The following is a 115,343-nucleotide window of genomic DNA, read 5'->3' on the forward strand; positions in this document are numbered from 1 at the left end:
TGCTTTTTTACGATTTTCTTCGATCATTGCTTCTTTTTCGTCAATCGGATCGATCACTGTTTTTTTCACAGAAGCGACCAAACCAGCAACGGCAGCGGCTGTTGCCAAGCTGCCTACTAATATTCCAGATACAAATTTTTTCATTGAATCCACCTCATTTATTATTTGTTATATCTATTATGGAACAAAAGAGAAAAAAAGGCTAGTTTTACGTTTGTTTGTAAACCTTTGCAAAAAATCCTTGAAAATGTTTACTAAATGTTTTATTATAAATTTACCAGATAAATTTACGAAATTTTACTTTCTTCTTTTTCACCATAAAAGTAGACTTCGCTTTTTTAATTATATAGAATCAACAAACACAATTTCACTAATCAAAGGAGTGTTTTTTATGACAATTTTAGTACTAGGCGGAGCCGGCTATATCGGTTCGCACGCTGTAGACCAGCTAGTTCAAAAGGGGTATCAAGTAGCTGTGGTAGATAATTTACTCACAGGTCACAAACAAGCAGTACATCCAGATGCTCATTTTTATGAAGGAGATATTCGGGATAAAGAATTTCTACGTTCCGTATTTGAAAAGGAACCGATTGAAGGAGTAATCCATTTTGCTGCAAGCTCTTTAGTAGGAGAATCTGTCGAAAAACCATTGATGTATTTTAACAACAATGTATACGGTATGCAAATCTTGCTTGAAGTCATGCACGAGTTCAACGTGAATAAAATCGTATTCTCTTCTACTGCAGCAACTTATGGAGAGCCGAAAGAGTCTCCAATCACGGAAAATACACCAACTAATCCTAAAAACCCGTATGGTGAAAGCAAATTGATGATGGAAAAAATGATGAAGTGGTGTGATCAAGCGTATGGCATGCGCTATGTCGCTTTGCGCTACTTCAATGTAGCCGGAGCAAAAGCAGATGCATCTATCGGAGAAGATCATACACCAGAAACGCATCTTGTCCCAATCATTTTACAAGTAGCTCTTGGCCAAAGAAAAGCATTGGCTGTTTATGGAGACGATTACGATACACCAGATGGAACATGTATTAGAGATTATGTTCAAGTAGAAGACTTGATTGCCGCGCATATTTTAGCTTTGGAATACTTGAAAGAAGGAAACGAAAGCAACTTCTTCAATTTAGGCAGTAACAAAGGGTATTCGGTCAAGGAAATGTTAGAAGCAGCTAGAGAAGTGACAGGGAAAGAAATCCCGGCAGAAATAGCACCAAGAAGAGCTGGAGATCCTAGTCGATTAGTCGCTTCAAGTGAAAAAGCGAGAGAGATTCTGGGCTGGAAACCTGAATACACAGATATCAAAGCAATTATCAAAACAGCATGGGATTGGCATGTCAGCCATCCAAATGGTTATGAAGAATAGGGGAATGAGATATGTCAATCAGTCAAACGATTTGTGATTTTGCCACACTTGCGATCGAAGCTGGCGGATGGATGGAAATGGACCGCTTATATTTACAGAATCGTCTTTTAGGGATGATAGGAGAAGACGCTCTAGAAAGCGTCGAAGTAAGACCAGTTAAGGAAGAATCAGTAGACTTATTGGATCAGTTTGTCGCTAAGGCAAGAGAAAATGGTGTGCTTTCAGAATTACCAGCAGAACAAGAGATTTTTGAAGCACAATTGATGGATTTTCTTACACCGCCGCCTTCCGTTGTCAATGCATTCTTTGCGCAGCATTATTCAAAAAGCCCAGAGGAAGCAACTGATTATTTCTTTGATTTAAGTAAGAAAAATGATTACATCAAAACAAGAGCCATCGCTAAAAATATCAAATTTCCAGCAGAGTCAGCATATGGTGAATTGGAAATCACGATCAATTTATCTAAACCAGAAAAAGATCCAAAACAAATTGCGGCAGAACGTGAGGCAGCCAAAGTAGATTATCCTACATGTATGCTGTGCATGGAAAATGAAGGATATAGAGGACGCTTGAATTATCCAGCCCGTACCAATCATCGAATCATTCGAATGAATCTAGATGGTGAAAGCTGGGGATTCCAATATTCTCCTTATGCTTATTACAATGAGCATTCGATCATTTTATCAGAGCAGCACCGTCCAATGAAAATTTCAAAGGAAACATTTGTTAGACTGCTTCGGATTACTGAAGTCTTGCCTCATTACTTTGTTGGTTCAAATGCTGACTTGCCGATTGTTGGAGGATCGATTCTTTCTCATGATCATTATCAGGCAGGACGTCATGAATTTCCTATGGCAAAAGCACCAATAGAAAAACTCATCAAATTAGCAGATTATCCGCAAGTCATCGCAGGAGTTGTGAAATGGCCGATGTCTGTGATCCGTTTGCAATCAACAGATAAAGAGTTGCTGATTGAAGCAGCTAATTCAGTGTTGGAAAAGTGGAAAGAATATTCGGATGAAACAGTAGAAATCCGGGCTTTTTCAGCAGATGGTACACCACACCACACGATTACGCCAATTGCACGAAGAAGGGACAATTATTTTGAGCTGGACCTTGTCCTTCGAGACAATAATGTTTCAGATGAGCATCCTGATGGTATTTTTCATCCGCATAAAGATGTCCAACATATCAAGAAAGAGAACATTGGATTGATCGAAGTAATGGGGCTTGCTGTTTTACCACCTCGTTTGAAACCGGAACTAGCAGAAGTAGAGCGGTTCTTATTGGGAGAAGAAAACCAGATGGCTGAATATCATCGTCCATGGGCAGAACAGTTGAAAAAAGAGCATCCTGATTTGACGAAAGATGCGGTCACTGATGTTGTACAAAAAGCTGTAGGTCAGGTTTTTGCTCGTGTCTTGGAAGATGCTGGGGTGTTCAAGCGAGATGAAAAAGGACAAGCAGCGTTTGAGCGGTTTACTGCGATTTTATAAACGGAAAAAAAGGAGGAGAGACAAATGGCAACAATTAAAGACATTGCTCAGTTGGCAGGAGTTTCTCCTGCTACTGTTTCAAGAGTGCTCAACTACGATCCTGAACTTTCCGTCGGCTTAGCCACAAAGCAAAAAATTTTTGAAGCAGCGGAACGCTTGAATTATACGAAGCACCGCAAAAATGCAGCAAATGCTAAGCAAACCCTTCGTCTGATCCAATGGTACGACGATACAGAAGAACTTGAAGATCTTTATTATTTGTCTATTCGTTTAGGAATCGAAAAAAAGGCAGAAGAAGCAAATGTTACTTTGTTGAAAGAAACGTGGGATTCTATTAGTGAGCTTCCAGCGGATGGAACGATCGCATTAGGGAAATTCGATGAAGCTCAGCTGTTGGATTTGAAACAATCCCAACAAGCCTTGCTTCTGGTAGATTCTGATGGCACTTCTCAAGGAATCGATTCTATAGTTGTCGATTTTAAGTCGAGTGTTCAAAAAGTCATTGAGCACTTTGTTTCCCAGAATGCACAACATATCGCGATGCTTGCTGGAACAGAATATACAAAGAAAAACCATCAGCGACTAAGAGATCCTAGAATCATGGCATTCCAACAAGTTTTAGCAGAAAAAGGCTACGACGAAGGTTCAATTATCGAAGCAGATTTTTCTGTCGAGTCAGGCTATCAAGCGGTTAAAAAATATTTAAAAACAAATGAGCAGATTCCTGATGCACTTTTTGCGGCTAATGATGCATTAGCGATTGGCGCGCTGAAAGCGATTCAAGAAACAGGTTTAGCGGTGCCAGAAGATATTTCCGTGATGGGTTTCAACGATGTCAGTGTAGCGAAATATGTGACACCCTCTCTTTCTACTGTGAAAGTTTATACGGAATGGATGGGAGAGCTAGCAGTGGAGACAATCCTTCAACTAAGTAATTCCAAAGCACCCGTTTCAAGAAAAATCATTGTTGAAACAGAGTTGATTGTTCGAGAGTCGACGAAATAAAAAAAGAAAAAGTTGTGGTAAAGTGTCGTGATACCGCAACTTTTTTTGTGTATGTAAGGAAGAAACTAGATTTGCCGGTCAGCAGATAATCATGTATCATTGTACTAGTTTTGCCTTTGATATTTTCATCATTGGAATAAAAAAGTATGCTACAATGGAAGGCGAGAATGTTATAGCAGAAAGGATCAAATATATGATTACATTAGGAATAGATACTGCAAATCAAACTTTGGCGATCGGTGTGGTGGAAGATAAACAAATTCTTGGGCAAATACAGACAAATATCAAACGCAACCACAGTGTGACGCTGATGCCTGCCATTGACCAATTGTTTGCAGATCTTCAAATGAGTCCCCAAGACATTGACCGAATCGCGGTTTCTGATGGTCCTGGTTCTTATACAGGACTTCGTATAGGTGTAACGACAGCGAAAACGATTGCTTATACACTAGATAAAGATCTAATAGGAGTATCTAGCCTGAAAGCCATCGCGGCTAATTGTGTCGGGGTGAATAAAATGATTGTGCCCATGTTTGATGCTCGAAGAAAAAATGTCTATGCTGGGGCATACCGCTGGAAAGAAAATAGATTAGAAACTGTACTTGAAGATGTACATATTGCTGCTTCTGATTTGTTTGCACAACTACAAGAGCTGAATGAAGCTATTTATTTTGTTGGGAGTGATTGTCATAAATTTATCTCTGAAATAAAAGAAATGCTGCCTGATGCGATGATTAATACAGTTCCATCATGGGATATCCCAAGCGGTGTGACTGTGGCTCAATTAGGTGCGTTGGATGAACCAGTTGCAGATAAACAAGCTTTTCTCCCTCGTTATTTAAAACGAGTAGAAGCTGAAGAGAAATGGTTAGAGACGCACACGCCTGGAGACGAAAGCTATGTTGAAAAAATTTAAAGCATATGCTAGAAGCCTTTTTCAAGATAAAATGATCTATACAGAAAAAACAATCGAACAAATCGATCGTCGCTATATACTAAGAGAATTGACTATAGAAGATATCAAAGAGCTATTGGATGTCGAACGAGAAGTCTATAATGGCGAGTTGCCATGGACCAAAAGTGCCTTTATGTCAGAATTGAAGTCACCACTTCCTCATCTATATTTAGGGATCTTTGATAATGGAAGAATGATCGGATTTGTCGGCTCAAGAGCGTTCGGTTTAGATTGCCATATCACGAATATTGCTGTTCGACCGGCATACCAGCGAAAACGAATTGGTTCGCTGCTTATTGACGAAATTGAGAACTTTGCTATAATGAATCGCTGTGAGACGATGTCATTGGAAGTACGCATGAGTAATCAGGATGCGCAAAGACTTTATCGGAAATTAGGGTTTCAAGCTACGACAATCAAAAAAAGATATTACACTGAAACAAAAGAAGATGCGTTGGATATGATAAAAATTTTAGAAAATGAGTGAGATTAGTTGATTTGCAGAAAAAAAGATTTTGATGAAGCATATTTGGCAGAATGCGTATGGGCAATTAGCGAAAATGCTTATCCATATGGCTCACCTTGGACGAAGATGCAGTTTTTGACAGATATCCAACAGCCCCACACAGATTATCTTCTTTTAGTTGAAGATAACCAAATCTGTGGTTTTGTCGGGTATTCGAAAGTAATGGATGAAGTCGAAATCACAAATATCGCTGTTGCAGTTTCAGAACAAGGAAAAGGCTATGCACGGCATTTACTACATCTGCTGATTGCGGAACAAATAAAAGATTCGCTGCATGTTTTTTTAGAAGTACGTCTGTCTAATGAAGAAGCAAGAAAACTTTATGAATCAGAAAAGTTCCGTATATTAGGTAAACGGAAATCATATTATCGCAATCCGACAGAAGATGCGATCATTATGAGCAGAAAGTTAAAAACGGAGACGATGAAATGAATGAAGAATTGATTCTGGCAATTGAATCAAGTTGTGATGAAACGAGTGTAGCGGTCGTTAGAAATGGAACAGAGATCTTATCTAACATCGTTGCTTCCCAAATAAACAGTCATAAACGTTTTGGCGGAGTGGTGCCTGAAGTAGCTAGCCGCCATCATGTAGAACAAATAACCTTATGCTTGGAAGATGCACTGGTAGAAGCTGGTGTATCGGCAGAAGATTTATCGGCAGTCGCTGTCACTTATGGGCCTGGACTCGTCGGCTCTTTGTTGATTGGTATTTCTGCAGCTAAGGCTTTTGCTTGGGCACACCAATTGCCTCTGATTCCTGTGAACCATATGGCAGGTCACATTTATGCCGCACGTCTGGTCAAACCATTCCAGTTTCCATTGATGGCACTTCTTGTTAGCGGAGGACATACAGAATTAGTCTATATGCAAGAAGATGGATCATATGAAATCATTGGGGAGACAAGAGATGACGCAGCAGGAGAAGCTTATGACAAAGTTGGAAGAGTATTAGGTCTTTCTTATCCAAGTGGAAAAGAAATCGATCAGCTAGCTCATCAAGGAAAAGATAATTATCATTTTCCACGAGCGATGATCCATGAAGATAATTATGATTTCAGTTTTAGTGGATTAAAAAGTGCATTTATCAATTTGGTGCATAATGCACAACAGCGTGGAGAAGATCTAGACAAAAATGATTTAGCAGCTAGCTTTCAAGCAAGTGTGATTGATGTATTGATTACTAAAACACTTCGAGCTTGTCAAAATTATCCAGTCAAGCAACTGGTTGTAGCTGGAGGTGTAGCGGCCAATCAAGGGTTGCGTGAAGGATTGCAAGCTGCTCTGTCAGCTAAACTCCCTGAAGTAGAATTAGTGATTCCGCCTCTGAGACTTTGTGGAGATAACGCTGCAATGATTGGAGCAGCAGCACATGTGGAAATGCAAAAAAGAAATTTTGCCAGCTATCAGTTGAATGCTGATCCAAGCTTGGTTTTATCTGAATAAATAAAAGAGAGTGTAAAAAAACTGCCCTGCATCAAGTTATAAGAACAGCAAAGAAAAAAACAGCTTCACATGTTTTTGACTTGGTTGAACTTATTACCGTAGATGCAAACTTTTGAACACTATTTATTGTAATAAGGGTTGTGACAGATTTTTGTCACAACCCTATTTTTTTGCCTGTTTTTAATTAATTGTGTTATTTAAATTTATAATATAGCTTGTTTTAGAAGTGTTTCATGCCGATATCTGTAATAAAAAAATAGTTATTATATAAATTGTGTTCGTTTTTTTCCTGTGCTATGATTAATTCAATAAATCATAGGATTTATTCGTATACATAGAAAGTCTAGATACAAAATGAAAAAAGAAAGTAGAGAGAATATGAAGAAAAAGAAACATCTGCCCCTCCGGTTCCTTTAGTTGCATTAGCTGATCAATCAATTACTGCCGAGAAATATCGAACGATCCGGTCCAACATCCAGTTTGCAGCGATTGATCGTGAATTGAATACATTGGTCATCACTTCTTCTGGTCCAGATGAAGGGAAATCTATTACTGCCGCTAATCTAGCAGTAGTTTTTGCAAATAGTGGAAAACAGGTCTTACTTGTAGATGCCGATTTGAGGAAACCAACTGTAGCGTTGTCTTTTCAATTGCCGCATAATGAAGGACTGAGTAATTTACTTAGTGAGCGTGAACGGATAGCGGACGATTACATAACTGAAACACATATAGAAAATCTTTGGGTCTTGCCCAGTGGTCCAAAGCCGCCGAATCCTTCGGAAGTTTTAGGGACGAAAAGAATGGAAGAGATAATAGAGGAACTGATACTTGACTTTGATCTGGTCATTTTTGATATGCCTCCGGTAGCAACTGTAACGGATGCTCAAATCCTTGCAGCAAAAACGGATGGAACGCTACTTGTTGTCAGAGAAAGAAAGACAAAGAAACAAGAGTTGTTAAAAGCGAAAGAACTGTTGCAGATTGCAAAAGCAAATATATTAGGTGTAGTTTACAATGGAACAAAAAAAGAAAGTGATCTCACTTATTATTACCAATCATTTGAATAGACGAAACGAAAAGAAACAGTGATCCCGATAAATATCAGGATCGCTGTTTCTTTTTGTCGCGTTATTCTCTCAAAGCTGGAGTAGTAGCGGTCTTACAGAAAGTAAAATGCTTTTTGTGATAATCTAACAATCCTGAATCACGTAGTTGTTTGATTACTTGTCCAGCAGTTTCACGTGTCGTACCGCTATTCACTGCTAATTCTTTTAAGGTAATTGGATAAGGAATGGTGATATGACCGTCTTCTGTTGGTACGCCAAGTTCTTCTTTCAAAATGAATAGATTTTGTTTCACTCGATCAAAAGCACTGGAGGTTAATCCAATTTGGATACGTAACTCATGTATTTCGACTACTTTAGAAATTTTTTGAATCATATAGATCAGTTGTTCAGGATTTTTTCGTGCTAATTTTTCATAGTAGGAAACAGGAAGATAGAAAGTTTCGATATCAGTCATCGCTTGAGCTGTATAAGTGTAGGTCTCTTCTCCAAACATTCCTGACATAGGAAAAAGGTTATTGGTAGTCACGTAATCATAATAATAATAGGTGGCACTTTCATCGTAACGTTCTAAACGAACAAGTCCTTTGGTCAAGATATATAACCGTTGTCTAGAATCTCCATCATCAAAAAGGATTTGTCCTTTCTTATAGGAACGAAGAACAGTATGTTCCTTGATCTGTTGGAACTCTTCATCCGAGAAATGTTCAAAATCAGGTTGATATCTGAGTTTTGAAAAGTGAAAATCGATTTTATTAACACGCATTAAAAAGTCCTCTCCTTATTGTTCACTATATTTATTGTTACTTTTTTTAAAGAATTTGTAAAGTTTTAACACATCTGAATTAAACATAAGTTTTAATACTTTACAAATTTGATTTGTTATTATGTAAAAAATATACATTCGCATTGAATAATTTATTTTGAAGATAAGTATTTGTGTATAAAAAACAATAATAATACATATAGCAAACGCTAACAATGTTAGTATATTTTATTTTTATGATTTATTCAAAAAAATTTTTTAGATGAATAAATATTTTTTTGGAAGTGTATACAGAATAAAAAATGAATAAATTACGCTTAAAATTAGAAAAACGTTTAATTATTTAATTATCGAATATTAATGTGAGGGATGTCTCATTTTGAATGAGACAAAATTATGAAAGTGATTACAAAAGGAGGCTATCCTATACATGTAATCAAAAAGAAGGAGGCAACACAACATGGATAAACCTATTCACGTTTTCTCTGAAATAGGGAAATTAAAGACAGTTTTACTGAAACGGCCTGGACAAGAAGTGGAAAATTTGACACCAGATATTATGGATCGTCTGTTGTTTGATGATATTCCATATCTTCCGATTGCTCAAGAAGAACATGACAACTTTGCAAAGACCTTGCAAAACGAAGGCGTTGAAACTCTTTACTTGGAAAAATTAGCAGCAGAAGCGATTGACGCAGGCAACGTCAAAGAACAATTCTTGAATAAAATGTTGGATGAATCTCATATCGCATCGAATGCAGTAAGAGATGGTCTTCATGAGTTCCTTCTATCAATGGAAACACAAGAAATGGTAGATAAAATCATGGCTGGGGTTCGTACAAAAGATATCGAAGTACGTTCTAGCAGCCTATATGATCTTTCAGCAGACGACGACTATCCATTTTATATGGACCCAATGCCAAACTTGTACTTTACACGCGATCCTTCCGCATCAATGGGAAATGGGATGACCGTCAATAAGATGACTTTTGAAGCACGTCGTCGTGAATCGATGTTTACAGAATATATTTTGAAACATCATCCAAGATTTGCCAATAAAGGGATTGAAGTATGGTTGGATCGTGAAAATCCAGATCATATCGAAGGTGGAGATGAATTAATCTTAAGCGATAAAGTAGTAGCAGTTGGGATTTCTCAACGAACAAATGCAAAAGCTTTAGAAAAATTAGCACGCCATCTATTCGCAAAAAATTCAGGATTTGAAAAAGTATTAGCAATCAAAATCCCGAACAACCGTGCAATGATGCATTTGGACACCGTATTCACAATGGTAGACCATGACAAATTCACTATCCATCCAGCAATCCAAAGTAAAGACGGTAAGATGGATGTCTTTACGATCGAACCAGATGGTGATGATATCAAGATCACTCATTCAGATAACTTACACGAAACGATGAAAGCTGCTCTTGGATTAGATGATCTTGTATTGATTCCAACTGGTAATGGGGATGAGATCGTTGCCCCTAGAGAACAATGGAATGACGGATCCAATACATTGGCAATCGCTCCAGGTGTCGTAGTCACTTACAATCGGAATTACGTATCGAACGAATTGCTTCGTAGCTATGGTATCAAAGTGTTGGAAATCAATTCAAGTGAATTGTCACGAGGTCGTGGCGGTCCACGTTGCATGAGTCAACCACTTGTCCGTGAAGACTTGAAGTAGTTTATAACCTGACGACAGTCTTACTGTCAGCTGTCGTCAGGATTTCCTCTTTAATCTTAAATAAAAACAATCTAAAGGAGAATGTTTAATATGAAAGAATCAGTATTCCAAGGAAGAAGTTTATTAGCAGAAAAAGATTTTACAAAAGAAGAGTTACAATATTTGATCGATTTTTCAGAACACTTGAAAGACTTGAAAAAGCGTGGGATCCCACATCACTATCTAGAAGGAAAAAATATCGCACTTTTATTTGAAAAAACATCTACACGTACTCGTTCTGCATTTACCACTGCAGCAATCGATCTAGGTGCACATCCTGAATACCTAGGTGCGAATGACATCCAATTAGGTAAAAAAGAATCAACAGAAGATACAGCTAAAGTGTTAGGTCGTATGTTTGACGGAATCGAATTCCGTGGATTCAGTCAAAAAATGGTAGAGGAACTAGCAGAATTCTCTGGCGTTCCAGTTTGGAATGGATTGACTGACGAATGGCATCCAACGCAAATGATCGCTGACTTTTTAACTATCCAAGAAAACTTTGGAACTGTAGAAGGCATCACTGTTGCATACTGTGGGGATGGTCGAAACAATATGGCTAACTCTTTATTAGTAACAGGTGCAATTTTGGGAGCAAACATGCGTATCGTTGCACCAAAAGAGTTACAACCTGAAGAAGAAATCGTCAAAATGGCAGAAGGTTTTGCTGAAAAATCAGGGGCACAATTGATGATTACCGACGATGTTGATAAAGGTGTAGACGGAGCAGACGTTCTTTATTCTGATGTATGGGTATCAATGGGTGAAGAAGATAAATTTGAAGAACGGATCAAATTGTTGAAGCCTTACCAAATCAATATGGAAATGGTAGAAAAAACACACAATACAGATCGTTTGATCTTCTTGCACTGCTTACCAGCTTTCCATGATACAAACACTGTTTACGGTGAACAAATGAAAGAACGTTTTGGCATCACTGAAATGGAAGTAACAGACGAAGTCTTCCGCAGCAAATATGCTCGTCAATTTGACCAAGCAGAAAATCGTATGCATTCAATCAAAGCAATCATGGCGGCAACATTAGGTAACTTGTTTATCCCTCGCGTTTAAGCATAACCACATTCATCTCACGAAAAAACGAGTCAGCATTGAGGGAAAATCACAAAACGCTGGCTCGTTTTGTTATCTAGAAAATTCAGAAGAACTGAAGAAAGGACGAATGAAATGGCCAAACGAAAAGTAGTTGTCGCTTTAGGAGGCAATGCCATCTTGTCTACGGATGCAAGTGCAAAAGCCCAACAAGAAGCGTTAATGGAAACAGCAAAGTATTTAGTGAAATTTATCGAACAAGGAGATGAACTAATCATCTCTCACGGAAATGGTCCGCAAGTCGGCAACCTATTGATTCAGCAGCAAGCTGCTGATTCTGAGAAAACACCAGCAATGCCTTTAGATACATGTGTCGCAATGACAGAAGGGTCAATCGGCTACTGGCTCCAAAACGCGATGGGTGAAGTACTGAAGGAAAAAGGAATCGATAAAGATGTAGTTTCTTTAGTCACTCAAGTCATTGTGGATGAAAACGATCCTTCCTTCAAAAATCCAAGTAAACCAGTCGGCCCATTCTACACGGAAGAAGAAGCGAAAGAACAAATGAATGCTGATTCTACTGTGACATTCAAAGAAGACGCTGGACGTGGATGGAGAAAAGTAGTCGCTTCCCCTAAACCAATCTCGATCAAAGAAGCACGTGTCATCGAAACGCTAGTCGAACAAGGAGTTATCACGGTGTCTGTCGGCGGTGGCGGGATTCCTGTTGTAGAAACAGCTACTGGATTAGAAGGGCGAGAAGCCGTGATCGATAAAGATTTTGCTTCAGAAAAATTAGCCGAAATCATCGATGCGGATTTGCTGATCGTTTTGACAGGTGTAGACAATGTGTATGTCAATTACCAAAAACCGGATCAAAAGAAACTAGAAACTGTTACTGTTTCAGAAATGAAACAATACATTGATGAAAAACAGTTCGCTCCAGGAAGCATGCTTCCGAAAGTAGAAGCAGCTATTGCATTTGTTGAAGCAAAACCGAACGCTAAGGCAATCATCACTTCTTTAGAAAATATCGAAAATCTTTTAGCTTCTGAAGAAGGAACGATTATCGTAGCTGATTAATTTGTTAAGTCTTTCGTATTTACGAAATGATTTATAACTATCCAGGTGGTATTTCTTCTCCTTTAGGCCATCTGGATTGTTTTTTTTATTAGAAACGACTAGCCTTTCGTTTTTTTTTCTGATATAATTCAAGAAAGTTTAATAAGATTAAGATTTGTTGAACAAGAGAGTACTTGTATCATTCTTAGCTAGCGAATTCGGAAGTGGTGGAAGCCGAATGAAGGAGATACAACGAAGCGCACTTGGAGAATTCTGTTTTAAACAGACGGTCGTCTACCGATATCAGATGGAGCTGGTCCTTTTTTAGGACAATTGGAGTGGTACCGCGGGAAATCTCGTCTCTAATGATGGCATACTAAGTATGTCGTCATTAGAGATTTTTTTTGTTGAACAAATAAGAGAGTATTTTAGGAGGAATAAAGATGAATAATAAAGATCTTGTCGCAAAAGCTGTCTATGACGTTGTCAAAGACGATTTGACACTTGAACAAGTCGAACAATTACTAGAAAATCCAAAATCAGCCGAACACGGGGATGTGGCATTTCCAGCCTTTTCATTAGCAAAAGTTTACCGAAAAGCGCCACAGCAAATCGCTGCAGATTTAGCAGAAAAAATCGACTCTGCCAACTTTGAAAAAATCGAAGTGGTTGGACCTTACTTGAACTTTTTCATGAATAAAGAACTTATCAGCAAAAAAGTTTTGCAAACAGTAGTGAAAGAAAAAGAACATTATGGGGATAGCAATATTGGGAATCAAGGGACCGTACCGATCGATATGTCTTCTCCAAATATTGCAAAACCAATCTCAATGGGACATTTACGTTCGACAGTTATCGGTAATTCGATTGGCTTCATTATGGAAAAAATCGGATACCAGCCAATCCGCATCAATCATTTAGGTGACTGGGGCACGCAATTCGGAAAACTGATTGTTGCTTACAAAAAATGGGGTTCAGAAGAAGCGGTCAAAGCAGAGCCAATCAATGAACTGCTTCGTTTGTATGTCCAATTTCATGAAGTAGCTGAAACAGAACCAGAATTAAATGAAGAAGCTCGTGCTTGGTTCAAACGTCTAGAAGAAGGCGATGAAGAAGCTATCCAATTGTGGCAATGGTTCCGTGATGAATCGATGAAAGAATTCAACAAAATCTATGATCTACTAGAAGTACAGTTTGATTCATTGAACGGTGAAGCTTTCTATAATGACAAAATGGATGAAATCGTCGAACTTTTAGAAGAAAAACATTTGCTGAACGAAGATAAAGGTGCGGAGATCGTTGACCTTTCTGCTTACGACTTGAATCCAGCATTAATCAAGAAATCAGATGGCGCGACACTATACATCACACGTGACTTAGCTGCCGCATTGTATCGTAAACGTACCTATGACTTCAAGCAATCTCTATATGTAGTAGGGAATGAACAAAGTTATCATTTCAAACAATTGAAAGCTGTCTTGAAAGAAATGGGCTTTGACTGGTCTGACGATATGCACCATATCCCATTTGGTTTGATCACACAAGGTGGTAAAAAATTATCAACTCGTAAAGGAAAAATCGTCTTACTAGAAGAAGTATTGAATGAAGCAATCCAATCTGCTAAAGAACAGATCAGCGAGAAAAACCCTGATTTAGAAAACAAAGATGTTGTAGCTAAACAAGTAGGGGTTGGAGCAGTCATCTTCCATGATTTGAAAAACGATCGTCTCAATACATTTGACTTCAACTTGGAAGAAGTGGTTCGTTTTGAAGGAGAAACTGGACCTTATGTGCAATATACACATGCTCGTGCAGTCAGTCTGTTGGAAAAAGCAGGATTCGTCCCTTCAGAAACAGCAGACTATGCGTTGAATGACGATATCAGCTGGGAAGTAGTCAAATTGGTTCAAAAATATCCTGAAACAGTCTTATCCGCTGGGGAAAAATATGAACCTTCAGTGATTGCGAAACATGCAATCAAATTAGCACAGGCATTCAACAAATACTATGCTCATACGAAAATTTTAGCTGACGATGAACAAAAAGAAGCACGCTTAGCTTTAGTGTATGCAGTGACTGTATTATTGAAAGAAGATCTTCGTTTGCTAGGACTTCATGCACCAGATAAGATGTAAGAAAAAAAGAATGTGAAATCAGTGATCAGCTCCGAGTCACAAGGAACAATTTCAAAAAACAGCTTCTCGTGTTTGTTGGATATTGTGACTTGTGACCGAGGAGTTGGCAGGAGAACACCGTTTATTCGCAATAAGGGCTGTGACAATATTTTTGTCACAGCCCTTATTGCGAATAAAAGTCATTCTGGATTCTTGTCAGCGCACAAAATGTACTCTGTTAACTCCTTTAAGTTATTTACGCAAAGATCAGCACCAGCTTGTTGGAATCTAAGAGCAACAGACTGTTTTAAGCGATCTTTTTCCTCCATCTCTATTTGTTGGTATGCATCATATGAAAGTCCCATCAGCGAACTACCTTCAATCACACCAACTGTAAACACCCCAGCATTTTTTCCTTCTTGGATATCTGAGACCGTATCTCCAACTTTGATTACTTCATCAACCGACTTGTTTTTGAAATGGTGTATGTTTTTATGAATCATATAAGGAAATGGTCGTCCATATCCTTCGACGTCTTCAGAAGTTGCCATGAAGTCTGGTGAATACCCTCCTTTTTTTGCGGTTTCTGCTACGATTGCCATCATAGGAGCAGTAAATCCAGTCGTGGAACCAATATTGATCCCAACGCTTCTCAACTGCTCGACCGTTTCCAATGTGTCGGGTTTCAAGGTAGAATGCTGGGCCAAATCTTTAAACAGATAATGTTCAAATTGCTGATACAACTCCTCCACCTCTTTTTCCTGAGGTAGTTGTCCATGAATCGCTATCCATTGTTCTTTGACAGAAGGGAGGGAAAGAAGCTGTTGGATATGATCCCATTTTAATTTTCCCATCGGTTCGCGGATCTCTTTGTCAGTCAGTTGGATCCCTTTTTCTAGAAAAGCATTTCTAAAAGCGTGGACAGGAGCCATACAGCCAAAGTCCACAGTTGTTCCTGCCCAATCAAAAATTACAGTTTTAATCATTAATGTTCTCCTTATAGTCTTTGATAATTGCTGTCAGTTCTAAAATGTCTTCTGGATAAATCTCGCCAATATTACCGATACGAAAACATTCATGATCGCTGATCTTCCCAGGATAGATCACAAATCCGTTTTGTTTTAAATGCTGATAGAAATGATTGAAATCAAATCGCCAGTCTTTAGGGTAAAGAAAAGAGGTAATGAATGGCCCCTGATACTCTTGGATGAAAGGCTGGAATCCCATCTCTGTCATTTTTTGTCGTAGCACATGATTATTGGCGAGATAACGTGAATATCGAGTTTCGATCCCTCCTTCTAGCTCTAGTTCCTTCAATGCCTGTTGAAAAGCCAAAACCGTATGAGTAGGGGAAGTGAAACGCCATTTGCCATTCTCGTTTTCCATCACGCGATACTGGTCATACAGATCAAGTGACAAACTTCGACTCACATTTTTTCGCTTTTCTAGTTCCACTTTATTAGCAAGTACAAAAGAAAAACCTGGAACACCTTGAATACATTTATTTGAGCTAGAAATCAAAAAATCGATCCCTAGTTCCGCTACATGAATCGGTATCCCACCAAAGCTAGACATCGCATCTACTATAAACAAAAGATTTCTTTCCTGTACGACAGTAGCAATTTCTTCCAAATCATTTAAAATACCGGAAGTAGTCTCGCTATGGACCATTGCAAGTGCGAAGATAAACGGATTCTCTTCAATCAACTGTGTAATCATATGTGCTTGGGGGATTTGGTGTTCAGGTACTTCATAAACTGCATAGTTTAGTTGCAGATATTTGCACATGGCAACCATTCGTTGACCGTATGCGCCATTTGAACAAATCAGCAAAGTATCTTCTGGTCTAATCACAGTACTTAAAACAGATTCTACCCCAAAGGAGCCGCTGCCTTGCATCAAGACCGTTGTGTATAGTTCTTCCGGTACTTGAGCAAGCTCCAGCAATTTTTTTCTTATCCATTGTGTCATCTCTTTGTATTCTTGATCCCAGGTACAATGATCGGTCAGCATCGCTTTTTTCACTGTTTCAGAAGTCGTTAATGGTCCAGGCGTTAATAATTTATACATGCGATTTCCTTTCATTTCTTTTTTATTGACATACACAAAGAGCAAGACTCTGCTCTTGCTAACATCCAATATAAATGATGAGTATTGTGATTTAATCAAAGTTATGAAAATTTTAAATAAAAACTGATGTATTTTTGTAAAGAGTGTAAAGGTTTATTTAACAAGGAAAATATTGAAAATAAAAAAACACGCATTCCTTATTAGGAACACGTGCTCTGATTAAAAAAGTGATACTTCAGTCGGATGGTGAAGAAATTCTTCTACTCGTTTTGCATCCTCCTCATTTTCTGAGATAATCATGATCGTATCAAATCCAGCAATCGTACTGACGATAGGAGGAGGCTTGATCTCATCTAAAACAGATGCAAATAAATGAGCATTGTCTGGCAAGGTATTAACGATTGTCAAAAAGTGGACTCGTTCGACTTTCAACACAATGTCTTCAATCATTTGAATCAGCCGATCCTCTTCTTCAGTCTTAGTATCAGGAGTACCTTTTTCGCGAAACAACACAAAGCGGGAAATGCCGTTTTCATCAGGTGCCTTCACGATTTTCAGATCACGTATATCTCGAGAAATCGTTGCTTGCGTTGCGGTAACGCCATAATGCCCAAGTTTGTTTAATAGTTCTTCTTGCGTACGGATCGGGAATTCTTCAATGACTTGTTTAATCAGCAAATGTCTTTGAGCTTTGCGCATTTTCTTTCTCCTTTACGAAAGATTTCACATGTATCATAACAAAAAAAAGAAGGATTGCCCAATAATATTCGTCTTTTATATCTAAAATTATTTTATGGAAAAAAGAGAATAAAGAAACAAAGAGAAATCTACTGTTTTTCTTGAATTCTTTTTGTCTTTCAGGTAAACTATTGAATGTTGAGCAGAAAAGTACATTTGCTCTTGCGATATGGATCTTTTGTCTGTATAATAGCTGAGGGTGCTTTATGCATCAGCAAATCCACATTCTTATTGGATTGTCGGTAGGTGCTTGAAAAAGTTTGCCGGCAAGGTAGAAGATAAGAAGAGGGAAAATAAAACCAAATCGGAGGAAACAAACATGGCAGTAATTTCTATGAAACAATTACTAGAAGCCGGCGTACACTTTGGTCACCAAACTCGTCGCTGGAACCCAAAAATGAAGAAATATATCTTCACAGAAAGAAACGGAATCTACATCATTGACTTACAAAAAACAGTTAAATTAGTAGATGCAGCTTATGATTACATGAAGAGCGTTGCTGAAGAAGGCGGCGTAGCATTATTCGTAGGTACAAAAAAACAAGCACAAGAAGCAATCAAAGAAGAAGCAACTCGTGCAGGACAATACTTCGTTAACCATCGTTGGTTAGGCGGAACATTGACAAACTGGGATACTATCCAAAAACGTATCAGCCGTTTGAAACAAATCAATGCAATGGAAGAAGATGGAACTTTTGAAGTTCTACCTAAAAAAGAAGTTGCTGGTTTGAACAAAGAACGCGAACGTCTTGAAAAATTCTTAGGCGGTATCGCTGATATGCCAAGAATCCCAGATGTAATGTACATCGTTGACCCACGTAAAGAACGTATTGCTGTTCAAGAAGCACACAAATTAAATATCCCAATCGTAGCTATGGTTGATACAAACTGCGATCCAGATGAAATCGACGTAGTAATCCCTTCAAACGACGATGCCATTCGTGCCGTTAAATTGATTACTTCAAAAATGGCTGATGCTTTCATCGAAGGAAACCAAGGTGAAGATCAAGTAGTTGAAGAAGATTTCACAGAAGAAAACACAGCAACATCAATCGAAGAAATCGTAGATGTTGTTGAAGGCGACAATTCTTCAGCAGAATAATTTTGAATGATGGAGCTGTTTCAAAGGCTGGGCGACAAGCCTCACTCTCCTTTGAAACAGCTTTTTTTAAAAAGAACACACACAGGAGGAGTTAAACATGGCAGACGTTACAGCTAAAATGGTAAAAGAACTACGCGAAATGACTGGCGTAGGAATGATGGATGCGAAAAAAGCATTAGTTGAAGTAGAAGGCGATATGGAAAAAGCAGTTGATCTTTTACGTGAAAAAGGAATGGCAAAGGCTGCAAAGAAAAATGACCGCATTGCCGCTGAAGGATTAGCTTCAGTTGCTGTGAAAGGTAACACTGCAGCAATCGTTGAAGTAAACTCAGAAACAGACTTTGTATCTAAAAATGAAATGTTCCAAGACTTAGTAAAAGAAATCGCAGAACTTGTTGCTGAAAACAAACCAGCAGACATGGAAGCTGCAATGAAAATCAAAACAGATAAAGGAACGATTGAATCTGATTTGATCGAAGCAACTCAAGTTATCGGAGAAAAAATCAGCTTCCGTCGCTTTGAAGTTGTAGAAAAAGACGACAATGCTGCATTTGGCGGATACTTGCATATGGGCGGACGTATTGCTGTATTGACTGTTCTAGACGGAACAACAGATGAAACAGTTGCAAGAGATGTAGCTATGCACGTAGCAGCTATCAATCCTCGCTATGTAAACGAATCACAAATTCCAGAAGCTGAATTAGAACATGAAAAAACTGTTCTTACAGAACAAGCATTGAATGAAGGCAAACCAGCGAATATCGTTGAAAAAATGGTAGAAGGACGCTTGAAGAAATTCAAAGCAGAAATCGCTTTGGTTGACCAACCATTCGTTAAAGATCCTGATATGACTGTTGAAAAATACGTTGCTTCAAAAGGCGCAACTGTTAAAACATTCGTACGTTTCGAAGTTGGCGAAGGTATCGAAAAACGCGAAGATAACTTTGTAGAAGAAGTTATGAGCCAAGTGAAAAAATAATTCTGTTGAATGACAGACGGGAACGCACGCTTTGTGCGCTCCCTTTTTTTAAGCAAAACAAGAAAAACCAGGCTTAGCGTGTCGAAATCATCTAAGTATGGTAAAATGGCAATAGAAAATATTGGAGGAATGAACATGGTCACACCGAAATATCAGCGTGTAGTCTTAAAATTGAGTGGAGAAGCTTTAGCTGGGGATGCAGGATTTGGAATCAAACCACCAGTAATCAAAGAAATCATCCAAGAAATCAAAGAAGTTCACGAACTGGGCGTTGAAATGGCAATCGTTGTGGGTGGCGGAAATATCTGGCGCGGACAAATCGGAGCACAAATGGGCATGGAACGCGCTCAAGCTGATTACATGGGTATGTTAGCTACAGTTATGAATGCCTTAGCTTTACAGGATACATTGGAAAACGTGGGTGTACCGACACGCGTGCAAACTTCGATTGAAATGCGTCAAATCGCAGAGCCATACATTCGCCGTAAAGCAGAACGTCATTTAGAAAAAGGACGGATTGTTATTTTTGCGGGCGGTACCGGCAACCCGTACTTCTCGACAGATACAACGGCAGCATTACGCGCAGCAGAAATTGGCGCAGATGTTATCCTGATGGCTAAAAACAATGTAGACGGTGTTTATTCTGCTGATCCGAAAGTAGATGCAAATGCAGTGAAATTTGAAGAACTGACTCATCTGGAAGTGATTGCTAAAGGATTACAAGTCATGGATTCAACTGCAAGTTCACTAAGCATGGATAATGACATTCCATTGCTTGTCTTCAATTTAAATGAACACGGAAATATTCGCCGAGCAATCTTAGGTGAAAATATCGGAACGACTGTAAGGGGGAAATAAAAATGGCAGATGCAATTATGACAGAAGCAAAAGAAAAAATGAAAAAAGCAGCACAAAATCTTCAACGTGAACTTGGGCAAATCCGCGCAGGCCGCGCGAATGCTAGCCTTTTGGATCGAATCACTGTGAATTATTACGGTGCACCAACTCCATTGAACCAAATGGCGTCAATCCAAATCCCAGAAGCACGTGTTTTAATGATCACGCCTTTTGACAAGAGCATTCTTCAAGATGTTGAAAAAGCTATTATGGCAAGTGATATCGGAATCAGTCCTACCAATGATGGAAATGTTATTCGTTTGGTTATCCCACAACTGACAGAAGAACGCAGAAAAGAATTAGCTAAAGATGTGAAAAAAGAAGCAGAAAATGCAAAAATCGCGATTCGTAACATCCGTCGTGATGCAATCGATGAATATAAAAAACAACAAAAAAATGGTGACATTACCGAAGATGATTTGCGTGGACTAGAAAAAGACGTACAAACATTGACAGATAACAGCATTAAAGAAGTAGATAAGATCGCTGCTGATAAAGAAAAAGAATTATTGGAAGTTTAATAAAACCATAAAAACAGAGGGGCGGATCATTCCGCTTCCTCTGTTTTTATTTATGTTTCTTTTATTTAAAGATTAAAAAAAGGAAAAATTATTCAGTTTTTAAATAAAAAAACAATGATTTCATAGGAAAAACGTTTAGATATTGCTATAATACTTAAGATAGTGGGAATCTTTTAAGTATAGGAGGAAAAAGAATGTTACGTTTTTTTCCGCAAAAAAACAAATATATTCAAGAAAAAAGCGAATTTCAATTTAATGCCGATGGACCAATTCCTCAACACGTTGCCATCATCATGGACGGCAATGGTCGTTGGGCGCAAAACCGGCGTTTGCCAAGAGTCGCTGGTCATAAAGAAGGTATGGAAACAGTAAAGAAAGTCACAAAGAAAGCATCAAGGCTTGGAGTGAAAGTATTGACGCTTTATGCTTTTTCGACTGAAAACTGGAAGCGACCAAAAGATGAAGTAAGTTTTCTCATGCAACTACCTGTCGACTTTTTTGATACGTTCGTACCAGAATTGATCAAAGAAAACGTCAAAGTCCATGTCATGGGGTATGAGAACGTGTTACCAGAACAGACGCAAGACGCTGTAAAACGTGCAATTGAGCAAACAAAAGACAATACCGGAATGGTGTTAAACTTTGCTTTGAATTACGGAAGCAGAGCAGAAATCGTGACCGCAGTCCAAAACATTGCTGAAGAAGTAGCAAAGGGAGAAATACAGGCAGAAGAAATCGATGATGAAGTGATTGCCAACCATCTAATGACAGGTTTCTTGCCCAAAGAATTACAAGATCCTGAGTTGATGATCCGTACAAGCGGAGAAGAGCGGATCAGTAATTTTCTGTTATGGCAGATTGCATATAGTGAATTGTATTTTACAAAAGCACTTTGGCCTGATTTTGACGGTGCACATCTTGAAGAAGCAATTGCCTCTTATCAAAATCGAGATCGTCGATTCGGCGGTGTAAAAAAAACAGAAAATGAGAAAGGGGATCAGTCATGAAACAACGTGTAATCACAGCAGCCGTGGCGCTTGTCTTGTTTATTCCGATTATATGGATTGGGGGCATAGCGGTTGAGCTTACCGCAGCAGTCTTAGCTGTGGTAGGAGTTTATGAGCTTTTCCGGATGAAAGGATTGACTCTCCTAAGTTTTGAAGGAGTTTTATCCGCTATTGGTGCAGTGCTCCTTGTCTTGCCAAAAGAAAGATGGTTCTTCTTTCTTCCAGAGAACGTCAGTACATTTATGCTATTTTATCTTATCGTTATGATCCTTTTAGGGACGTCAGTTATATCTAAAAATACGTATACGATTGATGAAGCAGGTTTCCCAGTACTTGTCAGTTTGTATGTAGGAATAGGCTTCCAGAATTTCGTCAATGCACGAACAGAAAGTTTAGCTGTTTTGATTTTTGGTCTGTTTATCGTTTGGGCAACTGATATTGGTGCTTATATGGTTGGCCGTCGTTATGGACAACACAAGTTAAGTCCGGATATTTCACCGAACAAAACGATTGAAGGCGCGTTAGGCGGGATCGGAAGTGCTGTTGTAGTCGCATTTCTTTATCTATTGTTGTATCCAGCAAAAGAACTATTCAATCATGGTATGTTTGTCATGCTTCTGATGACGATTATTTTTTCGGCAGTCGGACAATTTGGCGATTTGGTCGAATCAGCAATCAAACGCCATTATGATGTGAAAGACTCAGGAAATATCTTACCGGGCCACGGGGGAATCTTAGACCGTTTCGATAGCTTGCTGTTTGTATTTCCTATCATGCATTTATTTGGCATTATTTAGTAAGTATGCCTGCGTTTCTTTGTGATTTTCATAAAAGACGCAGGTTTTTGTTTCTCATTTTATTGATACTATTGGTGTCTTAGGTATACTATGGTAAAATTATAGTGTTTTAACGTTGTTTAAAAAAACACACAAAAAACAAGTAAAGGAGAAAAAAGCTATGAAAACGATACTAACATTTATCATTGTTTTTGGTATATTAGTGATTGTTCATGAGTTTGGTCATTTCTTCTTTGCGAAACGATCAGGAATCCTCGTTCGCGAATTTGCTATCGGTATGGGTCCGAAAATTTATGGGCATCAAGCAAAAGACGGGACAACATATACGCTTCGCCTATTACCTATTGGCGGTTATGTTCGAATGGCAGGCAATGGGGATGATGAAACAGAAATGGCACCAGGTATGCCTCTTTCTCTTTTACTAAATTCTGACGGCATCGTAGAGAAGATAAATTTAAGTAAGAAAATCCAATTGACAAATGCTATCCCAATGGAATTGAGCCGTTATGATTTAGAAGATGAGCTGACTATCACTGGTTATGTGAATGGAGATGAAACAGAAGTAGTGACCTATCCTGTCGATCACGATGCGACGATTATTGAAACCGACGGAACAGAAATCAGAATTGCACCAAAAGATGTACAGTTCCAATCGGCTAAACTGTGGCAGCGTATGCTGACCAATTTTGCCGGTCCAATGAATAACTTTATCTTGGCAATCGTGTTATTTATTATTCTTGCATTCATGCAAGGCGGTGTTCAAGTGACAAATACTAATCGTGTAGGAGAGATTATCCCTAATGGTGCTGCGGCAGAAGCAGGCTTAAAAGAAAATGATAAGGTAGTTAGCGTGGACGGTAAAGAAATCCACACTTGGAACGATTTGACAACAGTCATCACGAAAAATCCAGGTAAAACATTAGATTTTGAGATCGAACGAGAAGGTAAGATGCAATCTGTCGACGTGACACCGAAATCGGTAGAGTCAAATGGCGAAAAAGTTGGCCAACTTGGCATACAAGCCCCAATGAATACAGGTTTTATGGATAAGATCATCGGCGGAACACGTCAAGCTTTTAGCGGTTCATTGGAAATTTTCAAAGCCTTAGGATCACTGTTTACAGGTTTTAGTTTAGATAAATTAGGCGGACCTGTTATGATGTACCAATTATCTTCAGAAGCAGCAAACCAAGGTGTAACAACTGTTATTGGTTTGATGGCGCTTCTTTCAATGAACCTTGGAATCGTCAATCTGCTTCCGATCCCTGCCTTAGATGGTGGGAAATTAGTGTTGAATATTTTTGAAGGGATTCGTGGGAAACCATTAAGTCAAGAAAAAGAAGGAATATTGACATTAGCTGGCTTTGGATTTTTAATGTTGTTGATGGTGCTAGTTACATGGAACGATATTCAACGATTCTTTTTCTAGAAAAAGTTGACAAATAGGGTATAATAACAAACGATAACTATTTTGAGGAAATAAAGGAGTATATAGAATGAGACAATCAAAAATGTTGATTCCAACATTACGTGAAGTTCCAAATGATGCAGAAGTATTAAGTCATCAAATCTTGCTAAGAGCTGGATATATCCGTCAAGTATCAGCGGGTATCTATTCTTATCTGCCATTAGCAAATCGTGTATTAGAAAAGCTGAAACGTATCATGCGGGAAGAATTTGAAAAAATCGGTGCGGTAGAGATGCTGATGCCTGCTATCTTGCCAGCAGAACTTTGGGAAGAGTCAGGACGTTACGAAACATATGGTCCAAACTTGTATCGTTTCAAGGACCGTAATGATCGAAAAATGATTCTTGGACCAACTCACGAAGAGACTTTTACTGATTTGATGCGTAATGAAATTAATTCATATAAGAAATTACCTTTGAATCTTTATCAAATCCAACCTAAGTATCGTGACGAAAAACGTCCTCGCTTTGGTTTGCTTCGCGGACGTGAGTTTATCATGAAAGATGCATATTCTTTCCATGCAACGGAAGAAAGTTTAGACGAAACGTATAAAGATTATGAAAAAGCCTATACCGAAGTCTTTAAGCGTTGCGGTTTGGAATTTCGTTCGATCATCGGAGACGGTGGCGCAATGGGCGGGAAAGACTCAAAGGAATTCATGGCGATCTCAGAGATCGGGGAGGATACGATTTGTTATTCGACTGAAAGTGATTATGCTGCAAACTTGGAGATGGCTACAAGCTACTATGTGTCAAAAAAATCGCATGAAACACAGCTTGAATTAGAGAAAGTAGCTACACCTAACGTAAAATCAATTGACGAAGTAGCAGATTTCTTTTCTGTTGAACCTCAAAAAATCATCAAGTCTGTATTGTTCATTGCGGATGAACAACCTGTCCTTGTTTTGGTACGCGGAGACCATGAAGTCAATGACGTAAAACTGAAAAACTATCTATCTGCTGACTTTTTAGAAGAAGCGACGGAAGAAGAAGCACAAAAATATCTAGGTGCTGAGTTTGGTTCTGTCGGACCAATCGGTGTTTCAGAGGATGTAAAAGTATATGCAGACCGTTATGTCCAAGATTTAGCGAATGCCATTACTGGAGCGAACGAAACAGGCTTCCACTATAAAAATGTGAATCCAGAACGCGATTTCACTGTGCTTTCTTATGAAGATCTTCGTTTTGTACAAGAAGGAGATCCTTCACCAGACAACAACGGTGTTCTTGCCTTTACTCGAGGAATCGAAATCGGACATATCTTCAAAATTGGCACTCGTTACAGTGAATCTATGGGGGCAACCGTTCTAGACGAAAACGGACGGGAAAAATTTGTGATTATGGGCTGTTATGGTATCGGTGTGAGCCGTTTATTATCAGCAATCGTAGAACAACATTCAGATGAACAAGGAATCAATTGGCCAAAAGGAATTGCGCCATTTGATCTGCATATCGTCCAAATGAATTTAAAAGACGAATACCAAACAAACTTGACGAATGAACTAGAAGAAGCGATGACAAAAGCTGGCTATGAAGTACTGGTTGATGACAGAAATGAACGCGCAGGAGTGAAATTCGCGGATTCTGATTTGATTGGCTGTCCAATCAGAATTACTGTCGGTAAAAAAGCAGTAGAAGGAATCGTAGAAGTGAAAATCAAGAAAACTGGCGAAATGGTTGAAGTACGTAAAGAAGAATTGGCGAATACTTTACCAATCCTCTTGAACCAAGGGGAATAATAAGCGTTAAAACACAGAAAAGTAAAATAGCTGAATCAGCTGTTTTTGACAACCTGATGTTTCGCTTTTAAAATTGGAACTGTGATGTGAATCACAGTTCCAATTTTTTAATGTAAAACTCAGAAAAAACGAGTATACTAAAGGGTACTGAAAAAGAAGAGGATACGATGCAATCAATTGCATAGTTTCTCATCAGAAAGGGCGTATATCTTTGTCAGAAAAACGAGATTTATTTGAAAAACTGTTGGAACAAATCCAACTAGAGGAAGCAGAAAAAAATCATCCACTGCTTACTGCTGGTGAAATGGATAGTGTAGTGGTCCATCGTAAATCGCGTTTATGGGAATTTACGCTGCATTTTTCTAAAATTTTGCCTATTATGCTGTATCGTTCATTGGCTCAGCATCTGACTGTCGCTTTTAAAGAGATTGCACAAGTCAAATTGAATATCTTAGCAGATGACCAGACATTCGATGAACAGCTCTTGCAAGATTACTGGGCCCAAGCTTTGGAAAATCAGCAATGCGATACACCACTAGCACAGCAAGTATTGAAAACGCAAGTACCTGTGATAAAAGATCGTAAAGTCATCTTGCCAATCGACAGTACAGGGGCTATTTCATATTTGAAACAGCAATACTTACCATTAGTAGAAGAGTTGTTCGTCAGTTACGGATTCCCGAAATTTCGTATCGAACCAGAAGTGGATGAGCAGCAAGCGGAACGTGTATTGAAACTTTTTGAAGAACGTAAACAAGAACAGGCAGAAGCCTTTATGAAGCAAGCAGCTGAAAGTCTAGTTGTTCATGAGCAAAAGAAAAAAGAAAGAAAAGAACAGTCACCAGCTCTTGAAGGACCCATCCAGCTAGGACGAAATATTCCAGCAGATGAGCCCACAACACCAATGATCAATATCGTCGAAGAAGAACGACGGGTCACTCTTGAAGGGTATGTGTTCGATAAAGAAGTCAGAGAACTACGCTCAAAACGCAAGATCTTGACTTTGAAAATCACAGATTATACTTCATCATTTATCGTCAAAAAATTCTCAAATGGCGAAAAAGATGAACAGATATTTGATGCGATCAGTGTCGGAAGCTGGTTAAAGGTACGTGGAAGTATCCAAGAAGATACGTTTGTCCGTGATTTGGTCATGAATGCGCAAGATATCGTTGAAGTCAAACACACCCCTCGTAAAGATTATGCTCCTGAAGGGGAAAAACGGGTAGAACTTCATGTTCACAGCAATATGAGTACGATGGATGCAACGAATAGCATTTCTGATCTGGTGGCACAAGCAGGAAAATGGGGACACCGTGCCATCGCCATTACGGACCATGGTGGCGCACAAGCCTTTCCAGAAGCTCATAGTGCCGGGAAAAAAGCAGGTGTGAAAATCTTATACGGTGTGGAAGCGAATGTCGTAGATGATGGCGTACCTATTGCTTATAATGATGCGCATGAAGCATTAAACGAAGCCACATATGTCGTATTTGACGTGGAAACGACAGGATTGTCTGCGGTATACGATACCATCATCGAGCTCGCTGCAGTCAAAATGTACAAAGGAAATGTGATCGAAAGCTTTGATGAATTTATCGATCCAGGACATCCTTTATCCCGAACAACGGTGGATTTGACAGGTATTACGGATGAAATGGTTCGAGGATCGAAGTCAGAAGAAGAAGTCTTGCGGATGTTCCTTGAGTTTTCAAAAGGTACAATTCTGGTAGCACACAACGCGGCTTTTGATATGGGGTTCTTGAATACTAGCTACGCAAGATATGGCATTCCTGAAGCAACTAATCCAGTTATTGATACCTTAGAATTAGCCAGATATCTGTATCCGCAATTCAAACGTTTCGGATTAGGTGTGTTATCCAAAAAATTTGGTGTCAGCTTGGAACAGCATCACCGAGCAATCTATGATGCTGAAGCAACAGGTCACTTAGCTTGGATTTTTGTCAAAGAAGCAATGGACAATCATCACATGCTTTATCATGATCAGCTAAATGAGCATATCGGAGAAGGAGATTCTTACAAACGAGCCCGACCTTTCCATGTAACGATTTTAGCAAAGAATCAGGCAGGACTGAAAGATTTGTTCAAACTGATTTCAATGTCGAATGTCGAATACTTCGAACGTGTCCCGCGAATACCACGCTCCCAATTGAAAAAGATGCGTGAAAATCTATTGATCGGCTCAGCTTGTGATAAGGGAGAAATCTTCGAAGCCATGATGCAAAAAGGGGTAGAAGAGGCAAGAAACCGAGCAAAATTCTACGATTATATTGAAGTTATGCCAAAAGCGGTCTATGCACCTTTGATCGAGCAAGAATTGGTAAAAAATGAACATGATTTGGAAGAAATTATCCAAAACTTGGTAGAAATCGGAAAAAGTTTGGATAAAATCGTTGTTGCAACAGGCAACGTTCATTATCTCAACGAAGAAGATGCCATTTACCGAAAAATTTTGATCAATTCTATGGGCGGAGCGAATCCGTTGAATCGTCATAGTTTGCCAGATGTCCATTTCCGAACAACTGATGAGATGCTCACCGCTTTTCACTTTTTAGGGGAAGAAACAGCAAAAGAGATTGTAGTGGATAACACGAATAAAATCGCAGATATCTGCGAAGAAGTGATTCCAGTCAAAGATGAACTTTATACACCGAAGATTCCAGGTTCAGAAGATGAGATATCAGAATTGAGTTACACAAAAGCAAAACAAATGTACGGAGATCCGTTACCTGAAATTATCCAAAAACGATTAGAAAAAGAGTTGAACTCTATTAATGGTAATGGCTTCTCGGTTATTTATCTGATCGCCCAAAAACTTGTGCATAAAAGTAATGAAGATGGCTATCTAGTAGGTTCACGTGGCTCTGTTGGCTCTAGCTTTGTTGCAACGATGACTGGGATCACTGAAGTGAATCCTTTAGCTCCCCATTATTACTGTCCAGAGTGCCAATATTCCGAGTTCTTTGAAGATGGCACGTACGGTTCTGGATTTGATATGCCAGAAAAACAATGTCCAAAATGTGGTGCACGCTTAAATAAAGATGGTCATGATATCCCATTTGAGACATTTTTAGGATTCCATGGAGACAAAGTGCCCGATATTGATTTGAACTTCTCAGGTGATTATCAAGCAGAAGCACATAACTATACGAAAGTATTGTTTGGTGAAGACTATGTTTACCGTGCCGGAACGATTGGTACAGTCGCCGATAAAACAGCATATGGCTATGTAAAAGGTTATGAAAGGGACAATAATCTGCAGTTTCGAAGTGCAGAAGTCGACAGATTGGCAAAGGGTGCAACAGGAGTCAAACGGACAACTGGTCAGCATCCTGGGGGGATTATCGTTATTCCAGATTATATGGATGTCTACGATTTTACGCCGATCCAATATCCAGCAGACGATCAAAATTCGGAATGGAAAACGACCCATTTTGATTTTCACTCAATCCACGACAATGTATTGAAATTGGATATTCTAGGACACGATGACCCAACTGTTATACGGATGCTTCAAGATTTATCAGGGATTGATCCACAAACGATTCCTACAGATGACCCGGAAGTGATGCGGATATTTGCTGGCCCTGAAGTACTAGGGGTAACTCAGGAACAGATTTATTCTAAAACAGGAACATTAGGTATTCCAGAATTCGGCACTCGTTTTGTTCGAGGAATGTTAGAAGAAACACATCCTACAACTTTTGCAGAACTACTTCAAATATCCGGACTGTCTCATGGTACAGATGTATGGTTAGGAAATGCCGAAGAATTGATTCGACGTGGGGATGCGACATTGGCGGAAGTAATCGGCTGTCGTGATGATATCATGGTTTATTTGATTCATGCTGGATTAGACAGCGGGATGGCATTTAAGATCATGGAAACTGTTCGTAAAGGGCAATGGAACAAGATTCCTGATGAATTGAGAGAAACCTATCTATCCGCGATGAAAGAAAATAATGTGCCTGATTGGTATATCGATTCTTGTTCAAAGATCAAGTATATGTTTCCAAAAGCCCATGCTGCAGCTTATGTATTGATGGCTCTTCGTGTTGCTTATTTTAAAGTTTATTTCCCTATTTTGTATTACTGTGCATACTTTTCTGTACGTGCGGATGATTTTGATCTAGTCTCCATGTGCAAAGGAAAAGATGCTGTGAAACAAGCAATGAAAGAAATCACGGACAAAGGGCTAGATGCTTCCGTAAAAGAAAAAAATCAGCTGACCGTGCTAGAATTAGCCAATGAAATGTTAGAACGAGGATTCAAATTTGGGATGATTGATCTGTACAAATCGGATGCAGTTAATTTTGTTATCGAAGGAGATACGTTAATTGCGCCATTTAGAGCTGTCCCTAGTTTGGGAACCAATGTAGCAAAACAAATCGTTGAGGCAAGAAAAGATGGTCCATTTTTATCTAAAGAAGATCTTGCTACTCGAGGGAAAGTTTCAAAAACATTGATTGAATATATGAACGATAATGGTGTATTGAAAGATTTACCAGACGAAAACCAATTATCGTTATTCGATATGTTATAAGCATCTGTTATCTTGTCTGCTTGTAATTTTAAGCAGAGTATGGTATAGTTTTTATAGGTAATGATACTAACTGTGAGTGAGCGGATTTTTCGCTCACTCTTTTTAATGGAATTACGTATTTAATTTTTAAGGAGGCGAAACTTTTGAGTAGCGTCGTTGAAACAGTCACAGAAATGGTGACACCGATTTTAGATGAACAACATTTTGAACTTGTCGAAGTCGAATTTGTAAAAGAAGGAAAAAGTTGGTTCTTACGAGTATTTATTGACAAAGAAGGCGGAATCGATATCGAAGAATGTGCCTTTGTCAGTGAGAAACTGAGCGAAAAACTTGATGCAGCAGATCCAGATCCGATTCCTCAAGCTTATTTCCTGGAGGTATCCTCCCCTGGAGCAGAGCGGCCATTGAAAAAAGAAAGCGACTATGAAAAGGCACTTGGCGATTATGTCCATGTCTCCTTATACCAACCAGTAGATGGCGAAAAACAATACGAAGGATTTCTTCAATCATTTGATGCTGAACAGCTTACATTGAAAATACGCATAAAAACACGAGAAAAAGAATTGACTTTTGACCGAAAAAATATTGCAAAAGCTCGCTTAGCTATCCAATTTTAATCACGGAGAGGAATCAGAAAAAATGAGTAAAGAAATGTTAAATGCGTTAGACGCTTTAGAAGCTGAAAAAGGGATCTCAAAAGAAATCGTGATCGATGCTTTAGAAGCAGCATTGGTTTCTGCATACAAACGCCACTATGGCCAAGCACAAAATGTCGAAGTGGAATTTGATCAGAAAAAAGGAAAGATCCATGTCTATGCAGTAAAAGAAGTAACGGAAGAAGTGATGGATTCACAGTTGGAAGTCTCATTGAAAGATGCACTTTTGATTAATCCAGCATATGAGATTGGTGATACGATCCGTTTTGAAGTCACACCAAAAGATTTTGGGCGGATCGCTGCGCAAACAGCTAAACAAGTTATCTTGCAGCGTGTACGTGAAGCAGAAAGAACGATCATTTATAACGAATTCAGTGCTTATGAAAAAGACATCATGCAAGGAATCGTCGAACGTCAGGATAAACGTTATATTTATGTCAACCTTGGCAAAATAGAAGCAGTTCTTTCTAAACAAGATCAAATGCCAAACGAATTTTACCAACCTCACGATCGTATCAAAGTCTATGTTTCTCGAGTAGAAAATACGTCTAAAGGTCCGCAAGTATTTGTTAGCCGCAGCCATCCAGATTTATTGCGTCGCTTATTTGAGCAAGAAGTCCCAGAAGTTTATGATGGAATCGTTGAAATCGTCAGCATTGCCCGTGAAGCCGGCGATCGATCAAAAGTAGCTGTCCGTTCAAATGATCAGAATATCGATGCAGTCGGTACATGTGTTGGGCCAAAAGGACAACGTGTCCAAGCAATCGTCAATGAATTAAAAGGCGAAAACATGGATATTGTTGAATGGAATGAAGACCCAGCTGTATTCATTGCAAATGCATTGAATCCTGCACAAGTCATGGATGTGATTTTTGATGAAACCAATCCTAAAGCTTGCACAGTTGTCGTTCCAGACTATCAATTATCGTTAGCAATCGGTAAACGTGGACAAAACGCACGTTTAGCTGCTAAATTGACTAACCATAAAATCGATATCAAATCAGAATCTGATATGGCGGAATTTTATGAAAAACAAGAACACCAAAACGAAACAGAAGAATTGCATGACGAAGCAATCGTTCAGTCAGATTTGACAGACGATGAGTATGAAGCAATTGCGTTCAATAATGAAACGGTCGAAGAAAAACCAGAAGCTTAACTTTAGTAAGGAGGCAAAGAGATGAAACAAAGGAAAATTCCTTTACGCAAATCCGTGGTTTCAGGTGAAATGAAACCTAAAAAAGAGATGGTCCGAATCACCCGTTCAAAAGAAGGGGAAGTATCGATCGATCCAACTGGAAAAATGCCTGGACGAGGAGCGTATGTCTCACTTGAGCCGGAAGAAGTACAACAAGCTTGGGATAAAAAAATTCTCGATCGAGTACTCGAAACAACTTTAACAGATGAGTTTTATCAAGAACTTCTTGACTATGTCACTCACCAAAAAGCACGTAAAGAGTTATTTGGAAAATGAATACAGTCAATCGGCAAAAAGTCATGAATCTCATGGGTCTGGCGATGCGCGCGGGAAAACTGATTACGGGCGAAGAACTGACCATAGCTGAAATCCGCAAACAAAAAGCAAAATTGGTGTTTGTGGCAACAGATGCAAGTGAGAATACAAGAAAAAAGATAAAAGATAAGAGTTCATACTATGAAGTTCCTTGCTTTGAGCTATTTTCTGAAGCAGAAATCACGCAGATGATCGGAAAACCTCGCAAGGTATTCGGAATAATGGATGCCGGATTTGCGAAGAAGACCAAGGAGCTAATTGAAGGTTAGGAAGGTGATTGCATGGGCAATAAAAGAATCTATGAATTAGCAAAAGAACTCAAAAAATCTAGTAAAGACGTCGTGGAAAAAGCACAACAACTTGGCATCGATGTGAAAAACCATATGGGTGCGATTACTAGCAGTGATGAGAAGAAATTGCAACAAGCGTTCAAAAACCCAAGCACGAAACAACAAGCTGCACAACAAGCAAGCAGAAAACCAGCCAATCAACAGCCGAACGATCAACGTAAAAAAGAAGCAACAAATAATCAACAAAAAAATAAAAATAACCGCAGTTATCAAGATCGCGGTCAAGGGAGCGGTCAAGTGAATCAAGGAAAAAAACCAACAACAAACCAAAATAATACGGGGAATACTAGCAGTCAAAATCGTCCAGGAACGAGCCAAGGCGGCAATCAAAACCGTACCAACAACAAACCAAACAATAACAATCGCGGCAAATTTAATAATAACAACCGTAATCGTTATAATAAAAAGGGTAAAAAAGGCAAACAGCAACAATCAACTAAGCCAGCTGTACCACCACGCAAATTCCGTGAATTGCCAGATGTATTAGAGTATACTGAAGGCATGAACGTAGCAGACATCGCGAAAAAAATTCATCGTGAGCCAGCAGAAATCATTAAAAAATTATTTATGCTTGGCGTCATGGTCAATCAAAACCAAGCACTGGACAAAGATACGATTGAACTGTTAGCTACGGACTATGGTATGGAACCACAAGAAAAAGTCCAAGTTGATATTGCAGATATCGATAAATTCTTCGAGTCGGAAGAAGTTGATCCAGATAAATTAGTCTCACGTCCGCCAGTAGTAACGATTATGGGACACGTAGACCACGGGAAAACAACCTTATTGGATACATTGCGCCATTCACGTGTAACAAGCGGCGAAGCCGGCGGAATCACGCAGCATATCGGCGCCTACCAGATTGATATCGATGGCAAACCAATCACTTTCTTGGATACACCAGGACATGCGGCCTTTACAAGTATGCGTGCACGTGGAGCAAGTATCACAGATATCACGATTTTAGTTGTCGCTGCAGATGACGGTGTCATGCCGCAAACCGTTGAAGCAATCAACCATGCCAAAGCAGCAGGCGTTCCAATTATCGTCGCTGTAAACAAAATTGATAAACCAGGTGCAAACCCTCAACATGTTATGCAAGAATTAAGTGAGTATGAGTTAATTCCTGAAGCATGGGGTGGAGAAACGATCTTTGTTGAGATCTCAGCGAAATTCGGCCAAAACATCGAAGAATTGCTGGAAATGATTCTGTTAGTCGCAGAAGTAGAAGATTTAAAAGCAGATCCAACACAACGCGCAATCGGAACAGTGATCGAAGCACGTCTTGATAAAGGTAAAGGTCCTGTGTCAACCTTACTTGTCCAAGAAGGAACACTTCATGTTGGTGACCCAATCGTTGTCGGTAATACTTACGGACGTGTCCGTGTAATGACAAACGATCTTGGCCGTCGCGATAAAGAAGCAGGACCTGCAACGCCAGTAGAAATCACTGGCTTGAATGATGTACCTCAAGCAGGTGACCGTTTCGTAGTCTTCGAAGACGAAAAGACAGCACGTGCAGCGGGTGAAGAACGCGCAAAACGTGCATTATTGGAAAACCGTGCTGCAAGCAGCCGTGTAACCTTGGACAACTTGTTTGAAAGCTTGAAAGAAGGCGAGCTAAAAGAAGTTAACGTCATTATTAAAGCCGACGTTCAAGGTTCAGCAGAAGCATTAGCTGCCTCACTGAAAAAAATCGAAGTTGAAGGTGTACGTGTGAAAATCGTCCATTCAGCGGTAGGTGCAATCAATGAAAGTGACGTAACACTTGCAGCAGCAAGTAATGCGATTATCATTGGATTTAACGTCCGTCCTACACCTCAAGCAAAAGCGCAAGCAGAAGCTGAAGAAGTAGACATTCGCTTACACCGTATCATTTATAAAGCTATTGATGAAATCGAAACAGCGATGAAAGGAATGCTAGATCCTGAATTTGAAGAAAAAATCACTGGTCAAATGATTGTACGTGAAACATTCAAAGTATCCAAAGTAGGCACAATCGCTGGTGCATATGTAACAGAAGGCTATATCCGCAGAGACAGCGGCGTCCGTGTGATCCGTGACGGTATCGTTATCTACGAAGGCCAATTGGCAAGTTTGAAACGTTTCAAAGATGACGTAAAAGAAGTCAAAATGGGCTATGAATGCGGTGCTATGATTGAAAAATTCAATGACATCAAAGTAGATGACGTAATTGAAGGGTTTATCATGGAAGAAGTCAAAAATGACTAAAAACTGATAAAGGAGGCCAATCATTATGGCTAACTATCGTGATCGCCGAGTCGGTCAAGAAATCTTAAAAGAAGTCAATGCGATCCTACGTAAAAAAGTAAGAGATCCTCGTGTGCAAGATGTAACGATCACTGATGTACACGTAACAGGCGATCTTCAACAAGCAACAATCTATTACAGCATCCTTTCTGATTTAGCTTCTGAAAAGAAAAAAGCACAAGAAGGATTGGATAAAGCATCAGGATTGATTCGTCGTGAGCTGGGGCACAATCTAAGTATTTACAAAACACCTGAATTGTCCTTTGAATTAGATGAATCAGTTGTCTATGGCAACCATATCGATGAATTGCTTCGCGACTTGAACAAAGACTAATTAAAAAATCCCGCAAATCCTGTGAAATCAGGGGTTGCGGGATTTTTTTGTTTTCATTAAGACGTATTGCCTAAGAGTTCCATGACTTTAGTCTTGCGGCGTGTTAGTTAACCAAAAAAGAGAAAAAGAAAAAATTCGACTTTCTTTTTTCTATAGTATATAAATTTTTGCATATAGATAAAGATCAAGATACCGATGAGGGAAGCTAGATTGTAATCCATTGTAGTGACAGTCAGGTTATATAGCCAAGTAACTAGAAGATCAGTGGAATCTGCACTATAAAAGTTTGAATTTGTCGGTCTGCCGTCAGTTAAAAGAAAAATCACGTTGAAGTTATTGACAAGATATAAAATCCAAGCAAATGAACAGAAGTGCTTATTAGGTTTCAATTGGGAGTATCTGCGCTAGAATAAGAGTAATAATGAAAAGGAGTGTTACGTATGGATTATTCTAGTAAAGAATACTTTGATAAAATGACGGCTTGGTGGCGTGCTGCCAATTATCTTTCTGTCGGGCAAATTTATCTTAAAGATAACCCCTTACTGAGACGTACGTTGAAACCAGAAGATGTCAAAAAACATCCAATCGGTCATTGGGGAACGATTCCTGGCCAAAATTTTATTTATGTCCATTTGAACCGAGTCATCAATAAATATGATTTGAACATGTTTTATATCGAAGGACCAGGACACGGCGGACAAGTCATGGTATCGAATGCTTATTTAGATGGAAGTTACACAGAAATCTATCCAGAAGTAACGGAAGATGAGACGGGAATGCAAAAATTATTCAAGCGATTTTCATTTCCTGGAGGCATTGCTTCTCATGCAGCACCAGAAACACCAGGTTCTATCCATGAAGGCGGAGAGCTTGGATACTCTCTTTCACATGGAGTCGGAGCTGTATTAGACAATCCTGAAGTAATTTCTGCTGTCGTGATTGGTGATGGTGAAGCAGAAACCGGTCCTTTAGCTGGAAGCTGGTTCTCAAATGTCTTTATCAATCCGGTGACAGATGGAGCTGTTTTACCAATCCTTCATTTAAATGGTGCTAAAATAGCCAACCCAACGATCTTGGCACGTAAAACAGATGAAGAATTAGCAAATTACTTTAACGGACTTGGCTGGGAACCTTTCTTTATTGAAGGAAATGATCCAGAAAAATTAAATCCTGTTATGGCTGAAAAAATGGATCAAGCAATCGAGAAAATCAAATCCATCCAAAAAGAAGCTCGCCTAAAGACAGCAACAGATGTGGTGATGCAAAAATGGCCAGTATTGATCGTACGCACACCAAAAGGATGGACCGGTCCAGAAGAATGGGACGGGGAGCCAATTGAAGGAACCTTCCGAGCACACCAAGTACCGATTCCTGTAGATCAAGAACATATGGATCATGCAGATGCTTTACTCCGTTGGTTGAAATCCTATGAACCAGAAAAATTATTTGATGCACAAGGACGTATTTTAGAAGAAATCAGAGAAATCGCGCCCACTGGTGACCAAAGAATGGCAAAAAATCCTATCATCAATGGTGGAATCGATCCGAAACCGCTTGTTATGCCAGATTGGAAAAAATATACTTTGCAATTTGAACAACCGGGCTCCGTTAAAGCAGAAGATATGACTGAACTTGGTAAATTCGTTCGCGAGATCATTGAGAAAAATCCAGAAAATTTCCGTATATTCGGACCAGATGAAACAAAATCAAATCGATTGAATCAAGTTTTCAAAACGACAAATCGCCAATGGATGGAAAAAATCGAACCAGAAAATGATGAATGGCTTTCGCCATCTGGCCGCGTCATCGACAGTCAATTATCGGAACATCAAGATGAAGGGTTCTTAGAAGGGTACGTTCTGACTGGACGGCATGGTTTTTTTGCAAGTTACGAATCATTTTTGCGAGTGGTTGACTCTATGCTGACTCAGCACTTCAAATGGATGCGGAAATCACGTGACCTTTCTTGGCGAAATAATTATCCTTCGCTGAATCTCATTGCAAGCTCAACAGTCTTCCAGCAAGATCACAATGGATATAGCCACCAAGATCCAGGAATATTGACACATTTGGCAGAAAAAAAGGCGGAGTTCATCCGTGAATATCTGCCTGCGGATGCAAATACGTTGCTCGCAGTCATGGACAAAGCATTCCGCTCGTCAGAAAAAATTAATTTGATCATCTCTTCCAAACATCCGCGTGCTCAATTTTACTCAGCAGAAGAAGCAGCCGTCTTAGTGAATGAAGGCTTGAAAATCATTGATTGGGCTTCGACAGCAAAAGAGGAGGAACCTGAATTGGTCATTGCTGCTGCAGGAACGGAATCTAACTTAGAAGCATTAGCAGCTGTGACTTTGCTGCTGGAAGAATTCCCAAAACTAAAAATCCGGTTCATCAATGTCGTAGATTTATTGAAATTACGTCATCCGAGTCAAGATCCGCGTGGATTGAGCGATGAAGAATTTGACAAATATTTTACAAAAGACAAACCGATCTTATTTGCTTTCCACGGTTATGAAACTTTGATCCGCACGATTTTCTTTGATCGTCATAACCATCATTTAATGATTCATGGCTACAAAGAAAACGGAGATATCACGACACCGTTTGACATGCGTGTGGTAAATGAACTTGACCGTTATCATTTGGCAAAAGATGCAGCTTTAAAAATCAAAGGAAGTCAAGCAGAAGATTTTGCAAAAAAAATGGATCAGAAATTACAAGAACATCAAAACTATATTCGTGAAAATGGTATTGATCTGCCAGAAGTATTGGATTGGAAATGGAAAAATCTTGACCAATAAAATGATAAAATCGACCCTGAAAAACAGATTTTTTTACATTGATCAAGAAACTGAAAAAATAAATAAAAAAAAACGGAAAAAAGACTGGAAGAATGACCAGTCTTTTTTTTCGTTTTTGGGAAGTGAGAACCAATCTATTTACCTGTAAGCCACCCATAAATCCAATCAAATGGTGCAAAGAAAAAATCTTCCATTCTATTCCCTCCTTTAAAAAAGCATAACATGATTTCTATTTACATGAGCATGAATTTTGTTACGTTTTTATTGCCGAAAAATAAAAACCGTTCATTATGATGTCAAATTCGTCAGTAATAGATGCAATGTGTTATAATAATTCAGTTAAATCAAAAATGAAATGGAGAAAAGACATGGACGGGTTATTACCTTTATGGAAAGAACGCGGAATGACAAGTCATGATTGCGTATTCAAATTAAGAAAAATCTTACATACGAAAAAAATCGGACATGGGGGTACGCTTGACCCGGATGTAGACGGTGTATTGCCTATTTGTATTGGAAAAGCCACAAAAGTTATCGAATATTTGACAGATTCTGGGAAAATTTATGTGGGCGAGATGACTCTAGGTTTCAGTACAACGACGGAAGATCGATCCGGAGAACGAGTAGAAACAAAACCAGTGGATATGTCTTTATCTGAAGAAAAAATAGATGAAGTGATGGCTTCATTTATTGGTGAAATCACCCAGATACCGCCCATGTACTCAGCGGTAAAAGTAAACGGTAAACGGTTATATGAATATGCACGGAATAATGAACCAGTGGATCGGCCTGTTAGAAAGGCTCAAATTTACCGTTTTATCCGAACAAGTGAACTGACAAGAGACGAAGTGGCAGGAACCATTTCTTGGCGTTTCGAAGTAGAATGCGGGAAAGGAACCTATGTCCGTACATTAGCTGTGGATACAGGCAAGAAACTTGGTTACCCTGCACACATGTCTGATCTCACTCGAACAGCAAGTGCCGGTATGGCCCAAAAAGAAGCGTTAACATTAGAAGAAGTAGCTCAAGCTGTAGAAAACGGTACGATCGATGAGTATTTGCTGCCAATTGAAAAAGGAGTGGAACGGTTCAAACGAGTAGATATTACTGATGAGGTATGGCAGAAAGTAAAAAACGGTATGAGACTTGATTATACTGTATTTGCGCTCCCAGAAATGCCTTCAGAGGAAATTGCCTTGTTTTATAAAGACAAAGTCGTAAGTATATATCAGCCAAACCCGAAAGAAAAAAATAAACTAAAACCTAGTAAAGTATTGAGAAATGAGGAATGACGAATGAATATCATCAAGATCAGACATCCTTACCAACCAGAACAAATTCCAGAAGACGATGTCGTTTTAGTACTGGGATTTTTTGACGGCGTGCATATTGGACACCAGAAAGTCATAAAGACAGGTATGGAAATTGCGCAAAAAGAAGGATTGAAATTAGCATTGATGACTTTCAATCAACATCCATCGATTGTTTTTAAGAAGATCGATCCTAGCAGTGTGAAGTATTTGACTAGCCTGAAGCAAAAAGAAGAAAAAATGGCAGCTTTGGGTATCGATTATTTATATGAAGTCGATTTTACTTCTTCTTTTGCTCATTTAGCGCCACAAGAGTTTGTTGATCAATATATCGTAGGATTACATGCGAAATATGCTGTTTCCGGTTTTGATTACACCTATGGACCGAAAGACATTGCGGATGTCGCTCATTTTCCTGAATATGCTAAGGGAAGATTCAAAATCGTCACAGTCTCTAAAGAAGAAGAACAAGGCGAAAAAATCAGCTCTACACGTATTCGAGGATTGCTAGACAGCGGTCAAGTAAAAGAAGCGGCAAAACTATTAGGTTGCATATACGAGGTAGAGGGGGTAGTTGTTCATGGCGATGCACGAGGCAGATTATTAGGATTCCCTACAGCAAATGTCAAAGTAAAGAGCACAGTCCATTTACCTAAAGAAGGTGTTTATGTATCGGAAATAAAAATTGGGGAAACTTGGTATCCAGCCATGGGTTCCATTGGACATAATGATACATTTGGTGAAGGACGGGAGCTGACTGTAGAATTGTATATTTTGGACTTTAATCAAGATATCTATGGCGAGCATGTCAAAGTACGTTGGAATCAATTTTTAAGAGATCAAGTGAAATTTTCAAGTGTAGAGGAATTGATTGAACAACTCAAGGAGGATGAACAAGCAACAGCTGAATATTTTTCTCAGCAATAAAATAATGTCCGTGAGAGCTAATCTTTATGCATAACTAGCAATTACAACGAAATGGTTGATAAATAAGCGTATGAAAGGCTGTGACAAAAGTCTTGTCACAGCCTTTTTTCCGAATAAATGGTGTTCCAGAAGTAGCTTCTTCGGAAATAAGCCGAAATTTCACAAAAATTTTGAGAAGCAATTTTCGTCCATTCCTTCTTATTTCTTGAAGCTGAACACTTCTGTCACAAACTCTTTCTTTATAGAAATAGAAGGATGCTACCAACCGATGAAAACGATTACTGGTGCGTATCATTTGCTTTAGACTATATATATTGGTGTACACTCACTTTAAGGCGGAAATAAAAGTTATCCGTAATAACAGGTTTAGGTATAAAAAGTCTAATGGTAATAAGTCAAGATAAAAATGAAACATAGTTTTATTGAGTCACCTGTTTTGAAGCGCACTTAACTAGACCCGACCAAAATCAAAATTTTTTCGGGTCATTTCAAGAATTTGCGTCAATAACAAAGTGTTATTTATCTATCACGCTCCTTGGGGGCGTGTAGAGTTGATGGTTACGTAGTAGCGTATCCACCAGACGCGTAAATTTTCTTGCGGTTAAGACGAGAGCTCGTTTGTGTTGATGTTTTGGAACCTCTTTATATTTGCTTTGATAAAAAGCTTTATATTCGGGAAGATAATTTTTTACAGAGTTGGCAGCTTCAACTAAGTAATAACGGAAATATCGATTCCCTTGTTTTGTCAGAGGCGTGTTTTGTGACTGATAGTTCCCGGATTGTTTGACTTTCCAGCTTAATCCAGCATATTTTGCTAATTTCGTCTGATCTTCAAATCTTTCGATTTGACCGATTTCAGCGATCAATCCAGCGGCGTAGACTTTACCAACGCCTGGAATACTGGTTAAGCATTGGTATTCTGGAATAACAACCACTAATTGTTCGATTGCTTTATCTAGTTCTTTGATGTTCTTTTCAAGAGCCCGTATTTCGCAGACAAGAACACCCAGAACAATATCAATAGACTCTTGGGCTACAGATCCTAAGCGATAGCTTGATCTGATAGCTCGTTGAATCGCCTTGGCAATTTTTTCTGGTTGCTTGAACCGACCTCTTCCTTTTTCTTGAAGTAAGTCACAGAAGGCTTCCAAAGGAAGCTCAGCTAACTCATCGAGGGTGAAGTCTTCTGTCATAAGGGAAATGACTGTGGCACTAAAAAGACTTGTCGATTCGTCTCGCATTTCTCGAGCAAGCGTATTGCATTTGTACGTTAGATTTTCCAGAAAATGTTGTTTTGTACGAGTTAATTGCTTAATGAGTTGATAGCGAGTACGAGTTAAACGCTGTAAAGCCATGTATTTCTCTTCTTTGATAGGGGAAGTTGTGAATCGTTGGATACGCAAAAAGTCAGCAATTCTTAATGCATCGTTTCGATCAGTTTTATCCTCATCAAACATGCGACTGAACTGTTTAATCCGAAAAGGATTTTCAATCGTTACAAGTGTATTGAGTTTCTTCAGCTCCTCATCTTCGTGAAAAAACATGGAAGGGTGAAAGCTGTACATGGACGTTGATTCCATACCAATCACAATCTGATTAAAGTGATAATTCTCATTGAACTCAAGAATCATATCTCGTATGGATGTGGCACCCTCAATATCATTGGTAACAGGGATTTCAGACAATATAGAGAGTTGATCATCGTCAGTTAGAAAACAAACATCTAATTTTTCAGAGCTAACGTCAATACCGACAAATAATTTCATGGAAGAAGGACCTCCTTTCATTTTAAATTTTGGAAAATGCTTCGATACTGTGGGATTCCCCAGAAACTCACTGTATAGCCACAACCTCGCCTAATAGAATACGGTGATAAAAGAGCTAGAAGCTGCCTTCCAACTACTATTTGAAAGTCTAGTCCATTATCGAAACAGCTAATGAGTTGGTAGTGATAACAGTGGCACGGGTAACAGACTTTACAAGGTAGACAAAACTACAGGGGTGAGTAGCAAATTCCCGTTGGATCCTTTCCATACATCCATTGTACTCTGAGAAATCACACAATATCGAAACAAATTCCGGAAGGAATGTGTTATTCAATAAATTTTATGATTTATAGACACCTTGAAAGAAAACTGTTAGACAAAATATATTTTACGAGGAGTGGGTACTATGTATAAGGAATTAGAAAACAAAGTCGCAGTAGTAACCGGCGGCTCAAAAGGGATTGGAACAGCGATTGCTCAACGATTCGGGAAAGAAAAAATGAATGTAGTCGTCAACTATAATTCGGATAAAGAAGGGGCAGAAAAAGCAGTCAAAGCAATCGAAGAGGCAGGCGGAAAAGCAGTCTCTGTACAAGCAGATGTCAGTTCTGAAGAAGGAATACAGCGTTTACTTGATACGGCTTTAGAAAATTTTGGGACACTAGACATTTGGGTTAATAATGCTGGGATGGAAAATCAGCATCCGACCCATGAACTTAGCCTTGAAGATTGGGAAAGAGTATTAAAAGTAAATTTGACTGGCGTTTTTATCGGAACGAAAGCAGCTTTGAATTATTTTACAGAGAATGATAAAAAAGGAAATATCATCAATATGTCTTCTGTTCATGAACAAATCCCATGGCCAACATTTGCTCATTACGCTGCTTCAAAAGGCGGGGTAAAATTATTTACCGAAACGGTAGCAATGGAGTACGCACCTAAGGGAATCAGAATCAATAGTATAGGACCTGGCGCTATCCGTACACCTATTAATGCGGCAAAATTTGATGATCCTGAACAAAAAGAACTCTTGGAAAGTATGATCCCGCTAGGACGCGTAGGTGAACCAAAAGAAATAGCAGCGGCAGCTGCATGGTTGGCTTCAGACGAATCCAGTTATGTTACAGGTATTACACTATTTGCAGATGGTGGGATGACTTTATATCCTTCGTTCCAAGGTGGAAAAGGATAAGGGTGAATAAAAATGGGTTTATTGATTGCATTGATCCCGGCAGTTGGGTGGGGGATCCAGCCACTGATTTTGAAAAAGATTGGCGGCAGACCAACAAATGAGATATTAGGAACTGGTATTGGAGCGGTGCTTGTTGGCTTACTCGTTCAATTATTCGCTTCTCCAGCTGGCATTTCAGTGACTACATTTTTGATTAGTTTACTTTCTGGTGCATTTTGGGTTATTGGACAAACAGGACAGTATACATCTTTCAACTTGATTGGTGTTTCTAAAACGATGCCTATCTCGACTGCATTACAGTTAGTCGGAACCTCGTTGATTGGTGTCTTTGCTTTTGGAGAATGGTCTGGAAGTATGGGGAAAATCATTGGTGCAGCAGCGATCATTCTTCTTGTATTTGGCTCTGCTTTAACGGCAATCAGTGATGATCCTGGAAAAAAAGGCGGTATCACAAAAGGAATTAGTCTATTAGCATCAACAAGTATTGGTTATTGGGTTTACAGTGCATTGCCCAAACTAGTTGATGCAAGTGGACTTTCCATTTTCTTTCCGCAAATGATCGGTGTCTTTTTAGGGGCAGTTATTTATGTAATTTTCCGAAAACCAACTGCATTTTCTGAAGACAAAAGTTGGAAAGCAACAATAGTTGGAGCCATCTTCAGTGTGTCAGCGTTGGCTTATATTTTTTCAGCGAATGAAAATGGGGTTGCTACTGCATATATCATTACACAACTAAACGTAGTTATCTCTACATTAGGCGGTATGTACATCCTGCATGAAAATAAGACACCAAAAGAAAAAAAATTAACGATTATCGGCTTGTTGCTGATCGTAGTAGGAAGTATGGTCACGGTCTTTATTTGAGGATAAAGAGAGCAAAAGATTACTTATAAAAAGAGGCCGGGACAGAAGCGTTTAACTCCAAGAAATAAGAAGGAATTCACGAAAATTGCTTTTCAAATTTTTGTGAATTTCAGCTTATTTCCGAAGGAGTTGCTTCTGCTTCCGCCATTTATACGTGTTTAGAGCGTGAGACAAAAGTGTTATTTACTTTTGTCCACGCTCTTTTTAATCGTCTAAGAAACAAGTGAAATATCTGTCTGCATCAATAATTTTCCATTGATCCATTGACTAAAGTTCGTTACATAATTAAAATTACCACCTATAAGTATCTCCGCATGATTATCTTTATAAAGATCGTATTGTAAAAGACGGTCTTTTTTATTTGCGTAAACATCGTTATGGTACTGAACTAATTGTTCTCGGAATTGATTGATCGCTGTAAAATCACGATACTGAAGGTTGAAACGCATCGTGATTGGTGTATCTAGCATGAATCGTTGCATGTCTTTTGCTGCTTCATCTGCTTGATCTCCGTAAAGAAATTCAAAGAGATTACGTTCAGAAAATTTCCATTGTCCGCCGACCTTTGTTCCTTTTAGTTTTCCTTCATGAAGATAATTTCTGATAGAACGTGTAGTAACACCTAATTGTTCGGCTAATTCATTTACTGAGTAAAAATCTTTCAATGTTCACCCTCCTATGTGAATGATTCTATTGGTTTGGTTGTTAGTTGCTTTATCACGAGATGTAGAAAGAACGATCTCACTTAAAGTCATTGCAAAAAACGAATCAGAAAATTCTAACTTTTCTTTCTCTAAAGAAATTCATTCTCTTCTAAAGTGATATTATATTTAAATATACCTGAAAATAATGGATAGTATTATGAAAGATTGCTGATATTTTCTCGTATTTTTTCCTTATTCAAAAGATTTGCAGGAAAATTGCTGAAAAAATTTTACTAAGTTGAAAATTCAAGGTCATTCGTATCAGTGATTTTTTTCAGCACAAGAAAGACTCCTTATAAAAACAACAGATACTTTGCCAATTAAGTGTTTAACCAGTGAGGATAAAAAGGATAGAACAAAGCCTGTACAAGGTAATGGATAGATTCTTCGCCAGTACAGTTTTTGTTTGTATAAAGCTTTATCGCCAAAATTTATTATGATCTTTCTTGTCTTCAATATTAAATGAAATAAAATGGTCAATCAGTTCCCAATTGATTGCACTTTTCCAAGGAACTTTGATGACATTATCCGTATATATGTAACCAATTTCTTGGATAGTCTTTTCAAGGGCACGAATCGCTGCTTTTTCTGGTGCGATGGAAAAATGATTTTTAGCAAAACTGAATGCAATAATAAAGGTACCATGATCAGTAAAGATAGGCTGGTTCCATTTTACAGTTGTGTCCAGCTGGGGATATGTCTTCGCTATCTTAGAGAAAAGGTCATTGATCTTTTGTTGATTTTCTTTTTCTTTTATTTGATCAATAATCAATCGGAATTTTTCCATTCTAAAACGCCTCCATTAAGTGGTTTGATTTATTTTACCAGAAAAACAATGGTTATGTATAAAAATAAATTAGAAAACAAGCGATATTGTATCCGGTATATTTTGATGATAAGATGGCTCAAAGACCAAAATAGAAAAGAGGCATAAAAATGATTGACTTGGCAAAGAAATTCTCACACGCAAATATTTATTTTGAGTTGTATCATCATCGAGCTATTTATACAAATGAAGATGCTTTGGTGGTGAAGAAAGAGCAAGGATTTACAGGCACAGAGACCAAAAGCTTATTCTTAAAAGATAAAAAAGATAATAACTATGTATATCTGACTTTTACTACAAAACAAACGGATTTCAAAGCATTAGGAAAGATCATCGGTAAAAGGCTTTCTATTGTTTTATCAGAACATATGGAAGAACAGACGGGACAAAAACAGGGCGCTGTTTCTCCATTTGGTTACGAAGAACAGATACCGATTATTATTGACGAAGAACTATTGTCAAAAGAAAAACTTGTTTTTGCACCAGGAAGGCCAGATCAAACGATGGTCATCAAAACGATTGACTTAAACAAAATCATCCAGCTACTTAAAATACCGATGTTTTTAATGCCAGCAAATGAAAATAACAACAATCAAACAAAATAGTGCATACTAGGAGCTGTAGCAATATGATAAGATATCCGTTATTAGGTAAAAATACGACGATTGGGGTTATTGCACCATCATCGGGCGTAGCAGAAGAACACCACCTGTTACTAGAAATGGCTTTAAAGAGTATGGAAGAAAAATCTTTTCATGTCGTTACTGGAAAGACGCTGTGGACGCAAGATAAAGAAAAAATCAGCTCCAGCAAGAGAAAGAGCAGATGAATTCAATCAAATGATGAAAGATGAGAATATCCAAATGATCTTTCCGCCTTGGGGAGGAGAATTATTGATTGAGATCCTCGATTCTGTCGATTTCGATGCACTACAGCCAAAATGGATAGTAGGTTATTCAGAGATATTAGTACGTTGCTACTCGCCATCACATTAAAAACAGGGATAGCCACTGCACATGGGACCAACCTTATTGATTTAAGAGGAAATTATTCAGATAAAACGACAGCGATGTGGAAAAGTGTGCTAGAAACAGGCAAAGGAGAATCAATCTTACAGCGTTCTTCTGAAAAATATCAAAAAGAATGGCATCATGAGCAACCGTCACCTTCAGTTTTTCATCTTACTGAACCAACAAATTGGCAAACAGTCAGCGGAGAGGCAGTAAGGATAAAAGGCCGATTATTAGGTGGTTGTATAGATACGATCAGACATTTAATTGGTACACCTTATGGAGATGTCCAAACGTTTAAAAGAACGTATAATGATGGAAAACCAATCTTGTGGTTTCTAGAAAACTGTGAGCTATCCTCCGTTGATTTAAGAAGATCACTTGTTCAGATGAAACTAGCAGGATGGTTTGAGGACAGCTCTGGTATCATGTTTGGCAGAAGTGCAGCAGAGGATTTGCTGGATTATCGAATGAAGGATGTATATGAAGATCTTTCAAAAGGATTGAACATACCAATCTTGTATGATATTGATTGCGGTCATGTGCCGCCACAACTAACATTGATCAACGGTGCCTACGCAGAAGTATCGGTAAAAGATGGAAAAGAGACTATTTTGCAAACGTTTATTTAATAAAATTTTTTCCTGCCTTGGAGTCTATCAAAGACCAATAAATTTAAATAGAAAAGAAAGTGAAAGAAGCTGACAGTATTTTGTCAGCTTCTTTTTGTATAACATATTAGAAAGTTTAATTATCTATAACTGTCACATCGATTAACTGTTTCACGTCATTTGGGTTGCCTGTAGGAATAGCAACCACAGATGCATGATCAATGATTTCTTGAGTTGTTTTTTTTATGAATGCTGGATCAGAGGCTTGATCTGCAGGTATTTGCCAATGTGAAGGAACTGGATAACTAGTGATCGTTCCGTCGTGGTTACTAGAATACACTAAAATTCCCTGGTAGCCGTATTTTCCAGTAAGCATAACTACGTCTTTTGGATAACCTACGCTCCCTGCATCATAGGGATCGATAGGTGTTCCTGCCGGATAATGAATAACATGTAGTTCAAAATCGCCTGATGCATCTTTAAAAGTATTACCCTTGACAGCCAACCAAACGCGTGCGTACTCAATTTGCAGATCAGAATATCCTGCTAACGGATCTACTGACTGAGAAGACTGTGAGAAGGATGTGTCTGCTGTAGAAGAAAGACTCGTGTCAACTGTACCACTAGATATAGAAGAAGGGTTGGACTCTGAAAGCTTGCTGGTGGTTGAAGATGTATTCGATTCAGAAGAAGCTGATTTCTGTGTACTTGATTTTTCAGCTGAACTAGTTTGTCTGATGGAACTTTTGACTGCGGTCGCAGATGACTCACTAGTTTCTTTACTAGCAGATGTACATCCTACAAGGAATAAGGAGATCGACGCTAAAATAAACCCTAACTTTTTCATATAAAACACCTCGTCACTTTAATTAATACTAGTATAGCATAATTCTAAATTTCTCTGGTTAAAGGAGAAGCAGAGAAAAAATTTCTATACATTGATTAAATCTGTCTTTTATTTATGTATTTAGGGAAATTTCCCATTATATGCTACCTAAGAACTATTATTGAAATCAAGTTTCTTAAAGTGTAATAGCTATTGTAACCGATTTCTTTTATGCTTATACTAAATCTGCGACAAAAGATGTGTATGGAAGGAGTTGACTTATTATGATAATGGAAAAGATTCAACGCTTTGGCGGAGCTATGTTTACACCGGTTTTGCTCTTTTCTTTTTCGGGGATCATGGTGGCTTTATGTATCATCTTTAAAAATCCAATGTTAGTGGGGAGTATTGCTACAGAAGGAACAGCATGGTATTCGATCTGGTCAGTGGTTGAAAGTGGTGCTTGGACCGTATTCAATCAAATGGAGTTGTTGTTTGTTATTGGATTACCTATCGGATTAGCTAAAAAAGCAAGTGCTAGAGCAGTAATGGAAGCATTTGTAGTCTATATTACTTGTAATTATTTCATTTCTACCATGTTAGGCTTTTATAGCGGATTTTTTGGTGTTGATTTTTCTGCCGATCCGGGCGGCGCAAGTGGACTGAAAATGATTGCGGGTATCAAAACATTGGATACAGGAATTATAGGGGCAATCTTGATTTCAGCTGTTGTAGTGTATCTGCATAATCGATTCTTTGATAAAAAGCTGCCGGATTTTTTAGGAATCTACCAAGGGTCATCATTTGTTGTGATTATTAGTTTTTTCATCATGTTACCTATTGCATTTTTGATCTGCCTTATCTGGCCTAAGATCCAGTCGGCAATCAGTTCATTGCAAGGTTTCTTAGCGGGTGCTGGTATATTTGGTGTCTGGCTTTACACTTTTTTAGAACGTATTTTGATTCCAACCGGCTTACACCATTTTATCTACGCACCGTTTGCGTTTGGGCCAGCAGTAGTAGAAGAAGGGATTGCGAGATACTGGATGACACATCTTCAGGAGTTTGCTCGCAGCGAACAGCCACTTAAGCATCTCTTTCCAGAAGGCGGTTTTGCTTTGCACGGGAATTCAAAGATATTCGCTTCTCCAGGTATTGCCGCAGCATTTTATTTCACTGCAAGACCTGAGAATAGGAAAAAGGTGCTGACGATCCTGATTCCAGCAACTTTGACAGCTGTTTTGGCGGGTATCACTGAGCCATTAGAATTTACGTTTCTATTTATATCTCCACCGTTGTTTGCTATTCATTCACTTTTGGCTGCTACAATGGTGGCAATAATGTATGGTTTTGGTGTGGTAGGTGATATTGGTGGTGGATTTATTGATTTGTTTGTGAAAGTCTGGATTCCATTATTTCAAAACCATAAAGGAATGACCTTTACCCAACTAGTGATTGGTCTAGCTTTTACAGGAATCTATTTTATTGTATTTCGATACCTGATTATCAAATTTGATATTGCCACTACGGGGAGAGAAGAGAATACCGACGCTGTTAAATTATATACTAAAAAAGATTACAAAGAAAAAGAGAGGAAAACTTCAAAAACAGAAATTGAAAATGTATATGAGAATCAAGCTGCTATTTATTTAGAAGGTTTTGGAGGGGCCGGAAATATTGAAAAAGTCACAAATTGTGCTACAAGCTTGAGAATAACTGTAAAAAATGAAATGTTGGTTTTAGAAGATACGATTTTTAAAGAAGGTGGAGCACACGGTGTAGTGAGAAACGGCAATGCTTTTCAAGTAATAGTTGGTTTGGACGTGCCACAAGTACGTGAACAATTTGAACGTTTATTAGAAATAGAACAATAGTTTCACAAAAATCTTAACAGACAAACAGAAAGGGGAATGTTAATATGAAAAAATTTTCAATCACGATTGCCGGCGGAGGGAGTACATTTACTCCTGGAATTGTTTTGATGCTTTTGAAACATCTAGATAGATTTCCTATCCGGCAAATCAAATTTTATGACAATCTGGAGGAAAGACAAACACGTATTGCTTCTGCGTGTGAGATTTTATTGAAGGAAAGAGCACCAGATATTTTATTTACAGCCACTACTGATCCAGAAACAGCATTCACTGATGTTGATTTTGTTATGGCACATATTCGTGTTGGCTTATATGCGATGCGGGAAAAAGATGAAAAAATTCCGTTGAAGTATGGGGTAGTTGGTCAGGAAACTTGTGGACCTGGCGGAATTGCTTATGAGATGCGTTCAATTGGCGGTGTTTTAGAGTTGATAGATTATATGGAAAAATATTCACCAAATGCGTGGATGCTCAATTACTCTAATCCAGCGGCGATCGTGGCAGAAGCGACTCGAAAATTACGTCCTAAAGCAAAAATCATCAATATATGTGATATGCCGGTGGGAATTGAAGAGCGTATGGCTCAAGCTATCGGTTTAGCTTCACGCAAAGAAATGGTCGTACGCTACTATGGCTTGAATCATTTTGGATGGTGGACGGATATCCGAGATACAGAAGGAAATGATTTGATGCCTAAAATTCAAGAATATGTTAGTCAGTTTGGTTACGCTCTACCATCGGAATCTCAAGAATCACAACAAACTGATGCAAGTTGGAAACATACATTTATGAAAGCAAAAGAAGTATATGACATTGACCCAACTACTCTTCCTAACACTTATTTGAAATATTACTTTTATCCGCAAGATGAAGTAGCGCACACCAATCCAGAGTTCACGCGTGCAAATGAAGTGATGGTTGGACGTGAAAAACAAGTATTTAATGAATGTGATCGTATCACTAGTAGTGGTTCAGCAGAAAATACGATACTAGAAATCGATGAACATGCTAGCTATATCGTTGATTTAGCACGAGCAATTGCCTATAACACTCATGAAAGGATGTTGCTGATCGTACCTAATAACGGAGCTATCGAGAATTTTGATGAGTCGGCGATGGTAGAAATACCCTGTATAGTTGGCAGCAATGGACCAGAACCGTTGATACAAGGAAAGATTCCACGCTTCCAAAAGGGATTGATGGAACAACAAGTAGCAGTTGAAAAATTAGTAGTCGAAGCTTGGGAAGAAAGGTCTTATCAGAAATTATGGCAAGCACTGACATTATCAAAGATTGTTCCAAACGCAAAAGTTGCAAAAAATCTACTAGATGATTTGGTGAGTGTAAACCAAGAATACTGGCCTGAATTGAAATAGCAGTATTCCAAATACATCGTGGTTCTCCTCTATTAAAAAATAGTTTCATGTTATTGCATATACTAATAATAGAGGAGGGATAGTATGGAACTAGAAAAATTGATTCATCAACATGCAGAAAAATTAAGCGAACTAGACCGAGGAATCTTGAACTTTATTTTATCGGATCCTAGCTTGATACAAAATTTGAAAATAACTGACTTAGCGGAGAGACTTTATGTCTCAAAATCTTCCATTATGAGAACAACTAAGAAATTGGGGTTTTCTGGTTATTCTGAGTTCAAATATTTTTTACGACATGTAACAAATAAAGAAAATGGGCTTAGAACAAAAGAAGATATTTTTGAAAAACAACTGGAAGATATCCAGCAGACGCTTCATTACATGAAGGCTGTCAACTTAAAGCCAATCCTTCAATGCTTAGACCGAAGTAAGATGATCTATTGCTATGCAACGGGATTTTCACAAAAGAAAGTAATTGATGAGTTTTATAAAATGATGCTAGGTATTGGAAAGAGAGTAATGGTGTTGCCAAATAAGACGGAGTTTGATATGGCCATGCCACTGATAACATTAGAAGATATGGCCATTATTGCTTCTTTGAGCGGTGAAACACATGAGGTCAAAGAAAATCTGACTGCCTTTGAATTACAGAAAATTCCAGTTTTGACCATTACTGCAGCTGGAGATAATTATTTCACACGCCATAGTACTTATCATTTAAATTATTATTGTAATTGCTTTATCCTTGGAAAAGAAAATAAGCCATTTCAATCATTGATCAGCTTGAGCTGCTTAGCGGATTATTTAGTTCGTGCTTATGGTGTATATACGCTGAGAGAGGAGAGCTAGATGAGAAGAGACAGGATAGAAGGACTCTGGAAACACATTTTACTTGGTTATTGGATAGCCGCAGCTTTCCTTTTTATTTCTATGCTATATTAATGACTATCAGAATGAATGGAGTGATACATGAAGCTTTTTTCCATAATCCATATGTCGCTCTTGGTTCCTTATTTCCTTTTTTAATGTTATTTCAAGCAAGTATTCTTTATTTTTTAGAAAAAAGAACAATTGACATCAGCTTGTTAAGAATATACCTACAATTTACTGTTGTCCAACAAGTTATAACAGGAAATTTAATAGGAGCTCTTTTAGCTTTTCTCTATGTAAGAAGTTTAAAAAGATGTGGGAAGAAGTCCACTATATACAGCAAAGTACTAGTTTTATCTAGCACGATTTTTATAGGAACCATTAGTCTACTAGCTATATTTTTGCTTTTACGAATGAGTTAAAAAATTGATTCTCAGTTTTTTTTATACAAATAGAAAAATAGAAGAAAAAGTTTAACACGATATATAAATTTGTAAATTAATGGAATCTTCTATAGTGAACATAAATAGAGTGTATCTTCTTTGACAAATACCATAAAAAAGTGTGACAAGCAATCATTGTTAGATTGCTTGTCACAACATTGATAAGAGTATCCAATTGAAGAGAATGATTAGGAGAAAGAATCTCCGTACTTTTCATAGTAATCATAGTATCCAAGTTTGTATAGACGAATCGTTTTTTGTCTTATTTCTTCTGTTTCAAAATGGACTGCTTGAAGAATCAAATCTGTGGATTCTATAGGAGCTGTTCCATTCGCGGTAATCAAGTTATGATCTTTTACAGCTTGTTGTTCTATAAAATCTTCTTTATTTTGATAATTTTCCGATTCTAACCAAGGAAATTGCATATTTCCGGTGTGTTTGTAACCTTGCAATAATCCGCTCTGTGCTAAATAATCAACTGCCCCACAAATCGCAGCTACTGGTACGCCTGTTTTTAAAAATTTATCGATTATTAAATATAAATGGTGATTTTCTATGTCCCATGAATTGCCACCAATCATAATAAAGAGATCAATTTTTTCAGGTATTTGTTCGATTAAATAATCGATTTTTGTTTTTAGTCCTCCCATGGAAGTGACCTCTGATTGGATAGAAGCAGTTTTATTTTGCCATCCCTCATTTTGGTTTAGTGTGCTAGTAATATAAGCCCCTTCCCAATCGGCATATTCCTCTAATAGAAACGTAACCGCAGTTTTCATTTTCAAGCTCTCCTTTATTATCTATGACAAGGACAACAGTTTTAATATACAGACATTCATTAAATTTGGATAGCGAAAGAGTAAACAACAATTCTTAAGTTTTAGACAGAGTACATTGGCAGCCAACTTTATTTACTGGCATTATAACATTTTGCCTACGTGGATGACAAAGAACCAGCTGTCTCAACGTTACTGTCTATGAAAGAATCTTAGATTGAGTCAGAAAGTCTACTATGGTTTCTATTTTGCGAATCTATTCGAATTAAGAATAATACTGTCGGAAAGTTTCTTTGATTGATGGAAAATTGAGTACCAAAAAGAGAAAAAATAACTGGTCTACTAAGTAGAGGTTCTGACTAGCTTCTCTATTTATTTGAATACAATCTAAAAAGAAACTGGAAGGTAAAAAGTATTTATAAAAACGAAACAATAAAACGTGTCAAACACTCAGCATGAGATATATAACCATGTAACCAGTTCATTAAGAAAATAGTGGAAGCCACAGAAAATAAAGTTTCTGCGTACATTCATATCCCGTTTTGCGAGCGTATCTGCTATTACTGTGACTTTAATTTATAAAAATCACTGAAGAATTGAATTGGCTAATATTTATAGTCTAAATTGTTGTATAATAAAGAAATAAGATGATGACATTAATTAGTATCCAACGGAAAATTTAGATGATTAACAAAGCTATTTCGAGAAATTATTGGAGGAAGTAGTATTGGATGATAAAGCCTACGCTAAAGAACATAAAAAGGAATTTTTTAAAGATGTAATTCAAGATAAAATCGCTCGACTAGATCAAAAAGAAGCTATATTTATGGCAGGTACGCCTGGTGCTGGGAAAACTGAGGTAGCAACTAGTCTACTGGAATTATCAGAAGATATCTGTAGAATAGATGCTGATGTTTTCCGAGCAAAATTTCCAGGATATAATGGTCGTAATTCCTCTGATTTTCAACGCGGGGCATCTTGGTTAGTGGATTATTCCTTAGACACGATATTGAAAAACGGCTATTCATTTTTATTAGATGGAACATTCGCCATTGGTCGGGCAAAACAAAATATTGAGAGATGCCTTTCTCGAGATTATGATGTGACAATCTATTTTATCTTCCAAGATCCTCTCGTTGCTTGGAATTACACAAAAATACGAGAAAAAGTAGAAGGACGATTTGTACCAAAGGATCGTTTTATCAATGCTTACTTTAAGTCTCGAGAGAATGTTCGCGAAGTACTAAAACACTACGGAGAATCTGTATCTGTACATGTGATTTTAAAAGACTATAAGAATGAAATAGCCACAATAGTTCCAGATATTTCAGATATAGATCTTATTTTGCCAGAATCATTTACAAGAGCAGATTTGGAGGGGAAATTATATGACTGATAAACAAAAAGCGGAAGCGATTATGAAAAAATATAACCGTAGTTATGGTGATCTCAATAAAAAAGCAACTAGAAAAGAATTTATGACCGTTCTACAGTATGTAGCAAACGAGTCAAATAGAAAACAGCGGAAATTAACAGGGTTAGATAAATAACTATCAAGATTTTAAATCACAGCTAAAGATTAGTTGTGATTTTTTTATTTATACACTTTCAAGTTAACTAACTTATGATAAAATAATAAACATAAGCTGGTTTAAAACATCAAGTGTTTTTCATTGAAAAGGCTATAAATTTTAAAAGCTGAAGAATCACTGTATAGCATGTATCTTTTAGTTATTTGCTATCTAAAGGAGTAAATATTGTGAACGAAGAAAACAAGTTTATAAAGAAAAATGGGATTTTTTATACAGATACGAAACTGGCTGAAAAACTTGTTAAATTACTTAAAATAAATTATACAGAAGAATTTACTTTAATTGAACCAGCAGTAGGTGAAGGACATATATTGTCTTTAGTGATAAAAAATTTTTTCCAAAAGAATAAAAATAAATCTGAAAATGAAAAGATTCAATTTTTAGAAAAAAATATAGCAGCATTTGACATCCGAAAAGATACTATAAAAAAGTGCATTGAAAAATTAGATGAGCTTTCAAAAAAATATAATAAATATTAGTAGAAAAATAAATTGGAATATAAGACAACTTGATGCTCTAGACATAATCAAAATGAAAGAGAAATTTAGTACTTATGACTATGTGATTAGTAATCCACCCTACGTATCTAGGCATAATACGTGAGAGTTACAAGCTATCATTTTTATTGAAAAAAATGCAGTAACTCTCGCCCACTTTAATAGTAATAATTTTTAAATAATCTATACGCTTCATCAGATGTACATCCTCTAGTAAATTCCAAATACTGGAGGATTCTTTTTTTTAGTGCTGCCTTTCTCAGGAAAAAGTAGTTGGCTACTTCGTCAAAATTTCTAAATTTTTTTAACGCATAAGGAAGTGCTCGAACATTCGCCATGAGGATGCTGACACTTACATTTGCACGAAGTTCTTTTTCACAGTTTTCTAGCAAGTAAATTTTTCTAAATTTCATATCAAAAAATGCATGAGATTCTTCAAGGGTATATCCCTATAAAGTGGAATATCTCATGCATTTTTATATTGTTCGAAAGTTCAATCTTCCTTTCACAAAAAAATAATTTTTTTATGATCAAACAAATTAATACTCTTGTTATTAATTTACAATAAAAAGTGATATATAACTTTGTGAAGGGAGACAATAAATTGGTTCTAAAATTTTTACAGAAGTTAAATGGAAAATCGAGTCAGCCAGAAGATGAAACAGAGGTTCAAGAAATTATCCCAGAAGAAAAAAAGGGATTGGAAGAAATATCATTTGCACTAAATAATGATGAAAAAATTGTCGTAGATTTCGTAAGCGATATGGATAGGGATTTTGGAAGTAGTATTCGAGATCGAGTGAGACAAGGGGATCATTTTGAGAGATTTTTAGCCGCGGTGTTTCGGTTGGCTGGATATAAAGTTGAAATTACTAAAAAAAGGTATAAAAAAGACAAGCGTGTCTATACTGGCGATGGTGGTGTAGATTTGATTTTAACTAAAGATAATGAGCGTATAGCGGTTCAAGCAAAATCAAAGCGCTTAAATAGCACGAAAGAGGAGCGATTGATCACTGATAATGACGTAAAAATTTTTGCAGGAATATCTGATAAAAACTGGACTAAAAAGATGTTTATTACTTCGTCTTTTTTTAATAGCGCCGATTGTAAAATTAAGCTAGACAACTAAAAAAGTCATTTGTGCTACACTCAAAATAGTTCCGACCAAAGAATTATAAGGAGTGAGTACAATGACCTATACCCATCTTACAACGGATGAACTTGTAATAATAGAGTCTTATTTCAAAATTAATCAATCTGTTGCTAAAACTGCCCATTGCTTGAATCGTTCAAGACAAACGATCCATAAAGTATATCTGTTCTTCAAGCAAGGAAAATCAGCCTTAGAATATTATCAACAGTATAAGAAAAACAAATCAAACTGTGGTAGACGTCCGCTTGTTTTACCCGAGGAACAATCAGAATATATTCAAAGAAAGGTTGTTCAAGGATGGACACCCGATGTGATTGTTGGTCGTGCAGCGTTTCCTATTAGTTGTTCTGCTCGTACCATTTATCGTATGTTCAAAAAGGGGCTATTTGATTCTTCTGACTTACCGATGAAAGGCAAGCGTAAACCGAATGGACATCAAGAAAGACGTGGAAAACAAACTTTCCGCCGCTCTATTCATGAACGTGAAAAGGATTATAGCCAATTCTCAAATGAGTTTGGTCACCTTGAAGGTGACACTATCGTAGGTCTGAAACATAAAAGTGCTGTAATTACCTTAGTTGAACGATTATCAAAAGTTATCATCACATTGAAACCGTGTGGTAGACAAGCGATTGATATTGAAAAAAAATTAAATCAATGGTTTGAATCTGTACCGAAAAACCTATTCAAATCCATCACTTTTGATTGTGGAAAGGAATTTTCAAATTGGAAACAGATCAGTAATGTCAATGATATTGCCATTTATTTCGCTGATCCAGGAACGCCGTCTCAAAGAGGCCTAAACGAGAATTCTAACGGATTGTTACGTAGAGATGGTTTATTGAAATCTATGGATTTCAATTCAGTAGATGAATTTTTTATTCAATCTGTCGCATCTAAACGAAATAATATTCCTAGAAAATCACTGGATTATCGAACACCTTTGGAAGTATTTTTGAGTTACGTAAGTATTGATGATCTGTCTAACTTAATTTGACAATTAAGACAATAAAAAAATCCAGGAGAATTATTGGATTGAATGTGATTTCTGAAGAACTTTATTTTGAAACTGCCGACCTTACAAATGAACTTTTAGAGAAGGGTAGTTTTTTTAAAAACGTACCAAAATTAAACATATCGCAAGAAACACAAAGCCCCAAATTACAAATAGCTTATATTTTATTAAACATGTTTCTACCTTTATATAGTCTGTTTTTGACATTTCTTTTCCTAAATTGAAACGAACAATTGTTTTTACTTTCAAGAGAAATCGTGTGCCAATGATAAAGCAGCACACACTCAATACTCCTAGCAATATTCTACCTAAAAAATTCAAATTTTCTCCTATTGTCACTTATAGCTCCTCATCTACTTGAATTTTAATCTTGTCTAGCGCTATGCCCAAAGATAATTATCATTTCTTCCATCTACTCGATCAAGACCTTCTGCGATTAGACCTCCAGCCGAAGTACCAGCTAAAGCTAAGGCAATTTCTACAGCTGCGAGCGCTTTTCCTCTTACAGTGGTAATTCCAATTTGTGCAACAATTACATTTTCAGTTACTCGAGCAATATTTCGCTTGTTTTTTCTAATAATTGCTTTTACCGTATTCACACTTGAATTTGCTAAACCTAGACCCAAAACGATTAATCCTGCATCAATGACACCAGCAACAAAACCAGTTGAGTTCCACCAGTTTTTCCCTACGCCTCGCATTCTTGGATTGAATCCAATCATTGCTAAATACTGATTGATTGCTTGTTCCATCCTTAATTCATCTTCAGGTGTTAATAATATTTCTCCGTTTTCGTTAAATTTAGGTTGAACATCTCCATATTCTTCCTTGATTTTTTCAAGGGCTAGTTCGGAATTCTTTTTTTCTTCCGAGTAATAAACTGACAAGTCTTCAGAACTAAAATTGCTTTTACTATTCTGAGTTTCATCCAGAATCAACTCATTCGCTGAAATAATCATACTCCCACTTGTTGCTACTACGGACAAAACAAAAGTTACTGCTATTACACTAATCCACATTTTTAAGTCCAGATATTTCTTTTTCATTATGAATCCTCCAAAATTTAAATTTGCCTTATAAAGACAAAATAACTATAAATTGATAACAAGTTTAATATTTTATAGCATCTTAAAAAGTTGTTTTAGACTCATAATCGTTACTATTTTTATATTCTATAAAAAAACAGTTCTAATTTTACAAAAAAGTCGAATTTAATCACCTTGTTGTCAAATTATCAGCTAGTCACAGTAATAGCAGATTTCTTCAATGTTTCTACAGATTTTCTACTAAATAGAACCTCTGATCCGACTCCTCCAAAACGTAGCGAAGAAGATCAGCTTGGAGACAGTATTCTTTCTCACTTCAGATTGAATACTGCAGATATGGAAGTAGAAGACATTGAAGAATTGGAAGAAGAATTAAATGAATATATGGACTTTTTAGTTCAACGTGCAAAAGCAAAGAAAAATAAAAAATAGCCGGGAGAATTATCGGATTGAATGTGATTTCTGAAGGACTTTATTTTGAAGCTGCAGACCTTGCAAATGAACTCTCAGAAGAAGTTAGTTATTACTGTTCAAAGAAAATGGAACATGTAAAATGCTACGACATTGAGAATTATGTGAATGAAGTAGAAGATGTAGAATTCATCGATTACGACTTCAAAGATAACTTAAGTAAGAAAATGCTTGGTTCCATTACAAAAGTTCATGGCGAAATCATCATTACCACCAATCAACATTTAATGCTTGAACGCAAAAATTTTACAAAAATGCATGAGATCATCCATTATTATAAGGACGTCCCCTATCTTGGAGAATCTCATGCATTTTCTGATATGATTTTAGAAGATACTTATTTGCCAGAAGACTATAAAAAAACTTCGAGCAAATATAGGTGCCAGTATCCTCATGGCGAATGACCGGGCTCTTCCTTATGCGTTAAAAAAGTTCAGAAATTTTAACGAAGTAGCCAACTACTTTTTCATGAGCAAGGCAGCACTAAGAAAAAGAATCCTCCAGTACTTGGAATTTACTGGAGGATATACTTCAGAAGAAGCCTATAAGTTATTTAAAAATTATTACTACAGGAATGAACTAGAAATACTTCAATATTTGGAGTAATGCTTGATACTTTAAATAGTGTTGTCATTTCAATACTTCTTGATACTTTCCGTATGACCACAATAAGCTGCACAAGCATTAAAGTATTGTCCGGTTGTTCCATTCTGCCGTAGTATCATGACTCCTTTGTTACATTTAGGACAAATTTTTATATTTTTAGGCAAAGAACTCAATACTTGATATTTCAGCATCGTTTCTGGAATCAACTGATTTAACAGTTTTAAAAGTTCATATCTGCCATACCACTCGATTTTATGTGCTTTTTCATTTTCTGCTATTTGTTTATAAGCATAACTATCTTAATTGTCAAATTAAGTTAGACAGATCATCAATACTTACGTAACTCAAAAATACTTCCAAAGGTGTTCGATAATCCAGTGATTTTCTAGGAATATTATTTCGTTTAGATGCGACAGATTGAATAAAAAATTCATCTACTGAATTGAAATCCATAGATTTCAATAAACCATCTCTACGTAACAATCCGTTAGAATTCTCGTTTAGGCCTCTTTGAGACGGCGTTCCTGGATCAGCGAAATAAATGGCAATATCATTGACATTACTGATCTGTTTCCAATTTGAAAATTCCTTTCCACAATCAAAAGTGATGGATTTGAATAGGTTTTTCGGTACAGATTCAAACCATTGATTTAATTTTTTTTCAATATCAATCGCTTGTCTACCACACGGTTTCAATGTGATGATAACTTTTGATAATCGTTCAACTAAGGTAATTACAGCACTTTTATGTTTCAGACCTACGATAGTGTCACCTTCAAGGTGACCAAACTCATTTGAGAATTGGCTATAATCCTTTTCACGTTCATGAATAGAGCGGCGGAAAGTTTGTTTTCCACGTCTTTCTTGATGTCCATTCGGTTTACGCTTGCCTTTCATCGGTAAGTCAGAAGAATCAAATAGCCCCTTTTTGAACATACGATAAATGGTACGAGCAGAACAACTAATAGGAAACGCTGCACGACCAACAATCACATCGGGTGTCCATCCTTGAACAACCTTTCTTTGAATATATTCTGATTGTTCCTCGGGTAAAACAAGCGGACGTCTACCACAGTTTGATTTGTTTTTCTTATACTGTTGATAATATTCTAAGGCTGATTTTCCTTGCTTGAAGAACAGATATACTTTATGGATCGTTTGTCTTGAACGATTCAAGCAATGGGCAGTTTTAGCAACAGATTGATTAATTTTGAAATAAGACTCTATTATTACAAGTTCATCCGTTGTAAGATGGGTATAGGTCATTTGTACTCACTCCTTATAATTCTTTGGTCGGAACTATTTTGAGTGTAGCACAAATGACTTTTTTAGTTGTCTAGCTTAATTTTACAATCGGCGTTGGTTAAAAAATGGAAAAATCTCAAAATAAGCTAAGTAAATCATACAAAATTGACATCTTGCCCCTTTTGTATTACAATGTGATACAAAAGGGAGGCGATAATATGGCTATGATTACGGTTCGTGTGAGTGATGCCGAAAAAGAATGGCTTTCTTATATGGCGGAATTTTATGGGATTACTTTATCTGAGCTTCTAAAAACCTATTCGATGGAACAACTAGAAGATGAATACGATCGTCAAACGGCTGAAATTGCCCATAAACATTGGGTAGAAAGTGGAAAAACAACAGTATCCATGGAAGAAATCCTTCGTGAATTTGGAGGGTTGGAATGACCTACCGTTTAGAATTCACGCCTGAAATTCAGAAACAACTTCGTAAAATGGACAAGCATCAAGCGACGCTGATCGTTCGATGGCTATATCAACATATTGATGGTATTGACGATCCGAGAAAATTCGGAAAAGGATTGACCGCTAATCGTTCAGGACAATGGCGTTATCGAATTGGCAAATATCGTGTGTTGGTAGAGATAGAAGATAATCAAATAGTTGTTATCGCTATTCAAGTGGGACACCGAAAAAATGTCTATGATTAAGAGACTATTTATTTTTATAAAAAAATAATAAGAAGAATCTAGTTAAAACTTTTGAAGTGAGAGGTTTAACTAGATTTTTTTATGGACAAAATATGGATAAAATTGTTTAGGAGGAATCATGAACGTAAAAAAATCATCCAAGAAGTCGATTCTTGGATTTTTTAGTGGATTTGTTTGCCAAATACGTTTAGTATGCGTATATGAGAGGTTGTAAGCAAAGCGTTGTGACCTGAGCACTTAAGGAGGAATCTGTGAAAATAGCTTTTCATATTTTTGCAGATTTTGAGTTAATGCCGAAGGTTAGCTTTGGGAACACCGTTTATCGAGAGGTTGTGAAAGCCACATGTAGCTCCGATGACAATAAGCAAGCATTTTTGGAACTAGACTTCTTAGATTATAAACATGCGGCTTATTTCAAGGAGCTGGTGCTTGCACACCGTTTAAAGAAGGTCGAAAATCGGTACGACTTTTCGACGTAAGGAGAAAGAAGTTCAATGATAGAAACAATAAATCCCGCAGAAAACAAGGTTTCTGCGTACATTCATATCCCATTTTGCGAGCATATCTGCTATTACTGTGACTTTAATAAAGTTTTTTTAGAAGGGCAACCGGTAGATGAGTATGTGGAAATGCTGCTGAATGAAATGAGATTAATGCTGGAAAGTCACCCGACAGCGAATTTGGAAACACTTTATGTAGGGGGCGGAACACCGACCTCTTTATCTGCTAAACAACTTGATCGATTGTTATCAGGAGCTAGAGAGATCTTGCCTTTCCAGGATGGTAAAGAGTTTACTGTAGAAGCGAATCCTGGCGATTTGACCCGTGAAAAGCTTCAAGTGATGAAAAACTATGGCGTCAATCGTTTATCCATGGGAGTTCAGACATTTGACAATCGCTTACTGAAAAAAATTGGACGTAAACACACCGCAGAAGATGTGTATCAAACGATGAAATTTTTAAAAGCAGAAAATTTTACCAATGTAAGCATCGATTTGATTTATGCATTACCGGGACAAACACTAGAAGGGTATCGGGATACTTTGGAAAAAGCTTTGGCTTTGGAGCTGCCTCACTATTCTTTGTACTCATTGATCCTAGAAAACAAAACAATGTTCATGAACTGGGTACGACAAGGAAGACTCGAACTGCCTGATCAGGAAACGGAAACTAGAATGTTTGAAGAGACCATTGAAGCAATGGAAAAGCATGGACGTCACCAATATGAAATAAGTAACTTTGGGCTTTCCGGACACGAGTCGCAGCATAACTTGATGTATTGGAACAATGACCATTATTTTGGGTTTGGAGCAGGAGCTAGCGGTTATCTTGGAAATATTCGTTATCGCAACAAAGGACCAATCCAACACTATTTACGTCCATTACGAATCAATGAACGCCCAGTATTGGAAGAAGAAAAATTGACACGAAAAAATCAAATAGAAGAAGAAATGTTCTTGGGGCTAAGAAAAAAAACTGGGATTGCTAAAAAACACTTCTATGATCGCTATCAACAAACGATTGAATCGGTGTATGGAGATGTGTTGATGAAGTTAGAGGAAGAAGGGTTACTTGTTAATGAAGAAGAACGTATTTATTTGACACCTAGAGGGACTTTTTTGGGAAACAATGTGTTTGAGCGTTTTTTGTTTGAAAAATAGTTTAAAGAATATTTGTTTTTTATCGGAATTTAAATAAAAAAAGTTCAAAAATACAATAAAGAACTATTGAAACGTTGATATAACTGAATTTATAGCAATTGCTCATAATTAGCACTCTGGACGATAGAGTGCTAAAAAATGAAGTCTTTCTCTTGACAGGAGAAGGGCTTCTTGCTATATTTATAAGTGGATTAGCACTTAGAATATATGAGTGCTAATGAGAGGTGAGGAAGATGTTAACAAAGCGACAAAACGACATTTTACGTCTGATCATCCAACACTATACGAGTAGTGGCGTGCCCGTTGGTTCCAAAACATTGATGTCTGAGGGAGTCAAGGCCAGTTCAGCAACGATTCGCAATGATATGAAGGCATTAGAACATGAAGGGTTGCTGTTGAAGACTCACTCTTCTTCTGGGCGGATTCCATCTGCTTTAGGCTATCGTTATTATGTGGATCATTTGTTAAAACCTGCTCGCGTAGCAGAAGATGACCTGCTGCTGATACGTCAGTCTTTAGGTAGAGAATTTCATGAGATCAATGAGATCATTAAGCAATCTGCTGAGATCTTATCTGAGCTGACAAGTTATACGACTTTTTCGTTGGGACCTGAAATAAAAGACCGCCGACTAACAGGCTTTCGTATCGTACCCTTGAATAATCGACGGATCATTGCGATTGTCGTGACAGATATGGGAAATGTAGAAAGCCAAGTGTTCACTCTTCCCGAATACATGGGAAGTCAGGAACTAGAAAAAATGGTGCAAATTGTAAACGACCGTCTAGTCGGGGATCCTCTGATGACGGTATACCATAAACTACGTACAGAGATTCCGATGATTCTTCATAAATATTTCCAGACCACAGAAGGGATGTCCCAGTTGTTTGACACCGTTCTTGGTCATGTGTTTGAAGAAAAAGTTTATGTCAGTGGACAAATGAATCTCTTGGATTATGAGCCCCGTCAAGATCTTGATCAGTTTAAATCGATGTTTTCTTTTATGAAAGACTCCGATGGACTTACACAAATGATCACTCCGATGGATAGTAATATTCGTATCAAAATCGGTGCTGAATTAGGTAATGATTTATTGCAGAATATGAGCATGATTCAAGCAAGTTACGAGATAGATGGTCATGGAAGAGGTACAATAGCCTTGTTGGGGCCGACTAGTATGCCTTATTCTCGGATGTTTGGTCTAGTGGATGTTTATCGAAGAGAACTAGCAGCTAAGCTTGCTGATTACTATCGATCACTTGACTTGTCAAACTCGTAATGTGAATAACGAAGCTATTTGCAGCTGATCGTTCTCTCTTTCTTAGTAAGAGCAATCAAACAGCTGACTGAATAATGAAAGGAAGACTGTATCGTGAAAGAAAATCAAGAAGAACTAGATAAAGAAATGACAGATGCTCAGCCAGAACCGGAAATCGATGTCGAAGCTGCAGAAGATTCAGGCATTTCAGAAGTTGAAGCGGAAGAATTCGAATCAGCAAAATTAAAAGCTGAATTAGAAGAAATGGAAGATAAATATTTGCGGGCTCGTGCGGAAATCGCAAATATGGCAAATCGAGGAAAAAATGAACGTGAGCAATTACAAAAATACCGTTCACAAGATTTAGCCAAAAAATTGCTTCCATCAATTGACAATCTGGAACGTGCATTAGCCACAGAAGTGTCAGATGATCAAGGAGCAAGCTTGAAAAAAGGCGTGGAAATGGTCTTGGAAAGTTTACGTAACGCACTGGAAGAAGAAGGAATCGAGAAAATCCCTGCTAAAGGAGAATCCTTTGATCCTAATCTTCATCAAGCAGTACAAACTGTTCCAGCGACTGAAGATACACCAGCCGATACGATTGTAGAAGTACTACAAGAAGGCTATAAATTACATGATCGCGTGTTAAGACCAACTATGGTCATTGTTGCACAATAATTGTGCGGATATAAAACTTACACTTTCAATTAAAGAAGGAGACGTTAATTATGAGTAAAATTATCGGTATTGACTTAGGTACGACTAACTCTGCAGTAGCAGTACTAGAAGGAAACGAAGCAAAAATCATCGCTAACCCAGAAGGAAACCGTACAACACCTTCTGTTGTATCATTCAAAAATGGAGAAATCCAAGTAGGGGAAGTGGCAAAACGTCAAGCTGTAACAAACCCAAATACGATTTCATCAATCAAACGCCATATCGGTGAAGCTGGTTACAAAGTAGATGTAGAAGGCAAATCATACACACCTCAAGAAATCTCAGCAATGATTCTTCAATATATTAAAGGATTTGCAGAAGATTACTTAGGTGAAAAAGTCGAAAAAGCAGTTATTACTGTACCAGCTTACTTTAACGATGCACAACGTCAAGCAACAAAAGATGCTGGTAAAATCGCTGGTTTAGAAGTAGAACGTATCGTTAATGAACCAACTGCAGCTGCTCTTGCTTATGGTTTGGATAAAACAGATCGTGACGAAAAAATCTTAGTATTCGACCTTGGTGGTGGTACTTTTGACGTATCAATCCTTGAATTAGGAGACGGTGTCTTTGATGTATTGTCAACAGCTGGTGACAACCATCTAGGTGGGGATGACTTTGATAACAAAATCATCGACTACATGGTAGCAGAATTCAAAAAAGAAAACAGCATTGACTTATCTCAAGACAAAATGGCGTTACAACGCTTGAAAGATGCCGCTGAAAAAGCGAAAAAAGATTTATCTGGCGTATCAAGCACACAAATCAGTTTGCCATTTATCACAGCCGGTGAATCTGGACCATTGCACTTGGAAATGACATTGACACGTGCAAAATTTGATGAATTAACAGCTGACTTAGTAGAACGTACGAAAGTACCAGTACGTCAAGCACTAAAAGATGCAGGTTTATCACAATCAGAAATCGACGAAGTTATTTTGGTCGGTGGATCTACTCGTATCCCTGCAGTTGTAGAAGCAGTACGTAAAGAAACAGGAAAAGAACCAAACAAATCAGTTAACCCTGATGAAGTAGTTGCGATGGGTGCTGCTATACAAGGCGGCGTGATCACTGGTGATGTAAAAGATGTTGTTTTACTTGACGTTACGCCATTGTCATTAGGTATCGAAACAATGGGCGGTGTATTCACTAAATTGATTGACCGCAATACAACGATCCCAACAAGTAAATCACAAGTGTTCTCAACTGCAGCAGATAATCAACCAGCAGTAGACATCCATGTATTACAAGGTGAACGCCCAATGGCTGCTGACAACAAAACACTAGGAAGATTCCAATTGACAGATATTCCAGCAGCTCCTCGTGGTATCCCACAAATCGAAGTAACATTCGATATTGATAAAAACGGGATTGTAAATGTATCTGCGAAAGATTTAGGTACACAAAAAGAACAAAAAATCACGATTAAATCTTCTTCAGGTCTAACAGACGAAGAAATCGAACGTATGGTAAAAGATGCAGAAGCAAACGCTGAAGCAGATAAAGCTCGTAAAGAGGAAGTTGACCTACGTAATGATGTAGACGCATTGCTATTCTCTGTGGACAAAACATTGAAAGAATTAGAAGGCAAAGTAGACGAAGAAGAAGTGAAAAAAGCAGAAACAGCTCGCGATGAATTGAAAGCCGCTGTTGAAGCAAACAACATTGAAGAAATGAAAACTAAACGCGATGCATTGAACGAAATCGTTCAAAACTTGACTGTTAAACTATATGAACAAGCGGCACAACAACAAGCTCAAGAAAACCCAGAAGCAGCTCAAGGCGGAGCAGATGATGTCGTTGATGCTGATTTTGAAGAAGTCGATGGCGACGATAAATAATCAGTTCACTGAATTTCGAGAGAAGGCCAAAGTTGCTACTTTGGCTTTTTCTTTTGAAAAATAGTTTGAAGTATCGGTTTTTGTTTCAAACAAAATATGATATGATAACAAGCGACGTGAAAATGATGAGAACCAATAGGAGGAAAGCCTATGGCAACAAAACGTGATTATTATGAAGTCTTAGGGCTCTCAAAAGGAGCATCAGAAGATGAAATAAAGAAAGCTTATCGTAAGCTTTCAAAAAAATACCATCCTGATATCAATAAAGAACCTGATGCAGAAGAAAAATTTAAAGAAGTATCAGAAGCTTATGAAATTTTAAGTGATCCGCAAAAACGCGCTGCATATGACCAATACGGGCATGCAGGTACAGATCCAAATTACGGTGCTGGTGGAGCTGGTGGCGGATTTGGTGGATTCGGCGGCTTCTCTGGCGGCGGCTTCGGTGGTTTTGAAGATATCTTCGACTCGTTCTTTGGAGGGGGAGGTCGTTCAGTCGATCCCAATGCGCCTCGTCAAGGTGCTGATTTGCAATATACGATCGACTTATCTTTTGAAGAAGCAATTTTTGGCGTAGAGAAAGAAATCAAGTACAATCGGGAAGAAATCTGTCATACTTGTGGCGGAAATGGGGCAAAACCAGGTACGCAACCAACTACTTGTCATAAATGCCATGGTGCAGGTACGATCAATGTAGAACGCCAAACACCGCTTGGACGAGTGATGAGCCGTCAAACTTGTGATGTTTGTCATGGTACAGGAAAAGAAATCAAAGAACCTTGTCCAACCTGTCATGGCTCAGGTCATGAGAAGAAAGCTCACTCAGTCAAAGTGAATGTACCAGCTGGGGTAGAAGAAGGACAACAAATGCGTTTAGCTGGTCAAGGAGAAGCCGGAGAAAACGGCGGACCATTTGGTGATTTGTATGTGGTCTTCCGTGTAGAAGAAAGTGATATCTTTGACCGTGAAGGCTCTGAAATCTACTATGAATTGCCTTTAAGTTTTGTACAAGCAGCTTTGGGGGATGAAGTCCAAGTACCAACTGTCCATGGAGATGTGAAACTGAAGATTCCTGCTGGTACACAGACAGGTACGAACTTCCGTTTACGTGGAAAAGGCGCTCCAAAGTTACGTGGTGGTGCAACAGGCGACCAACATGTCAAAGTAAAACTGATCACGCCGAAAAATCTAAATGAACAACAAAGAGAAGCGTTACGTGCATTCGCTGAAGCTGGCGGCATCAAAGTAGAAGAACAACAAGAAGATGGTTTCTTCGATAAATTCAAAGATGCTTTTGGTGGGAAAAAGCGGAAGTAGCTTTTCTAGTAAAAAACACAAGTGTCAAAAAGACTTACCAAAATTTTCTATTTCTAGAAAAAATGGTAAGTCTTTTATTTTTTTATGTATTAACACTTAGTAATGCTAGTTTTCAATAGCGTTTATTAGGGGAAAAAGGAATCTAAGAAATGAAATAAGGGGATGGCTATCACTTTCTATATTGATAAAAAGTTGATAATGAGCCATTACTATATTTTGGTAAAATATAAATAAATAAAAAACTCGATTGATTGAATTAGTTCATTTTGATTGAAGAAATTAAAAAAGTATATGGTTGGAGTACATGGTAATGGTGGTTCTACATGGTACTAATCTATTCAGGAGTTTGTCTATGAAACTTATTGATTTTTCTAAACGATTTGGGCAAAAAATCTTATTTGATCATCTGTCATTCACATTTGATCAAAATAAAATCTATTATCTTTATGGGGATAATGGCATTGGCAAAACGACTTTATTTCGCTGCATTGTCGGTATTGATAGCTACTCGGGAACGATTGAAAAAACAGGTAGTTGTTTTTGTGTTTTTGACTCTACCCCTTTTTACTTGAATCTAACTGGATTAGATAATCTGATTTTACTGACAAAAAATCGGCAAATAAAAGAACTAATCTCTAAACAAAAAATCGATTTTTTACCCCTTTCATTTTTATCGTATGTGAAAGTTAAGAACTATTCTCTGGGAGAAAAAAAGATGCTTTCGCTGCTATTGCTATTGTTGCTTGCGCCGCGAGTTGTTTTATTAGATGAAGTGTTGAATGGATTAGATCAAAAGAATCGGAAAGTGCTGCTTTATTGCTTGGTTCAGCTGAAAAAAGAAGCTACAGTCATCTTAAGTGGTCATGAAGAATATTACTTGGAAATGGCTGATGAGTTATTAAATGTAAAAAACGGAAAAATAGAACCTATCACGTCCGAGGATTTACGCAGCTTTTTTATTTCAACAAAAAGGAGGTAAAAATGCTTTTTGAATTTTATTATCAAAGACGTTCGAAAATATTTTACCTTTTTCTTTCAATAATATTGTTGCTTTCTACTTTGATGTTCGTTTCTCAAGTAATGCTCATTCAAAGTCATCTTCGTCATTTCCAATATTATGTAGAGGAAGCCTTGGCAAGGGGTGAAACGATCCAAGAAATACTTGAACAACCTTTTTCTATCAGTATGAACGAAAATACTGAAATAGTTGACAATCCGTTGAAATATCATTACGTTGCTTATCATTCCAGTTTTGCTGCTTTAAATGTCCAAAACGGGGTCAACCAATTATTGTCTTCTTCGTTTTTTGTTCTCTTTCCTTTTTTTTCGGGGGTATACGGGATAGTAATAGCAAATGCAGATATCAAATACCATACAATGAAAATCAGGCGCTGTTTGGATTCTCAATGGCAAATCAATCGTCATAAGATAGGAGCGGGGTTTCTTAGTTTAATTATTTTTATACTTGCTTCCCTCATTTTATTTTTGATGTTGCAGTCTTTTTCAAGATTTTTTGTTCAGGCTGACAAATCGACACAAATCGATGAAGCGTTAATTAGGCAAATATCTTATCTTGAGAAAGCGCCGCTTCAATTGAGTGTCCTATTGGGGTTTGCATTTCTTTCCTTTTTAGTTTGTTATTATTTTACAACAGTCGTAAAGAATTCTTTCGTCAGCCTATGTCTCTTAGGAAGTTATTTTCTTTTTTTGCCACCACTAGGAAAATATGATCTCAAGAATATTTTGTTATATCTATATCCTAAAATATTTAACACAAACGCTTCAACTTTTAGGATCAATTCGGGGACGCGGGTTGAGTTTGGTATAGAATATATTGTGATTATCGGTATAGGCATCATTATTTATATATGGACGATGGAAAAATTACAACGAATGTGGAGCAGTCCTACTGAGAAATAAGTAGAAACCAGACGGACAACCTTATGTTCATCTGGTTTTTTGTAATCGTCATATTTGTATCAACAAAAAAGCTAGCTTTAGAATAAGATAATCATCATAGTTTCTAGGGTTATAACCAGTGAGAGAATGGAGTTTATTCAATCGATATTGCAAGGTGTTTTTATGAATAAATAATTCTTCTGCACATTTTTTGATACTTCCGTTATTTTTACTGAAGCATGTCAAAGTTTTCTTGAATAAATGTACTTCTTCTTCTGTCAAGCTTTTCAAAATACGGTTTACATATAATGATCGTTGACCTGATGGGATTGCTGGTAAAAGGATCCCGAGGTCTAAATCTTCAAAAAAGCGGATCTCGTTCACAGATTGATGGAAAGTTATCCATTCACAAGCATGCTGGGCATGAAGGAAAGATTGCGGTGTCTCCTGCTCTGTATAACAAAGCGACCCAATTCCGAAGTTCAGTTGTAACTGATACGATTTGTCAAAATTTGTCTGGACTTTGTCAAGTAACGATATCAATAAGGCTCTGGAAATGCGATTGACTAGGATAATGATTTGTTGCCTATGTACAGTGAACAAAGCCTGATTGTAGTAAGAAAAGACCCTTTCAAGTAACTCTAATAAAGGGGTGATCTGCTCTTGATACAATTCCTGATTGTCAGGAAGTTGCCCCACAACTACATAATATGGAGAAGAAAAATCAAGCTCGATCAAGTGAGGAGAGTCAAAATGACTGAAAGGAAACATTAGCGATTCGATCGTCAGACGATGTCTCTCCCTTAATTGAAAAGTAAAATCTTTCAGATATGCCTCTTTTATGAGTATTTCTGTCATTTTTTTTAAAATTTCAGCATACTTTTTCACTTCCTTTCCACCGGTCAGTCCAATTATACCGATGATATGTTGTTCAAAATATACCGGGGCGTTGATCCCACGCTTCGTTCCTTTGAATTGGCCGTCTTCGCTGATAAAAACTTCTTTTTTCGTATCCAAAACGATTTTTGCCCCTTCATGGAGGGTCCTGATCCGTTCCTCATCGGTGCTTGCAATGATTATGCCCTCTGTATCGATAAAGTTGATTTCTTGTTTTAGTACATCTTTGAGATTTTTGACAATATTCCGTGCTAATTGTTTAGAGATGTTCATCTAGTTCTCCTTGTAAGAAAATACAGTAAAACAGCAAAAGGTAACGTTTACATAAAAATATAAAGGAAATTCAATAATAAATCAACAAGACTTCTAATATAACATTTATTTTTAAAAAAAATGATTATTATCCTGTAGAAATCATCGATAATTGTGATGGATAACGAATAATCTTATCAAAAGATGAATTATTTCTGTTACCTGTACCATACCCTAAATCATTGTGAAAATATATACTTTTTATTATGAAAACGTTCTTATAATTATTGCGATATTGATTTGTAGCATGAATATTGAAGAAACGATTGTGAAAAAAATCATTTTTATGTTGTGATGAACATCCCTAGGAGGAGAATGCATGGATATTGAAAAAGTCAAAGGGATTATCGTCCCAATTGTTACACCGGTAAATCAAGAGAATCAGATAAAAACTGCACCATTAGAACGAATGGTTGAACATGTGATTCAAGGAGGCGTCAATGGTATTTTAGCATTTGGAAGTAACGGAGAGTTTTTTGCGATTGATAAAGAGGAACAAAAGAAAGGTCTCCAAACAATCGTTAAATCAGCCAATAAACGTGTACCAGTTTATATGGGTATTGGATCGATCACGACGAAGGAAGGAGTGTTGATGGCAAAAACAGCAGAGGAAAACGGTGCTGATGGTTTATCGATCTTGCCACCGATGTTCATTTCTCCTACAGATGACGAATTGTATCAACACATAATCACGATTGCAAAGGCTGTGCCTCATCTACCTGTTTTGCTATATAACAATCCTGGAAAAGTTGGATATAGTCTAAGTGTTTCTTTGGTCGTTCGTCTTTCCCAGTATCCGAATATTGTTGGAATTAAGGATAGTAGTGGGAATGTACATTTGACAGCAGAATATATTCGACGTACTGAGAATGAGGAGTTCAAAGTAATGGCTGGAAGAGACACCTTGATTTTAGGATCTCTTGTCTATGGGGCGGTCGGCGCAGTTGCATCTACAGCGAATGTTGTCCCTGAATTAGTCGTCTCTATTTATGAACATTATTGCACTGGCGACTTGTCTTCCGCGCGAAACGCGCAATTTGAATTGACAGAATTTAGGAATATGTTTGACCGTGCATCATTTCCAATAGCTACAAAAGATGCTTGTAATTTGATTGGACTAGATGTTGGAGCAAGTATTTTACCGAACACGACGTCTTCCGATCAATTAAAGAAAGAAATGTCTGAAGTACTTGAAAAAATCATAAATAAACGAGATATGGAGGAATAAGAAATGAAAATCGGATTTGTAGGACTAGGAATCATGGGTAAACCAATGGCAAAAAATCTAATAAAAGATGGTTATGAGGTTATCTGCTATGATTTCAATCAATCGAATATGGATGAAGTTGCAGCAGCTGGAGCTTCAACAGCAAAAAATAGTCAGGAGTTAGCAAATCAATCAGATATCGTAATTACTATGTTACCGAATTCTCCGAATGTGGAAGCCGCATTGTTTTCAGAAGAAGGGATAGCCGCTGGAATCAGTGAAGGCAAGATCGTAATCGATATGAGTTCGATTAATCCTGTTTCTAGTCAGCGATTTGCAGAAAAGCTTGCAGGACTTGGAGTAGAGTTCTTAGATGCGCCGGTATCTGGAGGAGAACCAAAAGCAATTGACGGAACAATCGCTGTTATGGTCGGTGGGAAAAAGAAAGTTTTTGATCAATGCTATGAGTTGCTCCTATCAATGGCAAGTTCAGTCACTTATATAGGTGAGGTAGGTGCGGGAAACATTGCTAAACTAGCTAATCAAATAATCGTCGCAATCAATATCGCCGCTGTCGGTGAAGCTTTATCCTTTGCTACTAAAGCAGGTGCTGATCCCGAGTTGGTCTATCAAGGGATTCGTGGTGGATTAGCAGGGAGTACGGTTATGGATGCTAAGATGCTAAATCACCGATGATTTTGAACCGAGATTTTGATCCAGGATTCAGAATAGAGTTGCACATCAAAGATCTACAGAATGCGTTAGATACCTCACATATGATAAATGCCGGAATTCCTTTGACAGCTCAATTGATGGAAATCATGCAAGTACTAAAAAATGACGGTTTGGAGAAAAAAGATCATTCAGCTATTGCGTGTTACTACGAAAAAATAAATAACTTGACAATCGAAAGTAAAGATACAGTTTGATTTTCGTAAAGAGAGAGGAACTAGTGTATGAGAACGATTGATACGATACCCAAAATAATGAAAATGGCTGTCTATCCAGTAGCAGGTTATGACAGTATGACTCTGACTCTCAGTGGAGCCCACGCCCCTTACTTTACAAGGAATATCGTTGTTTTAGAAGATGAGACTGGTCAAAGAGGAGTGGGAGAGATTCATGGCGGAGAAGATATTACAAAGATGCTAGAAAGTTATATTCCTTTGGTAGAAGGTCAGAAAATTGCTGATTACCGACAAGTGATTACAACTATTCGTAAAAAAGGTTGGTTGGCAAAAGGAAATGATGGACAGGGTCTGCAAGGTTTAGATTTGAAAAATATGAAATTTGTTGTTCAAGCAGAAGCAGCAGTTGAATGCGCTATGCTTGATCTATTAGGAAAGCATCTAAATATGCCGATGTGTACATTGCTTGGAGATGGAAGACAGCGAGCCGAAGTTGAAGTCCTTGGCTATCTATTTTATATCGCAGATTGCGAGAAGACTGATTTGCCATATTTAGTGGAATCTTCATGTAAAGATAAATGGGACGAACTTCGTCGAAAAGAAACATTGACACCTGAAGAAATTGTTGCTCTAGCAAAAGCGGTGAAAGAAAGATATGGGTTCAATAATTTCAAGTTGAAAGGCGGAGTTTTTTCGGGGGAAGCAGAGATGAAAGCGATAGAAGCACTGCACGACGCTTTCCCCGATGCACGAATCAATATCGATCCAAATGGTGCATGGTCTTTAGAAGAAGCAATTGATCTGTGTAAAGACAAATTATCAATGATTTCCTATGTCGAAGATCCATGTGGTCCTGAACAAGGATTTTCTAGTCGTGAGATCATGTCAGAATTCAAGACAGCTACAAGGCATCAAGTGGCAACGAACATGATTGCGACGAATTGGCGACAATTCTATCATGCCTTAGAAACAAAAGCTGTAGATATCGTGTTGGCTGATCCTCATTTTTGGACGTTGAATGGAAGTATTCGTATGGCTCAAATATTAGCTGATTTCGGATTGACTTGGGGATCGCATTCTAATAATCATTTTGATATTTCCTTAGCTGTATTTGCGCAATGTGCAGCAGCGGCTCCTGGAAAAATCACTCCTATTGATACACACTGGATTTGGCAAGATGGACAGGCGTTATGCGAAGATCCTTTAGTTATTCGTGATGGAAAAATCAAAGTGACAGATAAGCCTGGATTAGGCATCGAAATAGATATGGAAAAACTTGAATCAGCGCATCACCTATATCAAAAAATTGAAAAGAAATATAGGGATCGTGATGACTCGTTAGCAATGCAATATTTAATTAAAGGTTGGATGTTTGATTCAAGTAGACCTTGTTTGGTGCGCTAAACATGTAATAAAAGATAATTGATGAAACTAGCTGACTTTTCTCCTATTCTTGCCAGCTGGATCAATTATGAAAAAATGGTTGAAGGAGATTACGGCATGAGTTATTTAGCAATTTTAGGCTTCGCAATGATGGGAGTCATCACTTTTCTGCTAATGAAAGATAAACTGAATATTTTGGTTTGTTTTGCGATTTTGCCCCTTGTTTTTTCATTTCTAAGCGGTGCTGATTTATCCAAGACAACAGAACATATTATATCTGGACTAGATCTCACTAGAAGTATCTTTTTAATGATTATGTTCTCGTTACCGTATTTTGCATTAATGACAGATGCTGGATTATTTGAGATTTTGATCTATAAAGTGCTGAAGAAAATGAAGATTGGTGGACCAATCCTGTGTAGTTTTACTGTACCGTTGGCTATCCTTGCAACATTAGACGGGAGTGTCATGTCTACTTATTTGATTGTTATCCCATTACTATTACCGTTGTTTAAAAAATTAAAGATTGATCCGATGATTCTGGTTTTTTTGACTTCACTTGGTACGATGTTAGGAACGATTAAACCTTGGAATGCACGGGTGCTCCGGGCTGCTGCATTGTTGCCAAATGTCGATAGTCCGGCGATGCATGTCTTTTTAAAACTAATTCCTTTGATGATATTGATGACGATTTTGACCATGATATTCGCTTATTTTTTAGGAAAGAAAAGCCAAAAAAGAAATGGATTCATTAAAAAGAATATAGAAGCAGGTACATTAGTGGGAGAAGAACCAGAGCTTTCCGAAATGTCAAGACCTAAACTTTTTTGGTTCAATCTCTGCTTGACAATAGCTGTGGTCACGCTACTTATCGTTACTTCTTTTCCAGAATTTTATATTTTTGCCGTTGGTTTAATCCTTGCACTAGTGATCAATTATCCAGATCGCAAGATGCAAAACAAGCTGGTCAGCAAATATGCTGCGGCTACCTATCCCATAGCACCGATCGTCTTTATGTCAGGAGTCGTAGTTGGTGTATTGGAAGGAACGGGGATGATGGAACAAATGGTCATGACTTTAGTTGAGATCCTGCCTTCTTCTATGGGACCCTATCTTCATATCATTATCGCACTGTTGAGTACACCTTTGATGTTCATTTTCACTAATGATACTTGGTATTTTGCCTTAGTTCCCATTATAACAGCAGTAGGAGAACAATATGGAGTTGCTGCAGATATTATCGTGTTAGCGTTATTTTTCAATGTTGGTGCATTTGCTTCTATCGTGGCACAGCCTCAAATCATCATGGCCTGCGACCTTGGAGGAGAAATAATTAGAGAGTATATTCGCTTTTCTTTCTTCAAATTGTGGGGAATCAGCATCGTTTGGACGTTGGTAGGATTTGCTATAGGAATTTTTTAATAAGCTAGGCAATTAGAAATTAAAACAAAAAGGAGAAAAAAGATGATTCCGAAAATAATTGATACAAAAGTTATACCAATCGCAGGTTATGACAGTATGCTACTGAATCTAAGCGGTGCTCATGGCCCCTATTTTACGAGAAATCTATTTTTGATGACAGCAGACAATGGAGAAATCGATGTAGGAGAAGTGCCGGGAGGGAAAAATATCCAAAAGGTTTTAGAAGACGCAAAGCAACTGCTTATTGGTAAAACAATCGGTGAATATAAAAATGTGTTGAAGAAAGTCCATCATAATTTCAATCATTTGGATAGTAGTGGTCGAGGATTGCAGACTTATGATTTGCGCACAACGATTCACGCAGTAACAGCTATTGAATCAGCTTTTCTTGATCTATTAGGCAAGTTCTTTCAAGTTCCAGTTGCTGCGCTTTTAGGAAATGGACAGCAAAGAAATGAGATAGACGTTCTAGGATATCTGTTTTATATTGCAGATTCTAGACAAACGACGTTGCCTTATTTGCTAGATGACGATGAGTCTGATGAATGGGGTCGACTGAGAAGAGAAGAAGCATTGACTTCTGATTCGATCGTCTCTTTAGCAAAAGCTGCACATGAAAGATACGGTTTTAAGGATTTCAAATTAAAAGGAGGCGTCTTAGAAGGTGAGGAAGAGATAAAGACGATCTGTGCTTTGAAAAAAGCTTTTCCAAACTCTAGGATCACGCTAGATCCAAATGGCGCATGGTCTTTGCAAGAAGCAATTGATTTATGCAAGGGAATGAATGGTATCTTATCTTATGCGGAAGATCCTTGTGGGGCTGAGAATGGATTATCGGGAAGAGAAGCATTAGCGGAATTCAGAAAAGCAACTGGATTACCAACAGCCACAAATATGGTAGCTACAGACTGGCGACAAATGCAACATTCTGTAGCTTTGCAAAGCGTATCTATCCCATTAGCAGATCCCCATTTCTGGACAATGGATGGTTCGGTCAGAGTAGCGCAAATGTGTCATGATTTTGGATTGACTTGGGGCTCTCATTCCAATAATCACTTTGATATCTCACTTGCGATGTTTACGCATGTAGCAGCGGCACCTGGTGAGATCACAGCCATCGACACTCATTGGATCTGGCAAGATGGACAGGAATTATCAAAAAGACCATTCGTTATTAGAGATGGGAAAATCAAGTTGACAGAAGAAATCATTGGTTTAGGTGTAGAACTAGATATGGAGAAAGTAGAAAAGGCACATCAGCTCTATTTAGACAACGAATTAGATTCAAGAGATGATGCAGTAGGAATGCAATTCTTAATTCCAGGATGGACGTTTGATCACAAAAAGCCATGTTTAGTACGTCCATAGCTTAAAGTAGTCATGTTGATTATGGTAGAAAAAGCAGGTGTAGCATGAAGAAAAAAATCATCATTGCGTCAGACTCCTATAAAGGAAGTGCTTCGACTTTTGAAGTAGAAGCATCTATTGAAGAAGGAATCAAACGAGTGGAGAAACAAGCAGATGTACTCAAGATCCCGATTGCAGATGGTGGAGAAGGTACTGTTGATGCAATCATTGAGGGGTGCGGTGGAGAATATCGATACATCACAGTGACTGGACCGTATCAGCAAATGGTTCAAGCAAAATTTGGGTTGATTGATACCGAGCGTGCCGTGATCGAAATGGCTCAAGCTTCCGGTTTGATGCTTGTTGGAACCAATCAGATGAATCCGATGGAAGCAACATCTTATGGAACAGGCGAGCTCATCAATGAAGTACTAGCCCATGGTGTAAAAGAAATTTATATCGGTATTGGTGGAAGTGCAACGAACGACGGCGGAGTGGGTATGGCTCAAGCTTTGGGAGTGTCTTTTAAAGATGCCGATGGAAAAGAGATAGCGCTTGGCGCGAAAGAAGTCGCAATGATTGATTCCATTGATATATCTAATATTAATCCAAGGTTGAAAGAGACTGTTTTTTACATTTTATCTGATGTTTCCAACCCTCTATGTGGGCAAAACGGCGCTTCTTTTATTTATGGGAAACAAAAAGGAGCTTCTGGAGCGCAAGTGTTAAAATTAGATGAAGCACTCTGTCATTATGGTCAAAAGATCCAAGAAACGTTAGGGATAACCGTTCTAGAAATGGAAGGTGCAGGTGCGGCAGGTGGTTTAGGAGCAGGTCTGTTGGCGTTCTGCGATGCAGAAATGTGTCAAGGAATCTCGAAAATCCTTGAACTTTTAAAGCTTGAAGAATACATGAAAAAGGCAGATGTTGTCATTACAGGTGAGGGGAGAATGGACGGTCAATCTTTGAATGGAAAAGCACCAGTTGGGATTGCTATTCTAGCCAAAAAATATGATATTCCTGTTATAGCTATCGTCGGTAGTGCCTCGGCTAATCTTTCGACCATTTATGAAACTGGTATCGACTATGTACTTGATATCATCAATGAACCGATGGAACTTTCTTATGCGATGGAACAGGTAGAGCGATTGCTTGTTTGTGCAGGAGAACAAGCGATGCGACTGATACAGTTAGGTGAGAAAATAAGAAGATAAAAACACACGGTCCCTTCATGGCGACCGTGCATTTTTGGTTTTTATTAAATATTTAATACTTTATTCAAGAAATCTTTTGTCCGTTCATTTTGCGGATTTTCAAAGATTTGTTGAGGCGTTCCATCTTCTAAAAAGTTACCGTCGTCAATGAACATGACGCGATTGGCTACTTCTTTAGCGAACCCCATTTCGTGCGTAACGATAACCATCGTCATACCTTGTTCTGCCAATTTTTTCATGACGTTCAAGACATCACCGACCATTTCAGGGTCGAGTGCAGAAGTAGGCTCATCAAAAAGCATGATGTCAGGATTCATCGCTAGAGCACGAGCGATAGCTACACGCTGTTTTTGTCCACCGGAAAGCATTTCAGGATACATATCTTTTTTATCTTCTAGACCAACTGTCTGTAGCAATTTGATTGCTTTTTTCTCTGCTTCTTCTCTGGATTCTTTCTTCAGATCCATCGGTGCTAAAATGATGTTTTCCAAAATAGAAAGATGAGGGAATAGGTTAAAGTGCTGGAATACCATTCCGATATGTTGTCTCACCAAGTTGATATCTGTGCTTTTATCCATCAAGTGGGCGCCGTCAATAATGATCTCACCGTTAGAAGGTTCTTCTAAACGATTCAAGCAACGTAAGAATGTACTTTTTCCTGAACCTGAAGGGCCGATGATACAGACGACATCTCCTTCGTTGATGGATACGTTGATGTCGTTTAATACTGTGTTATCGCCGTATTTTTTGACTAGATGCTCAACTAAGATTTTTTCTGCCATCTTACTTCACCTTCTTTTCTAAAACTTTCGCTAATTTTGTCAATGCTGTAATCAAAATCAAGTACATGATCGCGATGATCAAATAAACATACGTACTTTGTGTCGTACGTGCAACGATGATTTTACCAGTTTGTAGCAATTCGACTACACCAATTGCGGAAATGATCGTTGTATCTTTCAATGAGATAACGAACTGATTCACGAATGATGGAATCATGATGCGTATCGCTTGTGGTAAAATGATTTTTTGCATCGTCCGATTATAAGAAAGACCCAAACTTCTAGAAGCTTCCATTTGTCCGACAGGAACGGCATTGATTCCGCCTCGAACAATCTCTGCGATATAAGCACTTGCGTTAAGAGTCAAGGTGATAACACCAGCGATGAAGTCGGGGATCGTAAATCCAACGATACCAGGCAATCCAAAGAAAATAAAGAATGCAAGAACCATCATCGGAATCCCACGGATGATATCGACATAAATGCTAGCAACCGTGCGAAGCGCGCGTATTGGTGCTACACTGAATAATCCAAAAATCACACCGATTACTATAGCCAAAGCGAAGGAGATCAAAGTCAAGAGAATCGTTCGCCAAAGTCCTTTTAACAATGCTTGATAGTTGTTTTGGATAAGTCCAAGAAATGTCGATTCATCAGCTGCGGAAGAATCACTAGAAGATTCTGAACCATCTGCTACATATTCTTTGATGATCTTATCGTACTCGCCTGTTCTTTTTAATTCTTTCAATCCTTCATTGAACATATTAAGAAGTTCAGGGTTTTGCCCTTTTTTGACGGCAAATGCATACTTTCCGCCAGATTCTTTTTCAATTGGTGTTTCCAATTCTTGTCCTTGTTTGATCGCATAACCAATTACTGGATAATCATCCATCATGGCATCAATTGCGCCAACTTTCAACCCGTCATACAATTGATCTGCAGCATCAAAATATTTGATAGAATAGCCGTATTCAGATTCATGATCGCTTAAAAATTCTGCACTTTCGGTTCCAACTTTTGCTCCGACTGTTTTTCCTTTCAAATCTTCATAAGACTTGATCGAAGTGTCGCCTTTTTTGACAGCTAATTGAATTCCGCTGTCAAAGTAAGAATCAGAAAAATCGTAGCTTTTCTTTCTTTCGTCCGTTACCGTCATTCCGGCAATCATCCCGTCTGCTTGTCCTGATTCTAAAGCTTGCAAAGCAGCGGAGAATCCACGATAGTCCATTCGGATGTTGAATCCTTGCAGTTTGGCGATGCTTTCCATCAATTTTACATCGATGCCCTCGTACTCGCCGTTTGCGTTTTGAAATTCAAATGGAGCAAAAGCAGAGTCGCTAGCAATTACGTATACGTCTTTTTTGGGCTCTATTTTTTGCATTGTCTCGCTTGTGCTTGACTCTGCCGTTGTAGTGTTGTCAGCTTGTGCAACATGACCAAACGCAAGTGTCACAAGTCCTGTCATTAAGAAAACAAATGAGTGAAATAAATGCTTTCTTTTCATAATCAACCTCCTAAATTTCCAATATTTTATTATTATAGGCGAAAAGTGCTGAATCAGACAAGACTGTAGGCTCGAAAAAATGAAAAAAATGCGAGTTTCTAACATTATATGTTATAAAACATAACATGGAGAATGAGAGAAAAAAGTGGCGAAAGTATGTTCGGTGTGGTATAATTTTTTAGTAAGGAATGCCTTTGCTTTCCTTTTCTTTTTATTGGTCGTAAAATGAAAAGGAATGAATGAAAAGGAGGACAAAGAATGATTGAAAGAGATACCTCCCGACGCTTTGAGCTTGTCTCGAAATACCAACCGGCTGGTGATCAGCCTGAAGCGATTAACCAATTAGTGGATGGCGTAGTCGGCGGGAAAAAAGCACAAATTTTATTAGGTGCGACTGGAACAGGGAAAACATATACGATTTCCAATCTTATTGAGAAAGTGAATAAACCAACACTGATTATTGCCCATAACAAAACATTGGCTGGTCAGCTGTACGGGGAATTCAAGGAATTTTTCCCTAACAATGCTGTTGAATATTTTGTTTCTTATTATGATTATTATCAGCCTGAAGCTTATGTGCCTTCAAGCGATACGTATATCGAAAAAGATTCAAGTGTAAATGATGAGATCGATAAATTACGACATTCGGCTACTAGTTCATTATTAGAAAGAAATGATGTGATCGTCATTGCATCCGTTTCATGTATTTTTGGATTAGGTTCGCCTTTTGAGTATCAAAAACAAGTCGTTTCGATTCGACAAGGAGCAGAATTAGATCGCAACCAGTTGATTCGTGACTTAGTCAGTATCCAGTTCGAAAGAAATGATATAGATTTTCAGCGCGGTCGTTTTCGAGTGCGTGGTGATGTCGTGGAGATTTTCCCGGCTTCAAGAGATGAACGTGCCTTAAGAGTGGAGTTTTTTGGAGATGAAGTCGAACGTATCCGAGAAGTCAATGCGCTGACAGGTGAAGTTTTAGGAGAAACGGAACATGTAGCAATCTTCCCGGCAACTCACTTTGTGACGAATGACGAACATATGGAGCATGCCGTAGCGAATATCAAAGCAGAATTAGAGCAGCGTTTAGCTGTTTTACGAAATGAAAACAAACTTCTAGAAGCTCAACGTTTAGAACAGCGAACCAATTATGATATTGAAATGATGTTAGAAATGGGCTACACTTCAGGAATCGAAAATTATTCTCGGCATATGGACGGACGTAAAGAAGGCGAACCGCCTTATACGCTATTGGATTTCTTTCCTGAAGATTTTTTGATCGTGGCTGACGAATCGCACGTGACCATGCCTCAAATCAGAGGAATGTATAATGGCGACCGAGCGAGAAAACAGATGCTAGTAGATTACGGTTTCCGTTTGCCATCTGCTTTAGACAATCGACCGCTTCGTCTAGAAGAATTTGAAAAACATGTCAATCAGATCATTTATGTCTCTGCGACACCAGGACCATATGAATATGAACAAACTGATACCGTTATCCAACAAATCATCCGTCCGACAGGGCTGCTTGATCCAGTAATCGAAGTCCGTCCAATCATGGGACAAATCGATGATCTAGTAGGCGAAATAAATGAACGGGTCGAAAAAGATCAACGGGTATTTGTAACGACACTGACGAAAAAAATGGCAGAAGACCTCACAGATTATTTCAAAGAATTAGGAATCAAAGTCAAATATCTGCATAGTGATATCAAAACGTTGGAACGAACAGAGATCATTCGAGATCTACGATTAGGCGAATTTGATGTGTTAGTCGGAATCAATTTGCTTCGTGAGGGATTAGATGTACCTGAAGTTTCTCTTGTTGCTATCTTGGATGCAGATAAAGAAGGTTTTTTACGTAGCGAACGTTCCTTAGTCCAAACGATTGGGCGAGCTGCTCGTAATGAAGAAGGGAAAGTAATCATGTACGCAGACAAGGTGACGGATTCTATGCGTTTAGCGATGGATGAAACGTCAAGACGTCGTACGATTCAGCAGAAGTACAATGAAGAACATGGGATCGTTCCAAAAACGATCATTAAAGAAATCCGAGATTTGATTTCTATTACGAAAGAATCGGAAGATGATACAAAAGAAGCGGTACAAGTGTCGTATGAAGAAATGACGAAGGAAGAAAAAGACACGTTATTGATGAAATTAGAAAAAGAAATGAAAGATGCGGCAAAAGCTTTGGATTTTGAAACAGCCGCTAATGTACGAGATATGATTTTAGAATTAAAAGCTTCGAAGTAGGAGGACAACATGGCTAACGATAAAATTACGATTCATGGTGCACGTGCCCATAACTTGAAAAATATAGATGTCACGATTCCACGAGACAAATTCGTGGTCGTTACAGGTTTGTCCGGTTCTGGAAAGAGTTCCTTAGCATTTGATACACTGTATGCAGAAGGACAGCGGAGATACGTAGAAAGTCTTTCTGCGTATGCCCGCCAGTTTTTAGGTCAAATGGATAAACCAGATGTAGACAGCATCGACGGATTGAGTCCGGCGATTTCTATTGATCAGAAAACAACAAGTAAAAACCCTCGTTCGACAGTAGGTACTGTGACGGAAATCAATGACTATTTACGCTTGTTGTTTGCTCGTGTAGGACATCCGATTTGTCCCAACGATCATATCGAGATTACCAGTCAATCAGTAGATCAAATGGCCGATCAAGTAATGGCTTTACCTGAGCGCACAAAGATTCAAGTAATGGCACCAATCGTGGTAAAGAAAAAAGGTCAACACAAAAAAATATTCGAACGAATTCAAAAAGAGGGATACGTCCGCGTTCGAGTCGATGGCGAAATCTATGATTTAAGTGAAGTACCTGAGCTGGAGAAAAACAAAAAACACGATATCGCAATCGTCATCGACCGGATCATTGTGAAAGAAGGAATTCGTTCTCGTCTATTTGATTCTTTAGAGGCAGCCTTGCGACTGGCAGACGGCTATGCTTTGGTTGACGTGATTGGCGAAGAAGAAATGTTGTTTAGCGAACACTATGCTTGTCCTTATTGCGGATTTACTGTTGGTGAACTAGAACCAAGACTGTTCTCCTTCAATGCGCCTTTTGGAGCTTGTCCAGACTGTGACGGTTTAGGCGTCAAATTAGAAGTCGATCAAGATTTAGTCATTCCAGATAGAACGAAGACGCTTAGTCAAGGTGCAATCGTTCCATGGAACCCAATCAGCTCTCAATATTATCCTCAAATGTTAGCGCAGGCTTGCGAAAGTTTCGGTATCGATTTGGATACACCATTCGAAGAATTACCGGAAGAACATCAGGAGATCATCTTAAATGGAACAGATGAACTTTTCCATTTCCATTATGAAAATGATTTTGGTGGCGTTCGCGATGTAGAAACAACTTTCGAAGGAGTATTGAAAAATATCGAACGTCGTTATCATGATACGAACAGTGATTTCACGCGTGAGCAAATGCGTCTTTATATGACCGAATTGACTTGTCAAACGTGTAAAGGTTATCGTTTGAATCCTCAAGCATTATCTGTTCAAATCAATGGAACGAATATTGGGCAAACAAATGAATTGTCTATCCAAAAAGCAGTAGACTTCTTCTCAAACCTTACATTATCTGAACAAGAAAAAGTGATTGCCAAACCGATTTTAAAAGAAGTAAATGACAGACTTTCATTCTTAGAAAATGTCGGATTAGACTATCTAACCTTGAGTCGTGCTTCGGGAACGTTATCTGGAGGAGAAGCACAGCGAATCAGATTGGCTACGCAAATTGGATCGAATCTTTCTGGAGTTCTGTATATTTTAGATGAACCATCGATCGGATTACATCAACGCGATAATGATCGACTGATTGGCTCATTGAAGAAAATGCGTGATCTTGGCAATACACTCGTTGTGGTCGAACATGATGAAGATACGATGTGGGCAGCAGATTATCTGATTGACGTCGGACCTGGAGCAGGGGAACAAGGCGGACAAATCGTTGCTGCAGGTACTCCTGAAGAAGTAGCTAATGACGAAAATTCTTTGACAGGGAAATATCTTTCAGGGAAAAAATCGATCCCGGTGCCAAAAGAACGCCGTAAAGGTAATGGGAAAGCAATCAAGATTACTGGTGCTTCAGAAAACAATCTGAAAAATATCAGTGTCGAATTTCCTTTAGGAGAATTTGTAGCAGTAACAGGTGTGTCTGGTTCTGGAAAGAGTACATTGGTCAATAGTATCTTAAAGAAATCATTAGCGCAGAAATTAAATAAGAATTCTGCCAAGCCAGGTAAATTCAAGACAATTTCCGGCTACGAAAGTATCGAAAAGATCATCGACATCGATCAAAGCCCAATCGGACGGACGCCGAGAAGTAATCCAGCGACTTATACGAGTGTCTTTGATGATATCCGTGGGTTATTTGCTCAAACAAACGAGGCAAAAATGCGGGGATATAAGAAAGGTCGTTTTAGTTTCAACGTAAAAGGCGGTCGTTGTGAAGCGTGTCGCGGGGATGGGATTATTAAGATCGAAATGCACTTTTTGCCTGATGTCTATGTTCCTTGTGAAGTATGTCATGGCAAACGATATAACTCTGAAACATTAGAAGTGCATTACAAAGGAAAAAGCATTGCAGATGTTTTGGAAATGACGGTAGAAGATGCTGTAGAATTCTTCAAGCATATTCCAAAGATTCATCGCAAACTGCAAACGATCGTTGATGTTGGCTTAGGGTATGTGACGATGGGACAACCAGCAACGACATTGTCCGGTGGCGAGGCGCAACGGATGAAACTTGCCAGTGAATTACACAAAATCTCTAATGGAAAGAATTTCTATATATTAGATGAACCAACGACTGGTCTTCATAGCGACGATATCGCCCGTTTGCTGCAAGTGTTACAAAGGTTAGTAGACGCTGGTAATACAGTTTTAGTGATCGAACACAATCTAGATGTAATCAAAACAGCCGATCATATCATTGATTTAGGACCAGAAGGCGGAGAAGGCGGAGGAACGATCCTTGCGACTGGAACTCCAGAAGAAATCATTGATGTAAAAGAAAGCTATACAGGTCACTATTTGAAAAAAATAATGGTATAAAGAAGATAGATCGCTGAGATAGTTAAAAAAACATAAAAAAATGAATTTGTGCTTGTTTTCTTAATACTAGTGTTCTAGAATCATTACATGGTAGTTCTTTCTACACTGATTGGTATAGATAAAAACTTCCTATAAGTTCAATCCGTTCAAAAAAGAATTGAGCAATCGGAGGAGTTTCCTTTGATTGCTTTTTTCTTTATGGTATGATATTCCTTGTGTAGTTAGAAAAGAAAAACAAGAGATTATGAGTAAGTGAGAGATAATGATGAACAGTATTGAAAATGAAGAATTTATCCCTATATTATTAGGAAGCGACATGAACGTTTATGGTATGGCACGTTCTTTTAACGAAGCATACGGCAAAGTCTGCCAAGCATATGCTTCTGATCAATTAGCCCCTACCCGCTACAGTAAAATCGTCAATGTAGAAGTCATTCCAGGATTTGATAAAGACCCTGTATTTATCGAGACGATGCTTCGTTTGGCAAAAGAAAGATATTCTGATAAGAGTAAAAAATATCTTTTGATCGCTTGTGGTGATGGGTATGCAGAATTGATCTCTCAACATAAGCAAGAGCTGTCAGAATATTTTATCTGTCCGTATATTGATTATTCTTTATTTGAAAGACTGATCAATAAAGTAAGCTTTTATGAAGTTTGTGAAGAATATGATCTTCCGTATCCTAAAACATTGATCGTCAGAGAAGAAATGTTAGTAAATGGACGCTTAGAACAGGAATTGCCTTTTGAATTCCCGGTTGCCTTGAAACCCGCAAACAGTGTGGAGTACCTTTCTGTTCAATTTGAAGGAAGAAAAAAAGCGTTTATTCTAGAAACGAGAGAAGAGTTTGATTTGATTTTAGGTCGGATCTATGAAGCCGGTTATACTAGTGAAATGATCGTACAAGATTTTATCCCGGGTGATGATAGTAATATGCGTGTGCTAAATGCGTATGTAGATGAAGATCATCAAGTTCGGATGATGTGTCTTGGTCATCCACTTTTAGAAGATCCTACACCAGCATCGATTGGAAATTACGTTGTGATCATGCCAGATTATAACGAAAAAATCTATCAAACCATTAAAGCATTTTTGGAAAAAATCGAATATACCGGCTTTGCCAATTTCGATATGAAGTATGATTCTAGAGATGGAGAATATAAATTATTTGAAATCAATTTGAGACAAGGACGTAGCAGTTTCTTTGTGACATTGAACGGCTTGAATCTGGCTCGTTTCGTCACAGAAGATCGAGTGTTCAACAAACCCTTTGTTGAAACGACCTATGGAACGAATCAATCAGATAAAGCAAGATTATGGATGGGTGTGCCCAAAAAAATCTTTTTAGAATATGCTCGGGAAAATGAAGACAAAAAACTAGCTGAGCAAATGATCAAAGAAAATCGTTACGGCACTACTGTATTTTATGAAAAAGATCGGTCAATCAAGCGCTGGATGTTGATGAAATATATGTTCCATAACTATATTCCAAGATTCAAAAAGTATTTTCATGTGAAAGAAGGCTAGTTCATGGAGAATTTTTTCAGTATTTTAGGCGGAATGGGCACGATGGCAACAGAAAGTTTTGTTCGCTTGATCAACCACCGAACGAAAGCTACAAAAGATCAAGAATATTTGAATTATGTCTTATTCAATCATGCAACAGTTCCTGATCGTACAGCTTATATTTTAGATCGATCAGAAGAAAATCCAGTGCCGTTTCTGCTGGACGATATTGAGAAACAAAATTTATTGCGACCAAACTTCATTGTGTTGACTTGTAACACAGCACATTACTTTTTTGAAGAATTACAAGCGGCAACGGATATTCCTATTCTGCATATGCCAAGAGAAGCAGCAAATGAACTTGTCCGTCAGCATACGACAGGGAGAGTAGCGATTCTAGGAACAGAAGGAAGTATGAAAGCTGGAATCTATGAACGCGAAGTCAAAAATCTTGGATTCGAAACAGTGATTCCTGATACTGCGCTTCAAGAAAAAATCAATTATTTGATCTATCATGAAATCAAAGAGTCAGATCACTTGAATCAAGAACTCTACTATGAGATTTTGGAGGAAGCGGTAGAGCGATTAAACTGTGAAAAAGTTATTCTAGGTTGCACGGAATTATCTTTGATGCATGAATTTGCTGAAGATAATCATTACCCAGTGATCGATGCTCAATCTATTTTAGCGGATCGGACGATCGAACGTGCATTAGCTGAAAGAAACGAAGCATTAGATACAGTATCTGAAAAGTAGAAAAATCTTGGATTTGGGGCAAATATCCTAAAAGATATTTGGTCCAAATCTTTTTGTAAAAGAGAAAGAAAGCTGGTAATGATACGCCCGGAATGATATAATTTTATTATGTACAATGTGAGAGGGGTTCGTAAATATGACAGATAATTTGCAATTAGTCATCATAACAGGTATGAGCGGTGCAGGAAAAACAGTAGCTATCCAAAGTTTTGAGGATATGGGCTATTTTTGTATCGATAATATGCCACCTCGATTGATTCCAAAATTCTGGGAATTGATCAAAGAATCAGGTAAAGTCACAAAAATGGCTTTAGGAGTAGATTTACGTTCTCGTTCCTTCTTTGAAGAAATTCAAAACATGCTGATTGAAATCGAAAATACGAACTTCATCGACACTTCTATCTTGTTTTTAGATGCTTCGGACGAAGAACTAGTTGCTCGTTACAAAGAAACAAGACGAGCGCATCCGATGGCAATGGACGGTTTGATCACTGAAGGAATCCGTAAAGAGCGGGCAATATTAGACGACTTGAAAGCACAAGCTTCCGTGATCATTGACACCACGACATTGACACCACGACAATTACGCGAAAAAATCAACGAGTCTTTCAAGTCAAAGGGAGACCAAGGATTTCGAATCGAATTTGTATCATTTGGCTTTAAATATGGGTTGCCGATTGACTCTGATATCGTGATGGATGTACGTTTTTTGCCAAATCCTCATTATATTCCAGAACTAAGACCACTAACTGGTAAAGACCAGCCAGTCTATGATTATGTGATGTCCTTTGATGAAACACAATCTTTCTATCATAAATTTTTGGATCTTCTGGAAACCGTATTGCCTGGATATATCAAAGAAGGAAAAAGCAGCTTGACAGTTGCAATCGGCTGTACAGGCGGCCAACACCGTTCTGTGGCGTTGACTGAACGTTTGGCAAATGCTTTAGGAAAAACATATAAAGTCAATGTGACACATCGGGACAAGGATAAAAGGAAAGAGACGGTGAACCGGTCGTGAAAATGAAAACCTACCGGATAAGAAAACCAAAGATCGTAGTGGTCGGCGGTGGCACGGGTCTGCCGGTTATCCTAAAAAGTTTACGAAATCAGGGAGCAGATATCACGGCGGTAGTAACTGTTGCGGATGATGGTGGAAGCAGCGGCGCAATCAGAGAATCGATCGCTATGGCTCCTCCTGGTGACTTGAGAAATGTCTTAGTAGCGTTATCAGATATGCCGCAATTCTATGAAGATATTTTCCAATATCGTTTTAAAAAAGAAGATCAGTTCTTAGCCAATCATACGATCGGTAACCTGATTATTGCTGCAGTTTCCGAAATGCGAGGAAGCACATATGAAGCGATTCAATTATTAGCGAAAATGATGCATGTAGATGGACACGTCTATCCTTCTTCAGAAACGCCTTTGACCTTGCATGCCGTCTTTAAAGACGGAACGACTGCAGTAGGAGAATCTAAAATCGCGATTGATCGCAAAACGATCGATCATGTCTATGTTTGCAACACGAATGATAAAAGTGAAGCTAAAGCGGCACGAAAAGTCGTTTCAGCAATTATGGATGCCGACATGGTCGTTTTGGGTCCCGGCAGTTTATTCACTAGCATCCTTCCCAATTTAGTGATACCAGAAATTGGCGAAGCTATGATTAATACAACTGCTGAAACCGTGTATATCTGTAATATCATGACCCAAAAAGGGGAAACTGAACACTTCACCGATGCCGATCATATACGTGTCTTACACAAGCATTTGAAACAGCCTTTTATCGACACGGTACTAGTCAATACGGAAAAAGTACCAGAAGATTATATGGACCCGGAAATCTATGATGAGTACTTAGTACAAGTCGCACATGATTTCCATGGATTGAGAAATGAAGGCTGTCGAGTGATTTCTACCGACTTTTTAGAATTGAAAGACGGTGGTGTCTTCCATGATGGAGACAAAGTGGTAGAAGAATTATTCCGATTAGTTTTCGGTTCAAAATATTAAGCAATTTATTGTTGGAGAAAGGAGGAGAATAGGATGTCATTTGCTGCAGATGTGAAGAAAGAACTAACTGGTTTGGAAGTTCATCGAGAACATGCGAAAGCAGAATTAGCTGCTTTGTTGCGAATGAACGGCTCTTTAGGTATTATGAACCAGCAGTTTATTTTGAACGTCCAAACAGAAAATGCTGCAATTGCCAGACGTATCTATTCTCTTTTGAAAGATCATTATCAGGTACGAAGTGAGCTACTCGTTCGTAAAAAAATGAAATTAAAAAAGAACAATGTCTATATCGTCCGCTTGAAGCAAGGCACAAAAGATGTGTTGATGGATCTTGATATTATGGATGGTATGATGTTCAATGGACACGTTTCGGACGAGATTATGGGGAATTCGCAAAAAATGCGTTCGTATTTACGTGGGGCTTTTATGGCCTCGGGTTCAGTCAATAATCCAGAAACAAGCCGTTACCATTTAGAGATATTTTCCATTTATGAACAGCACAACCAAGACATTTGCGATATGTTGAATTATTACGGACTGCATGCTCGAACGCTTGAACGACGCAATGGCTATATTTCCTATTTAAAAGGTGCAGAAAAGATTGCTGATTTCTTGACACTGATTGGTGCAACTAATTCGATGCTTCGATTTGAAGACGTGCGGATCGTACGGGATATGAGAAATTCGGTCAATCGCCTAGTTAATTGTGAGACAGCAAATTTGAATAAGACGATTGATGCGGCTTCTAAACAAATTGAAAACATCGAATTGATCGAAGCAAAGGTCGGTCTGCATGCCCTTCCTGAAAAACTTCAGGAAATTGCTGAACTCCGGCTTCAGCATCCAGAAGTCAGTTTGAAAGAGTTAGGGGAAATGATTCCCTCAGGTACGATATCCAAATCGGGAATCAATCACCGTATACGCAAAATCAATGAATTTGCGGAAAAACTACGTGAAGAAGCAGTGTAATCCAATGTAAAAACTGATACATGAAGCAGAGGTGCGGATGTATCAGTTTTTTTTATTTAACAAAATATCACTTGCTTTTCTTTTCTTCTTCTGTCAAACTATAAATCCCTATTACTGCCCGTTGTTCGCCATAGATTTGTTTAAAAATCGATTTTAAAGGAGAAACAAGGATGACAGAGTATATTGAATTGATTCATGCACGAGAAAACAACTTGAAAAACATTGATTTGCGTATCCCAAAAAATAAAATTACCATCTTTACTGGCGTATCAGGGTCTGGCAAATCTTCTATTGTTTTTGATACGATTGCACAGGAGGCGGGCAGACAACTGAATGAGACTTTTAATAGTTTTGCACGTAATTTTTTGCCTAAATATAGCAGACCTGATATTGATGAGATCAAGCATTTATCCACGGCTGTTTTGATCAATCAGAAGAAACTGGGAGGAAATGCTCGATCCACTTTAGGTACTGCAACGGATATTCAGGCACTTTTTCGAATTTTATTTTCACGCTTTGCTGAACCGCCATTAGGTTATGCCAACGCGTATTCATTTAATGATCCTCAAGGTATGTGCCCTGTCTGCCAAGGAATTGGAAAAACGATAACATTGAATATCGATGCCGCCGTAGATGTGACACGCTCACTAAATGAAGGAGCAATCTTGCTTCCCAATTTCACGGTAGGAACTTGGTATTGGAAAATGTATGCAGAGACTGGTTTATTCGACCCAAACAAACCAATCTCCGAATACACATCAGAAGAATACGATCGATTATTGTATGGAAAAGCAGAGAGAATCAATATACCAAGTGCGGGAGATATGAATGTGACGTATGAAGGGATTGTCACTCGATTCATGCGAACCAATGTCCATACTGAAAAAGAAACAACGAAAAAAACAGCAAAGGTTCTGGAGACGTATACCAAAATGGACACTTGTCCAGAATGCCAAGGAAAACGTTTCTCACACGAAGTCCTAAACTCTAAAATAAACGGTTATAATATATACGATTTGACCGCAAAAGAATTATCTTCACTATTACAAATACTAGAAACGTTAGATAACAAAGAGCGTCATCCGTTGATTGCCAGTATCAAAAAACGTATCCAAGATTTGATTGATATTGGATTAGGCTATATGACATTGACACGCGAGACTTCAAGTTTATCTGGAGGGGAATCACAGCGAGTAAAAATGGTGAAGCAATTAGCTAGCAGTTTGACTAATATGATGTATATTTTTGATGAGCCAAGTACAGGATTGCATCCTAGAGATGTCCATCTACTTAATGATTTATTAAAAAAAATCCGAGATGAAGGGAATACAGTTCTGGTAGTCGAACATGATCCTGATGTCATCAAGGTGGCCGATCATATCGTGGATGTAGGACCTTATGCTGGAAGTCACGGCGGTGAGATCATGTATACTGGGGATTATGATGGGTTACTGGATTCTGGTACGTTAACGGGAAACTATTTGGGACATCAATTACCAATCAAAAAAGAAGTACGGACATTTTCAGAAACCTTTATTAGCCGCCAGAGCTCTTTGCATAATTTAAAAAATATTCGCTTAGAAATCCCTAAAGGTGTATTTACCGTTGTTTCAGGGGTAGCTGGTTCTGGCAAGAGTACATTGGTCAATCAAGTATTTGTAAAAGACTTTCCAGAAAGCCTACTTATTGATCAAAATCCAATTCATACGAACAAACGGTCAAATCCAGCCACATTCAGTGGGATCATGAATAACATTCGGAAAGCTTTTGGTAAAGAAAATCAAGTTGATGCTGGATATTTCAGCTACAATTCTAAAGGGGCTTGTCCAGAATGCAAAGGAATGGGTGTAATCGAGCTTAATCTATCCTTTATGGACAAATCAGAGGTAGTTTGTTCAAATTGCCATGGGAAACGTTATGATCCAGCTGTTTTGGATTATCGTTATCGTGGAAAAAATATCGTAGAAGTCATGGATATGACCATAGAAGAAGCACTTGAATTTTTTGATGAGAAAGAGATCCAGCGAAAGCTTGAGAATCTAAAAGAAGTTGGTATTGGTTATCTGACTCTTGGACAGCCGATGGACACCTTATCTGGCGGAGAAGCACAAAGGCTGAAATTAGCTAATGAATTGAAAACAAATGGACAGATATACATTCTAGATGAGCCAACAACAGGACTGCATATGTCAGATGTCGAAAATGTGATTCGAATTATCAATAACTTAGTGGATAAAGGGAACACGGTCATTGTTATTGAACACAATCTAGATGTGATCCGAAGTGCTGATTGGATCATTGATCTTGGACCAGAAGGTGGATCTGGTGGTGGAAGTATCCTTTATGAAGGGATTCCAGGAGGATTAAAGAACGCACAAACAATCACTGGAAACTATATCTGATTGAATACTGTTTAGTGGAGAGGTTGTGACAGAAGCTACTTCTGGAACACCGTTTATTCGGAAAAAACATACTAGGAAAGGGCTGTGACAAGACTTTTGTCACAGCCCCCTTGTTATTTTATTTTGCTTGGATCAATTCTTTTAGTTTTTCTTTTGAAATAGATTCATCAAAGATTTCTTTACCCAAGATGACGGTTGGAACAAATCGAATATGTGCTTGCTCAGCTTCGTTGATGATAGCTTGGCTCAGCTGTTCGTTTTTTTGTTCTGCCAGCCCTAATTTATCTGCTGCAAAATCCGCTACTCCTTGGAGCGAAAGATGTTTCCACTCGTCTTGAGTATCGAATATTTGTTTGATCTCTTTGATTGCTTGTTGTCCATCGCTGATCGTGATATACCGGTGCATCACGTTTCCTCGCTGCAAGCTTTCTTTTTCTTTATCGAATAATTTGATCACTCTCTGTAATTGACCGCTTTGGACGGCTTCTTCCAATAGCTCATGAGATTCTTCAAACCATTGTCGGCAATATGGGCAAGCTAAATTGATGAATTCGATCATTTTTTTAGGAGCATCTGATGAACCATAAGTAATACCTTTTTCTGTAGTTGTTTTTGTTGCATCAATCACTGATATATCCATGTAAAAACACCTCTTTCGGTTATAGTTTACACATGTCTGACAAAAAAAGGCAACGATTTAGATTGTTTTTCTAAAAAAATGATTGAAATAGACGTATGTGAAATATTTTTCTAAATAAAAGAAAAAATGGAATATTTTACGTTATAATGGAACAGATAATAAGAGAGAATATGAACAAGGATGATGAATCATGCGAAAAATGAAAACAATGGACGGCAATACGGCAGCCACGTATATTTCTTATGCTTTTACCGAGATTGCTGCAATATATCCGATAACGCCCAGTTCGACCATGGCTGAATTAGTCGATCAATGGTCAGCAGCAGGAAAAGAAAATGTATTTGGTCAACCAGTAAAAGTAGTGGAAATGCAATCCGAAGCAGGAGCAGCTGGCGTGGTTCACGGTTCACTGAAAACTGGTGCGCTGACAACTACATATACCGCCTCACAAGGGTTGCTTTTGATGATACCGAATATGTATAAAATTGCTGGGGAACTACTGCCAAGTGTTTTTCACGTTGCTAGTCGGGCAGTGACGACGAATGCTTTAAATATATTTGGAGATCATGGAGACGTGATGGCTGCAAGACAAACAGGGTTTGCGATGCTAGCTGAAAGCAGTGTGCAAGAAGTGATGGATTTGGCACCTGTTGCCCATCTTGCTTCCATTGAAGGCGAATTGCCTTTTTTGAATTTCTTTGATGGGTTCCGTACGAGTCACGAAATTCAAAAAATCGAAGTTTTGGAATATGAAGAATTAGCTCCTTTGGTCAATCAGGAGAAGTTAGCTTCTTTTCGTAAACGTGGGATGAATCCCAATCATCCGACAGTTAGTGGCACGAACCAGAATCCAGATATTCATTTTCAACAACGGGAAACAATCAATCCGTATTATGATAAGTTACCTGCAATCGTACAAAAATATATGAAAGAGATTAATCGATTACGAGGTACTTCTTATGATTTGGTGACTTATTACGGAGCAGCTGATGCAGAAGAGGTCATTGTTTCGATGGGATCAGTTGCACAGACGATTGAGCAAACAGTTGATTATTTGAATGCAAACGGACGGAAAACAGGTTTTTTGAATATCCATCTTTATCGACCTTTTCCAGTGGAAACATTTGTGCAAAAGTTACCTCATACAGTAAAAGCAATCGCTGTTCTTGATCGAAGTAAAGAGCCAGGAGCAGGGGGAGAACCCCTTTTATTAGACGTTCAAAGTGCGTTATATGATTCTGAATTTCGCCCGGCTATTATTGGTGGTCGCTACGGATTAGGTTCGAAAGATGTGACACCCGATCAAATCTCGGCAGTTTTTGATGAATTGCAAAAAGATCCAAGTATACGCAAAAAACGGTTCACCATTGGGATCGTGGATGATGTGTCTTATCAATCTTTGGAAACAAAAGAAAGTCTAGATTTAACAGAACCGCAAACATTCCAGGCAAAGTTTTGGGGATTTGGATCTGACGGAACAGTTGGTGCAAATAAATCAGCCATCAAGATTATCGGGGATCACACAGACAAATATGCTCAAGGTTATTTTTATTATGATTCGAAAAAATCTGGCGGTCTAACTGTCTCTCATCTGCGTTTTGGAGATACGCCGATACGTTCAGCGTATCTTGTCGAGCATGCGGACCTTGTTGCTTGTCACACACCAGCTTACCTGCATAGCTATGACTTAGTCAAAGGATTGAAGCCAGGTGGAATCTTTTTACTGAATACTCTTTGGAGTGACGAACAATTAGAAACGCATCTGCCCATAAAATTAAAACGTTACTTGGCTGAAAATAACATTCGGTTCTATACGATCAATGCCATGAGATTGGCCCAAGAAGTTGGTTTGGGACGACGGATCAATACGGCAATGGAAACAGCATTTTTTAAATTAGCTGACATCATTCCATTTGATGAAGTGATTCCGTTGCTAAAAGAAGAAGCACTAAAAAGCTACGGGCATAAATCAATGGCTATCGTAGAAAAAAACATACAGGCAATCGATCGGACAATCGAACTGCTTCATGAAGTTGTGATTCCAGAAAATTGGAAAACATTGGAGATGCCTGAAAAAATCAATAAAAGGAACAAGGGGTATGTACAAGAAATCCTTGAGCCAGTGAATGCGCAGGAAGGGAATCATCTCTCTGTTGGTACGCTTGTAGCAAATGGAATGACAACTGGCGAAATGCCTTTAGGAACGGCTTCTGTTGAAAAGCGAGGTGTCGCTTTAGAAGTACCTGAGTGGATTAGTGATCGCTGTACGATGTGTAATGAATGTGCCTTTGTGTGTCCACATGCTGCCATCCGTCCATTTTTAGCAGATGAAGAGGAAATGGAAGAAGCACCAGAAGGATTTATCGTGAGAGAAATGAGAGGCGCAGACGGCGTAAAATACCGTATCCAAGTTTCAGTGGAAGACTGTACAGGTTGTGGTCTGTGTGTAGAGGCTTGTCCCGCAAAAGGCAAAGCTTTAGTGATGAAACCTTATGAAGAACAGAAAGAACAAGCTATGAATTGGGCTTTTGCGATGACGCTAAGACAAAAAGAAAATCCAGTGAAAGGGAAAAATACGGTTTTATCGACACAATTCAACCAACCACTTCTTGAATTCTCAGGCGCTTGCTCAGGCTGTGGCGAAACACCTTATGTAAAATTATTGACACAAATGTTCGGCGATCGAATGATGATTGCGAATGCGACAGGCTGTTCTTCTATTTGGGGCGGTGCCTCTCCAGCTTCGCCTTATACGACAAACGAATGTGGTCAAGGGCCTGCATGGTCAAATTCTTTATTGGAAGATAATGCTGAATTTGGTTATGGTATGCTTCTGGCGGCACAGACTCGTCGTGAGGCTTTGGCAAATTCAATCAAAGAAGTATTGCCAAAAGTGTCAGAAGAACTGCGAGAATTGATGGAAGACTGGTTGGAACATCTCTTTGAGAGTGAAGGAACGCAACAAAGAGCAGCAAAACTGCAAGCAGCGATCGAAAATGAACGATCAATTGTCCCTGAACTGGAAGATATATACAAGAGAAGAGATCTATTCGTAAAAAACAGCCAATGGATGATTGGCGGAGACGGATGGGCTTACGACATTGGTTTTGGCGGGATCGATCATGTACTTGCTAGCGGAGCAGACGTAAATATCCTTGTTTTGGATAACGAAGTCTATTCCAATACTGGCGGTCAAACCTCAAAAGCAACACCAGCTTCGGCAATCGCTAAATTTTCAGCTAGTGGAAAATATGCTTCAAAGAAAGACTTAGGGATGATGGCGATGACATATGGGAATGTCTATGTAGCACAAATCGCTTCAGGGGCCAATCAAATGCAGACAATCAAAGCATTTGAAGAAGCAGAAAAGTATCCTGGTCCTTCTCTGATTATTGCCTATACACCTTGTATCACACATGGCTTGCTTGGTGGAATGAAAGAATCGCTTAAAGAAGCAAAAGAAGCTGTTTCTTCTGGTTATTGGTCATTATATCGATATAACCCTACAATGGTCGAAAAAAACAAGAAACCAATGACTTTGGACTACAAAAAACCTGATTTCTCTACTATGCCTGATTTCATGAGGAAACAGGTTCGCTTTTCTTCACTAGAGAACGCAAATCCAAATCTTGCAAAAGCTTTATTTGAAAAGACTGTCCAAGATGCTAAAAAACGTTTTTACAACTATGCTGCACTGTCAGGAGAATTAGAAAAAATCAAGAAAAGACTTGAACCAGAAGAGTCCATTGATGTAGTCGTTAAGACGAGAAAAGAAAAAACGACGGATCTTGAAGCGGAAGAAAGAAGAGCTGCCCGAAGAGCCGCTCGAGCAGAACGACGTAAAAAAATGGAACACGTTACAGAAGAAAAAAGTGAAAAATAACAGAAAAAATGTAATGAATAATTCTCTGAGGTTTAAAAATTTTTATTCTAGAGAAAAATAAAACGCATACTTGTAATTTTCTTGAAAATTATGTGTTTTTCTCAAGAAAAAAACGAGTAGATCAGCCTCTAAAATTAAAACATATGATATACTAGAGAGGAAATCTCAAAAGAGAAGAGAGGCTTTTTATGTCATTTCAAATCGGGGAACTTTTTAATTTGGACTATTGGCAGCAAATGTTTTCCGGTGACTTGTTCTCTCTGAATTTTTTGGTGAACATACTTGATATTCTGGTTGTCTGGTATCTTGTATACAAACTGATCCAACTGCTGCGAGGCACAAAAGCGATTCAGCTTCTGAAAGGTGTAGCTATTTTTATTGTTATCCGAATCGTAGCAGAAATCATTGGTCTGCACACCTTGTCTTGGCTGATGAACCAAGTCATCACGTACGGGGTGATAGCTGCTATCGTGATTTTTCAGCCGGAAATCCGGAGAGGACTGGAACATCTTGGACGCAGTTCGCTTTTCAAACAATCAAAAAGCGAACAGCAGGAAGATGAGAAGATGATCTTGTCTTTTGACAAAGCCATCCAATATATGTCCAAGCGAAAAATCGGTGCGCTGATCACTATCGAACGTCATACTGGATTAGATGAGTATATTGAGACAGGGATTGCTTTAGATGCAGATATCACTGGGGAGCTGCTGATCAATATCTTTATTCCTAATACACCGCTGCATGATGGTGCAGTTATTGTAAAAGAAGGAAAGATCGCAGTAGCAAGTGCCTATCTTCCTCTATCAGAAAGTATGTTGATCCCTAAAGAATTCGGGACTCGACACCGGGCAGCTGTCGGTATAAGCGAAGTCAGCGACGCGATCACCATCGTTGTCTCTGAAGAAACCGGGGACGTCAGCATCACGTTAGATAATGAACTGATGGCTAGCTTATCCCAGCAAGAATATTTGGCAATCTTGCGTAGAGAATTAATTGCTGAAGAGAAAACAAAAAATAAGAAAAACGTGATTCAATCTTTCCTAGACGGTATGACTAAGGGAGGGGATCGCAAATGATCTCAAAAGAGAAACGGACAAGCATTCTTTACAGTTTTATTGCATTGCTGTTCAGTATTGCACTGTACTTCAATGCAAATGGACAGTCCGTTCAAAACACGCTTTCTGGAAATGAAGCGTATAATCAAACAGTCACTGGTGTGCCAATCAGAATTTCTTATGATTCGCAACGCTATTATATCCATGGATATGAAAACACAGTGACGGTCAAACTTTCCAGTGCAAACCGAGTCCAGTTGAATGCAGAAGCAAACGAAGATACACGGATGTTTCGCATCACTGCAGATATCACTAAGCTTGGCGAAGGAACACATGAAGTTCCGCTGAAAATTCAGAACTTGAGCAGTGCTGTCACAGCAAAGATGGAACCAGCAACTATTACAGTAACGGTTGAGAAAAAGGTGACAAAAGATTTCGATGTGGAAACATTGATTCCTTCAACGATCACACCATCTGGATATGAGCTGGATGATACTTCCGTTAGTCCTAAAAAAGTCTCTATCACTACAGGTGATAAAACGTTGGCCGAAATCAAACGAGTAGTAGCTGATGTAGATGCTTCGATGGTCACGGATGATGGAATCAATAGTGAAGTGCCGATACAAGCGCTGAACGCAGCAGGAGAAATATTAAGTATCATTTCCGATCCAGTGCAAGTAACTGTGAAAGCTGATGCAATCAAACCAAGCAAAACGGTACGACTTTATGGGACGCAACAAGGAACACCGGCTGCTGGGGTTAAAAGCTATGATTTCAGTTTTTCAGACCTGGAAGCAGAAGTAAGCGGATCTAGCGATTTGCTTGCGTCAATCGGCGACAGTATCGTTGTACCAATCAATGTCTCAGGAATCAGTCATCGAACAACTCGTAAAATCGAAATACCAGTAGAAGAAGGACTAAGTATCAAACCTAAATCAGTCAGTGTGGAGATTACACCCGTAATGCAAACGTCAAGCAGCAGCTCCGCTTCGACGAGCAGTCGGACACAAGAAGATACAAATATAAGTACAAGCACCACATCTGCTGATTCAGTAACGGTACCTTCAACAACAACGTCCATCTCTTCTAGTTCGGAATCTGCAACAAGCAGTTCATCCACGAGTACAGAAGAAACGTCGCAAACAAGCGAATCAACACAAATGAGCAGAACAAATTCCTCGGAAAATTAAGTTAAAGGAGTAATTTTACAACTATGGGTAAATATTTTGGAACAGACGGCGTCCGCGGTGAAGCCAACAAGGAGCTTACGCCAGAACTTGCATTTAAGCTGGGACGATGCGGAGGTTATGTCCTAAGCCAGCATGAAGAAGAAGGAAAACGCCCACGCGTACTAGTGGGGCGGGATACAAGAATCTCAGGTCAAATGTTAGAAGAAGCGCTGATTTCAGGACTTTTATCGGTGGGTATCGAAGTGTTCCAACTAGGTGTGATTTCTACGCCAGGTGTTGCTTATCTGACACGGTTACAAAAAGCAAGTGCAGGAGTGATGATCTCTGCTTCTCACAATCCAGCGCAGGATAATGGAATCAAATTTTTTGGTGCAGACGGTTTTAAATTAGTAGATGATCAAGAACTAGAAATCGAAGCATTGTTGGATGCAGAAGTAGATGAATTGCCTCGTCCATCAGCTGACGGTTTGGGAACTGTAGAAGAATTTCCAGAAGGTTTATTGAAATATTCTCAATTCCTTGTTCAAACGATCAATGGCGATCTTTCCGGTTTGACGATTTGTGTCGATGCAGCAAACGGAGCAACTTCAACAAGTGTCAATCGTTTGTTCGCTGATCTTGAAACAGATTTCTATACAATGGGCACAAATCCAGATGGTTTAAACATCAATGATGGGGTAGGTTCTACGCATCCAGAACGTTTAGCTGAGATGGTCGTTGAAAAAGGAGCGGACGCTGGTCTAGCTTTCGATGGCGATGGCGATCGCATCATCGCGGTAGATGAACTTGGGAATATCGTCGATGGTGATAAAATCATGTTTATCTGTGCTAAATACTTAGCAGAAAAAAATCGCTTGAAAAAAGACACCATCGTTACAACTGTGATGAGCAACTTAGGCTTCCACAAAGCGGTAGAAGGAATCGGTCTGAAAGATGTCGTTACACAAGTCGGTGATCGTTATGTTGTAGAAGAAATGCGCAAAAACGATTATAATTTTGGTGGCGAGCAGTCTGGACACATGATTTTCTTAGATTTCAACACAACTGGTGATGGGATGCTTTCAGGAATTCAGTTGTTGAATATTATGAAACAGACGGGTAAAAAATTATCTGAGCTTGCAGCAGAGGTAACGATTTATCCGCAAAAATTAGTGAATATCCGTGTAAGTGATAAAAATGGTGCGATGGATGTTCCAGCAATTAAAAAAGTGATCGAAGAAGCAGAAGCTGAAATGGGGTCAGAAGGTAGAATCCTAGTTCGCCCTTCCGGCACAGAACCATTACTTCGTGTGATGGCAGAAGCGCCTACCGATGAGAAAGTCAATTACTATGTCGATAAAATCGCAGCAGTAGTCAAAGAAGAAATCGGTCTAGATTAAGAACCTAAGGTAGAAGAGAAAAAGCAAAGACTAGTGACGGTTATTCGTCGCTGGTCTTTGCTTTTTCTTTTATTTAAAAACATATTGTGTAAGAAATATTATACCAATGTAAGAGATGAAAAAACTCAACATCACTAGTAAAATAGCACGTTTGCGTGCTTTATCTGCTTTTAATCCTATTTTTTTGTGGATATGATCAAGAATAATATAACTAGGAATTTGAGCCAATAGATAGACGTAATAATAGTTTTGCCCGTCCACAATAAGGAAGTACAAAACAAGAGAAGCAACTATACTATCAAAAAAGAGAATAGACCAGCGTAAGAGCGTTAATTTTGTTACCATCGAAAATCATAGGTAGAACTCCAGCGTGCTTCAGTCAAGGTTATTCTACCAGTCCCTCTATTGCCGTTAGCATCTTCATAACTATCATTTTTGTAAACATCAGGCTTGATAGTGGTAGTATCTAATTCAGAAGCAAGGGAGACGATTGCAGTAGAAGTCAGGACGAGTGAGGAAACAACAATTGTAGTGACAAAAATAATAAGCATTTTTCTTATCATAGGCCAACCTCCATTTTGTTTTTGTTATAATATAAGTATAATAGTTTCTTTGTTACCCTTATATTTTATAATCATCTAATTGTTTTTGGTAGATTTGTTGCATAAGCTCACAAAAATTTTGGAGGGAGAAAAAATTGAGGTTTGGCGAAATGTATCGATTTATAAGGAAAGGGAAAGGAATGACTCAAAAAGAAGATTGTAATGATTTTTTAGATAGGACAACTCTTTCGCGGATTGAAAAAAATGAGACGGAGCCAAGGTTTGAAAATGCTTGTTATTTATTAGAGAGGATAGATGTATCTTTAGATGAATTTAGATATTTGGCAAATATAGAGAATAGAGATAATAGAGATAATCGTACAAGGCTTATTGAGGATTTTTATTCTATTATTTCAAATACAGAAAGTGCACAGATAAGAAAGTTGTATAGACGATGTTTAGAATTTACATCTACTTGTTCAGATAAAAAAATAGAAGAAATCCTGTTGATTTTACGCTTGTATTTATCTGCTGATCCTATAGACTTTGATAAAACAGAATTCAAAGGGTTGGTGACTCCGATTTGGCAGCGGCTTTCAAAAATAGAGGTGTGGACATTAAGAGATATTCAAATATTTGCGATCATTTCATTTCATCTAGAAATCAGCACGTTAGAAATAATGTATCCTATTCTATTAGCTACGCTTGATAGATATAATCGATTGGATGTTGTCGATACAGTAAGGCTGACACTTTTGATGAATATCTCTCAAATATATATACAAAAAAATCTTGTAGAAGATGGCCGATACACGTTGAATCTAGCAAAAGATATGGCGAAACGAGCAAAACGAGCTGATTTTCTAGGCATAATCTTCGTAAGATTGGGGTACTGCCAAAACGATACAAAATTAATGCAAAAAGGGTTTGATTTACTTGAAGTAGTTGAAGAAACGGAATTAAAAGCCAAATTATTAAAGGAACTCCAATATTATAGACAGAGAAAGTGAACGATTTATTTAAACGAGGTTTTAAAAAGTAAACGGGAAATAAAATAAAAATACCGAACACTAAAAATCAAATTTTTTGGTGTTCGGTACATACTATGCTTTTATTTTTTTACAAAAGACTGCAAAAATCAAATGATTTCCCGTACAGAAACGTTACTCAACTGTCACTGATTTCGCCAGATTACGTGGCTTGTCAACGTCAAACCCTCGTAACAGTGTGGCGTAATAGGCAAGTAATTGAGTCGGCACGACTGTAGCAAGAGTAGACAGATAAGGGTGGACTGCTGGCAGTACTAGTTGGTCATTTTCCTTTTCTAATCCTTCTGAGACGATAACTAATGTTTTAGCACCACGGCTTTCGACTTCTTTCAGATTACCTCGAGTATGCGCGCCAGTCACTTCTTCACTGATGATTCCGATCACGGGTGTTCCTTCTTCAATCAAAGCAATTGTTCCGTGTTTCAATTCACCAGCAGCAAAACCTTCTGCCTGGATGTAACTGATTTCTTTCAATTTCAAAGCGGCTTCAAGAGAAACGTTGTAGTCTGCCCCGCGTCCGATATAAAAAGCATTTCTTGTGTCACTGAGGTATTCTGCAGCCAGCTCCTCTAAATAATCTTTCTGGGCAATGACTGATTCCATCGCATTTGCGACTAAACTCAATTCATGAGTGATATCGAACGAAAGAGAAGTTTCTACTTCTTTTTTGTCACCGATAGCTTTGGCTAATAAAGTCAGTACTGCTATTTGTGCAGTATAAGCTTTCGTTGATGCTACTGCAATCTCAGGTCCGGCATGCAACAATAGGGTGAAGGATGCTTCTCGCGAAAGAGTAGAGCCAGCAACATTTGTAATCGTAAGTGAAGGATAGTCAAGACGGTTGATTTTTACCAGCACTTGCCGACTGTCCGCTGTTTCGCCACTTTGACTCAAGAAAATAAAGAATGGTTTTTGTGAAAGAAGAGGTGTGTTATAGCCGAATTCACTGGCTAAATGAACCTCGACAGGAATCTGTGTCAATTCTTCCAAAGTCTGTTTACCAGCTAATCCCGCATGGTAACTAGTTCCGCAAGCAACGATGTAGATTCGATCGCTGTCAGATAATGTATCGATCAGTTTTGGATCAAGAGGGACCCGATTGTCTTCTGTTACGTATTTTTGAGCAATACGGCGCATGATAATAGGCTGTTCGTCGATTTCTTTCAGCATATAAAAAGGATAGGTGCCTTTCTCGATATCTGAAGCATCTACTTGCGCTTCAAATGAAGAACGTTCCATAATGTCGCCCGCAAAATTTTGGATAATAATTTTGTCTGATGTAACGGTAACCATCTCTTCATCTTCGACCTCGACGAATTTCTTCGTATGAGCAAGCATAGCCATTGCATCGCTAGCAATTACATTGAATCCATCACCAAGTCCGACTAACAATGGGCTTTTGTTTTTCGCTACATAAATCACATCAGGTGTTGTACGATCAATCAAAGCGAAAGCATAAGAACCTTTGATGACGCGCAAAGCTTTTAAAAATGCCTCTTTTGCCGTCATATCCTTCGCAAAAGTTTCAATCAGATGAGCGATAATCTCAGTATCTGTCTCACCGATAAAGTGATCATCTGTTAAATAAGCATTTTTAAGTTCTTCGAAGTTTTCGATCACGCCATTATGGACAAGCACGAAACGCCCGCTTTGTGAAGTATGTGGATGGGCATTTTCCTCAGATGGTTGTCCGTGGGTTGCCCAACGTGTATGGCCGATGCCTATATTTCCTGTAGTATCAGAAGTTATTCTATCTTTTAAATTTTGGATTCTGCCTTGTGCTTTGACTAAATGATCTGTCGTGCCATCTGAGACAAAGATGCCAGCTGAATCATAACCGCGGTATTCCAATTTTTCTAGCCCGCCAATCAATCCTGGTGTTACATTTTTTAATCCAATCATTCCAACAATTCCGCACATAAAAAACATCCTACTTTCTATAATGAATTCGTATGAATGCTTCCAGCTGCAGGAAAATCCTTTTGTTTTATCTTTGCAGATACTTTTTGTGGATCTTCTGTAGAGTGCAGTCCCTAGGGTCATCCGCCGAATCTTTCGATAAACCCTCTCCTCGTCATCTGTTTACACAGACCAGGCGCTATCCTAAAAGGTATAACTATCCTCCTTTTTTGTTTTTTATCTGGAAACATTTAAAATCATACCCTTTTGCGAATGTTTTTGTCAACAAAAAAAGAATAAAAATAAATTGGTATATATCAAATTGCCTTTTGGGTGTGCGTTTTGTATCAAAAAATAATCGGTTTTTGTCTATCATCTTTTTCAGGAGTTCGGTACAATAGAAAGTAATAGGATGAAGGAGGAGAAAAATGGATTCAAAAATTGAAATCATGACACTTGGAATGTTAAAAAAACAATTGTCCGAATTTGAAGCATCAGCTGGTGTATCAGATGATACAAAAATATTTTTAGATACTGGTTGGGATAGCATCCAGGAAATCGCACCTGATGCCTTGGAAGTTGTCCAAGCGCGAGAGTTTACGGTAGAAGATGAATGGACAAAAGAATCATTTTCCGGGTATGCGCGTGAAGAAAAAGCAGAGCGGTTCGACGCTTCCGAGCAGTCAGAAACTGTAATCGTCATAAAAAACTTGTATTAGAAAGGAGAAAGAATGAATAAAAAACGTTGGGCAGCAGTTCTGATTGCTGCGGGATTATTTGTGGTTTCGTTAGTTTCGGCGAGTTTGACTAACCCTCAGGAAAACAATCAAGTCGAAGGGTTGAACAGTTGGTTATACGGGGATGAAGAGTTAGTACCAAATGTGTTGGAAGAGGGAGACAGTACGCAAAAAATCGTAAAACTGACAGTAGATGGAACGATTGCTGCAGGAGGATCTTCTGGCTTATTTGCTTCTGAAGGTTATAACCATGAAACTTTCATGGAACAACTGAAAGCTGTGGAAGAAGATCCAACAGTTAAAGGAATCTTTTTAGAAGTAAACTCTCCTGGTGGCGGTGTCTATGAAAGTGCGGAAATCGCTAAGAAATTAGATACGATCCGTAAAGAACATGATATCCCGATGTATGTCAGTATGAAAAACATGGCAGCTAGCGGTGGTTACTATATTTCTGCTCAAGCAGATAAAATCTTTGCAACCGAAGAAACAGTGACCGGTTCAATTGGTGTGATCATGTCAGGATTGAATTATTCAGGGCTTTTAGAAAAACTGGGTGTGGAAGACACAACAGTGAAAAGTGGCGCGTTGAAAGATATGGGATCAGGAACACGCCCAGAGACAAAAGAAGAGGAAGCAGTGCTTCAAGCGTATATTGATAGTGCGTATCAACGATTTGTAAGAATCGTTAGCGAGGGACGGAATAAATCTGAAGAAGCAGTCAAAAAAATAGCAGATGGAAGGATTTATGATGGTGTCCAAGCAAAAGAAGTAGGTTTAGTTGATGAATTGGGATTCCCTGAAGACGCCTTACAAGCTATGCGAAAGGAACAAAAGCTTGAAGATGCTGAATTAGTAGAATATTCCTCCCCATCATCTGGATTTGCCAGCACATGGTTAGGGAGCAAACTGGCAGAGTTCCAAGGATTGAAATCTTCTGAAACTAGTCAGATCTTATCAATACTTGAGAATCTCGGAACTGCAGAATCACCAAAAGCAATGTATTATTACGGAGGTGAGTAAGCATGACGGAACTTCCAAACGAAAATAAGGAACAAGGAAGAGAGAGGCAACAGCAGCCTGCTGTGGGACCTGATCCAAGCTTTTCCCAAAAAGTGCTGAGCTCTTTTGAAAGAGAACCGATGACATCAGAAGAAATCAAAAAGAAACAACGGAAATGGAAAAAGTATACTGACACAAAAAATGAACCACCAAAAGCAAATGATTTTCCTCATTATTTCTATGCAGGCTTTTTGATCCGAATGTTTGCCTTCTTGATCGATCTTTTGTGTATCGGAGCTATTACACGTTTAACACTTGGTATTGCCAAAAATCTAGGTTGGCTGAATTTTTCAGATTCGTATTTGAGTCTCTATGGATTCACGGCATTACTCATTTATTTAGCGTATTTTGTTTTATTGACGAAACTCAATCATGGCCAAACGATTGGGAAAATGATCTTCGGTATTCGAGTCATCAGCTTTGATGAAGAAGAACTTAGCTGGTCAACTGTTTTAGTTAGAGAAGGTGCTTGCCGGTTCATTTTAAAGTTTCCTTTGCTGATGTTAGGGTATCTTCCAGCAATCTTTAATCAGAAAAAGCAGCATCTGGGAGATTTTTTCACTAATACAAGTGTCGTTACGATTAATCTGATCAAAGCATTCAACCAAGAAGTTAACAGCTGATGATCCATAAAAAACAGTAGTTTGAAGCATCTTATAAAAGTCAGATCAAAAATCTAGCTTTTAGAGGATGCTTCGATTATTTTTAATTGTCATGCTTTTTTTGTTTTGCTACTATTGAACATGAGCTGAACATAAGCAAGAGGAGGACACTGCGTGAAGCCGATTGATTTTCCAGAAAAATATGAGAATTTAATGCGAGTGGCCCAACAAGCACTAGCAAACCAGCAATATCAGCAGGCAAAAGAACTATTTCAACGTGCTTACGAGTTGAAAGAAAGCTTTGAGGCTAATAGCCTGCTTGTTTTTTGTCTTTATGAGTTAGACGAGAAAAAAGAAGCGTTGAAACAAGCACTCTTACATGAAAAACAGTATCTTCAAAACGAGGAGTTTGCTGAATTTTATTTTGACTTGTTAATCAGTGCACAAGATTTTTTATATGCTAGAAAATTGATAGCAAGTACAGATTTTTATGAATCTTTTGAGCAGCGTATCATTGAAAAAATCCAATTTGCAGAAGAGTTATCCGGCCAAATGGAGAGGCAAAAAATCAAGGCACTCCATAAAAAATCGGAGGAACTTCCTTCATTGGAACCAGCACGTCAGCTGTCGTCTATTGAGGAGATCGAACAGCTTCCTTACCATGAGTTTATCCAAACAGCGAGTAAACTGATTGTATTACCAGAGGTCCATATTTTAGCGAGGGCAAAATTGCTGGAGACGCTCAGGCAATTGAATGAATGCAACCCTGTTTTCTATTTGACGATTGAAGAAAAACTAGTCAAAGTTATACCCAAAGATTTGCCTAAGCCACAGCAACAGTCAAGTTATCGACAATTGTGTGTGTTATCAGACCATTATGGGAATGAAGATGCGCTACTTAGTTCGGTGCTGAAAGAAGAATTTACGTTGCAATCTGCAATCGTTTATCCTGTCTATGACACATACATTGAAGACCCGAGGCGTTGGTTTCAACTGACTGTAGAGGCATGTACAGGAAAAACGATGTATGATGGTACGGAAGATGAAAAACAAAATTTTTTTAAAAAACGAGAGAAAATTTTGCAGCAAATGATCTTCTTCCATTAGATTTTATCAGTGAAAAAGATAAAAATGTTATGAAAAACAAGGATTCTACCCATTCAATATGTTTACAATTTGAAAGGGTTAGTGTACTATTTAAAGGTATGCATGAAACGTTTTTGATGTATAAAATGAATTTCTAAACTCGGAGGGAATTAAATGACTGCAACATTTGAAAAAAAAGGCACGAATGATGGTGTTTTAAAATTTACGATTGCGCAAGACGAAATCCAAAAAGGATTAACAACTGCGTTTAATAAAGTGAAAAAAAGCTTGAACGTACCTGGATTCCGTAAAGGAAAAGTTTCTCGTCAAGTATTCAACCGTATGTACGGTGAAGAAGCTTTATATGAAGATGCATTGAATGCTGTATTACCAGAAGCTTATGAAGCTGCTGTCAAAGAAGCTGGCATCGATCCTGTTTCTCAACCAAAAATCGATGTTGAAAGCATGGAAAAAGGTCAAGACTGGGTAATCACTGCTGAAGTAACAGTGAAACCAGAAGTAAAATTAGGACAATATAAAGATCTAGTTGTTGAAAAACAAGATCGTGAAGTAACAGATGCTGACGTGGATGCACGTATCAAACGTGAACAAGAAGCACAAGCTGAATTAGTTATCAAAGAAGATGCTGCAGCTGAAAATGGCGATACAGTAGTAATCGACTTCGAAGGCTTTGTAGATGGCGAAGCGTTTGATGGCGGAAAAGGCGAAAATTACTCACTTGAATTAGGTTCAGGTTCATTCATTCCAGGATTTGAAGATCAATTAGTTGGTCATAAATCAGGTGAAAGTCTAGATGTAAATGTAACTTTCCCAGAAGATTATCAAGCAGAAGATCTTGCTGGAAAAGAAGCAGTCTTCAAAGTGACAATCCATGAAGTAAAAGCAAAAGAAGTGCCTGAATTAGATGACGAATTCGCAAAAGATGTGGATGACGAAGTATCAACATTAGACGAATTGAAAGAAAAATATCGCAAAGAATTAGTAGAAACTAAAGAAAAAGCAGCAGACGATGCAAAAGATGAAGCAGCAATCCGTATGGCTGTTGAAAACGCAGAAATCGTTGAATTGCCACACGTGATGGTTCATGATGAAGTACATCGTTCAATGGACGAATTCTTGAACAACATGCAACGTCAAGGTATCTCTCCTGAAATGTACTATCAATTAACTGGTTCTACAGAAGAAGACTTGCATAAACAATTCGAAGGTGAAGCAGAAATGCGCACAAGAACAAATCTTGTGATCGAAGCAATTGCAGCTGCTGAAAATCTTCAAGCAACAGAAGAAGAAATCAATGCAGAAATCCAAGAATTATCAGAAACATACAACATGCCAATCGAACAAATCAAACGCGTGTTGACAGAAGATATGCTGGAACATGATGTGACAATGAAAAAAGCAATCGAATTGATCACGGGTACAGCGACAGAAGCAAAAGAATAGAAATTAAGTAATACAGGTCATGAAATAAGGGACTGTGACATGTTTGTTGTCACAGTCCCTTATTTTTTGTTAAGCGTGAAAATATACAAAGATATAGGTCAATCGATCCTTTGTTAAACACTTTTTCTTTTTACTAAACTATGTTATGATAATAAAAGACTGTAAAGTCTCTGATAGTTTCTTGCATACTTTTTGCAAGTTAAGGGGTGAAGACCATGTATGACAATCCAAGTAGCAATGAGACCGTACGCTGTTCTTTTTGTGGGAAAACCCAAGAAGAAGTGAAAAAAATCGTAGCTGGTCCAGGGGTCTACATCTGTAATGAATGTATCGACCTATGTAAAGAAATCATTGATGAAGAATTTTATGAAGAAGCTGTACGCGAATTCACTGAAGTCCCTAAACCACTAGAAATTCTTGAAGTATTGAATAACTACGTGATTGGACAAGATCGCGCAAAACGCTCGTTAGCTGTTGCTGTATACAATCACTACAAACGTGTCAATCAGCAAGCACAAGAGAACACAGATGATGTTGAACTACAAAAAAGCAATATCTGCTTGATCGGACCTACAGGGTCAGGGAAAACATTTTTGGCACAAACATTAGCAAAAACGTTGAATGTACCTTTTGCAATCGCAGATGCGACAAGTTTGACAGAAGCTGGTTATGTGGGTGAAGATGTAGAAAACATTTTACTTAAATTGCTCCAGTCTGCTGATTACAATGTAGAACGTGCAGAAAAAGGGATCATCTATATTGATGAGATCGATAAAATCGCGCGTAAAAGCGAAAATGTATCCATCACTCGTGATGTTTCCGGTGAGGGTGTCCAACAAGCCTTGCTGAAGATTCTAGAAGGAACTGTTGCAAGTGTTCCGCCTCAGGGAGGACGTAAACATCCACATCAAGAATTTATCCAGATCGATACGACGAATATCTTGTTCATCGTAGGTGGGGCGTTTGATGGTATCGAAACAATCGTGAAAAACCGTATGGGCGAAAAAACGATTGGATTTGGTACACAAAACCAAAAACTTTCTGAAGACGAAAGCGTCATGCAACATATCATCCCTGAAGATTTGCTGAAATTCGGATTGATTCCTGAGTTTATCGGACGATTACCTGTTATGGCAGCTTTAGAGAAATTGACAACAGATGATCTGGTGCGGATCTTGACTGAGCCAAAAAATGCGTTAGTCAAACAATATCAAAAGCTTCTTTCTCTAGATGATACTGAACTTGAATTCGAACCTGAAGCGTTGAGAGCTATTGCGAAAAAAGCAATCGAACGCAACACTGGTGCTCGAGGTCTTCGTTCTATCATCGAAGAAATCATGATGGATGTGATGTTTGATATCCCTTCAAATGAAAACATCGAAAAAGTGATTATTACCAAAGAAGCAGCTGAATTGTCTGGTGAGCCAACAGTGATCTATAAAGATTCAGAGAAAAAAGCGGGTTGATGAGAAGAGGCTGCCGTAAAAGTCATTTTGGCTTTTACGACAGCCGCTTGCTTTATTCATCACCTTTTTAAGGAGAGAGACCATGAAAGTCCATCAAGCTGAAATCATCATAAGTGCAGTGGCACCAAAACAATATCCAGAGACACAATTGCCGGAAATAGCTCTGGCAGGGAGATCAAATGTAGGGAAATCTTCTTTTATCAACACATTGATTGATCGAAAGAATTTAGCGCGTACTTCCGGTAAGCCTGGAAAGACCCAGACCTTGAACTTTTATTTGATTGAGAATGCGTTGCATTTTGTCGATGTTCCAGGATACGGGTATGCAAAAGTATCCAAAACTGAACGAGCAAAATGGGGAAAGATGATCGAGACATATTTAACGACCAGAGAACAACTACGTGCGGTCGTTTCTTTAGTAGATCTACGCCATAAGCCTTCTCAAGAAGATATCCAGATGTATCAATTTTTGAAGTATTATGATATCCCTGTGATCGTTGTTGCTACTAAGGCAGATAAGATTCCTCGCGGTAAATGGAACAAGCATGAAAGCGAGATCAAAAAAGCATTGGATTTTGATCATAATGACACATTTATTCTTTTTTCTTCCGTTACAAAACAAGGAAAAGAAGAAGCATGGGCAGCAATCGAACAAGCAATCGAATCATAAAAAGAATAAAAAAGACTTACCAGTCAAACTCTTCCATAAAAGTTTGGCTGGTAAGTCTTTTTTTTGCAGAACTTATCTTACTTTTGTTTCTTGTCTTTTTTCTTTTCTTTTTGTGGTTGCGGTTTTAGAAACCGATCGATTTCTTCTTTTGGCGCAACTGTTTTTTCCGGATCGACAGCAAATGATTCGAAAAGTTTATCTAAATTGTCTGTACGTTCAAATTTCAATCCCATCGCGAACACCTCTTTGTTCCTTTTTTACTTAGTTTACCATGTAATACCTAAAATTGGTTTCCAAGACAAAAAGTTTTAGTTTTTCTTTATCATTCGTTATAATTAAATTATAAAAAGATTTGAAAGAGGTGAGAAAATGATTGGTGAAGATAAATTATTAATGACTATCCAGCTCACAGACTTAGATGATGAAGAAAAAAAACAGGAAATAAGCGATTGGGCTGTTTTGACACGTCTGTTGATCCAGCCAACATTTATCCGCTCTTTCACTCAACAAGCGGACCCGTATAATCTTAGGAAACTTCAAGAAAAAATAATGCTCGCATCGGTAAGAGACGAAAGCTGGTTAGTTGTAGGGAATGACGAGAACGAGTGTAGTTTTCGTTTGGAAGGCAATCAATTGTTGATAAAAAATGTATTGTCTATCTCTGTTTTCAAAGAAAACCAGTTTTTGATTCGAGATTTCATTCAGAAAAAAATGATTGCCCATGGTGTATTTGCTTATATGAGAGCGTATAGCGAGTTTATCTATCACAATACAAAAGAGATCACCCAGCGGCTGCTGTTTGAGACGATGGATGAAATCGAGCGTTTACCTAAAATGAAACAGAAAAATGGCGACGTAGTAGTGGATTGCAATCAATTTCCAGGCTACGATCTTTTTTATCAAGGCTTATGTTTTACCTCATGCTGGGAAATGTATTACAGTCACTATTACCATCAGATTATCCCAAAACCGATTTTTCTCGATACACAACAAGTAGAAAAAGTGAAAGAATTAGATAATGAAGTCATATATATCCAGCTTTATCGAGACCCATTCAATTGGCAAAAAACAAACAATCAGCTATTCCAATCCTATTTTAGAGACCAGCTTGGGTTTGACCACCTTGCTTGGGATAACGGCGTGGGATTGTTGAAACCACCATTTGTTGAATACATTTATACTGATCATACGATTCAATCTGTCCAGTATCAAAATGCGCAAATGCAACCTGTTCCCAAAAAAAATGCCTCGTTCTTTGTAACGAAAAGTTATGATATTCAAGGAGGAAATTATAAAGAAAGACGTGTCCGCGGAACACTGAATGCTCAGGCGTATTTTCCTTGGGTTGACGAGAATCGCGCGCGAATGATGTGCTATAAGATCATCGATCCGACTGTTGCTTTGGACAATGGAATCGAAGCGTATTGTTATTACATCAGGGAATATCTAGAAGTAGAGGTAACAGATGAGAAATATCAAGATTATCTTTTATCATTAAGAATCTATGTTCCTTCTGAAGCACTTCCGGATTTACCGTTAAAGGAAATCAAACACAGACTCTCTGATATTGCCTTCAAACGAATAAAGAAAAAACGGCGTAGTGTCCAATTTGATGTCAAGAAAGGCGAGAAGCATCTGCGTGTGCAGTTTTTAGATTATCGCGAATTAGAACAATTGATTACTTTACAAAAAATATGAGGTGAAGAAAATGGATAAACAACTTTATTATCGAATCATGGTTCCAGCATCATTATTATCCGTCTGTCTTTTTTTTGTTCCTAATTTTCCTATTCGATCAGTCATCGGTTTCTTGGTTATGTTTGGTGGGATGGGACTTTATTATTACCTTCTTCATAAGGAAAGAAAATCTGCTACTGTTTATATGAAAAAAACAAGAAGCGAAAATAACAAACGATAAAACAGTTTGATAATAGTCAAGTAAAGTAGGAAACCAGTCAAAAAAAGACTGGTTTTTTATTTTTTGACTGATTTATAATTTTTATGAACGTTTTTGACTGATTTGTATTGCGAGTCTAAAAAAAATATGCTATTATTTGTATTGAGGTGATTGTGAAAATGCTTACAGAGGAACGCAGACAAAAAATCCTA

Annotated in this window: 102 protein-coding genes, 4 pseudogenes and 1 other annotated feature (2 of these 107 cut by a window edge); of the genes and pseudogenes, 84 read left to right on the forward strand and 22 right to left on the reverse strand. The window is 38.2% G+C overall.

Annotated elements, in window-relative coordinates; translation table 11 throughout:
• Positions 1-144 carry the 5' portion of a DUF3042 family protein gene (locus tag AC1F25_RS02605; RefSeq protein ID WP_002288457.1) on the reverse strand. The gene continues 24 nt to the left of window position 1, outside the view, so the window shows 144 of its 168 coding nt (coding positions 1-144); it begins with the start codon at positions 142-144; its stop codon lies beyond the left edge, outside the window.
• A gap of 247 nt (positions 145-391) precedes the next feature.
• Between AC1F25_RS02605 and galE the strand changes: the two genes are divergently transcribed.
• From galE to AC1F25_RS02645, 8 genes are all read left to right on the forward strand, one after another.
• Positions 392-1,381 (forward strand): UDP-glucose 4-epimerase GalE, encoded by a 990-nt coding sequence (galE, locus tag AC1F25_RS02610; protein WP_002308878.1) that lies wholly within the window; start codon positions 392-394, stop codon positions 1,379-1,381.
• Between the two features lie 11 nt (positions 1,382-1,392).
• Entirely contained in the window at positions 1,393-2,877 is a 1,485-nt protein-coding gene (gene galT / locus AC1F25_RS02615; protein WP_002308879.1) for a UDP-glucose--hexose-1-phosphate uridylyltransferase, read from the forward strand.
• A 24-nt stretch (positions 2,878-2,901) separates the two neighbouring features.
• Entirely contained in the window at positions 2,902-3,882 is a 981-nt protein-coding gene (locus tag AC1F25_RS02620) for a LacI family DNA-binding transcriptional regulator (RefSeq protein WP_002308880.1), read from the forward strand.
• Between the two features lie 193 nt (positions 3,883-4,075).
• Positions 4,076-4,798 carry a tRNA (adenosine(37)-N6)-threonylcarbamoyltransferase complex dimerization subunit type 1 TsaB gene (gene tsaB / locus AC1F25_RS02625; protein WP_033607578.1) on the forward strand — a complete coding sequence of 241 codons (723 nt, stop codon included), beginning with the start codon at positions 4,076-4,078 and terminating at the stop codon, positions 4,796-4,798.
• On the forward strand, positions 4,782-5,324 hold the full coding sequence (gene rimI, locus AC1F25_RS02630) for a ribosomal protein S18-alanine N-acetyltransferase (RefSeq protein ID WP_002334782.1): 543 nt from the start codon (positions 4,782-4,784) through the stop codon (positions 5,322-5,324). The genes tsaB and rimI (AC1F25_RS02630) overlap by 17 nt, the downstream gene beginning before the upstream one ends.
• Before the next feature lie 6 nt (positions 5,325-5,330).
• Positions 5,331-5,795 carry a ribosomal protein S18-alanine N-acetyltransferase gene (rimI, locus tag AC1F25_RS02635; protein WP_479994220.1) on the forward strand — a complete coding sequence of 155 codons (465 nt, stop codon included), beginning with the start codon at positions 5,331-5,333 and terminating at the stop codon, positions 5,793-5,795.
• On the forward strand, positions 5,792-6,808 hold the full coding sequence (gene tsaD, locus AC1F25_RS02640; protein WP_002308884.1) for a tRNA (adenosine(37)-N6)-threonylcarbamoyltransferase complex transferase subunit TsaD: 1,017 nt from the start codon (positions 5,792-5,794) through the stop codon (positions 6,806-6,808). Before rimI (AC1F25_RS02635) ends, tsaD begins: the two co-directional genes overlap by 4 nt.
• 437 nt (positions 6,809-7,245) lie before the next feature.
• A complete protein-coding gene (locus AC1F25_RS02645; protein WP_479994337.1) occupies positions 7,246-7,875 on the forward strand; it encodes a CpsD/CapB family tyrosine-protein kinase in 630 nt (209 codons plus the stop codon).
• Positions 7,876-7,936: 61 nt separating this feature from the next.
• Here the strand turns inward: AC1F25_RS02645 and AC1F25_RS02650 are convergent, their stop codons facing one another.
• Entirely contained in the window at positions 7,937-8,638 is a 702-nt protein-coding gene (locus AC1F25_RS02650) for a Crp/Fnr family transcriptional regulator (RefSeq protein ID WP_002308887.1), read from the reverse strand.
• 460 nt (positions 8,639-9,098) lie between these two features.
• Here AC1F25_RS02650 and arcA point away from each other — a divergent pair, with 460 nt between their 5' ends.
• From arcA to argS, 4 genes are all read left to right on the forward strand, one after another.
• A complete protein-coding gene (gene arcA / locus AC1F25_RS02655) occupies positions 9,099-10,328 on the forward strand; it encodes an arginine deiminase (protein WP_002308888.1) in 1,230 nt (409 codons plus the stop codon).
• Positions 10,329-10,418: 90 nt separating this feature from the next.
• Positions 10,419-11,438: an ornithine carbamoyltransferase gene (gene argF, locus AC1F25_RS02660; RefSeq protein WP_002288437.1), complete on the forward strand. Its 1,020-nt coding sequence runs from the start codon at positions 10,419-10,421 to the stop codon at positions 11,436-11,438.
• A gap of 114 nt (positions 11,439-11,552) precedes the next feature.
• Positions 11,553-12,500, forward strand: a complete 948-nt coding sequence (gene arcC / locus AC1F25_RS02665; protein WP_002313642.1) for a carbamate kinase — start codon at positions 11,553-11,555, stop codon at positions 12,498-12,500.
• Positions 12,501-12,648: 148 nt separating this feature from the next.
• Positions 12,649-12,846 (forward strand) — a binding site (T-box leader).
• A 76-nt stretch (positions 12,847-12,922) separates the two neighbouring features.
• Positions 12,923-14,614 (forward strand): arginine--tRNA ligase, encoded by a 1,692-nt coding sequence (argS, locus tag AC1F25_RS02670; protein WP_002308891.1) that lies wholly within the window; start codon positions 12,923-12,925, stop codon positions 14,612-14,614.
• Between the two features lie 179 nt (positions 14,615-14,793).
• Here argS and phnX read toward each other — a convergent pair whose 3' ends face one another.
• From phnX to AC1F25_RS02685, 3 genes are all read right to left on the reverse strand, one after another.
• The gene (gene phnX / locus AC1F25_RS02675; RefSeq protein ID WP_479994221.1) at positions 14,794-15,579 is read right to left on the reverse strand and encodes a phosphonoacetaldehyde hydrolase; all 786 of its coding nucleotides are present in this window, start codon (positions 15,577-15,579) and stop codon (positions 14,794-14,796) included.
• Positions 15,572-16,663 carry a 2-aminoethylphosphonate--pyruvate transaminase gene (gene phnW, locus AC1F25_RS02680; protein WP_479994222.1) on the reverse strand — a complete coding sequence of 364 codons (1,092 nt, stop codon included), beginning with the start codon at positions 16,661-16,663 and terminating at the stop codon, positions 15,572-15,574. The genes phnX and phnW overlap by 8 nt, the downstream gene beginning before the upstream one ends.
• A 219-nt stretch (positions 16,664-16,882) precedes the next feature.
• On the reverse strand, positions 16,883-17,362 hold the full coding sequence (locus AC1F25_RS02685; RefSeq protein WP_002316352.1) for an arginine repressor: 480 nt from the start codon (positions 17,360-17,362) through the stop codon (positions 16,883-16,885).
• A gap of 358 nt (positions 17,363-17,720) precedes the next feature.
• Between AC1F25_RS02685 and rpsB the strand changes: the two genes are divergently transcribed.
• From rpsB to rbfA, 15 genes are all read left to right on the forward strand, one after another.
• Complete coding sequence (gene rpsB, locus AC1F25_RS02690; protein ID WP_002293880.1) at positions 17,721-18,503, forward strand: 30S ribosomal protein S2; 783 nt, start codon at positions 17,721-17,723, stop codon at positions 18,501-18,503.
• Between the two features lie 97 nt (positions 18,504-18,600).
• Positions 18,601-19,482 carry a translation elongation factor Ts gene (tsf, locus tag AC1F25_RS02695; RefSeq protein WP_002293878.1) on the forward strand — a complete coding sequence of 294 codons (882 nt, stop codon included), beginning with the start codon at positions 18,601-18,603 and terminating at the stop codon, positions 19,480-19,482.
• Positions 19,483-19,617: 135 nt separating this feature from the next.
• Positions 19,618-20,340, forward strand: a complete 723-nt coding sequence (gene pyrH, locus AC1F25_RS02700) for a UMP kinase (RefSeq protein WP_002293877.1) — start codon at positions 19,618-19,620, stop codon at positions 20,338-20,340.
• A gap of 2 nt (positions 20,341-20,342) precedes the next feature.
• Entirely contained in the window at positions 20,343-20,900 is a 558-nt protein-coding gene (frr, locus tag AC1F25_RS02705; RefSeq protein WP_002293875.1) for a ribosome recycling factor, read from the forward strand.
• Positions 20,901-21,094: 194 nt separating this feature from the next.
• Positions 21,095-21,907, forward strand: coding sequence for an isoprenyl transferase (locus AC1F25_RS02710; protein WP_002308897.1), 813 nt, complete (start codon positions 21,095-21,097; stop codon positions 21,905-21,907).
• Complete coding sequence (locus tag AC1F25_RS02715; RefSeq protein ID WP_002308898.1) at positions 21,904-22,704, forward strand: phosphatidate cytidylyltransferase; 801 nt, start codon at positions 21,904-21,906, stop codon at positions 22,702-22,704. The genes AC1F25_RS02710 and AC1F25_RS02715 overlap by 4 nt, the downstream gene beginning before the upstream one ends.
• Before the next feature lie 160 nt (positions 22,705-22,864).
• The gene (rseP, locus tag AC1F25_RS02720) at positions 22,865-24,133 is read left to right on the forward strand and encodes an RIP metalloprotease RseP (RefSeq protein ID WP_002308899.1); all 1,269 of its coding nucleotides are present in this window, start codon (positions 22,865-22,867) and stop codon (positions 24,131-24,133) included.
• Positions 24,134-24,200: 67 nt separating this feature from the next.
• Positions 24,201-25,910, forward strand: coding sequence for a proline--tRNA ligase (locus tag AC1F25_RS02725; RefSeq protein ID WP_002308900.1), 1,710 nt, complete (start codon positions 24,201-24,203; stop codon positions 25,908-25,910).
• Between the two features lie 211 nt (positions 25,911-26,121).
• On the forward strand, positions 26,122-30,474 hold the full coding sequence (locus tag AC1F25_RS02730; RefSeq protein ID WP_002308901.1) for a PolC-type DNA polymerase III: 4,353 nt from the start codon (positions 26,122-26,124) through the stop codon (positions 30,472-30,474).
• 143 nt (positions 30,475-30,617) lie between these two features.
• The gene (gene rimP, locus AC1F25_RS02735; protein ID WP_002308902.1) at positions 30,618-31,091 is read left to right on the forward strand and encodes a ribosome maturation factor RimP; all 474 of its coding nucleotides are present in this window, start codon (positions 30,618-30,620) and stop codon (positions 31,089-31,091) included.
• A gap of 22 nt (positions 31,092-31,113) precedes the next feature.
• Positions 31,114-32,289: a transcription termination factor NusA gene (gene nusA / locus AC1F25_RS02740; protein WP_002313645.1), complete on the forward strand. Its 1,176-nt coding sequence runs from the start codon at positions 31,114-31,116 to the stop codon at positions 32,287-32,289.
• A 21-nt stretch (positions 32,290-32,310) separates the two neighbouring features.
• Complete coding sequence (gene rnpM / locus AC1F25_RS02745; RefSeq protein WP_002288501.1) at positions 32,311-32,604, forward strand: RNase P modulator RnpM; 294 nt, start codon at positions 32,311-32,313, stop codon at positions 32,602-32,604.
• The gene (locus AC1F25_RS02750; protein ID WP_002308904.1) at positions 32,601-32,912 is read left to right on the forward strand and encodes a YlxQ-related RNA-binding protein; all 312 of its coding nucleotides are present in this window, start codon (positions 32,601-32,603) and stop codon (positions 32,910-32,912) included. The genes rnpM and AC1F25_RS02750 overlap by 4 nt, the downstream gene beginning before the upstream one ends.
• Positions 32,913-32,924: 12 nt before the next feature.
• The gene (gene infB / locus AC1F25_RS02755; protein ID WP_002314813.1) at positions 32,925-35,225 is read left to right on the forward strand and encodes a translation initiation factor IF-2; all 2,301 of its coding nucleotides are present in this window, start codon (positions 32,925-32,927) and stop codon (positions 35,223-35,225) included.
• 25 nt (positions 35,226-35,250) lie between these two features.
• Positions 35,251-35,598, forward strand: a complete 348-nt coding sequence (gene rbfA, locus AC1F25_RS02760) for a 30S ribosome-binding factor RbfA (protein WP_002308906.1) — start codon at positions 35,251-35,253, stop codon at positions 35,596-35,598.
• A gap of 107 nt (positions 35,599-35,705) precedes the next feature.
• Here the strand turns inward: rbfA and AC1F25_RS02765 are convergent, their stop codons facing one another.
• Complete coding sequence (locus AC1F25_RS02765; protein WP_002308907.1) at positions 35,706-35,924, reverse strand: hypothetical protein; 219 nt, start codon at positions 35,922-35,924, stop codon at positions 35,706-35,708.
• A 114-nt stretch (positions 35,925-36,038) separates the two neighbouring features.
• Between AC1F25_RS02765 and AC1F25_RS02770 the strand changes: the two genes are divergently transcribed.
• From AC1F25_RS02770 to ribF, 3 genes are all read left to right on the forward strand, one after another.
• Entirely contained in the window at positions 36,039-38,402 is a 2,364-nt protein-coding gene (locus tag AC1F25_RS02770) for a phosphoketolase family protein (RefSeq protein WP_002348558.1), read from the forward strand.
• A 368-nt stretch (positions 38,403-38,770) separates the two neighbouring features.
• The gene (truB, locus tag AC1F25_RS02775; protein ID WP_002308909.1) at positions 38,771-39,694 is read left to right on the forward strand and encodes a tRNA pseudouridine(55) synthase TruB; all 924 of its coding nucleotides are present in this window, start codon (positions 38,771-38,773) and stop codon (positions 39,692-39,694) included.
• Between the two features lie 3 nt (positions 39,695-39,697).
• Positions 39,698-40,639 (forward strand): riboflavin biosynthesis protein RibF, encoded by a 942-nt coding sequence (gene ribF / locus AC1F25_RS02780; protein WP_002400329.1) that lies wholly within the window; start codon positions 39,698-39,700, stop codon positions 40,637-40,639.
• A gap of 515 nt (positions 40,640-41,154) precedes the next feature.
• On the opposite strand, the gene AC1F25_RS02785 is transcribed toward ribF, so the two are convergent.
• Entirely contained in the window at positions 41,155-42,405 is a 1,251-nt protein-coding gene (locus tag AC1F25_RS02785) for an IS110 family RNA-guided transposase (RefSeq protein WP_119364931.1), read from the reverse strand.
• A 406-nt stretch (positions 42,406-42,811) separates the two neighbouring features.
• On the opposite strand from AC1F25_RS02785, the gene AC1F25_RS02790 reads away from it, so the two are divergent.
• Positions 42,812-43,597: a glucose-1-dehydrogenase gene (locus AC1F25_RS02790; RefSeq protein WP_002308914.1), complete on the forward strand. Its 786-nt coding sequence runs from the start codon at positions 42,812-42,814 to the stop codon at positions 43,595-43,597.
• Between the two features lie 12 nt (positions 43,598-43,609).
• Entirely contained in the window at positions 43,610-44,461 is an 852-nt protein-coding gene (locus tag AC1F25_RS02795; protein ID WP_002288523.1) for a GRP family sugar transporter, read from the forward strand.
• Between the two features lie 212 nt (positions 44,462-44,673).
• Here AC1F25_RS02795 and AC1F25_RS02800 read toward each other — a convergent pair whose 3' ends face one another.
• Entirely contained in the window at positions 44,674-45,126 is a 453-nt protein-coding gene (locus tag AC1F25_RS02800; protein WP_002316342.1) for a helix-turn-helix domain-containing protein, read from the reverse strand.
• A 457-nt stretch (positions 45,127-45,583) separates the two neighbouring features.
• Entirely contained in the window at positions 45,584-45,952 is a 369-nt protein-coding gene (locus AC1F25_RS02805) for an iron chaperone (RefSeq protein ID WP_002308916.1), read from the reverse strand.
• Between the two features lie 149 nt (positions 45,953-46,101).
• Between AC1F25_RS02805 and AC1F25_RS02810 the strand changes: the two genes are divergently transcribed.
• On the forward strand, positions 46,102-46,596 hold the full coding sequence (locus AC1F25_RS02810) for a YbaK/EbsC family protein (RefSeq protein WP_479994223.1): 495 nt from the start codon (positions 46,102-46,104) through the stop codon (positions 46,594-46,596).
• A 23-nt stretch (positions 46,597-46,619) separates the two neighbouring features.
• A pseudogene (locus tag AC1F25_RS02815) lies at positions 46,620-47,633 on the forward strand (S66 family peptidase).
• Between the two features lie 115 nt (positions 47,634-47,748).
• Here AC1F25_RS02815 and AC1F25_RS02820 read toward each other — a convergent pair.
• Entirely contained in the window at positions 47,749-48,459 is a 711-nt protein-coding gene (locus tag AC1F25_RS02820; RefSeq protein WP_002308919.1) for a hypothetical protein, read from the reverse strand.
• 263 nt (positions 48,460-48,722) lie between these two features.
• Here AC1F25_RS02820 and AC1F25_RS02825 point away from each other — a divergent pair, with 263 nt between their 5' ends.
• From AC1F25_RS02825 to AC1F25_RS02835, 3 genes are all read left to right on the forward strand, one after another.
• A complete protein-coding gene (locus tag AC1F25_RS02825) occupies positions 48,723-50,312 on the forward strand; it encodes an alpha-glucoside-specific PTS transporter subunit IIBC (RefSeq protein ID WP_479994224.1) in 1,590 nt (529 codons plus the stop codon).
• Between the two features lie 44 nt (positions 50,313-50,356).
• Positions 50,357-51,688, forward strand: a complete 1,332-nt coding sequence (locus AC1F25_RS02830) for a 6-phospho-alpha-glucosidase (RefSeq protein ID WP_479994225.1) — start codon at positions 50,357-50,359, stop codon at positions 51,686-51,688.
• Between the two features lie 84 nt (positions 51,689-51,772).
• Positions 51,773-52,540 carry a MurR/RpiR family transcriptional regulator gene (locus tag AC1F25_RS02835; RefSeq protein WP_479994226.1) on the forward strand — a complete coding sequence of 256 codons (768 nt, stop codon included), beginning with the start codon at positions 51,773-51,775 and terminating at the stop codon, positions 52,538-52,540.
• A 614-nt stretch (positions 52,541-53,154) separates the two neighbouring features.
• Here AC1F25_RS02835 and AC1F25_RS02840 read toward each other — a convergent pair.
• Positions 53,155-53,783, reverse strand: a pseudogene (locus tag AC1F25_RS02840) (type 1 glutamine amidotransferase family protein).
• Between the two features lie 724 nt (positions 53,784-54,507).
• Between AC1F25_RS02840 and AC1F25_RS02845 the strand changes: the two are divergent.
• The 3 genes from AC1F25_RS02845 (at position 54,508) to AC1F25_RS02855 (ending at position 55,851) form a co-directional block, all read left to right on the forward strand.
• Positions 54,508-55,176 (forward strand): zeta toxin family protein, encoded by a 669-nt coding sequence (locus AC1F25_RS02845; protein WP_002342166.1) that lies wholly within the window; start codon positions 54,508-54,510, stop codon positions 55,174-55,176.
• Positions 55,169-55,330: a hypothetical protein gene (locus tag AC1F25_RS02850; protein WP_002342167.1), complete on the forward strand. Its 162-nt coding sequence runs from the start codon at positions 55,169-55,171 to the stop codon at positions 55,328-55,330. The genes AC1F25_RS02845 and AC1F25_RS02850 overlap by 8 nt, the downstream gene beginning before the upstream one ends.
• Before the next feature lie 209 nt (positions 55,331-55,539).
• Entirely contained in the window at positions 55,540-55,851 is a 312-nt protein-coding gene (locus tag AC1F25_RS02855; protein ID WP_479994227.1) for a hypothetical protein, read from the forward strand.
• 176 nt (positions 55,852-56,027) lie between these two features.
• On the opposite strand, the gene AC1F25_RS02860 is transcribed toward AC1F25_RS02855, so the two are convergent.
• Positions 56,028-56,282, reverse strand: coding sequence for a toxin (locus AC1F25_RS02860; protein WP_087063755.1), 255 nt, complete (start codon positions 56,280-56,282; stop codon positions 56,028-56,030).
• A 191-nt stretch (positions 56,283-56,473) separates the two neighbouring features.
• Between AC1F25_RS02860 and AC1F25_RS02865 the strand changes: the two are divergent.
• Positions 56,474-56,968: pseudogene (locus AC1F25_RS02865) on the forward strand (restriction endonuclease); the annotation flags it as partial.
• Positions 56,969-57,059: 91 nt separating this feature from the next.
• Complete coding sequence (locus AC1F25_RS02870; RefSeq protein ID WP_002336308.1) at positions 57,060-58,019, forward strand: IS30 family transposase; 960 nt, start codon at positions 57,060-57,062, stop codon at positions 58,017-58,019.
• 398 nt (positions 58,020-58,417) lie between these two features.
• Here the strand turns inward: AC1F25_RS02870 and AC1F25_RS02875 are convergent, their stop codons facing one another.
• Complete coding sequence (locus AC1F25_RS02875) at positions 58,418-59,083, reverse strand: hypothetical protein (RefSeq protein ID WP_002292140.1); 666 nt, start codon at positions 59,081-59,083, stop codon at positions 58,418-58,420.
• Positions 59,084-59,260: 177 nt separating this feature from the next.
• On the opposite strand from AC1F25_RS02875, the gene AC1F25_RS02880 reads away from it, so the two are divergent.
• Together AC1F25_RS02880 and AC1F25_RS02885 are read left to right on the forward strand one after the other, a co-directional pair.
• Entirely contained in the window at positions 59,261-59,515 is a 255-nt protein-coding gene (locus tag AC1F25_RS02880; RefSeq protein WP_002316334.1) for a hypothetical protein, read from the forward strand.
• 23 nt (positions 59,516-59,538) lie between these two features.
• Positions 59,539-59,958, forward strand: a complete 420-nt coding sequence (locus AC1F25_RS02885) for a toxin (protein ID WP_225479451.1) — start codon at positions 59,539-59,541, stop codon at positions 59,956-59,958.
• Positions 59,959-60,189: 231 nt separating this feature from the next.
• Here AC1F25_RS02885 and AC1F25_RS02890 read toward each other — a convergent pair.
• A pseudogene (locus AC1F25_RS02890) lies at positions 60,190-60,459 on the reverse strand (restriction endonuclease); the annotation flags it as partial.
• Positions 60,460-60,466: 7 nt separating this feature from the next.
• Positions 60,467-61,426, reverse strand: a complete 960-nt coding sequence (locus AC1F25_RS02895) for an IS30 family transposase (protein ID WP_002336308.1) — start codon at positions 61,424-61,426, stop codon at positions 60,467-60,469.
• A 197-nt stretch (positions 61,427-61,623) separates the two neighbouring features.
• Between AC1F25_RS02895 and relB the strand changes: the two genes are divergently transcribed.
• From relB to AC1F25_RS02945, 10 genes are all read left to right on the forward strand, one after another.
• A complete protein-coding gene (gene relB / locus AC1F25_RS02900; RefSeq protein WP_002292139.1) occupies positions 61,624-61,854 on the forward strand; it encodes a type II toxin-antitoxin system RelB family antitoxin in 231 nt (76 codons plus the stop codon).
• Positions 61,851-62,117, forward strand: a complete 267-nt coding sequence (locus AC1F25_RS02905) for a type II toxin-antitoxin system RelE family toxin (protein ID WP_002292138.1) — start codon at positions 61,851-61,853, stop codon at positions 62,115-62,117. Before relB ends, AC1F25_RS02905 begins: the two co-directional genes overlap by 4 nt.
• 251 nt (positions 62,118-62,368) lie before the next feature.
• Entirely contained in the window at positions 62,369-62,596 is a 228-nt protein-coding gene (locus AC1F25_RS02910) for a hypothetical protein (RefSeq protein WP_002313668.1), read from the forward strand.
• Between the two features lie 15 nt (positions 62,597-62,611).
• A complete protein-coding gene (gene hemW / locus AC1F25_RS02915; RefSeq protein WP_081186214.1) occupies positions 62,612-63,778 on the forward strand; it encodes a radical SAM family heme chaperone HemW in 1,167 nt (388 codons plus the stop codon).
• A gap of 233 nt (positions 63,779-64,011) precedes the next feature.
• Positions 64,012-65,055 carry a heat-inducible transcriptional repressor HrcA gene (gene hrcA / locus AC1F25_RS02920; protein ID WP_479994228.1) on the forward strand — a complete coding sequence of 348 codons (1,044 nt, stop codon included), beginning with the start codon at positions 64,012-64,014 and terminating at the stop codon, positions 65,053-65,055.
• 93 nt (positions 65,056-65,148) lie between these two features.
• A complete protein-coding gene (gene grpE, locus AC1F25_RS02925; RefSeq protein ID WP_002292135.1) occupies positions 65,149-65,712 on the forward strand; it encodes a nucleotide exchange factor GrpE in 564 nt (187 codons plus the stop codon).
• 50 nt (positions 65,713-65,762) lie between these two features.
• On the forward strand, positions 65,763-67,592 hold the full coding sequence (gene dnaK / locus AC1F25_RS02930; protein ID WP_002292134.1) for a molecular chaperone DnaK: 1,830 nt from the start codon (positions 65,763-65,765) through the stop codon (positions 67,590-67,592).
• A 150-nt stretch (positions 67,593-67,742) separates the two neighbouring features.
• Positions 67,743-68,909 (forward strand): molecular chaperone DnaJ, encoded by a 1,167-nt coding sequence (gene dnaJ, locus AC1F25_RS02935; RefSeq protein ID WP_002292130.1) that lies wholly within the window; start codon positions 67,743-67,745, stop codon positions 68,907-68,909.
• A 352-nt stretch (positions 68,910-69,261) separates the two neighbouring features.
• Positions 69,262-69,888 (forward strand): ATP-binding cassette domain-containing protein, encoded by a 627-nt coding sequence (locus tag AC1F25_RS02940; protein ID WP_002292127.1) that lies wholly within the window; start codon positions 69,262-69,264, stop codon positions 69,886-69,888.
• Positions 69,889-69,890: 2 nt separating this feature from the next.
• Positions 69,891-70,829 (forward strand): hypothetical protein, encoded by a 939-nt coding sequence (locus tag AC1F25_RS02945; protein ID WP_479994229.1) that lies wholly within the window; start codon positions 69,891-69,893, stop codon positions 70,827-70,829.
• A 48-nt stretch (positions 70,830-70,877) separates the two neighbouring features.
• Here the strand turns inward: AC1F25_RS02945 and AC1F25_RS02950 are convergent, their stop codons facing one another.
• Positions 70,878-71,978 carry a CdaR family transcriptional regulator gene (locus AC1F25_RS02950; protein WP_479994230.1) on the reverse strand — a complete coding sequence of 367 codons (1,101 nt, stop codon included), beginning with the start codon at positions 71,976-71,978 and terminating at the stop codon, positions 70,878-70,880.
• Positions 71,979-72,336: 358 nt separating this feature from the next.
• Between AC1F25_RS02950 and AC1F25_RS02955 the strand changes: the two genes are divergently transcribed.
• The 7 genes from AC1F25_RS02955 to AC1F25_RS02985 all read left to right on the forward strand — a co-directional run bounded on the left by AC1F25_RS02955 (position 72,337) and on the right by AC1F25_RS02985 (position 79,498).
• Positions 72,337-73,245 (forward strand): dihydrodipicolinate synthase family protein, encoded by a 909-nt coding sequence (locus AC1F25_RS02955; protein ID WP_002292121.1) that lies wholly within the window; start codon positions 72,337-72,339, stop codon positions 73,243-73,245.
• A gap of 3 nt (positions 73,246-73,248) precedes the next feature.
• A complete protein-coding gene (locus AC1F25_RS02960) occupies positions 73,249-73,920 on the forward strand; it encodes an NAD(P)-binding domain-containing protein (protein WP_479994231.1) in 672 nt (223 codons plus the stop codon).
• The gene (locus tag AC1F25_RS02965) at positions 73,917-74,153 is read left to right on the forward strand and encodes an NAD-binding protein (RefSeq protein WP_479994232.1); all 237 of its coding nucleotides are present in this window, start codon (positions 73,917-73,919) and stop codon (positions 74,151-74,153) included. The genes AC1F25_RS02960 and AC1F25_RS02965 overlap by 4 nt, the downstream gene beginning before the upstream one ends.
• Before the next feature lie 27 nt (positions 74,154-74,180).
• Positions 74,181-75,536, forward strand: coding sequence for an enolase C-terminal domain-like protein (locus AC1F25_RS02970; protein WP_479994233.1), 1,356 nt, complete (start codon positions 74,181-74,183; stop codon positions 75,534-75,536).
• A 96-nt stretch (positions 75,537-75,632) separates the two neighbouring features.
• Entirely contained in the window at positions 75,633-76,937 is a 1,305-nt protein-coding gene (locus tag AC1F25_RS02975) for an SLC13 family permease (RefSeq protein WP_479994338.1), read from the forward strand.
• Between the two features lie 42 nt (positions 76,938-76,979).
• Entirely contained in the window at positions 76,980-78,305 is a 1,326-nt protein-coding gene (locus AC1F25_RS02980) for an enolase C-terminal domain-like protein (RefSeq protein WP_479994234.1), read from the forward strand.
• 44 nt (positions 78,306-78,349) lie between these two features.
• The gene (locus AC1F25_RS02985) at positions 78,350-79,498 is read left to right on the forward strand and encodes a glycerate kinase (protein WP_479994235.1); all 1,149 of its coding nucleotides are present in this window, start codon (positions 78,350-78,352) and stop codon (positions 79,496-79,498) included.
• A gap of 44 nt (positions 79,499-79,542) precedes the next feature.
• On the opposite strand, the gene AC1F25_RS02990 is transcribed toward AC1F25_RS02985, so the two are convergent.
• Complete coding sequence (locus tag AC1F25_RS02990) at positions 79,543-80,280, reverse strand: amino acid ABC transporter ATP-binding protein (protein WP_119364942.1); 738 nt, start codon at positions 80,278-80,280, stop codon at positions 79,543-79,545.
• A 1-nt stretch (position 80,281) separates the two neighbouring features.
• On the reverse strand, positions 80,282-81,784 hold the full coding sequence (locus tag AC1F25_RS02995) for an amino acid ABC transporter substrate-binding protein/permease (protein ID WP_002292110.1): 1,503 nt from the start codon (positions 81,782-81,784) through the stop codon (positions 80,282-80,284).
• Between the two features lie 258 nt (positions 81,785-82,042).
• On the opposite strand from AC1F25_RS02995, the gene uvrB reads away from it, so the two are divergent.
• The 8 genes from uvrB (at position 82,043) to AC1F25_RS03035 (ending at position 94,513) form a co-directional block, all read left to right on the forward strand.
• Complete coding sequence (gene uvrB / locus AC1F25_RS03000; RefSeq protein ID WP_002292109.1) at positions 82,043-84,037, forward strand: excinuclease ABC subunit UvrB; 1,995 nt, start codon at positions 82,043-82,045, stop codon at positions 84,035-84,037.
• A gap of 9 nt (positions 84,038-84,046) precedes the next feature.
• A complete protein-coding gene (gene uvrA, locus AC1F25_RS03005) occupies positions 84,047-86,863 on the forward strand; it encodes an excinuclease ABC subunit UvrA (protein ID WP_002313677.1) in 2,817 nt (938 codons plus the stop codon).
• 262 nt (positions 86,864-87,125) lie between these two features.
• The gene (locus tag AC1F25_RS03010) at positions 87,126-88,391 is read left to right on the forward strand and encodes a D-aspartate ligase (protein WP_119364943.1); all 1,266 of its coding nucleotides are present in this window, start codon (positions 87,126-87,128) and stop codon (positions 88,389-88,391) included.
• Between the two features lie 3 nt (positions 88,392-88,394).
• Positions 88,395-89,126, forward strand: coding sequence for an aspartate racemase (locus tag AC1F25_RS03015; protein ID WP_002292103.1), 732 nt, complete (start codon positions 88,395-88,397; stop codon positions 89,124-89,126).
• 136 nt (positions 89,127-89,262) lie between these two features.
• Entirely contained in the window at positions 89,263-90,147 is an 885-nt protein-coding gene (gene rapZ, locus AC1F25_RS03020; protein WP_002292102.1) for an RNase adapter RapZ, read from the forward strand.
• The gene (locus tag AC1F25_RS03025; protein WP_002316327.1) at positions 90,144-91,142 is read left to right on the forward strand and encodes a gluconeogenesis factor YvcK family protein; all 999 of its coding nucleotides are present in this window, start codon (positions 90,144-90,146) and stop codon (positions 91,140-91,142) included. The genes rapZ and AC1F25_RS03025 overlap by 4 nt, the downstream gene beginning before the upstream one ends.
• A gap of 33 nt (positions 91,143-91,175) precedes the next feature.
• Positions 91,176-92,111: a DNA-binding protein WhiA gene (gene whiA, locus AC1F25_RS03030; RefSeq protein WP_479994236.1), complete on the forward strand. Its 936-nt coding sequence runs from the start codon at positions 91,176-91,178 to the stop codon at positions 92,109-92,111.
• Positions 92,112-92,281: 170 nt separating this feature from the next.
• Positions 92,282-94,513 carry an ATP-binding cassette domain-containing protein gene (locus AC1F25_RS03035; protein ID WP_479994237.1) on the forward strand — a complete coding sequence of 744 codons (2,232 nt, stop codon included), beginning with the start codon at positions 92,282-92,284 and terminating at the stop codon, positions 94,511-94,513.
• A gap of 118 nt (positions 94,514-94,631) precedes the next feature.
• Here the strand turns inward: AC1F25_RS03035 and AC1F25_RS03040 are convergent, their stop codons facing one another.
• Entirely contained in the window at positions 94,632-95,153 is a 522-nt protein-coding gene (locus tag AC1F25_RS03040; protein ID WP_002292093.1) for a DsbA family protein, read from the reverse strand.
• A 190-nt stretch (positions 95,154-95,343) separates the two neighbouring features.
• Between AC1F25_RS03040 and nifJ the strand changes: the two genes are divergently transcribed.
• The 4 genes from nifJ to glmM all read left to right on the forward strand — a co-directional run bounded on the left by nifJ (position 95,344) and on the right by glmM (position 102,660).
• Positions 95,344-99,036, forward strand: a complete 3,693-nt coding sequence (gene nifJ, locus AC1F25_RS03045) for a pyruvate:ferredoxin (flavodoxin) oxidoreductase (protein ID WP_479994238.1) — start codon at positions 95,344-95,346, stop codon at positions 99,034-99,036.
• Positions 99,037-99,224: 188 nt separating this feature from the next.
• A complete protein-coding gene (cdaA, locus tag AC1F25_RS03050) occupies positions 99,225-100,112 on the forward strand; it encodes a diadenylate cyclase CdaA (RefSeq protein ID WP_479994239.1) in 888 nt (295 codons plus the stop codon).
• Positions 100,109-101,281, forward strand: a complete 1,173-nt coding sequence (locus AC1F25_RS03055) for a CdaR family protein (RefSeq protein ID WP_479994240.1) — start codon at positions 100,109-100,111, stop codon at positions 101,279-101,281. Before cdaA ends, AC1F25_RS03055 begins: the two co-directional genes overlap by 4 nt.
• A gap of 23 nt (positions 101,282-101,304) precedes the next feature.
• The gene (gene glmM / locus AC1F25_RS03060; RefSeq protein ID WP_002292085.1) at positions 101,305-102,660 is read left to right on the forward strand and encodes a phosphoglucosamine mutase; all 1,356 of its coding nucleotides are present in this window, start codon (positions 101,305-101,307) and stop codon (positions 102,658-102,660) included.
• Between the two features lie 338 nt (positions 102,661-102,998).
• Here glmM and AC1F25_RS03065 read toward each other — a convergent pair whose 3' ends face one another.
• Entirely contained in the window at positions 102,999-103,223 is a 225-nt protein-coding gene (locus tag AC1F25_RS03065) for a hypothetical protein (RefSeq protein WP_002306487.1), read from the reverse strand.
• 179 nt (positions 103,224-103,402) lie between these two features.
• Here AC1F25_RS03065 and AC1F25_RS03070 point away from each other — a divergent pair, with 179 nt between their 5' ends.
• Positions 103,403-104,212, forward strand: a complete 810-nt coding sequence (locus tag AC1F25_RS03070; protein ID WP_479994241.1) for an Rgg family transcriptional regulator — start codon at positions 103,403-103,405, stop codon at positions 104,210-104,212.
• Between the two features lie 153 nt (positions 104,213-104,365).
• Here AC1F25_RS03070 and glmS read toward each other — a convergent pair whose 3' ends face one another.
• Complete coding sequence (gene glmS, locus AC1F25_RS03075) at positions 104,366-106,171, reverse strand: glutamine--fructose-6-phosphate transaminase (isomerizing) (protein ID WP_002306489.1); 1,806 nt, start codon at positions 106,169-106,171, stop codon at positions 104,366-104,368.
• A gap of 407 nt (positions 106,172-106,578) precedes the next feature.
• Between glmS and AC1F25_RS03080 the strand changes: the two genes are divergently transcribed.
• The 7 genes from AC1F25_RS03080 to yihA all read left to right on the forward strand — a co-directional run bounded on the left by AC1F25_RS03080 (position 106,579) and on the right by yihA (position 113,234).
• Positions 106,579-106,869, forward strand: a complete 291-nt coding sequence (locus AC1F25_RS03080) for a hypothetical protein (RefSeq protein ID WP_002297551.1) — start codon at positions 106,579-106,581, stop codon at positions 106,867-106,869.
• Positions 106,870-106,881: 12 nt separating this feature from the next.
• Complete coding sequence (gene sppA / locus AC1F25_RS03085) at positions 106,882-107,907, forward strand: signal peptide peptidase SppA (protein ID WP_479994242.1); 1,026 nt, start codon at positions 106,882-106,884, stop codon at positions 107,905-107,907.
• A gap of 2 nt (positions 107,908-107,909) precedes the next feature.
• Positions 107,910-108,569: an RDD family protein gene (locus AC1F25_RS03090; RefSeq protein WP_002292072.1), complete on the forward strand. Its 660-nt coding sequence runs from the start codon at positions 107,910-107,912 to the stop codon at positions 108,567-108,569.
• A gap of 153 nt (positions 108,570-108,722) precedes the next feature.
• Complete coding sequence (locus tag AC1F25_RS03095; protein ID WP_119364949.1) at positions 108,723-109,655, forward strand: hypothetical protein; 933 nt, start codon at positions 108,723-108,725, stop codon at positions 109,653-109,655.
• 153 nt (positions 109,656-109,808) lie between these two features.
• Positions 109,809-111,098, forward strand: a complete 1,290-nt coding sequence (gene tig, locus AC1F25_RS03100) for a trigger factor (protein ID WP_002292069.1) — start codon at positions 109,809-109,811, stop codon at positions 111,096-111,098.
• Between the two features lie 215 nt (positions 111,099-111,313).
• Positions 111,314-112,564 carry an ATP-dependent Clp protease ATP-binding subunit ClpX gene (gene clpX, locus AC1F25_RS03105; RefSeq protein ID WP_002292068.1) on the forward strand — a complete coding sequence of 417 codons (1,251 nt, stop codon included), beginning with the start codon at positions 111,314-111,316 and terminating at the stop codon, positions 112,562-112,564.
• A gap of 82 nt (positions 112,565-112,646) precedes the next feature.
• The gene (yihA, locus tag AC1F25_RS03110) at positions 112,647-113,234 is read left to right on the forward strand and encodes a ribosome biogenesis GTP-binding protein YihA/YsxC (RefSeq protein ID WP_002292067.1); all 588 of its coding nucleotides are present in this window, start codon (positions 112,647-112,649) and stop codon (positions 113,232-113,234) included.
• Positions 113,235-113,311: 77 nt separating this feature from the next.
• Here the strand turns inward: yihA and AC1F25_RS03115 are convergent, their stop codons facing one another.
• A complete protein-coding gene (locus tag AC1F25_RS03115) occupies positions 113,312-113,467 on the reverse strand; it encodes an SPJ_0845 family protein (RefSeq protein WP_002292066.1) in 156 nt (51 codons plus the stop codon).
• Positions 113,468-113,603: 136 nt separating this feature from the next.
• Here AC1F25_RS03115 and AC1F25_RS03120 point away from each other — a divergent pair, with 136 nt between their 5' ends.
• From AC1F25_RS03120 to AC1F25_RS03130, 3 genes are all read left to right on the forward strand, one after another.
• Positions 113,604-114,932, forward strand: coding sequence for a hypothetical protein (locus tag AC1F25_RS03120; protein ID WP_002345164.1), 1,329 nt, complete (start codon positions 113,604-113,606; stop codon positions 114,930-114,932).
• Positions 114,933-114,942: 10 nt separating this feature from the next.
• The gene (locus tag AC1F25_RS03125; protein ID WP_002347859.1) at positions 114,943-115,152 is read left to right on the forward strand and encodes a hypothetical protein; all 210 of its coding nucleotides are present in this window, start codon (positions 114,943-114,945) and stop codon (positions 115,150-115,152) included.
• A gap of 158 nt (positions 115,153-115,310) precedes the next feature.
• Positions 115,311-115,343, forward strand: the beginning of a protein-coding gene (locus tag AC1F25_RS03130) for a DeoR/GlpR family DNA-binding transcription regulator (protein ID WP_119364950.1). The gene runs 720 nt beyond the window's last position; only the first 33 of its 753 coding nucleotides appear in the window; its start codon is at positions 115,311-115,313; its stop codon lies off the right edge, out of view.

It is taken from the genome of Enterococcus sp. M-BR2 (assembly GCF_056612775.1).

Bases quoted from the DNA above. Each gene is read 5' to 3' on its own strand.
- galE (WP_002308878.1), top strand. From the start codon at position 392: ATGACAATTTTAGTACTAGGCGGAGCCGGCTATATCGGTTCGCACGCT.
- galT (WP_002308879.1), top strand. From the start codon at position 1,393: ATGTCAATCAGTCAAACGATTTGTGATTTTGCCACACTTGCGATCGAA.
- AC1F25_RS02620 (WP_002308880.1), top strand. From the start codon at position 2,902: ATGGCAACAATTAAAGACATTGCTCAGTTGGCAGGAGTTTCTCCTGCT.
- tsaB (WP_033607578.1), top strand. From the start codon at position 4,076: ATGATTACATTAGGAATAGATACTGCAAATCAAACTTTGGCGATCGGT.
- rimI (WP_002334782.1), top strand. From the start codon at position 4,782: ATGTTGAAAAAATTTAAAGCATATGCTAGAAGCCTTTTTCAAGATAAA.
- tsaD (WP_002308884.1), top strand. From the start codon at position 5,792: ATGAATGAAGAATTGATTCTGGCAATTGAATCAAGTTGTGATGAAACG.
- AC1F25_RS02650 (WP_002308887.1), bottom strand. From the start codon at position 8,638: ATGCGTGTTAATAAAATCGATTTTCACTTTTCAAAACTCAGATATCAA.
- arcA (WP_002308888.1), top strand. From the start codon at position 9,099: ATGGATAAACCTATTCACGTTTTCTCTGAAATAGGGAAATTAAAGACA.
- argF (WP_002288437.1), top strand. From the start codon at position 10,419: ATGAAAGAATCAGTATTCCAAGGAAGAAGTTTATTAGCAGAAAAAGAT.
- arcC (WP_002313642.1), top strand. From the start codon at position 11,553: ATGGCCAAACGAAAAGTAGTTGTCGCTTTAGGAGGCAATGCCATCTTG.
- argS (WP_002308891.1), top strand. From the start codon at position 12,923: ATGAATAATAAAGATCTTGTCGCAAAAGCTGTCTATGACGTTGTCAAA.
- phnX (WP_479994221.1), bottom strand. From the start codon at position 15,579: ATGATTAAAACTGTAATTTTTGATTGGGCAGGAACAACTGTGGACTTT.
- phnW (WP_479994222.1), bottom strand. From the start codon at position 16,663: ATGTATAAATTATTAACGCCTGGACCATTAACGACTTCTGAAACAGTG.
- AC1F25_RS02685 (WP_002316352.1), bottom strand. From the start codon at position 17,362: ATGCGCAAAGCTCAAAGACATTTGCTGATTAAACAAGTCATTGAAGAA.
- rpsB (WP_002293880.1), top strand. From the start codon at position 17,721: ATGGCAGTAATTTCTATGAAACAATTACTAGAAGCCGGCGTACACTTT.
- tsf (WP_002293878.1), top strand. From the start codon at position 18,601: ATGGCAGACGTTACAGCTAAAATGGTAAAAGAACTACGCGAAATGACT.
- pyrH (WP_002293877.1), top strand. From the start codon at position 19,618: ATGGTCACACCGAAATATCAGCGTGTAGTCTTAAAATTGAGTGGAGAA.
- frr (WP_002293875.1), top strand. From the start codon at position 20,343: ATGGCAGATGCAATTATGACAGAAGCAAAAGAAAAAATGAAAAAAGCA.
- AC1F25_RS02710 (WP_002308897.1), top strand. From the start codon at position 21,095: ATGTTACGTTTTTTTCCGCAAAAAAACAAATATATTCAAGAAAAAAGC.
- AC1F25_RS02715 (WP_002308898.1), top strand. From the start codon at position 21,904: ATGAAACAACGTGTAATCACAGCAGCCGTGGCGCTTGTCTTGTTTATT.
- rseP (WP_002308899.1), top strand. From the start codon at position 22,865: ATGAAAACGATACTAACATTTATCATTGTTTTTGGTATATTAGTGATT.
- AC1F25_RS02725 (WP_002308900.1), top strand. From the start codon at position 24,201: ATGAGACAATCAAAAATGTTGATTCCAACATTACGTGAAGTTCCAAAT.
- nusA (WP_002313645.1), top strand. From the start codon at position 31,114: ATGAGTAAAGAAATGTTAAATGCGTTAGACGCTTTAGAAGCTGAAAAA.
- rnpM (WP_002288501.1), top strand. From the start codon at position 32,311: ATGAAACAAAGGAAAATTCCTTTACGCAAATCCGTGGTTTCAGGTGAA.
- AC1F25_RS02750 (WP_002308904.1), top strand. From the start codon at position 32,601: ATGAATACAGTCAATCGGCAAAAAGTCATGAATCTCATGGGTCTGGCG.
- infB (WP_002314813.1), top strand. From the start codon at position 32,925: ATGGGCAATAAAAGAATCTATGAATTAGCAAAAGAACTCAAAAAATCT.
- rbfA (WP_002308906.1), top strand. From the start codon at position 35,251: ATGGCTAACTATCGTGATCGCCGAGTCGGTCAAGAAATCTTAAAAGAA.
- AC1F25_RS02770 (WP_002348558.1), top strand. From the start codon at position 36,039: ATGGATTATTCTAGTAAAGAATACTTTGATAAAATGACGGCTTGGTGG.
- truB (WP_002308909.1), top strand. From the start codon at position 38,771: ATGGACGGGTTATTACCTTTATGGAAAGAACGCGGAATGACAAGTCAT.
- ribF (WP_002400329.1), top strand. From the start codon at position 39,698: ATGAATATCATCAAGATCAGACATCCTTACCAACCAGAACAAATTCCA.
- AC1F25_RS02785 (WP_119364931.1), bottom strand. From the start codon at position 42,405: ATGAAATTATTTGTCGGTATTGACGTTAGCTCTGAAAAATTAGATGTT.
- AC1F25_RS02790 (WP_002308914.1), top strand. From the start codon at position 42,812: ATGTATAAGGAATTAGAAAACAAAGTCGCAGTAGTAACCGGCGGCTCA.
- AC1F25_RS02795 (WP_002288523.1), top strand. From the start codon at position 43,610: ATGGGTTTATTGATTGCATTGATCCCGGCAGTTGGGTGGGGGATCCAG.
- AC1F25_RS02805 (WP_002308916.1), bottom strand. From the start codon at position 45,952: ATGGAAAAATTCCGATTGATTATTGATCAAATAAAAGAAAAAGAAAAT.
- AC1F25_RS02810 (WP_479994223.1), top strand. From the start codon at position 46,102: ATGATTGACTTGGCAAAGAAATTCTCACACGCAAATATTTATTTTGAG.
- AC1F25_RS02820 (WP_002308919.1), bottom strand. From the start codon at position 48,459: ATGAAAAAGTTAGGGTTTATTTTAGCGTCGATCTCCTTATTCCTTGTA.
- AC1F25_RS02825 (WP_479994224.1), top strand. From the start codon at position 48,723: ATGATAATGGAAAAGATTCAACGCTTTGGCGGAGCTATGTTTACACCG.
- AC1F25_RS02830 (WP_479994225.1), top strand. From the start codon at position 50,357: ATGAAAAAATTTTCAATCACGATTGCCGGCGGAGGGAGTACATTTACT.
- AC1F25_RS02835 (WP_479994226.1), top strand. From the start codon at position 51,773: ATGGAACTAGAAAAATTGATTCATCAACATGCAGAAAAATTAAGCGAA.
- AC1F25_RS02850 (WP_002342167.1), top strand. From the start codon at position 55,169: ATGACTGATAAACAAAAAGCGGAAGCGATTATGAAAAAATATAACCGT.
- AC1F25_RS02860 (WP_087063755.1), bottom strand. From the start codon at position 56,282: ATGAAATTTAGAAAAATTTACTTGCTAGAAAACTGTGAAAAAGAACTT.
- AC1F25_RS02870 (WP_002336308.1), top strand. From the start codon at position 57,060: ATGACCTATACCCATCTTACAACGGATGAACTTGTAATAATAGAGTCT.
- AC1F25_RS02875 (WP_002292140.1), bottom strand. From the start codon at position 59,083: ATGAAAAAGAAATATCTGGACTTAAAAATGTGGATTAGTGTAATAGCA.
- AC1F25_RS02895 (WP_002336308.1), bottom strand. From the start codon at position 61,426: ATGACCTATACCCATCTTACAACGGATGAACTTGTAATAATAGAGTCT.
- relB (WP_002292139.1), top strand. From the start codon at position 61,624: ATGGCTATGATTACGGTTCGTGTGAGTGATGCCGAAAAAGAATGGCTT.
- AC1F25_RS02905 (WP_002292138.1), top strand. From the start codon at position 61,851: ATGACCTACCGTTTAGAATTCACGCCTGAAATTCAGAAACAACTTCGT.
- hemW (WP_081186214.1), top strand. From the start codon at position 62,612: ATGATAGAAACAATAAATCCCGCAGAAAACAAGGTTTCTGCGTACATT.
- hrcA (WP_479994228.1), top strand. From the start codon at position 64,012: ATGTTAACAAAGCGACAAAACGACATTTTACGTCTGATCATCCAACAC.
- dnaK (WP_002292134.1), top strand. From the start codon at position 65,763: ATGAGTAAAATTATCGGTATTGACTTAGGTACGACTAACTCTGCAGTA.
- dnaJ (WP_002292130.1), top strand. From the start codon at position 67,743: ATGGCAACAAAACGTGATTATTATGAAGTCTTAGGGCTCTCAAAAGGA.
- AC1F25_RS02940 (WP_002292127.1), top strand. From the start codon at position 69,262: ATGAAACTTATTGATTTTTCTAAACGATTTGGGCAAAAAATCTTATTT.
- AC1F25_RS02945 (WP_479994229.1), top strand. From the start codon at position 69,891: ATGCTTTTTGAATTTTATTATCAAAGACGTTCGAAAATATTTTACCTT.
- AC1F25_RS02950 (WP_479994230.1), bottom strand. From the start codon at position 71,978: ATGAACATCTCTAAACAATTAGCACGGAATATTGTCAAAAATCTCAAA.
- AC1F25_RS02955 (WP_002292121.1), top strand. From the start codon at position 72,337: ATGGATATTGAAAAAGTCAAAGGGATTATCGTCCCAATTGTTACACCG.
- AC1F25_RS02960 (WP_479994231.1), top strand. From the start codon at position 73,249: ATGAAAATCGGATTTGTAGGACTAGGAATCATGGGTAAACCAATGGCA.
- AC1F25_RS02965 (WP_479994232.1), top strand. From the start codon at position 73,917: ATGATTTTGAACCGAGATTTTGATCCAGGATTCAGAATAGAGTTGCAC.
- AC1F25_RS02970 (WP_479994233.1), top strand. From the start codon at position 74,181: ATGAGAACGATTGATACGATACCCAAAATAATGAAAATGGCTGTCTAT.
- AC1F25_RS02975 (WP_479994338.1), top strand. From the start codon at position 75,633: ATGAGTTATTTAGCAATTTTAGGCTTCGCAATGATGGGAGTCATCACT.
- AC1F25_RS02980 (WP_479994234.1), top strand. From the start codon at position 76,980: ATGATTCCGAAAATAATTGATACAAAAGTTATACCAATCGCAGGTTAT.
- AC1F25_RS02985 (WP_479994235.1), top strand. From the start codon at position 78,350: ATGAAGAAAAAAATCATCATTGCGTCAGACTCCTATAAAGGAAGTGCT.
- AC1F25_RS02990 (WP_119364942.1), bottom strand. From the start codon at position 80,280: ATGGCAGAAAAAATCTTAGTTGAGCATCTAGTCAAAAAATACGGCGAT.
- AC1F25_RS02995 (WP_002292110.1), bottom strand. From the start codon at position 81,784: ATGAAAAGAAAGCATTTATTTCACTCATTTGTTTTCTTAATGACAGGA.
- uvrB (WP_002292109.1), top strand. From the start codon at position 82,043: ATGATTGAAAGAGATACCTCCCGACGCTTTGAGCTTGTCTCGAAATAC.
- uvrA (WP_002313677.1), top strand. From the start codon at position 84,047: ATGGCTAACGATAAAATTACGATTCATGGTGCACGTGCCCATAACTTG.
- AC1F25_RS03010 (WP_119364943.1), top strand. From the start codon at position 87,126: ATGATGAACAGTATTGAAAATGAAGAATTTATCCCTATATTATTAGGA.
- AC1F25_RS03015 (WP_002292103.1), top strand. From the start codon at position 88,395: ATGGAGAATTTTTTCAGTATTTTAGGCGGAATGGGCACGATGGCAACA.
- rapZ (WP_002292102.1), top strand. From the start codon at position 89,263: ATGACAGATAATTTGCAATTAGTCATCATAACAGGTATGAGCGGTGCA.
- whiA (WP_479994236.1), top strand. From the start codon at position 91,176: ATGTCATTTGCTGCAGATGTGAAGAAAGAACTAACTGGTTTGGAAGTT.
- AC1F25_RS03035 (WP_479994237.1), top strand. From the start codon at position 92,282: ATGACAGAGTATATTGAATTGATTCATGCACGAGAAAACAACTTGAAA.
- AC1F25_RS03040 (WP_002292093.1), bottom strand. From the start codon at position 95,153: ATGGATATATCAGTGATTGATGCAACAAAAACAACTACAGAAAAAGGT.
- nifJ (WP_479994238.1), top strand. From the start codon at position 95,344: ATGCGAAAAATGAAAACAATGGACGGCAATACGGCAGCCACGTATATT.
- cdaA (WP_479994239.1), top strand. From the start codon at position 99,225: ATGTCATTTCAAATCGGGGAACTTTTTAATTTGGACTATTGGCAGCAA.
- AC1F25_RS03055 (WP_479994240.1), top strand. From the start codon at position 100,109: ATGATCTCAAAAGAGAAACGGACAAGCATTCTTTACAGTTTTATTGCA.
- glmM (WP_002292085.1), top strand. From the start codon at position 101,305: ATGGGTAAATATTTTGGAACAGACGGCGTCCGCGGTGAAGCCAACAAG.
- AC1F25_RS03065 (WP_002306487.1), bottom strand. From the start codon at position 103,223: ATGATAAGAAAAATGCTTATTATTTTTGTCACTACAATTGTTGTTTCC.
- AC1F25_RS03070 (WP_479994241.1), top strand. From the start codon at position 103,403: ATGACTCAAAAAGAAGATTGTAATGATTTTTTAGATAGGACAACTCTT.
- glmS (WP_002306489.1), bottom strand. From the start codon at position 106,171: ATGTGCGGAATTGTTGGAATGATTGGATTAAAAAATGTAACACCAGGA.
- AC1F25_RS03080 (WP_002297551.1), top strand. From the start codon at position 106,579: ATGGATTCAAAAATTGAAATCATGACACTTGGAATGTTAAAAAAACAA.
- sppA (WP_479994242.1), top strand. From the start codon at position 106,882: ATGAATAAAAAACGTTGGGCAGCAGTTCTGATTGCTGCGGGATTATTT.
- AC1F25_RS03090 (WP_002292072.1), top strand. From the start codon at position 107,910: ATGACGGAACTTCCAAACGAAAATAAGGAACAAGGAAGAGAGAGGCAA.
- tig (WP_002292069.1), top strand. From the start codon at position 109,809: ATGACTGCAACATTTGAAAAAAAAGGCACGAATGATGGTGTTTTAAAA.
- clpX (WP_002292068.1), top strand. From the start codon at position 111,314: ATGTATGACAATCCAAGTAGCAATGAGACCGTACGCTGTTCTTTTTGT.
- yihA (WP_002292067.1), top strand. From the start codon at position 112,647: ATGAAAGTCCATCAAGCTGAAATCATCATAAGTGCAGTGGCACCAAAA.
- AC1F25_RS03115 (WP_002292066.1), bottom strand. From the start codon at position 113,467: ATGGGATTGAAATTTGAACGTACAGACAATTTAGATAAACTTTTCGAA.
- AC1F25_RS03120 (WP_002345164.1), top strand. From the start codon at position 113,604: ATGATTGGTGAAGATAAATTATTAATGACTATCCAGCTCACAGACTTA.
- AC1F25_RS03125 (WP_002347859.1), top strand. From the start codon at position 114,943: ATGGATAAACAACTTTATTATCGAATCATGGTTCCAGCATCATTATTA.